This is a genomic window from Flavobacterium sp. ACN6 (assembly GCF_002304005.1).
Classification (GTDB): domain Bacteria; phylum Bacteroidota; class Bacteroidia; order Flavobacteriales; family Flavobacteriaceae; genus Flavobacterium.
Genome location: NZ_MRCQ01000012.1, coordinates 57,672 through 169,817, shown reverse-complemented (window position 1 = coordinate 169,817; position 112,146 = coordinate 57,672). Strand labels below are relative to the sequence as shown.

Sequence of the window (112,146 nt, the reverse complement as noted above, 5' to 3'; positions counted from 1 at the left end):
TAGAAAATTATAATGTTAGCGTATTTTTCGTTCCTTAGGAACGTTTGATTCACATCATTTTTTAACAATCTGAATATCAAACGTTCCTACGGAACGTGTAAATGAGGCTGGCAATTTTTTTTCTACCAATGAAACATTCCAACGGAATGATAACTTCACGCGAAAAACTAAAGAGCTAATTTCAGGCTTTCATAAAAAACAAATAAAGTCTCAAAAATGGAGACATCCTTTTTAGTAGTATAAATATTTTGTTCCATCGGAACATTTCATCGGTAGAAAATTATAACGTTATCCGATTTTTCGTTCCGTAGGAACGTTTGATTTACATAATTTTTTAACAATCTGAATATCACACGTTCATACCGAACGTGTAAATGAGGCTGGCAATTTTTTTTTCTACCGATGAAACATTCCTATGGAATGATAACTTCACGTGACAAACTAAAAAGCTGAGTTTTCGTAAAAAAAAAAGAAAAAGGGCTGTCTACTTTTTTGAAGACAGCCCTTTGTTCTATTAAAAAACTAAAATCTTAGATTCCAGCTATTACTTTAATTTCGTCAATAATACGAAGAGCCAATTTATCTGCCGCATCTTGAGAAGGTGCTTCAGTATAAATACGAATAATTGGTTCTGTATTTGACTTTCTTAAATGAACCCATTCTGTTGCGAAATCAATTTTTACGCCATCAATTGTAGAAATATCTTCGTTTTTATATTTCTCTGTCATTTGAGTTAAAATCGCATCGACATCAATTTGCGGTGTCAATTCAATTTTATTTTTACTCATATAATATTCCGGATAAGAGGCTCTTAAAGCAGAAACACTGATTTTTTTATTTGCTAAATGCGTCAAGAATAAAGCAACTCCAACCAAACTGTCTCTTCCGTAATGCAATTCAGGATAGATGATTCCACCGTTACCTTCACCACCGATAATAGCGTTATTTTTCTTCATCAATTCTACAACATTGACCTCACCTACTGCACTTGCTTCATAACTTCCGTTATGTGCAGCAGTTACATCGCGTAAGGCACGAGAAGATGACATATTCGAAACTGTATTTCCTGGAGTTTTACTTAATACATAATCTGCACAAGCAACCAAAGTATATTCTTCACCAAACATTTCGCCGTCTTCGCTGATAAAAGCCAAGCGATCTACATCTGGATCCACAACGATTCCTAAATGCGCTTTTTCTTTAACAACTAATTCAGAAATATCCGTTAAATGCTCTTTTAAAGGTTCTGGATTATGCGGAAAATGTCCGTTTGGTTCGCAGTATAATTCTACCACTTCAACTCCCATTAATTTTAAAAGTCTAGGAATAATAATCCCTCCAGATGAATTTACTCCATCAACAACAACTTTAAATTTAGCTTCTTTAACGGCTTCAATATCAACCAATGGCAAGTTTAAAACTTCATCGATATGAATATCCATGTACGCATCGTTTAGTGTAATTTCACCTAAACTATCAACATCTGAAAAATCGAAAGCTTCAGCTTCAGCAATTTCAAGAATTTTAGCACCGTCTGCACCGCTCAAAAATTCTCCTTTAGCATTTAATAATTTTAAAGCGTTCCACTGTTTTGGATTGTGCGAAGCAGTTAAAATGATACCGCCATCTGCTTTTTCTAAAGGCACAGCAACTTCAACGGTTGGTGTTGTAGAAAGTCCAAGATCAATTACATTGATTCCTAAACCTATTAAAGTATTTACAACCAAGTTGTGAATCATTGGTCCAGAAATTCTGGCATCACGACCAATTACAACTGTCAATTTATCTTTAGCAATATTATTTTTTAAGAAAGTTCCGTATGCCGACGCAAATTTTACTGCATCAACAGGAGTTAAATTATCTCCTACTTTTCCTCCGATCGTCCCACGGATTCCAGAAATAGATTTTATTAGAGTCATTTTTGTGAGTTAGGGTTATTTTATTACAAATATATAAAAGTTACCGAGTTACTCAGGCGCTAAATTTGTAAGATTTCAAAATTAACATTCCACAGCTGTGTTAGAACAACTCAGTTTTATAACAAAATCATTTAAAAAAGTTTTTATACATTTACTAAAATAACTTAGCGCATGAGAATCTTAGCCACTTAGAATCTCAGAACCTTAGCAACTCAAAAAAAATGAATTTCTTAGCCCACATATATCTTTCTGGCGAAAATGATTTAATCAAAATTGGAAATTTTATGGCCGATGGAATTCGCGGAAAACAATTTGCCCATTTTCCAGAAGATGTTCAAAAAGGAATTTTACTGCATCGCTTCATAGATACTTATACCGATTCGCACGATATTTTTAGAAAAAGCACCAAACGCTTACACGACAGATACCATCATTATTCGGGAGTAATTGTAGATATTGTTTATGATCATTTTTTGGCCAAAAACTGGACTACTTATTCAGACGAAAAATTAGAGAGTTTCATCAACCGATTCTATAATTCGCTGCATGATAATTATGATATTCTAACCGAAAAAACACAAGGTTTAATGCCTTATATGATTGAGAGAAACTGGCTTTTAAGTTATCAAACTACTGAAGGGATCCATCAAATTCTGACTCAAATGGACCGCCGTTCTAAGAACATTTCTAAAATGCAATTTGCAATTGAAGAACTGAATGAATTTTACGACGATTTTGAAGAAGAATTTACTTCCTTTTTTGAAGAAATAAAAGTACAGGCTAAAGCAAAATTGATTTCTCTTTAAATCGTTATTCTCCATTATAAACCTACGCTTAAATGAAAAAAATTACGCTTTTAATTGCCCTCATATATTTCAACTCCAATGCACAGCAGACAAATGCAAATCCAACTGGATTAGTTGTGACAAAAGCAATGGTCGTTTCTGCCCGTGAAGAAGCCTCAAAAATTGGAGCCGATATCATGAAAAGGGGCGGTAACGCATTTGATGCTATGGTAGGAACCGAATTGGCGCTGGCAGTTGCTTTTCCTTTCGCTGGAAATATTGGCGGCGGCGGTTTTATGGTGTATCGAAAAGCAAATGGTGAAGTCGGTTCTTTAGATTATCGAGAGAAAGCGCCATTAGCGGCAACAAAAGATATGTTTTTGGACAGTGACGGAAATGTCATTAAAGGAAAAAGCACCGAAACTGCTCTTGCAATTGGTGTTCCTGGAACTATTGCCGGTGTTTTTGCTGTACATAAAAAGTACGGAACAATTCCGATTTCTAAAATTTTAGAACCTGTTATTGCTTTGGCAGAAAGAGGTGTTGTAGTTACAAAAAAGCAAGAAAAGAGACTAAAAGATTATCACGAAAGCATTGTTAAAATAAACGGTGAATCTTCTCTTTTATCTGGAAACTTTAAAGAAAATGATACTATAAAATATCCAGCACTTGCCAAAACTTTAAGAAGAATTCAGAAGAAAGGGCGAAATGAATTTTACAAAGGTGAAACGGCCAAAATTTTAGTCGATTATCTTCAGAAAAAAGGCGGTATCATTACCCTGCAGGATTTAGCCAAATATGAAGCAAAGTGGCGAAAACCGCTTCAATTTACTTATAAAGATTTAAAAATTACTTCGATGGCTCCTCCAAGCAGCGGTGGAATTTGTTTAGCGCAAATTTTAAAAATGCTTGAGCCGTATGATTTAGCTAAAATGGGACATAATTCTGACCAATCCATTCAATTTATTGTAGAAGCAGAAAGAAGAGCTTATGCTGATAGAAGTTTCTTTTTAGGCGATCCAGATTTTGTCAAAATACCTGTAAAAGAATTATTGTCCGAGGATTATTTACGAAACCGAATGGCAAGTTTTAATCCTGAAAAAGCGACTTTATCTTCTGAAATAAAAGAAGGAAAAGTGAATTATGCAGAAAGCACCGAAACTACACATTATTCTATTGTAGACCAATTTGGAAATGCAATTGCTGCAACTACTACATTGAATGACGGCTACGGTTCAAAATATTATTGCGATGAGTTAGGCTTCTTCTTAAATAATGAAATGGATGATTTCAGTGCCAAACCAGGCTCTCCAAATATGTTTGGATTGGTTGGAAATGAAGCAAACAGTATTGCACCCCAAAAACGCATGTTGAGTTCTATGACGCCAACAATTATAGAAAAAGATGGAAAACTATTTATGGTTGTGGGAACTCCAGGCGGTTCTACGATTATTACGTCTGTTTTGCAAACCATTTTAAATGTGTATGAATATAATTTAAGTATGCAGGCTGCGGTAAATGCACCACGTTTTCATCATCAATGGCTGCCTGATTTAATTACCTTTGAACCTAATACTTTTGACACCAAAACAATAGACAAGCTAAAAGCTAAAAATTATCTCATAAACGAAAAACCAACTCCTATTATTGGAAAAGTAGATGCTATTTTGGTTTTACCAGATAAAAAATTAGAAGCAGGAGCCGACTTTAGAGGTGATGATACCGCTGTTGGTTTTTAATACTGGTCCTTTTATTTTTTTAATCTAAGATTATAAACTAATTTTGTAAGAACGATAATTTTTAAAGAGAATGCTAAAGAAATATTTCAGAAGATTAGAAAGCATAATTGCTTTGGGACAATCCTTAATGACTCCAAAACAGTTTATTTTTTTATCGAGCGTTCTAATTGGAATATCGTGTTCCCTTGCCGTTATTGTACTTAAAACTTTTGCGCACAGCGTATTTTCGTTTGCAACTTACATTAACGGAATTCTGAAATTAAGTTTCATCAATAGTATTTTACCTATTGTCGGAATAATGCTGACCGTTTTTGTGGTTAAAAAAGTCCTGAATGGAACTATCCAAAAAGGTACCTCACAAATCCTTTATGCAGTGGCTAAAAAAGCCAGTATCATTCCGAAAAAGCAGATGTACGCTCAAATTATTACGAGTTCGTTAACGGTTGGTTTAGGTGGTTCTGCGGGTTTAGAGAGTCCGATTGTGATAACTGGTGCCGCTTTTGGTTCTAATTTTGCCCAAAACTACAAACTGCAATACAAAGACAGAACATTATTAATTGGATGTGGTGTTGCGGCTGGAATCTCGGCTGCCTTTAATGCGCCAATCGCTGGAGTTCTTTTTGCTATTGAAGTTTTGTTGGTAGATGTCAGCATTTCTGCCTTTACTCCTATTATGATTTCTGCCGCAACTGGTGCCTTAGTTTCTGCCATTGTTTTGGACGAAAGCATTCTTTTGAGCTTCAAAAAACAAGAAACATTCGATTATCATAATATCCCTTTTTATGTTCTTTTAGGAGTTCTTACCGGACTGGTTGCTATTTACTATTCTCGTAATTTTCAAAGAGTAGAGCATTATTTTTCAAAGCAGCAAATTGGCCCGTACAGAAAAGCATTAATAGGTTCATCGCTTTTAGCATTGCTTATTTTTATTTTCCCTACTTTATTTGGTGAAGGTTATGAAAGTATTAAAACATTATCTGAATCAGATCCAGGGAAAATATTAGACAATACTTTGTTTGCAGATTTTAGAAACAATCAATGGGTTTTACTGCTTTTTGTAGGCGCAACAATGATGATGAAAGTTTTTGCTTCTGGTCTTACTCTTGGAAGCGGTGGAAACGGTGGTAACTTCGCTCCTTCTCTATTCTTAGGATCGTATTTAGGGTATTTCTTTTCTAAACTTGTAACGCTTATAGGTTTATCAAAACTTCCTATTTCCAATTTTACAATGGTTGGAATGGCTGGTATTTTAAGTGGTTTATTTCATGCCCCATTAACGGCTATTTTCTTAATTGCAGAAATAACAGGAGGTTACGGATTAATGATTCCGCTTATGATTGTATCTTCCATTAGTTTCGCTATTTCAAAACGTTTTGAAAAATATTCGCTTGACGTAAAAGGATTAGCTAAAAAAGGCCATGCTTTTACCAGTAATAAAGATTCTAATATTTTATCGACTTTAGATATTGATGCTATCATTCAATGTGATTATTTAACGGTTCATCCTGAAGAAAATCTAGGTAAATTAGTCGATCTTATTTCGCATTCCAATCAAGTCGTATTTGCCGTTGTTGATCATGAAAAAGATTTGGTCGGAGTCGTGCATTTTAATGATATCCGAGAAATTATTTTCAATCCGTACCGCGTGAAATACACACAAATTAAAGACGTGATGAAAACGCCGGCCGCAACCATTACTTCTTTTGACAGCATGGAAATCGTCATGAGTAAATTTGAAATTTCAAAATCGGCATTTCTTCCTGTTTTACGAAATGGCAAATACCACGGCTTCATTTCTAAATCAATAGCGCTAGAGGCTTATAGAACAAAACTGCGTTCCATGACAATTGAATAAGCTTAATATCGGATAAGTTAAAAATTTGCACCATCCGATATTAAGAAGTACTTTTGTAGGATTATGTGGAATATTAACTTAACATACCGAGAAGAATTTAAATCAACTTTTGATAGATTGTACCAAAAAAGGCTTGACCTGCAAAACAGCAGACCATTGCCCAATATCGCTTTGCACAAAATTCGCGAGAGTTTATCTCTAGAATGGACATACAATTCTAATAGCATTGAAGGAAATACAATGAGCTTGCGCGAAACCCAAATGGTAATTCAGGAAGGAATTACGATTAAGGGTAAATCGCTTCGGGAACATTTCGAAACGCACAATCACGATAAAGCAATTGATTATTTATATTCAATTGTTGATGATAATTACAAACTAAGAAGTATTGATATTCTTTCGATTCATGGCTTAGTCCTTCGTTCTATTGAAGACGATTTTGCAGGACGCATTCGAAATGGCGGTGTTCGAATTTCAGGAGCTAACTTCATGCCTCCAAATGCAAATAAAGTTTCAGATTATCTTGATGAATTAATTGAGTTTATAAACACAAATCCTTTAGGATTAAATGATATTGAACTCGCTACTATTTATCATCATAAACTAGTCTGGATACATCCTTTTTTTGATGGAAATGGGCGAACCGTTCGTTTGAGCATGAATTTATTATTGATGCGTTGCGGCTTTCCTCCTGCAATTATTTTAAAGAATGATCGAAAGAAATATTACGAAGCGCTTAATCAGGCAAACAATGGCAATTATCAAAAATTAACTCTTTTGATGTGCCAGGCTCTCGAAAGAACTTTAAATATCTATTTAACAGCCATGCCAGGAAGCACTTACGATTATCAGCCCATACAAAATATCGTAAGCGAACCAGAAGCCCATTACGGTCAGGAATATGTAAGCTTACTAGCCCGAACAGGAAAAATTGACGCTTACAAAGAAGGCCGAAATTGGTACACAACCAAAGAAGCTATCGAAGAATATATGGCAACCCGAAAAAGAAAACGCTAACTCACAGTTAGCGTTTTTTGTTACTAATTGTAACATAAAGTTTTGCTATCGAGCACAAAAAGAACAAATCAAAGTGGTAACTTTGCGTTTTGCTCAAAATTATGTTAGAAAAAGACAATACTATTGAAGTTCTTGGTGCAAGAGTTCATAATCTAAAAAATATAGACATTTCCATTCCGAGAGAAAAACTTGTTGTTATAACAGGTTTATCTGGTTCTGGAAAGTCATCTTTGGCATTTGATACTATTTATGCCGAAGGCCAGCGTCGTTATGTTGAAACTTTTTCGGCGTATGCGAGACAATTCCTTGGCGGATTAGAACGCCCGGATGTGGATAAAATCGATGGACTTTCACCGGTTATCGCCATCGAACAAAAAACTACGAGTAAAAGTCCGCGTTCTACCGTTGGAACAATTACCGAAATATACGATTTCCTGAGACTTTTATACGCTCGCGGCGCAGATGCTTACAGTTACAACACAGGCGAAAAAATGGTTTCGTACTCTGATGAACAAATTAAAGATTTGATTATTCAGGATTATAATGGAAAACGAATTAATATTCTTGCTCCTGTTATTAAAGCCAGAAAAGGACATTATGCAGAATTATTCCAACAAATCACTAAACAAGGATTTTTAAAAGTTCGTGTAAACGGTGAAGTTCAGGATTTGGTTTCTGGAATGAAATTAGACCGTTACAAAACGCATGATATTGAAATTGTAGTTGACAGAATGCAGATTGAAGATACCCCGGATAATCAGAAAAGATTGTCTGAAAGTATCAATACCGCAATGCATCATGGTGAAAATGTTTTGATGATTTTAGATCAGGACAGCAATGAAGTTCGTTATTTCAGCAGGAATTTAATGTGTCCGACAACTGGAATTTCATACCAAAATCCAGAGCCGAATTTATTTTCATTTAACTCGCCAAAAGGAGCCTGTCCGCATTGTAACGGATTAGGAACGGTTCATGAAATCAATGTAAAAAAGATTATTCCGAATCCTAAATTATCTATTAAAAGCGGTGGTTTTGCACCTCTTGGAGAATATAAATCTTCTTGGATTTTTAAGCAGTTAGAAACCATTGGAGAAAAATTTGGTTTTAAAATTACGGATCCTATTGAGAAAATTCCTGAAGAAGCGATGTCCATGATTTTACATGGCGGGAAAGATAAATTTGCTGTAAACTCAAAAGATCTTGGCGTTACAAGGGAATATAAAATTGATTTTGAAGGAATTTCTAATTTCATCAAAAATCAATACGACGAGAGCGCGACAACGAGTATAAAACGCTGGGCAAAAGACTTTATGGACGAAATTAAATGTCCTGTCTGTGAAGGTTCTCGTCTAAAAAAAGAAGCACAGTTTTTTAGAGTAAATGGGAAAAATATCACGGAATTATGTGATATGGATATTTCAGATTTAACAGCTTGGTTTAGTGATTTAAATAATCATCTAACCGATAAACAGCTTTTAATTGCATCTGAAGTTGTAAAGGAAATCAAAGACCGTTTGAATTTCTTGATGAATGTTGGTTTAGATTATTTGGCTTTAAGCCGAAGTTCAAAATCACTTTCTGGTGGTGAAGCACAGCGTATTCGTCTGGCTACACAAATTGGTTCGCAATTGGTTGGGGTTTTGTATATTTTGGACGAGCCGAGTATTGGTTTACACCAAAGAGACAATGAAAAACTAATTAAATCTTTGGAACAATTACGTGATATCGGAAATTCTGTTATTGTAGTAGAACATGATAAAGACATGATCGAAACGGCAGATTATGTAATTGATATTGGTCCAAAAGCTGGAAAATACGGTGGCGAAATCATTAGTATTGGAACGCCTGCAGAAACTCTAAAATCAAACACAATTACCGCTCAATATTTGAACGGTACGATGAAACTAGAGATTCCAAAAGAACGCAGAAAAGGAAATGGTAAGTTTTTAAAACTAACTGGAGCAACCGGAAATAACCTGAAAAATGTTTCGATCGAAATACCTTTAGGACAATTAACCTGCGTTACAGGAGTTTCAGGAAGCGGAAAATCGACTTTGATTAACGAAACCCTCTACCCGATTTTAAATGCGTATTATTTTAACGGTGTAAAAAAACCACAGCCTTATAAAAAGATTGAAGGTTTAGAACATATTGATAAAGTAATTGATATTGACCAAAGTCCAATTGGAAGAACGCCACGTTCGAATCCAGCAACTTATACAGAAGTTTTTACAGAAATTAGAAATCTGTTTACCATGACTTCTGAAAGTATGATTCGCGGTTACAAAGCGGGACGCTTTAGTTTTAATGTAAAAGGCGGACGCTGCGAAACCTGTGAAGGTTCTGGTGTAAGAACAATCGAAATGAACTTTTTACCTGACGTTTATGTTGAATGTGAAACGTGTCAAGGGAAACGTTTTAATAGAGAAACTTTGGAAATTAGATACAAAGGAAAATCTATTTCAGATGTTTTGGATATGACGGTTGATGAAGCAGTTCCGTTTTTTGAAAACATTCCTAAGATATATAGAAAAATCAAAACTATTCAAGATGTTGGTTTAGGTTATATTACGCTAGGACAACAAAGTACAACGCTTTCGGGTGGTGAAGCGCAGCGTATAAAACTGGCTGGAGAATTGTCTAAAAAAGATACTGGAAATACATTTTACATTCTTGACGAACCTACAACCGGATTGCATTTTGAAGATATTCGTGTTTTAATGGAAGTAATCAATAAATTGGTTGATAAAGGAAACACCATCTTGGTAATCGAGCATAATATGGACGTAATCAAACTTGCAGATTACATTATCGACATTGGCCCTGAAGGCGGAAAAGGCGGCGGACAATTAATCGCAAAAGGTACTCCGGAAGAAGTAGCTAAAAATAAAAAAAGTTATACGGCTAAGTTTTTGAAAAAAGAGTTAGATTAATTTATTTATATAAAAAAAGGACGGATTAAAATCCGTCCCTACAATATAGCATACTTCGGATCTTTCCATAATCATTTTCATTCCGAGGAATGAGGAATCTCCACAAGGAGCTCGACAAAGATTTGCGATTTTGATTAAGGAGTTTCTTACGGAGATTCCTCGTTCTTGGGAATGACAAAAACGCCAATGATTTTCTCTGCGTATCATACATTGACTTGTCAAATTAATGGAGCTTTTTAAATAATAAAGATCCAATTTTGATTCAACTTATTAATACACTGATAATGAACTAAAAACCAAAACTAACTTAATCATATTTGTTACATTTAAATTAATAAATATGCATTCTTGTGACAATTCTCAAAAAAAGACTTAATTTAGCTAGCCGTTTTTGTAAAAAATTTGAATTTTGAGAGATTTCTATTTCAAGATTTAAATAACTTATGAAACCAACTGCCCTAGCCCTGATGGTAGCGGCATCCTTTTGTGGTGGGGTTCACCACAAAAGATAGAGCGGACAGCAGGAAATAGCTCCTTATCCTTCGACCACGCTCAAAATGAAAACAAGGAAAAAAATAACAAAATATTAAATTAAAATACCTAAAATGAGATTAGAAGATTTTGATAATGATGAAGATAAAGTAATTCAGGACCGTTTGAAACAAAAAACGTGGAATGAAATTAGAACGAATGACAGCTGGGCAATTTTTAAAATTATGTCGGAGTTTGTAAATGGTTACGAAGCAATGGGACGTATTGGTCCTTGTGTTTCTATTTTTGGATCTGCGAGAACAAAACCAGATGATAAGTACTATTTATTGGCCGAAAAAATTGCTTACAAAATTAGTAAAGCGGGATATGGTGTAATTACTGGCGGTGGTCCTGGAATTATGGAAGCTGGAAATAAAGGCGCACATTTAGGAGGCGGCATTTCGGTTGGTTTGAATATCGAACTGCCTTTTGAACAGCATTTTAATCCGTATATTGATCACGATAAAAACTTGAATTTCGATTATTTCTTTGTGAGAAAAGTAATGTTCGTAAAATATTCGCAGGGTTTTGTGGTAATGCCAGGTGGTTTTGGAACCTTGGATGAGTTGTTTGAAGCGATCACTTTAATTCAAACTAAGAAAATTGGAAAATTCCCGATCATTTTGGTTGGAGTTGAATTTTGGTCTGGTTTGATCGAATGGGTTAAGACTGTTTTGGTTGAAAAAATGCATACGGTAAGTCCAGATGATTTAAACTTATTTAAGATTGTAGATACTGAAGATGAAGTAGTTGATGTATTGGATAAATTCTACAAGAAATACGATCTAAGTCCGAATTTCTAATTTTTTTCCAACATATAAGTGATATAAGATCTTTTAATCTTAGCATCGAAACTAAGCAAACTTAAATTTTCTACTATTCCTTATTATGGTTAAAATCATAAAAATTGAAAGCTGTTTTTTTAAACAGCTTTTTTTATGCTATTTTTACAAAAATCCGAAGTAACTTTATGTACGTAACTTAAGTATATCTGATAAATTTTGCGCCATACTTGAAATTGTTTTTTAAAATTATCTGCACCGTTTTGGTTTTATTAAGTTCAATAAAACTTACAGCACAACATCAGTCTAAGATGGAGGTGGCGGTAAATCTCGAACTAAAAACACTGAACGTAAAACAAGATATTACGTACTACAACACTTCTAATGACACCTTAATTTCAATTACTTTAAACGATTGGAATAACGCTTTTGCAGATAAAAATACGCCTTTGGCAAAACGTTTTTCGGATGAATTTTACCGGGGCTTTCATTTGGCAAAAGCGGCAGATAGAGGAAAAACTACCATTCTAAATCTTTTAGACAGCAATTCTATGGCTTTGGAATGGGAAAGAACAGACAAAAATCCTGATTATATTATCGTAAAATTAAATCGGAAACTTGCCCCTGGCGAAAAAATTGATTTACATCTTACTTATATCTCAAAAACCCCTAACGATAAATTTACCAATTTTGGCTTCGACCAAAATGGCGGAATGGCTTTAAAAAACTGGTTTATAAGCCCTGCACGTTATGAAAATCATTCGTTTATAGCATATAACAATTTCAATTTAGATGATATTGCGAATGCTGCAACAGATTATGAAGTTGAGATTAAAATCCCGAATCAGTATTCTGTTTCAACAGATTTGAATTCGGTTTCTAAAAATACAGAGTACAGCGATTACAGCACATATTCGTTTTCGGGTAAAAACAGAACTGATTTTAGTCTGTATATCGAAAGACAAAATAGCTTTAGAGCGTATGATAATGGATCTATAGAAGTAGAGACAAATCTAAAAAACAAGAAGATCGACGAAATTCAAAAGGCCATAATCATTGACAGGGTTGCCTCTTTTGCTGAAACTTTTATTGGGAAATATCCGCATGAAAAAATCACGATTTCTCAAATAGATTATGATAGAAATCCGTTTTATGGGTTAAATCAGCTTCCTTCGTTTATAAGTCCGTTTTCAGATGATTTTATATTTGAAATTCAGTTTTTAAAAACATTTTTAAGTACATATCTCAAAAATAGTCTGCGTCTTGATCCAAGAAAAGACAATTGGGTTTACGACGGAATTCAGATTTATGCCATGATGAAATACATGGAAGAAAATCATTTGGATAAAAAAATGCTGGGAAGACTTTCGGACATGAAACTTTTTAAAAGTTACAATATTACCAACCTAACTTTTAATGAGCAATACAGCTATTATTATATGCTGATGGCGCGTAAAAATTTAGATCAGCCCTTGGGAGATCCTAAAAACACTTTAATCAAATTTAACGAACAAATCGCGAGCAAGTACCGCGCAGGTTTAAGTTTGAGTTATTTGGATGATTATTTGAATCATAATATTGTTCCGGAAAGTATAAAAGAATTTTACAATCTCAACAAACAGGAACAAACGAATCGCTATGATTTTGAAAAAATACTCATTAAAAAAAGTCCAAAAAATATAGATTGGTTCTTTTCTACGATAATCGACTCGAGAGATATTATTGATTATAAATTTTCGCACGTTTCCAGAACCGCAGACAGTGTAAAGTTTTGGATTAAAAATAAAACTGGAATTTATGCTCCTATTCCTGTTTACGGCCTTAAAAAAAATCAAGTCGTTTTTAAAGAATGGATTGAACCAAAAACCAAAGATTCTGTTTACGAATTTGACAGAAAAAATGCGGATAAAATTGTTATCAACTATGACAATGAAGTTCCTGAATACAACCAAAGAAACAACTGGAAATCATTAAAACATCTTGCGGTAACCAATCGCCCGATTAAATTTAATTTTGCTAAGGATTTAGAAGATCCTTACTACAATCAGATTTTATATATTCCGACTTTGACTTACAATTATTATGATGGTTTTACACCGGGAATTCGTTTTCATAATAAAACCATTTTAGATAAGCCTTTTAATTTCGATATAAATCCCGCATATTCCATAAAAGCGGGGACAATTTCAGGTTCATCTGCTTTTTCTTGGAATCAATATTATAGAAACAGCACTTTATTTAATGTACGTTATTCTATCAGTCAGAACTATTTTCACTACGCTCCAGATGCAACTTATTTAAGATTGAATCCGATGGTAGTTTTCCGCATTCGCGAAAAAGATTTTAGAGACAATAGAAAACAGCAGTTTTTATTTCGCCAGGTTATTGTAAATCGTGAAGCGAGCGAATTTATCACCGACAATTCAGAACCAAATTATTCTGTTTTTAACGCCCGCTATTCCAATACAAAAACAGAACTGATTGATCATTTTAGCTTTATGACCGATTTACAATTTTCGGGAGGCTTTGGAAAAGTTTCCGGGGAAGTCGAATATCGAAGATTATTCCAAAATAATCGCAAACTAAACCTAAGATTATTTGCTGGAAGTTTCATTTACAATACAACAAATTCAGATTATTTTAGTTTTGGCTTAGATCGCCCAACGGATTATTTATTTGATTATAATCTCTTTGGAAGATCAGAAACGACAGGCTTTTTCAGTCAGCAGTATGTAATTGCCGAAGGTGGTTTTAAGTCACAATTAGAACCTTCTTACGCCAATCAATGGATGACCACTTTAAATGCCAGTTATGCTGTTTGGAATTGGGTAGAACTTTACGGTGACGTTGGTTTTTTGAAAAATAAGCATCATAAAGATTATTTTGCTTACGATACTGGTGTTCGTTTAAATCTGGTTCCAGACTACTTTGAACTTTATTTTCCTGTTTATTCTAATAACGGATGGGAAGTTGCACAAACGAAATACAATGAAAAAATACGATTTATTATCACATTTTCGCCAAAAACTTTAGTCACTCTTTTTACCCGAAAATGGTTTTAATCAAATAAATTTTAAACAAAAACTTGCGGATTTACCAACAATAATAAATTTTAAATAGAAATAACATAAAAAAAGTACGTAGTTTTTTGATTTTAAATACAAATAATTAAATTATATTTAGTTTAAAGAATTATGATTATTGATTGTTTTTAAGTAATTTCGCGACATAAACATGACCCTTCAAGATTATGATAAAAGAAAAAAACAATACTACACTGACATTTGAAGATTTCAAAACTGAGGTATTGAATGACTACAGAATTGCTGTAACAAGCCGTGAATGTAGTCTCTTAGGTCGAAAAGAAGTATTAACAGGAAAGGCTAAATTTGGAATTTTCGGCGACGGAAAGGAAGTACCACAGCTGGCCATGGCTAAAGCTTTTAAAAATGGTGATTTCCGTTCTGGATACTATCGTGATCAAACTTTTATGATGGCTATTGGCGAATTGAGTCCAAAGCAGTTTTTTGCTGGTTTATATGGTCATACCAATTTAGATTTTGATCCAATGTCTGCCGGAAGACAAATGGGCGGACACTTTGTAACGCACAGTCTAAACGAAGACGGTTCTTGGAAAGACTTAACTAAACAAAAAAATTCAAGCTCAGATATCTCTCCAACTGCGGGTCAAATGCCAAGATTATTGGGATTAGCGCAAGCTTCTAAAATTTATAGAAATGTTGACGGAATTACTACTAAAGACAAATTTTCTGTAAATGGAAATGAAGTTGCTTGGGGAACTATTGGTAATGCAAGTACTTCTGAAGGTTTGTTTTTTGAAACTATAAACGCTGCAGGAGTTTTACAAGTACCAATGGTTATGAGTGTTTGGGATGATGAATACGGAATTTCGGTTCATGCAAAACATCAGACTACTAAAGAAAATATCTCTGAAATTTTAAAAGGATACCAGCGCGATGAAGACGCTAAAGGTTATGAAATCTTTAGAGTTAAAGGCTGGGATTATGCCGAATTGGTTTCGACTTATGAAAGAGCCGGAGCAATTGCGCGCGAAGAACATATTCCTGTTTTAATTCACGTAAATGAATTGACGCAGCCTCAAGGCCACTCTACTTCTGGTTCTCACGAACGTTACAAAAGTACTGAAAGACTGGCTTGGGAAAAAGATTTTGACTGTATTCGCCAAATGCGTTTATGGATGATTGCCATTAATATTGCTTCGCCTGAGGAATTAGCAGAACTTGATTTCGAATTAAAGAAAGAGGTTTTAGAAGCTAAAAAAGAAGCTTGGAATTCTTTCATCAATCCGATTATAGAAGATCAAAAAAATCTTCTTAGTTTATTGGAACAAATTGCTGAAGCAAGTATCAATCATAAAGACAGAATTAAAAAATTAATTGCTGAGCTAAGTGTAATCAAAGCGCCTTTGAAAAAGGAACTATTGGTTTACGCTAGAAAGATTCTTCGTTTTATTGAAGTTCCAAACAGTAAAGTGCTTTTATCAAATTGGATTACGAATTTCATCGCCGAAACTCAGAAAAATTTCAGCAGTAATTTGTATTCTGAATCTTCTAAAAATATTTTTTCTATTGAAAAAGTTCTCCCTAAATACGCTGAAAATGCAAAAGCAGATTCAGATGGAAGAATGATTATACGTGATAACTTTGATGTTTTATTTTCTAAATATCCAGAAGCTTTAATTTTTGGTGAAGATGTTGGAAACATTGGTGACGTAAATCAAGGTTTAGAAGGCATGCAGGAAAAGTACGGAGAACTTCGTGTTGCCGATGTCGGAATTCGTGAAGCTACTATTATCGGTCAAGGAATTGGAATGGCTTTGAGAGGTTTACGACCAATTGCCGAAATTCAATATTTAGATTACTTATTGTATGCTATTCAAATCATGAGTGATGATTTAGCTACTTTACAATATAGAACTGTCGGAAAACAAAAAGCACCATTAATTATTAGAACCCGTGGACACCGTTTGGAAGGAATCTGGCATTCTGGTTCTCCAATGGGAATGATTATCAATGCGATTCGTGGAATTCATGTTTTGGTTCCGAGAGATATGACGCAGGCTGCAGGATTTTACAACACACTTTTAGAGTGTGACGAACCTGCTTTGGTAATTGAATGTTTAAACGGTTACCGCTTAAAAGAAAAAACACCGCTGAATTTTGGTGAATTCAAAACTCCAATTGGAGTTGTAGAAACACTAAAAGAGGGTGCAGATATTACTTTAGTTTCTTACGGATCTACTTTAAGATTAGTACAGCAGGCTGCTAACGAATTATTAGAACAAGGAATTGACTGCGAAGTTATCGACATTCAATCGCTTCTTCCGTTTGACATTAATGAAGATATTGTAAAAAGTATTGCGAAGACAAACCGTCTTTTAGTAATCGACGAAGATGTTCCTGGTGGCGCTTCGGCATACATTTTACAACAAATTTTAGAAGAACAGGATGCATATAAATATCTCGACAGCAAACCGCAGACTTTAGCTGCTAAAGCGCACAGACCTGCGTACGGAACTGACGGAGATTATTTCTCTAAACCTTCTGCAGAAGATATTTTTGAGAAAGTGTACGATATGATGCATGAAGTTAATCCTTCTAAATTTCCTAGTTTATATTAAGATTTAGAATATTCTAGATACTAAAAAAGCTCCAAAATTTTGGAGCTTTTTTTTAGTTATTTGTTATTCCTTATCAACTTTGTCAAAGTTTAAAACTTTGACAAAGTTCTTACGCAATCTTTGTCGAATTTCTTGCGGAGATTCTCTCGAAGTAAAATGACATAAAATATTTCTTTTTCGCTAATTATCTATTTTAATCATTTCTATGTCTTTTTTAAAACCTAGTCCTTCTGATCGGCATAGAATTTTATTTCCTGTGATATTGTTTATTTGAACGTTAATCTTTTGACCTAAAATTCCATTTTTTGCATTATCTGGAACTTTAACATAAGTTAAAACGTACTCACAATCAGATTTCCATTCTATTGCCCCTTCAAGTACAATCCCAGTTACTGTATCTGTTTCAATTTGAACATTTTCTTTTCTAACGACTTTATATCTTTTATAAACAGGATTAATATATGAAAATACTCCAGTTTTAAAGTCTACGCATTTTTTCTCTTGTGAAAAAACCATAGTAGTAATTGCAAATAAAAACAAAGCTAATCTCACGATCATGTTATAGTTAAATTAAATATCCTTCAACATAGCCTTAGCCCTTTCCAAATCCTCAGCCGTATCAATTCCAATTCCAACATGGGTTGTTTCGACCATTTTAATGCGTTTTCCGAACTCTAAATAACGCAACTGCTCCAGTTTCTCAGAAGCTTCTAAAGATTTCATAGGAAGGCTGTAAAAGTCTAACAAAGCCTGTTTTCTAAAAGCATAGATTCCGATGTGCTGGAAATATCGTACTCCAGCATTTTTTTCTCTTGCATACGGAATCACAGATCTTGAAAAATACAACGCAAACTGCGACTGATCTACCACAACTTTTACATTGTTTGGATTGTTGATTTCGTCCTCATCTTTAATTTCGCGCATTAGCGAAGCCAAGTCAATCTTTTTATCTGGATCATTTTTAAAAACAGATAAAACCTGCTCTAAAGGTGCCGCTTCTGTAAAAGGTTCATCACCTTGAACATTTACCACAATATCAACATCAAGATCTGCAATGGCTTCGGCAATACGATCGCTTCCAGATTCGTGTTCTTTGATACTCATAATTGCTTTTCCGCCATTGGAAACGATTTCATCAAAAATCAAATCAGAATCGGTTACTACAAAAACATCGTCGAATAAGTTTGTTGCAACAGAAGCTTCATAGGTTCTTAAAATTACCGTTTTACCTCCTAAATCCTGCATTAATTTTGCAGGAAAACGTGTTGATGCATATCGCGCCGGAATTACCGCTATTATTTTCATTCTAATTTTTTTAAATTTATTTTTCTTTGTGAAACTCTGTAAAAATCTACGTGTAACTATGCGAAATAATCTAACACCGAGATTCTCAAATATTTTCAAAGAGATTTACTGAATTTCTTTACATTATTTTTACCGAAGTCATACTAAGAGAACCAGCCAGTAATTTATCATTAAACAAATCCAATTCATCTGTTTTGTCTTTTAAACCTAAAGTATAAAGCAATGGCAAATAATGTTCTGGCGTTGGAACAGCCATCTGAACGGCTTTATTCATTTTTTCGAAATCAATCAGCGGCTGAAAATTACCATCCAATAAATAATCGTTTACAGTCTGGCGGGCTTCAATTGCCCAGTCGTAACCATAATTGTCTTTATCAAAATTTCTGAAATCAACCATTCGTAGATTATGAACAATATTACCGCTTCCAATAATCAAAACACCTTTATAACGTAATGCTTGTAATTTCTGCGCCAATTCAAAATGATATTGACCCGATTTGGTATAATCAATGCTTAACTGAATTACCGGAACATCTGCATTAGGATACAAATGTTTAATTACGCTCCATGCGCCATGATCCAATCCCCAATGTTCGTCTAATTCGACCATTACGGGATCTAGGATTTTCTGAGTTTCAAGAGCTAATTCTGGACTTCCTTTTGCAGGATACTGTACGTCAAAAAGAGCCTGTGGAAAACCTCCAAAATCGTGAATGGTTCTGGGCATTTCCATTGCAGTTACTTTTGTTCCTTTGGTAAACCAATGCGCCGAAACGCATAAAATGGCATTGGGCTGCGGTAATGTTTTGGCCAATTCCCGAAAACCTGCGACAAACTGATTTTCTTCAATCGCATTCATCGGACTTCCGTGTCCTAAAAACAGAACTGGCATTTTATCTGTATTCGAAAACGTTGATGAAATCGAATGTAAGTCGTTTAGTGTTGTCATTCGTATATGTTCTTTTGCCACGAATTTCACTAATTATCACTAATTAATTCTGTGTGACAGTTTTCTATTTCTGCTCATCTACTGAGCTTTTTAATAAATTAAATAAAAAAAAATTGGTGCGAATTCGTGTAATTCGTGGCAAACTTTTATTCCTCAAAATTCTCGTCCTTAAATCCTATCAAATATAATTTATTTTTAGCACGTGTCATAGCCGTGTAAAGCCATCTGATATAATCACGGTCAATGCCATTTGGTAAAAAAGGCTGCTCGATAAAAACTGTATTCCACTGCCCTCCTTGCGATTTATGGCAGGTAATTGCGTAGGAGAATTTTACCTGTAAACCATTAAAATATTCGTTTTCTTTTACTTTTTGGAATCTTTTGTATTTTGTGGTTTCATCTTCGTAATCTTTCATCACTTCCTCATATAAACGATTTGATTCTTCGTAGGTTAAGGATGGTGATTCGCTTTTTAAGGTATCCAAAATTAAAACCGTTTCAAAAGGTTTCTGGTCAGGATAATCGACCATTCTGATTTTTACTTTTGCAAAATTAAAACCGTACAATTCTTTGATTCCGAATAATTCTAAAACCTCAATAATATCTCCGTTGGCAATAAATCCAGCTTCATCGGTTTCTTTGAGCCAGAAATAATTATTCTTAACAACCATCAAAAAATCGCCGACAGAAAGTTCACTTTCTTTAAATAAAATTCGGGTTCTGATTTGTTCGTTATATTGATTTGCCCTTTTATTCGAACGAACAATAAAAGCAGTATCTTCAATGCTATAATTGCTGTACGCCATATTTATTGCATCCTGAATATCGTAACCATCGGTTAAACGGACAATGTCTTTAAACTTCTTTACATTAAATCGGAACTCGGTTATAAAACTCTCTTTCAAAAGTTCACGTAATTCTGTCGCATTGAATAAAATCCCCGAATTTTCTTCCTGACGCATTACTTCGTCCAGCTCGATATGTTCGATTTCTTTATCGTAATGTATTCCTAAAGTCTGAATATCAAGCGCAGGACTAATATCTAAATTTACAGGAGGAAGCTGTGCTGTATCTCCCAAAAGAATCATTTTACAATTATTTCCAGAATAGACATAATTAATCAAATCATCCAAAAGTGAACCGCTGTCTAAAGTACTGTCTGAAATCATCGAAGCCTCATCGACAATAAAAATGGTATTTTTATGTTTATTTTGCTGTTTGGTAAAAGCCACACCTCCACCCGATGATTTTTTAGGAAAATATATTTTTTTATGAATTGTAAATGCTGGCGTATTGGAGTAATTAGCAATTACTTTTGCCGCGCGGCCTGTTGGTGCCAGTAACACAAACTTCTTATTGATATCGCCCAGATTATGAACAATAGTAGAAATAACGGTTGTTTTTCCCGTTCCGGCGTATCCCTTCAAAACGAAAATTGTATCATTTTGGGGTTCGGTTAAAAAAATTGCAATTTTCTGAAAAAAAATATCCTGTTTGTGAGTTGGAGCAAAAGGAAATCGTTTTTGTAAAATACCGTAAAACAGTGCAGAATTCATAAAGTAATATTGAAATACAAATGTCGACTTTTTTAATTTTAAATTCCAAGAATCAAATTCCAAATTCCAAACTTTAAAATTCAATGCAATAATGCTAAACATTTAAGATTGCAATCAAATCATATCTACACAAAACACAACTCACTATATTTCAAATAAATAAACTGTTTATTAACCTTACAGTAAAGTTTAATTCAAATTGTTTTTTGAAATTGCAGTTATAATTGTTCCTTTTTAATTTGTAAGTTTGTGGTCGCCTAAATTCTTTCTTGATTTAAAACAGGTAACGAATTGTAAATCAACTATGTCATTACAAAACACTAACATTACTTCAAAAAATTACAAAAAACTTTCTATTCAGGTTTCTCTGACTGGATTTTCATTTTGCTGTTTCGATACTTTAAATAATGTAATTACTTCATTTAAAGAAATTAATTTTGAAACTTCCAAGAAAACTCCTAAAATTGAAGATTTATTCAGCGATGCATTCAAGAATAATCCTGAATTAAGAAATACGTATGATGAAGTATTGGTTATTCATACTAACAATCTTTCGACTTTTGTGCCAGCTGCTTTGTTTGATGAAAACTATTTGGGAAGCTACCTTCAATATACTACTAAGGTATTTGAAACTGACTTTTTTACTTTCGATCAAATTTCAAATTATCAGATGAATTCGGTTTACATTCCGTACATCAACATCAATAATTTCTTGATCGATAATGTTGGTTCTTTTGATTACAAGCATGCCAATAGTATTTTGGTCGAAAAAATTCTGGATAATTCGCGTAATAATGACGAAAAGAAAATGGTAATTAATTTCAACCCAGGGAATTTCGAGATTATTGTCGTTCAAAATCAGAAGCTTTTATTGTTCAATTCTTTTGAATACAATACACCGGAAGATTTTATTTATTACATCTTATTTACAGCAGAACAATTGAGTTTGAACCCAGAAAGTTTTCAATTGGAATTGTTGGGAACCATTACAGAAAATGATCCGTTTTATGCTATTGCATACAAATACATCCGTCATATTTCTTTTCTAGACGTTACAAAACTGCAAGAAAAGAACAATTTCACAACTGCTCAAAATCAAAAACATTATATCTTATTTCAATCATGAGAATCATTTCAGGAAAATACAAAGGACGCAGAATTTTTCCGCCAAAAAACCTGCCTGTACGACCAACGACTGATATGAGTAAAGAAGCATTATTTAATGTTTTGAATAATCATTTTAGTTTTGACAGCTTAAAGGTGCTCGATTTATTTTCGGGAACTGGGAATATCAGTTATGAATTCGCTTCACGCGGAAGTGCTCCAATTACATCTGTTGACGGTGATTTTGGATGTGTAAAGTTTATCAAACAAATTTCATCAGAATATGATTTTGATATTGCTGCGACTAAAAGTGATGTTTTTAAGTTTCTAGAAAACTGCAAAACAACTTACGATATTATTTTTGCCGATCCACCATACGGATTGGATCAGACAACTTTTGAAAAAATTGTTTTAACGGTTTTTGAAAAAGATTTATTGGAGGATGACGGGATGATGATTATCGAGCATTCTAAATACACTAAAATGGATCATCTGAGTAATTTCTCTTTTCAAAAAAGTTATGGCGGTTCGTTTTTTAGTTTCTTTGAATTGAATTCGACCGATGACGATGAGGAATTACCGCACGACAGTTCTAAAAAAGAAGTTGAAGAAGACGAAGGATAATTAATTCAATTTTTTAATATTTAAATTTCAAATTCCAAGTCTCAAATTGGAATTTGAAATTTTTTTTTTGAATTTTTCATTTTACTTGATTCGGCTTTCATTCTCGTTTACACTTTTCTCCTTAAATTCACTTTCTTTTATTTTTCCAAAAGAATATCGAAGGGTAATAGAAATTTCATTTGCATCAACCAAATATCTCGCTCTAGAACTTATATTATTTATCGTAAATCTTTCTGAGTAAATAGTGTTTTTAAAAACATCATTGTAACTCAAAGTACAATTCCAGTTTTTACCAAAGGATTTTGCCAGCGACATATCAAAAATCAATTTTGCATTTCGCTCAAAAACACCTTCTTTTTGTTTCGTTGCTCCCCAAAAAGACAGCACGAATGTAAAATCTTTTGGGAGTTTAAAACTGTTATTGGAGTAATAATATAAATAAGGTTTAGAAGAATTAAATAATGCATTTTCATCTTCAATTTTATTTTTAGTAAAAACTAAAGAATTTGTATTTGTCCAGAATTTATAGGTAAAAGGTAATGTCAGCTCAATATTATATCCCGATTCTTTTTGGAAATTTTTCTCTGTAAAAGTCAAGATGTTATTTTCATTATCAAATACAAAATCTTGATAGACGGGATTTCTGTTTTGATACAAAGTCAGTTTTAGCGATTTATCATGATACTGAAAAACAGTCGAAATAACATCCATATATGTAGGTTCTAAATTGATATTACTGCCGTAAATAAAATACGGATTTATGTAGGTTGCAATCATACTCAAAGAAGAATAATTGGGTCTCGAAATACTTTTAGAATAATCTACACTTACACTTTTAGTACTGTCTATTGAAAACGAAAACTGCGCTTTTGGAAAAAGATTGGTATAGTTTTTATCAATTAAAAAAACATTATCTGTACTGTATTTTCCGCTTACATTCGTGTTTTCAACTCTAAGTCCAACAGAAAAACTGACTTTTTTAATCTTCCCAGAAAGCTGTGAATAAGCAGCTAAATTGGCTTCTTTAAAGTTATAATCAAAAGTGGTGTTTTCATCTTTTTGATAATCAAAAACATCATAATCTGATTTAGATTTTGCTGCCGAATAAAGTCCGCCGTATTCTAGATTCATTTCGTTTTTAAACTTTTTTTCTAAATCAATTCGCCCCGAAAAAGCATCAACATTAAATTTTTGATCACGGTTTTGAGATAATTCCAATTCGGTTTCATTATAATTATTTTCAACCAAACTCCATAAATGCTGATTGAAATTCGAATATTGAAAACCAGCAAAAAGTTTAGTATCAATTGCTTTTATTTTTTTAGAATAATTCACAAAAGAATTGATGAAATTCTTTTTACTCGAATTATCGCTTAGCGTAAAAACATTGTTCTGGTCATTTTGATTTTGATTAAAAGTAAACGTATTAATATCAAAAGTATCGTTTCGAAGATTAGAATTGACATTTACCGACACATAATCCTCTTCATTAATTTTATAAAACAGACCTCCTCCAAAAATATATTGATTGACATGAGAATTGGCCGTTACATCATAATCAGAAATAATATCGGCCTGCGGAATCTGATAAGCAATGCTGTGATTTTCCCAAGGATTTCGGCGATTGTAATTGAAATTGGCTTTCCACTCCAATTTACCTTTTTTAAAACTAGAATTAAAACCCAAATAGTTATTATAATGTTTTTTAAAAGAGGCTGTTTCGGAAATATCCGTTTTAAAACTATCTTTTTTACTCAATTTTCTGGTAATTAAAATCACAGCTCGACCTTCGGCTTCATATTTTGAAGATGGATTCTGAATGATCTCAATTGTTTTGATATCGGCGACAGCCAAGGCATTTAACTCATTCATTCCAACGCGTTGATTGTCGATATAAATAAGCGGATTTCCTTTTCCCACAATTGAAATACTTTCGCGGTTTGGGTTTACCTGCACCAACGGAAGTCTGGAAAGCAGATCAACAGGATTTGGAATTGCATTATAAATAGAATTCGCAACATCGACTTTTATATTTCCGTTTGAATTGGTAAAAGTCTTTTTGTTTTGAGTAATAACAACTTCGTTTAGTTTTTGCGAAATAGAATCTTTCAGAATTTCATTTTGAGCGTTTGCGACAAATGAAAGACAAAAAAGCAAAAGTGCAATTAGAAGTTTTAGTGGCAGGTAAATATTCATTTTTGAAATAAAAATTTTGGTTAATTACACTGCAAAAATGCTTCTAAAAAAGTGCTCCGAAAGTTAATCGAAGGTTAATGCACAGTTAATCTCGAGATTGTCTTATAAAAGCATTATTTTTGAATCGAGAAATAGAACAGAAATTTTTATAAATCAGCATGCTAGTTTAACGCAGATTTTGCAGATTTAAGCAGATTTAAGCAGATTTAAGCAGATTTTGAAAGATCAATTTAATCTGCTTAATCTGCGAGAAAATTAAAATATATAAATTAGTATAAATCGTTTTTTCTGTGTGTAATAATCTCTCGCAGATTTTGGAGATTAAGCAGATTTAATAAGATTTTGAGATACAATTTATCTGCAAAATCTGCGAGAAAATAAAAAATATACAATCAGTTTAATCTTCGTGTTATATAATGAAGCAAAGAATCAATTTATTAATCGCATTTTCTGTAGTCGCATTAATTGTTTTAATGACGGTGCAATGCTATTTGGTAAAAACCGCTTATGAATATAAAGTGGCGCAGTTTCATACACAGATAAAAAATGAAATTGCACAGATCACTAATAATTACAGTTACATTGATTCGGCATTGGTTTCTAAAAAAGAAGCGCTTTATAAAAATTTGTCTCAGAATTATATTAAAGGAAAAGACACCAAATTGGACATCAAAAATAGTGTTTTAGAAAATGAATTTCGAGATGCAATAACACAAAAAATACAACGAAAGTTTGAACGCGATTTACCCAATTTCAAAATTGATTTCGCAATTGTTCTAAACAAATTTATACTCTACAAAAACACAAGAAAAGTAGATACTATTTTTTCTGAAAAGCCTTTTATTGAAAACAAATTATATGGAAATCTGGCTTCTTTAAACCAAGCTTTTTTGGTTCGAAGTTATGTTGGCACCACAAACGGAACTTTTGAAAATCAGGAATATAAATTATTGACAGAAGATTCTATGTATGTTTCTGTTGTCGATTGGGAAATGATTATTTTAAGAAGAATGACATTTATTCTTATTCTATCTTTATTCTCTATTCTTACGATTATAACACTTTTCATAATCGCTTTAAAAGCTTTAATTAAACAGAAAAAAGTTAGCGATGTAAAAACCGATTTTATCAATAACATTACGCACGAACTTAAAACGCCGTTGGCGACTTTGGGTATTTCGACAAAGATTTTAGAACAGAAAAATATTCGTGACAACGACGAAAATTTCAATGCAATTGTCAATACCATTTCGCGCCAAAACAATCGTCTGCAGAGTTTAATTGATCAGGTTATGGCGAATTCTTTGGCAGAAAACGAAATTGAATTACAGAAAGAAAAAATAGAAACCGAAGATTTTCTGCTTTCCATTGCAAATGATTTTAAAATTACATTTCCAAGAATTAATCTTAAAACCGATTTTCAAACGCAGAAAACCATTTTAGTTTTAGATAAATTCCATTTGACAACTGCTTTTTTAAATGTTCTGGAAAATGCTGTAAAATATGGTTCGAAAACAATTACGATAAAAACCAGAATTATAGAAAATCAATTTTCTATCAGCATTGAAGATGACGGAATCGGAATTGAGAAAAACAAACAATCACTCCTTTTTGATAAGTTTTATCGCGTACAACAGGGAAATCTTCATAATACAAAAGGCTTAGGTTTGGGATTGTACTATGTTGATCAAATTATCAAAGCGCATCAGGGTTCTGTTAACGTTGTGAGCGATTTAGGAAAAGGAACTCAGTTTACTATTTTATTAAAAGTTTAATTACCTTATTTTGAAAAAATTACTTTTAGCTGAAGACGATTTTGATTTTGCAGCCATTTTAAAACAATATTTAGAACTGCATCAATTCGAAGTTATCTGGGCAGAAAATGGCGAAATAGCTTTAGATTATTTTAAAAACCAGACTTTTGATATTTGTGTTTTTGATGTAATGATGCCAAAAATGGACGGATTTTCATTGGCCGAAAAAATAATTACAATCAATCCCGAAATTCCATTTATTTTTCTGACCGCAAGAAAGTTAAAAGAAGATAAAATTATTGGATTGAAGCTGGGCGCAGACGACTATATCATAAAACCTTTTGAAGTCGACGAACTGATTCTGCGTCTGCAGAATATTCTAAAGAGAATCGAACAAAAAAGAAGTCTAGAAGGGAATAATATAATTGAAATTGGCTCGTATGTTTTTGATAATGAAAGACTAACTCTCAATAATAAAAATCACGTCCAACAGCTTACAGAAATGGAAGCTTCTCTTATTGAATATTTATATCTCAACCATAACCAATTATTAAAGAGAGATCAAATTTTAATGTCAGTCTGGAAAAAAGATGATTATTTCTCCGGCCGAAGTATGGATGTTTTTATCAGCAGACTTCGAAAATACTTTAATTCAGATCCAAAAATCAAAATTGAAAGTGTTCGTAATATTGGCTTAGAATTTAAAATAGAAAAACCTTGACGCATCAAGGTTTTTCTATTTTAAATGAAATTTTATTTTCCAATTACCCATCCTAAACTAAAGTTTGCAAGGGGAGTAAATTCCGTATCATATTTATCGATTAATACTCCTGCTCCAACATATAAATCTATATTTAATTTTCGCTTATAAGTACGTTGAATTCCCCAAACCGGACCTATTGCAAAAGAAGGGACTTCTTCGTTAAACCATTTATTTGCAGATATAGACTGAAAGTCATAATTAGCATGTAAAGCAATGAAATTTCCAGAATTAAAGTCTGTTCTTTTTCCTTTAACTGCTCTTTTTTCTAAATTGTAATAATGACGAAACTGTTCTGTAATTCTTGGTGTAAAATACCAAGTAGATTCGTCGTACCAGCTATTATGTCGATAACCAAGAACTATGCTTGCTTCAGAATACAAAGTATTTTTGGTAGAAAATCCATGTTCATATACAAAGCCTGGCAATAATAAAGCGTTTATCTTAAATTGATGTTTTACCACAGAAACAGGAGCATCATCTTGAGCGTTGGCAGCAGTAATAAAAAGGACAGAAAGAAATAGAACGAAGTAGTTTTTGGTCATGGTTTGTTGTTAAATTGGTTCGAACAAAAATAGTATTAATAGTATATTACACTAATAAATTTAAAATTATTTTCTTACATCCTACTTTTTAAAATATTTCATCCTGCAAATCATATAAGTTTAGTAAACAATTGTATAACAATTAATAGCAATTTCAATAATACATTTGAGTAGAAATTTTAAATCTAACAATCATGAACCTAAAAAGATTTTTCGGAGGACTATTGACAATACTCGGAATTGTAGGACTTATATATACTGCCGTGATTTTTTCCGGCACATCGGGAGAAACCAGAGATATCAAATCACTGATTATTTACGGTATTTTGGGAATCGTTTTTTTTATGTCAGGAATCAGTTTGGTTCGTACAACAAAAGACGAATCATAGTATTTTTTACAGCCGCAAAGGCACTAAGACACAAAGTTTTTATAAAATTATTTGCGACTTAGTGCCTTTGCGGCAAAATATTAGGTTTCTAAAACTGGATCAAGATTCAATTCTGTAAAATCTCTTTCGGTTTTAGAGATTATAATTGTAGCGACTGTATTTCCTATTAGGTTCGTAATAGCTCTGGCTTCGCTCATGAATTTATCGACTCCTAATAAAAAAGCCAAACCTTCGACTGGAATTTTATGAAGTGCTGTTAAAGTCGATGCCAAAACAATAAATCCGCTTCCAGTAACTCCCGCTGCACCTTTTGAAGTAATCATCAAAATTCCGATAACGGTTAAAATTTCGAAAAAACTCAAATGTACATCGTACAACTGCGCTAAAAATATTACCGACATTGATAAATAAATCGAAGTTCCGTCAAGATTAAAAGAATAACCGGTGGGAATCACCAATCCAACAACCGATTTACTACAGCCCATTCTTTCCAATTTTACCATAATACTCGGCAAAGCAGCTTCTGATGATGATGTTCCTAAAACTAATAAAAGTTCTTCTTTAATATATTTTAAAATCGAAAGAATACTTATTTTGTAATATCTCAGAATACTTCCCAAGATTAAAAACACAAAAAGCGCCATCGTTAAATAAACGCAGAGCATCAATTTGCCAAGCGGAATCAAAGTTCCCAATCCGAACTTTCCAATTGTATACGCCATGCCGCCAAAAGCACCAATTGGCGCGAGATACATTACATATTTTAAGCCTAGAAAAACCACGTTTGAAACTCGTTCTAAAACCAAAATAGTCTGTTCTCTTTTTTTATAAAAATTCAGAGCAATTCCACATACAATTGCCGCCAGTAAAACCTGCAGCGTAAAATTGGAAAAGAAAAACTGAAGCCACGAAAAGTTTTCTGCACCCGCATTTGTATACTGACTTGCATCGCCCAAAGTCAATCCAGATTTGTCAATTTTTCCAGGCTGAAACAAATAAGCAACGGCAACACCAATTGCCAGCGCGACTGTCGAAACTACTTCAAAATAAGCTAAAGCTTTTACACCAATTCGGCCGACTTTCTTTAGATTTCCCATTCCAGAAATACCCAAAACAATTGTCAGGAAAATTATTGGACCTATAAAAAGTTTAATTAGATCAACAAATCTTTTACCTAAAATTTCCATTTTCATTCCATTTTCGGGAGAAAAATGGCCAAGCAAAACCCCGGCAATAATAGCAATCAAAACCCAAAATGTCAGATTGGTAATTACAGCGCGAAAAATACTTTTTTTAGTTTTGGAAGAAGGTTTTGGAGCAGCAATATTCATGAAGCAGGTTTAGATAGTTTCACAAATATATAAAAAAAGCAGACCTGTAAGCCGGATTCTGTTCTTGTCTCGTTTTGCAACGCGACAATACCTTATCATTTATCTAGATTCCGAATTACTTCGAAACTCAAGCTACCTACCCTTCAACAACGGACGAGAAGCCCTTAAATGCTGATATACTTGGTATTTCACCGCATAGAGTTTACCTGGTTTCACTACAGCATTACCTGTACATACTTTCTGTTGCACTTGTCCTTGCGCTATTTCTAACGCCGACGGGTGTTACCCGCTATGCTTCTCTGTGGTGTCCGGACTTTCCTCCCTCTCGTCCCAAAAGACGAGACGACGATAAGGCGGTCTGCGCGGCAAAAGTACGATTTTATCACTTAACTATATCGGTTTTAAATTTCCGATTTTATGACTTTTATCCTAACTTTTTAATTTTAAAATAGTTATCTTTAAAAATCTATTAATTTTAAATTCAGTTATCATGAAAAGAATGTATCATTACGCAACTGTCTCAAAGGCTTTAGATCAATTGAATGAAAAAGGGTTTACGTGCGATTTTAATCGAAATGCAGACATGATTAAAAAAAATCCTGAAAAGTTTGAAATTGTTCATGTGTATCGATACGAAGGGGAATCTGACCCTGCAGATGAAGCAGTTGTATACGGAATTAAATCTACTAGTGGCAAAAAGGGCGTTTACGTTGCTGGTTTCTCCGCCGATTCAGATCAGGAAACAGCACAGTTTTTATTTAACTTGAGTATTAGAGGAAGATAGATTTTAAGGAGCTAAATCCCGCTATTCGTTACAATCTTTTATGGCGAACGCCGCCACAAAAGGATTTTCACTTCTATCGGGGCTAGGAAATTAGATTTTATAACAAATTATCTTTCCATTTTAAGTAAAGTAACCACAATTTCTGTCAGTCTGAGCGAAGTCGAAAACCTTTATAGTTTGAGTGTTTCGACTTCGCTCAACATGACACAAAATACGGAAAATCTTTAAGGACTTTCCGTAAAACCATAGCACCTCTTGCGGTAAAAAACTACTAAAATTTACTTTTTGAATCCATTCTTACATACAAAAAAGCCCATCATTACGACGGACTTTCTTAACAACATAACAACAACTATGCTTTTGGTATTTTCAATTTCCAACCTGGTTGAATCACGTCAGGGTTTTTAATAATATCTTTATTAGCTTCAAAGATTGTCTGCCATGAAACACCAAATTGTTTTCCAATTTTTGAAAGTGAATCACCGCTTTTTACAGTATAATCTTTTGTAGTCCCTTCTGCAACTTCGATATTCATGACTACATCAGCCGATCTATAATCTGGATCAATTTTTCCGTAAGCATCCCAAATTTTTTCCTTGTCTCCAGCCGATTGCGCTTCTCCATCAATATACAGAACATTATCTTGCTCTCTAACCTGCAAATTTGCTATTCCTAAATTAGATGCCAAATCTGTTAACTCTTTATATTTATCCTGTAAACTCATGGCGTATTATTTAATAGTTAATTTGTTTTCCACTTTTTTAGGTTTCAATCCCTGTACGCTTTTTATTAAAGCTGGTAATTGATTTCTTTTAATATTTCCTTTAAGTGTAACTACACCATTTACAACAGATGCACTTACTCCACTGTACGATTTAACTATTGCGGTTACTGAACTTGACAACACATTATCTGCATTAACTTGAACTGGTACAGCTTTCACTGGTTCTAGTTCTGGAGCTAGAATTTCGCAGTTGTTCACAACTGATTTTACCCCTTTAATTCCTTTAACTATAGTTTCTGCATTTTGCTTAAATGCATCATCTTTACAAGTACCCGAAATAGTTGCTACACCATCTTTCACAGTAGCTTCAACTCCTGGCAGTGTGCTAATTTTTGTAGTTATTTCTTTTTGAATATCTGCATCTTTAGGACCACAAGCCGCTAATAATAAGGCAAGTCCCATTCCTAATAAAATAGATTTACTTTTCATAATGATGTTTTTTAAATTTATGTTTTATGATAAACGCATTAAAGTTTAAAATATTACATACTAATCTTACAAATTTTAATTTTACATATAGTATCTTTTTTATTACTAACACAAAAAAAGTCCATCACAAGATGGACTTTTCTAAACAGCAAATTGACAAAAATTATACTGTTGGTATTTTTAATTTCCAACCAGGCTGAATTAAATCAGGATTTGAAATTATATCTTTATTGGCTTCAAATATATCCTTCCAAGAAACTCCATATGCTTTTCCTATTTTAGAAAGAGAATCACCAGCTTCAACGGTATATTCTTTTGAAACTTTTTCTTCGACTTCAATATTCATTACCACATCAGCAGAACGATAATCCGGATCTATTTTTCCATAAGCATTCCACAATTTTTCTTTATCTGCTGCCGATTTGGCTTGACCGTCAATGTACAAAACATTATCTTGTTCTCTTACCTGCAAATTGGCGATACCTAATTCACCTGCCAAATCTGTCACATCTCTATATTTATCTTGTAAACTCATCATAACTATTTAATGATTAATTTGTTATCCACTTTTTTCGGTTTCAATTCCTGTATACTTTGCATTAAGGGCTGTAGTTTATCTCTTTTAATTTCACCAGAAAGTGTTACTACACCGCCTACAACCGTAGCACTTACTCCATCGTAAGCATCTACAACTTTATGTATAGATTTATCTAACTCTGTATCAGGATTAATAACAACAGCTGCTGCCGCTGGTTCTTGATTAGCTCTCGCAATCTCGCAGGTATTCACAACAGATTTTACTCCTTTTGTTGCTCTAACACTTTTTTCGATATTTTTTTTGAAAATTTCGTCGTCGCAGGTTCCAGTAATTGTCGCTACACCATCATGCACAGTTACCTGTATGTTTGGCGTGTCGCTTAGTTTTTCGCTGATAGCTTTTTCAATATCTGCATCTTTTGGAGCGCAGGCTGCAAGTGAAACAAAAAGTCCGATTCCCAGTAAAATTGTTTGAATTTTCATAATAACATTTTTTTAATAATTAACTATCTAAAATTAAACAGATTAACTATCAAAACATTATATGATATTAGAAGGAGTTTATATCATTTCCAGTAAAAAAGAAATAAATATCTTATATTTTTGAAGTTTTTAAAACCGAAATCAATTCTTCTAAGTGAGGCATTTTCATTTTTACAACAGATTGTATTTCAGTATTTTCAGAAGCAATAACTAAAACTCCTTCATTATCTTCTTCATATCCAGCAGGTATAGCATGATAATTCGGATTTGAAATTAATGTTTCTTTTTTACCATCTTTAAACCAGCCATAATTGGCTTCATAAATAATTCTATCTTCTAAAAATGTAATAGTTTCTTCACCATAAGTATTCCATAAAGAAACTCTAAGTGTATAAAATCCAATTAGGGAGAAGATACCAATTCCGATAAAGAAACCAATATGTAAACCGCTTCCAAATAAGACACTAAAAATTGCACCAACTATTGGAAAAATAAAAAACGAAAAAGCTAATGCAAACATTACTATTCTAACTAAGAATGGAGATTTCTTTACTTTTAGTTTTAATGTATCGTTAACGAAGTTATATTGTTCCATAAAAGTTTAAAAGACTTTAGTAAATTCATCTTTATGATTGCGAATGTACTTAACTCGAGCATCACTAATTCCCTACTTTGACTGCAACTCATAAAATTCATGATCTATTTCATTTAAAGGATTATTTTTATAAGATTCACTGAAACTTTTCATTGTTCCATCATCAAATTTTTCTAAATTAAGTTTGTTTTCTTTATAAATCTTGTTTGCCTTATGAGTTAATTCAGCATATTTTTCTAATCCTATGATTTGAAATCCATCTTCAGCCATTTGACCAAATTCTTGATTAGAATTATAATAAAACTGATTAAATCCGCCATTATTCACTTCACCTTCTAATTTCCAAGTTGACCAGAACATTTGTTGCCCTTTCGTTAACGATTTAACTCGAAGAAGTTCATTCATGTAATCCATACTAATCCATTCCAAGATGTTATCTGAAATCATCTGTTCCAAATTCGCATCAGATGTCTTATCAATAATCTCAGCAGTTATTATGTTTTGTTTTTTACTTACATTGAAAATTTCCAAATTTTTATCTACAGCTGTTCTTTCTTCTAACTTTTCAGCTGTTCTATTACATCCTATAAAAATCAGGACAGATAGGATAAAAAAATTATTTGTTATTTTTTTCATTTTTGAAATCGTATAGTATTACTTCATATCAACTTTATAAATGAACTACTTTTTTTATAATTCATCATTTTACATTTGGAATAAAAATAGTACATTTTTTATTCCAAAAAAATAATTATTATTGTATTCAAAATCAACTTTATGAAGCTTAGATACATTTTCATTATTGCATTCTTTTTTATTTGGAACAATTCATTTTCTTGTGAATGTAAGCCAATTGAACGAGAAAATATGGTAGAAGTAGGATTAAAGCATGAAATTGTATTTTACGGAGAAGTTATAAAAGTGGACTCAATAAACAGAATTTATACTTTTAGAATCTTAGAACTCTTTAAAGGAAATTACAATTCTCTTTTCATTAAACAAAAATATTCTGGTAATTGTTCTATTATTCCATCTGTTAAACAACTTTGGATTGTTTATGCCAATTTTAATGACGATAAAACTATCGAAGTGAGTGGTTGTTCTCCAAGTACTGGATTTAAACCCTACGGGAGTGACTCCATGCCTCCTCCACCAGATATCAAAATCTCTCAAAAGACAGATGATCAAATAAAAGCATTGTCTTTTTATGCTTGGGATCTGAAATTTGAAAATCGAAATTTACAAGATTGGATTTATCAATTAGAGAAATTAAGGATATATAAAAAAACTCAAAAAGAAATTTCTGATAAAGAAAAAACCAAGGCAAAACTTGAAAAAAACAGCAGATACATCATCATTTCTTTGATTGTCAACATCGTATTATTTCTAAGTTTAATCTTTGTAATTTTAAAGAAAAAGAATTTCGTCAAATAAATAAAATCGACTTTAAACAACGAAACAAAAGTCATATATTTGCTATCGAATAAAAAAGAATATGGAACAATTTGTAGTATCGGCTCGTAAATACCGCCCGCAGACCTTTAAGGATGTTGTGGGGCAAAAAGCCATTACCAACACTTTGTTGAATGCTATCGACAGCAATCACCTTGCTTCTGCCCTTTTGTTCACTGGACCGCGTGGAGTTGGTAAAACTACCTGCGCGCGTATCTTGGCCCGTAAAATAAACCAGCCTGGATATGACGATCCGAATGAAGATTTTGCTTTTAACGTTTTTGAGTTAGATGCTGCTTCAAACAACTCGGTTGATGATATTCGAAGCCTTATTGATCAGGTTAGAATCCCGCCGCAAACCGGACAATACAAAGTATATATTATTGACGAGGTTCATATGTTGTCTTCGGCTGCTTTTAATGCTTTTCTTAAAACATTGGAAGAACCGCCAAAGCATGCTATTTTTATTTTAGCAACAACAGAAAAACACAAAATCATTCCAACGATTTTATCTCGCTGTCAGATATTTGATTTCAAGAGAATTACGGTAAAAGATGCTAAAGAACATTTGGCTGAAGTTGCTAAAAGTCAGGGAATCAATTTTGAAGATGATGCACTGCACATTATTGCTCAAAAAGCAGATGGCGCCATGCGTGACGCTTTATCTATTTTTGACCGTGTGGTTTCGTATTGCGGAACTAATTTAACACGTCAGGCCGTAACCGAAAACCTAAACGTTTTAGATTACGAAACCTACATTTCGATTACCGACTTACTTTTGGAAAATAAAATTCCAGAACTTTTATTGGCATACAACGATATTCTGGCAAAAGGTTTTGACGGGCATCATTTTATTGCTGGATTAGCTTCTCATTTTAGAGATCTTTTGGTAAGCAAAACGCCTGCAACTATTGCATTATTAGAAGTTGGAGAACAAGCACAGCAAATGTACGGCGTTCAATCGCAAAAATGTTCTCAGGAATTTTTATTGAAAGGAATTGATATTGCAAATGACTGTGATTTAAAATACAAATTGAGTCAGAATCAGCGCCTTTTAGTTGAATTATGCTTGATGCAATTGGCCTCTATCAACTTTGATGGAGAAAAAAAAAAGTTGAGCAATTCATAATTCCGCCCACTTATTATAAAAACGGAAGCTTCTCTATAACTGAAGTTAAGTCCCAAACTCCAAGTACTAAAGCCGAAATTCCAAATTCGGAGGAAAAAATCACTGTCAATGTCAATCAAAATGACAATGATAAATCTGCTGCTTCAAATACTGCAAATGTAACTCCGGCTGCTGAAACTCCGAAGGTTCAGACTCCAGAAACTCCGAAGACCGAAACAAGTAATACTCCAAAAGTTTCTGCATTTTCTTTGGCGAGTATCCGCAAGAAAAAAGAATTGGAAGCAAGTACAAAATCGTACGTAAAACCTACATCTGTTTTACTAACTGAGGAATTTACAGAAACTGAAATGTTATTGCATTGGAACAAATTTGCAGAGCGTTTAGGACAAAAAGGTTTCAAGATTATGGAATCTATTCTATTGATCAACGATCCTGTTTTGGATGGAACAAAAATCATTTACGAACTGCCAAACGAAGGTTCGAAACTAGAATTTGAAAGTCAGATGAATGCTCTTTTGGGACATTTGAAAGGACATTTACATAACCATGATATCACAATTGAAGTTGTTGTGAATGAGAAAATAGAATTAAAAAGAAGTTACAACGACCAAGACAGGTATAATCGTTTCTTAGAAATCAATCCAAACATTGAACTTTTGCGTTCAACATTTGGATTAGAATTGAATGATTAGAGCGGCAGTAGTCAGAAACTATTTTTGGTGCAGTCCGAATTTATAAACTTTTTCAAGCCATTTTTTTCGCTGCTTTTCTTCAGAACCTTTAATAACTCCAATATAGCTGACTTTTACGGGTTTTACACCACAGAATTCCAAAGTAGATTTCTTTAACTGATTCACGCTTGGTCTTCCATAAAACAAGCGATAATACCAGCTTGGCTGATCTAAAGTGGTAATAATATGCGCTGTTTTTCCTTTCAGTAGTTTATCCCACCAAACCGAGTTTTCCCGATACTGAAAAGCCATTCCCGGCAGAAATAAGCGATCAATAAATCCTTTTGTAATAGCAGGAAGTCCGCCCCACCAAACAGGATGAATCCAAACTAATTGATCTGCTCTTTTGATTTTCTCCCAAGACTCGAGTAAATCGGGTTCTAATTCTGTTCGTTTTTGGTAACCGAATTTTAAATTTGGATTGAAGTTTAGCGCTGCAATTGTAATGGTTTCTACAACGGCTCCAGAAGTTTCAGCACCGCTTTTATAAGATTCAGCGATTCCAAAATTGAAGCTTTCGGGATTTGGATGTCCGTTTATAATCAGTATCTTTTTCATATTAATGTTTTTTCAAAAATACTTTTAGTACATTTTATTTTACTGGACAAATGTCCTGAAAAATTTATTTCTCTCTCAGATTTTGTAGATTAAGCAGATTTATTTTTAGCTTATTAACTGAGAAGAAGAATCCGCTCAATCTGCAAAATCGGCAAGAAACAAAAAAACTTATAAAACTGCTTTCCTAATTCGGCTTAAATGTCTTGGTGTAACTCCTAAATAGGAAGCTAAATATTGCAATGGAATTAATTGAATATATTTTTGATGATGCTCAAAAAGTTCTTCATAACGCTGTGCACCAGATAATTTCTGAAAAGAAACCATTCTTTTATGCAGATTTACAAATTCTAATTCGGTAAGTTTTCTACCTGCTTCCTGCCAGTTAGAACCTGATTGATATAGTTTTTCCAAGGCTTTACGATCCAAAATTTGTAATTCCACATCGGTTAAAGCTTGAATACTTTCTTCGGCTTTTTCTTCTGTTATAAAGCTCGCAAAAGAAGCCATAAATTCATTTTCGAAAGCAAAACAATTGGTAATTTCATCGCCTTTGTGATTCATAAAAAAGGAACGAAGAATTCCTTTTTTTATAAACACTATTTCATTACAAACCTGATTTTCAGTCAATAAAAGAGCTCCCTTTTTTAATGTACGGAACGTAATTAAATCGTTTAAAAGATCTAATTCTTCCACAGAAAAATCCTGAATGGACTGAAAAACAGATTTCATTAAATTTTACCGTAATACATTGCTTTTACGATTCCGTCTGAAAGTCCGATTTTTGGAACATAAATCTGGCGCGCACCACTCCATTTCATTGCATTTAGGTAAATACGTGTTGCATGGATAATAACGTCGGCACGGTCAGAGTTTAAGCCTAATTCGGCGATTCTTTGCTCGTAAGTCAATGAATTCAAAAAAGCATATTGCGAGTTAATATAAATGTACGAAAGCGGTTTTTCTTGCTGCTTTCCAGACATTTTAAATAATTTATTGATATTCCCTCCAGAACCAATTAGAGTTACCTCTTCATAATCTGCCGTATTAGTTCGAATCCATTTTTCAATTTCATCCCAAACTACATCGTGAACCATATTATTCAATAAACGAACTGTTCCCGCTTTGAAAGATCTTGAGTTGATCATTTTTCCATCAGAGAATAGAGTAAACTCGGTACTTCCGCCTCCAACATCAACAAAAAGATAGGTTTCATCTGTTTTTAGTAAATGATGCAAATCTGTAGAAGCAATAATTGCGGCTTCTTTTTTACCATCGATAATCTCGATTTTAATGTCGGCTTTTTTCTTGATTAAAGCCACCACTTCTTTTGCATTATAGGCTTCTCGCATTGCTGAAGTTGCAAATGCCATATAACGTTCTACTTTATGTACTTTCATCAAAAGATTAAATGCTTTCATGGCATCAACCATTCGATCTATATTTTCTGGTGAAATTTCTCCAACTGTAAAGGCGTCTTGTCCCAAACGAATTGGTACACGAACAAGGGAACTTTTATTAAACTGCGGTTCTTTGCCATCTTGTTCTACAACGTTCGATATCAATAGCCTCATGGCATTTGAACCGATATCTATCGCTGCAAATTTCCTAATATTAATCATGCTCAATTTATGATTTTGAAATTGGTTTTATTATTAATTTACTTTTTGAGGAACCTCTTCTAGTATTGCAAATTTATCTTGATAATATTTATAGGTCTCAAATTGTGCTCTAAATGGGGCATGATGGTTCTTAGGCTTATATTTATTATCTAATTTATAGGAATGATATCTTACTTTTACATTTCCTTTCCAGGCAATGTTGAAATTATCTATTAATTCTTTTTTAATTTCAAGGTCATAAATAGGACAGGTTACTTCGACTCTTCCATCCAGATTTCTTGTCATAAAATCGGCTGATGAAATGTATACTTCGTTTAAACCTGCATTTCCAAAAATATAAATTCGAGAATGTTCTAAATAATTATCGACGATACTTATTGCTTCTATGTTTTCGCTCATTCCTGGAATTCCTGGAATTAACGAACAAATTCCTCTTACCTGAAGCTGTATTTTTACGCCGGCATTACTAGCTTCGTATAATTTATCGATCATTTTAAAATCGGATAAACTATTCATTTTTAATTTTATATGTGTTTTTCTACCTGCCAGCGCATGCAGAATTTCGCGGTCAATTAGTTTTATAAATTTGGTTCTTGTATAATGAGGCGAAACGATTAAATGTTTGTATCGATGCACTCTGTAATTAATATCAAAAAACTCAAATATTTTTGATGTGTCTTTTAAAATTCCCTGATGACACGTAAAAAGGGTTACATCTGTATAAATTTTAGCAGTCGATTCGTTGAAATTTCCTGTTGAAATAAAGCCGTAACGACGATTTTTTCCTTCTTCGGTTCTTTCGATAACACAAATTTTACTGTGTACTTTTAGGCCTTTAATTCCGAAAATAAGTTCGATCCCTTCTGTCTGCATTTGTTCTGCGTACGAAATATTCGAAGCTTCATCAAAACGTGCCTGAAGTTCAATTTGCACTACTACCTTTTTACCATTTTTAGCGGCATTAACCAGCGAACTAATAATCTGCGAGTTCTTAGCCAAACGATATAAAGTAATTTTAATACTGGTAACTTTTGGATCTAAAGCCGCTTCACGCAAAAATTTTGTCAGATATGAAAAAGACTGATATGGAGCGTGTACTAAATAATCTTTTTTACTGATTTTCTCCAAAATACTTCCGTCCAAACTTAAACCTGGAACTGGAAGCGGTTCATTTGGTTTATACAACAAATCGAAACGTCCTAAATTCGGGAAACTCATATAATCACGACGGTTATGATATCTTCCTCCCGGAATTATACTGTCGGTTTCTACAATTTTCATTTTGTCTAAGAAGAAACGCAAAGTATCTTCTTCAATTAAACTATCATAAATAAAACGAACGGGTTCACCTATTCTACGATCTTTTACAGATGTCGCGATTTTTTCGAGCATACTTTTACTCAAATCACTATCAATATCTAATTGTGCATCACGAGTAATTTTGATCATGTGTGCAGATACTGTTTTGTAATCGAATATATTAAAGATGTTTTTCAGTTTGAAACGAATAACATCATCAATTAGAATTACATATTGTTTTTCATCATCAGAAGGAAGAACAACAAATCTATTTATGTTTTTTGGAATTTCGATTAAAGCGTAACGAACTTCATCGTTATTAAGTTCCAAACGAACTGCCAAATAACCCAATGTGTCTTTTAAAATAGGAAAAACAGCCAGGTCATTCAAAATGATTGTTACCAATTCAGGACTTAGTTTTTGCGTAAAAAAGTCTTTTAGAAAACATTCTTGTTTTGGCGTGATCTGATCTTCGTTGATAATAAAAATATTTTCGGCTTCAAGCTCTGCTTCTATATTTCCGAGAATACGTAAACTTTCTGATTGCTGCTGAATTACAATTTCTGTAATATCTTTAATTAACTGCTGAGCAGAAACACCGCCCAGATATTTTTCGCCAGAAATCCCAGAGAGACTTAATCTACGAATGGCAGCGTAGCGAACTCTAAAGAATTCATCTAAATTGTTTGAAAAAATTCCAACAAAACGCAGTCTGTCTAAAAGTGGAACCGTGTTATCTGCCGCTTCTTGAAGCACTCTTGCATTAAACGCTAACCAGCTTTTTTCTCTATCGATATATTTCTGTTCGTACACTGTAATTATTTTAAATCTTTGGGGAAAATAGTTTTATGTGTTTTGCCTTTATTGATAGTATTCCAGTTGTCTGCATCGAATTGCAGGGAGACAAAGCCCGATGTTGGAACATTTTCTATAAAAACATCCCCAAATTTATTAACAAAATTTGTAATAGCCTCGTTATGTCCGAAAAGAATAACGCTTTCAAAACTATTATCACACGATTTGATAACTTTTTCGAGTTGTTTTTCATCAAAAGTATAGAGGTCGTCCTTATAAACGATGCTTTCTATAGGATAAGAGAGATTTTGTGCAAATATTAAAGCTGTCTCCGAAGCTCTCGCTGCAGTACTACTCCAAATTATAAAGGTTTTAGGCAGATAATCTGAAATATGTAATGATACATCATGCGCATCTAGGATTCCTCTTTTCATCAGCGGACGATCGAAATCTTTTAATGGTGCTTCCCAACTTGATTTAGCATGACGTATTAAAATGAGATTTTTCATAAGGAGCAATTTTAAAAACCTGACCTGCAGGCTTATATTTTTAATTAAGTTCTAATTTACAAAAGATATTTTAAACCTTTTCTTTTTTTTATTTCCGTTAACATTTAATACAAATTTTAACAAGAATCTGAACTTACTAAAATGCTGACGATACTAAAACATATAAAACTTAAAAATTTCCATTTTATGTACTTCGTCTATAAAATAAGTACTTGATCGATACTATTAATATTTATATAATTTTAACTAAATATTTGATTATTAGTCATTTGCAATATTTAAAAAAGAATAATTTTGATCAAAAAAGCAAAAAAATACTTCAAAAAAAATTACTTTATCAGGCTAAAAAAAGTGCTTTTCGACGCTGTTTTTTTTACAAAAGGAACACTTCAACGAGTTTTTAGGTTAGTTACAGACAAAAAAAATCAAAAATAAACCTACCATATAACTTTGATTCTGTTAAAATACTATTAATACTTTAAAACAAAACCAAAAGTTATGAGAACTAAATCTACTCTTGCAAAAGCAGTAAAATTTGTCAATAATTGTAAGTTTATTTTTTCTTTCAAAAAGAACATCTTTCAAAAAAATATTTTTTTTGTACTGTTTTTTTTAACAACGACTTTTTCATTTGCTCAAATTGAAAATGTGGATTCTTACTTAACGAAATTGGAAAATACAGGACAGGATTCTAATCTTAGTCACCTCAACTATCTTCTGTATGATTTACAATCTGCAGTCTATGCTTCTTCAGGCGTAATAACCGTTTATGGTGAACATCCAACTTCTCTATTTACAGATACTAATTCGATCAAGAACCTTAAATCTTCTGTCTCTTTAAAAAATGATGTTGAAATAGTAACAATTAAAATTGAAAAAACTACAGATTTAAACCAATCTATTGACTTGAATTCTTTCTCTGATTTTGGAAAATTAAAATACATTTTGATCAGTTCAGAAATTAACTCAAATCCTTCTTCGATTAATAATTTGATTAAAAATAATACTTCAAAATATATTCTTCTTTATCGAATTTATATAGGCCAATAAATTAAAAGCTATAACTATGAAAAAAATCTACTCTCACTTTTTTGCAGTTTTTTATTTCTTTTTAATGCTGGTTGTTGGTATTAATAAAGGAAATGCGCAAGTAATTAAACCGTTTAAAGAAAGAACTTCTTCCTATTCTCCTGCGAAAACGATTTACAAAATTAAAGGGGATTTTACGATGATTGGAAATACCAATTTAACACTGCAGAATTATGCCGAAAACAAAACCAATGGTACAAACGCAATGGTTTTTGTTGATAAAGATAGTGATTCTCAAACGCTTAACTCTTCTTCTGCTACGTTGGATTTATTGAATGACGGCGGAACAAAATTAACAAGCTGCTATAACATTGTTTATGCGGGATTATATTGGACAGGAAGAGTCTCTGACGCGAATACAAGTCCAAACTCTTTTAGTGTATCTAAAAATGGTGTAACAAAAACTTTAGACAAGAGAAAAATTTTATTTAAAGGCCCTATTGACAATTCTTATGATGAATTTACAGCTACTGATATTTATTTTCCAATTAATGCGGACAACAATATGTTTACTGCTTATGCTGAAGTTACGGATTACGTAAAAACAAATGGAGTTGGAGAATATTTCGCTGCTAATATTGCGGCCACTGAAGGATCAAATGGAGGTTCGGTAGGAAAATATGCTGGATGGGGATTGGTTGTTATTTACGAAAACTCTAATATGAAAAATAGAGATATTACAGTTTTTGACGGCCATGCTTATATACGAAATCAAACCAATTACACATATGGTTTTGCTGTTTCTGGATTTAACTCTGTTGCTTCTGGGCCAGTTGGTATTAAACTAGGTATCATGGCAGGAGAAGGAGATGTAAACTATAATGAAGATTATTTTCAAATTCAAAAATTAAATTCTAACCAATATTTAAGTTTAAGCAGACCTGGAAATTCTCCAACTAATTTCTTTAATTCATCCATCAATACAGGAGGAAATGCCCGAAATCCTAATTTGGCCAATAACACAGGAATTGACATTAGTATGTTTAATCTGCCCAACGAGAATAAAGATATTATTGGAAACAATCAAACTTCTACCGGCTTTAGATATGGATCTCTTATCGATAGTTATGTGATTTTTTCGATTGTAATGGCTGTTGATGCTTATGTGCCGGAGATTGAAGGTACTCTTACTGCTACAACAATTAATGGAAATTCTGCTGGAGACGGTCCTTACGATGTTTTACCTGGTCAGGAACTTGGTTATAAAATACAAATTAAAAATAGGGGATCTGAAGCGGTACAAAACAGCAAAATTGTAATTCCAATTCCATATAACGCTTCATTTGTTATTGGTAGTCTAGAAAAAACTATAAATTTCACTCCTGCACCTACTCCAAATTCATTGACGTATGAACCTACAATTGGTGCAAACGGATCTATTGTTTGGAATATTGGTTCACTGCCCTTACCTTCTGATCCTAATACTGTTTTAGCAGAATTAACATTCAAATTAAAATCTACAGAAAACTGTGCTTTGCTTAAAAATTCGAATTGCAGTAATGTGATTCAAGTAAACGGTTTATTAAGCGGACAGGGTATAAATTCAGGAGTATCTGTAAGTGACAAATCTCTAATATTAGGTTACACTTCATCTGGAAGCTGTACGGGAACAGCAATTTCTGCACCGCTTCAAACCACAATAAATTCTACTAATTTTACTAATGCAAATTGTCAGTCTACTTCACCTACAATTGCTTTTACATTCTGTAATAATGCGTCATCAATACCAATTACAGATATAACAGGTTCATTTCCTCCTGGATCTACATTTTATAATGCTTATCCCGCAGCAGCAGGAACAACGACTGAATATACAATTAACAATCCATTTCCTGTAACGGAGGGAATATCGACTTACTACGCAATTCCGCCTGGAGCTGCTAGTGGATGCTATTTTCAATTTACCATTAACATAGAAAGTATAACAACAAAACCTACTGTTACAAATCCGATAAATTATTGTGTTGGTGATACTGCAGTTCCTTTGACTGCTGTACCAAGTAAGCCAGAGTATACATTATACTATTACGAAACTGCAGCTTCCACAGGGCAGCAATCACTAGCTCCTTCAACTTCTGTTGCTGGACAATATACCTATTATGTCGCTGAAGGAAAAACTAATGCCTGCATTGGTCCCAAAAAGGCGATAGTAGTGAATATAAATTCAAAACCAACAATAACTATAACTAACCCGCTTCCTATTTGTGCACCAGCAGCTTCAGTAGATTTAACCACTTCAAATATCACTGCTGGAAGCACATCAGGATTAACGTATACGTATTGGACCGACGAAGCGGCGACAATTCCGTATACAGATTTTGAAGCAGCTGCTCCTGGTACTTACTACATTAAAGGAACTAATACCTCTAATTGTTGCGATATAAAACCAGTTGTAGTTACAAGAAGTACTGTTAAAGTCACAGAACTAACAGCTTCTCACATAAATGTAAAATGTTTTAATCAATCTACAGGATCAATTACTGTAAACAATGCTTCTGGAGGATTCGCACCATATACTTATTCATGGAAAAAAGATGGCGCTGTATATGCTGGCACTTCTCAAACCCTAAATAATTTAGGATTTGGAAATTATGAAGTTACAGCAACCGATAAAAATGGCTGTCAAGGAACACTAACAATTTGTATTGTACAGCCAAGTGCGTGTTTAGTTTTGAATAATTCTTCTAAAACAGATGTTTCTTGTTTTGGCGAAAGTACAGGATCTGTAACAGCTGGCACAGTATCAAATGCAGTTGGGACAGTTACTTATTCTTGGAAAAACAGCGCAAATGTTGAAGTCGGAACTACAGCTTCGGTCTCAGATCTGCCTGCAGGAACTTATACTTTAACCGTAACTGATTCTTGTTCTTCTCAATCGAATTCTGTTACTATTGTACAGCCAAATACTGCTTTAAGCTGTTCGATTACTCAAAACAAATCGGTTACTGCAAATGGATTAAGTAATGGAGAGGCAAAAGTAACACCAATTGGAGGAAATGGCGGTTATACTTATTTATGGGATAATAAGGAAACAACTGCTCAAGCTATTGCTTTGAATGCAGGTTTACATACGGTTACCATAACCGATTCTAAAGGCTGTACGACAACCTGTTCCGTTACTATAACAGAACCAAATATACTTTCTTGCAGCATTTTGCAGGACAGTCCCGCTAAATGTTTTGGAGAAAATACGGGTAAAGCAACTGTAACTGCTATTGGTGGTAATGGTGACTATACTTACCTTTGGGATAATAACGAAACAACCGCTCAGGCACTCGCTCTGAATGCGGGTTTACATACTGTTACTGTTACAGATAAATTAGGTTACACTACAACTTGTACGGTTACAATTTCGCAGCCTCAAAATGTACTTAGTGCGGTAAAAACTCAAACAGATGTTACTTGCGGCGGCGGCAATAATGGTACAGCAACAGTTACAGTTTCTGGAGGAACTACTGGATATAATTATCTTTGGAATACAAATCCTACGCAAACAACAGCGACAGCTAATAATCTTACTGCCGGAAATTATTCAGTTACTATAACGGATGCAAATGGGTGCAGTATTTCTGAATCATTTATAATTTTAGATGGAGATTCTGTTAAACCAATTATAAATCCTTTACCACAAACGACAACAATTAATTGTCCAACAGAACCTATTTTTGAGCAGGCGACTGCTAAGGACGATATTGGAACTATTTCTTCATTAACTTATGTAGATAGTATTACAACAGGAAATTGTGCCGGATCATATACAAAAACAAGAACCTGGACTGCAACAGATGCTTGCGGCAATATTTCGCTTCCAGTTAGTCAAACCATAATTGTACAAGATAATACAGCTCCAATTTGGACAACTCAAGCAGGAACTTTAGATAAAACAATTGAATGCAGCGACGCAGCAGCTTTGACAGATGCTCAAGCTTTATTTCCAACTGCTTCTGATTCCTGCGACAATGATGTTACCAATATTGTAAAAGTGAGCGGTCAGTTTACAGCTTCTGCTGGTTGTGGAAATGCTGGAACTTATACCAATACCTGGACTGTGAAAGATGACTGTGGAAACATTTCTGACACATTCACGCAGGTGATTACAATACAAGATACAACTGTGCCAGCTTGGTCAACTAAAACAGGAACCTTAGATAAAACAATTGAATGCAGCGACGCAGCAGCTTTGACAGATGCTCAAGCTTTATTTCCAACTGCTTCTGATTCTTGCGACAATGATGTTAGCAATATTGTAAAAGTGAGCGGTCAGTTTACAGCTTCTGCTGGTTGTGGAAATGCTGGAACTTATACCAATACTTGGACTGTGAAAGATGACTGTGGAAACATTTCTGACATATTCATACAAGTGATCACGATTCAAGATACAACTGCGCCAATATTTACTGGAACCCTTCCGCTTGATATGGAAGTATCTTGCGATGCAGTTCCTGAGCCTGCAGAAATGAATGCTTCAGATAATTGTAATGGCAGTTTACCAATAGTATTTTCTGAAACAAAATCAGATATTCAAAATGGATGCCCTTCAAATTATACTTTAACCCGTACATGGAAAACCAGCGATTGTGGCAACAATACAGTTTCTTACACTCAAATAATTACAGTAAGAGATAAAACGGCTCCCACAGGCACAGCTCCTGCGAATGTAACTAACTTAGCAAGCATTGATTTAATTCCTGCTGGAAGTCCAACGGACATAAAAGATGCTGCGGATAATTGCAGTTCATCAGTAAATGTAACTTTTGCAGATACTAATAATGGATGTGATGGAAACGTCTATATTTTAACTCGAACATATACTTTAACCGATTGTGCTGGAAATAAAACAGAACTGGTTCAAACCTTTACCGTAAATTGTAAAGTCTACAAAAATATCGTGGCTACTGATGATAATGCTGGACCAATTGCCGGCGTAAATCACACCTTAACCAATGTTATAAATGTATTTTCAAACGATACTCTTGACGGTGTCGTTGTAAAACCAGCTGATGTAATTTTAACTACAATAACTCCAAATACATATTTAAACTTAAATCCTGATGGTTCTGTAGACGTTTTACCAAATGCACCTGTAGGAACATTAACGCTGGTTTATCAAATTTGTGAAACAAATCAACCCGATAATTGTGATACAGCAACGGTTACCATTACAATTGAAGCTCCAAAAATGACAGTAACGGCGACACCAGTATGTGTTAATGACGTTCCATATGTTGATTATGTAGTAACTCCTGTGAACTTTACCCCTATAGACGGCTTAACAATTTCTTGGGCAGACAACAGCAATAACGTTGTTACAACCCTAACAAATTTACCATTAAGCGGTCGTTTATTATGGCCTGGAGCTGTTGTTGACGGAACTGGAAAAGGAATTGACTGGCCGGGATGGATTTTTGAAAATAATAAATGGATACAAGGCGCAGACGGATTTGAAAAATTTCGTCCTACAGCTAATTTGATCCTAACTTTAAATCCCACTGAAACTATTACAGTAAATTATCCGCCAGCTGATCCGTATTGTATTGCAAGACCTACATTTGTAATTGTTGCAAATGATGACAGCCCAGCACCAATTACAGGATCTGGAGCGGTAACGAATATCATAAACGTTTTTACTAACGATATATTAAATAACACTCCGGTAAATCCTGCCGATGTTACATTAACCACTGTAACCCCAGACCCAAAAGGAGTAATAACGCTAAACCCTGATGGATCTGTAGATGTTGCGGCTAATGCACCAGCGGGAACTTATACATTGACTTATCAAATTTGTGAAAAAGCAGATTTTGGAAACTGTGATTCGGCTATTGTGACGGTAATCGTCTCAACCCCTCCTTCGCCTCCAACTCCAGTAGTCGCAAATGATGACAATTATATCAATATCGGATGCAATACTTTTGGACTTGTTGGAAATGTATTAAGCAATGATTTTAAAGGAGCTAGTCCCGCAACGTTAGCGTTAGTAAACTTTACACTTCTTACAGAAAACAATAGTGCTAAAACAGATCCAAATATTACAATTGACAGCTCTGGAAATGTAACCGTTTCAAGTTTAACACCAGCAGGAACTTATACTTACAGTTATAGAATCTGTGATAAATTGAGTTCTGAAAACTGCGATACGGCAATTGTAACTATTACAGTAATTCCAAATGGTGTTACAGAAATTTTAAGTACAGCATGTAATGATGATTCATCACTAATCAACTTGACTGATTTACTTCCAACGGGCAGTCCTATTACTGGAACTTGGGTTGATAAAAATAATACAAATACCCTTCAAGGAAGTGTCTTTAATCCATTTGGTTTGGCACTCGGAAATTATTCTTTTGACTATTTAATAGCTGACGAAAAATGCCCAAGAACTATCACTTTAAATATGGAAGTAAATGATGACTGTAAAGTATTGGCCTGCGGAAATGTTTTAGCTCGTAATGCATTTTCTCCTAATGGCGACGGAATAAATGATATTTTTAAAATTGACAATATTGATGATTTAATCTGTTATCCAGAAAATAAAGTTGAAATATATAATCGCTGGGGAATATTAGTATTTGAAACCACAAACTATAACAATACAACCAATATGTTTGACGGTACTTCTAGAGGCAGAACTACGGTTAATCAATCTGATGGTTTACCAACTGGTACTTACTTCTATATCATTAATTATAAATCACTTGATGGACAAAACAATATCCAAGACAATAAACTAGACGGGTATCTCTATTTGTCTAAATAACATTTATTAAACAAAAAACCACAAATAACTCTATTTCAACATATTAACAAATTTATTCAAAAAAATTAGTAATTTTGAATAAAATAACTATTTGATTTGCAATATGTTAAAATCAATAGCAATAAAATCATCTACTATGAAAACAAAACTATTTTTTTTCATCATTTTATTAATTACATATATAGGGCATGCACAACAGGATGCACAGTTTACCCAATACATGTATAACACAATTAACATAAATCCTGCATACGCTGGCTCTCGTGGTGCATTAAGCATATTTGCTTTGCATCGCGATCAGTGGGTCGGATTAGATGGCGCCCCTAAAACCAATACAATTTCTGTTAACACCCCAATAAACAATAGCAATATTGGTCTTGGAGTATCTTTAGTTAATGATAAAATTGGCCCCACAAACGAAAATCAATTTTCTGTAGATCTTTCTTATACCATACCTACTTCTGAAACATGGAAACTCTCTTTTGGTATAAAAGGTACAGCGGATATTTTTAATCTTGATATAAATAAATTAAATCCTGAATCTCAAGGTGACCCGCAATTTCAGAATCTAGACAATGATTTTTCTCCAAACGTCGGTGCTGGTATTTACTGGCATTCTGACAAAGCTTATATCGGATTATCGGTTCCAAATTTCATTCAGACTAATCGCTATGATGATAATGATGTAGCCATTTATAAAGACAAAATAAATTATTATTTAATAGGAGGTTACGTTTTTGATTTTTCTCAAGAAGTAAAATTCAAGCCAGCAGTTTTAACTAAAATGGTCGAAGGAGCACCGCTTCAGGTCGACGTATCTGCAAACTTTATGTTTTTTGAAAAATTAACTTTGGGAGTTGCTTACAGATGGGATGCTGCAGTAAGTGCAATGGCGGGATTTCAAATTAGTGACGGATTATATATTGGTTATGGTTATGATAATGAAACTACCAATTTAAGAAACTACAGTTCTGGATCACATGAAATTTTTCTGCGATTTGAATTCTTCAAAAACAATGGTAAAATGACAACCCCACGTTTCTTCTAAAAAAAACTATCATGAAAAACTATACATTACTTTTCCTTACAATTATAAGTGTTTTTTCATACAACAGTTATGCACAGCAGTCAAAAATAAATTCAGGAGACAAAAAATATAATGATTACGCCTACGTTGATGCCATAAAAACGTACGAAAAAGTAGCCAATAAAGGTTATAAATCTGAAGATATGTTTAAAAAGCTAGGCAACTCCTACTATTTTAATTCTGATTTTGAAGGTGCTGCAAAATGGTACGGCGAGTTATTTGCCATGAATACTGCTGTCGAACCAGAATATTACTATAGATATGCACAATCTCTAAAATCAACTGGAGATATTAGTAAAGCAAATAAAATTTTTGATGAATTTAATACCAAGTCCAAAAGCGATAATAGGGCAAAACTTTACAAAAATGATGTAAATTATCTGGATCAGATTAAAGCTAATTCTGGTAGATATAAAATTGAAGATGCGGGAATTAATAGCAAATATTCAGATTATGGATCTATAGTTTACAACAACAAAATCTATTTTGCTTCGGCTAGGGATACTGGAAATTTTTCGCAGCGCAAACATAAATGGACTGGAGAATATTTTACTAATATATACAATGCTGATCTCGATCCCGAATCTGGAAAAGCGCTAAAAGTAAATAAGTTTAAATCTGCCATCAATACCAAATTTCACGAAGCATCACCTGTTTTTACGAAAGATGGAAAAACAGTTTATTTTACACGAAATAATTTTATTGATGGAAAAAAAGGTAAAGACGATCATAAAATTACTTTAATTAAGATTTACAAAGCGACTTTAGACGAAAAAAATAAATGGAGTAACATTACTGAACTTCCATTTAACAGCGATAATTACAGCGCAGGACACCCAGCTTTAAGTCCAGATGAAAAAACACTATATTTTTCTTCTGATATGCCGGGTTCAATAGGACAATCCGATTTGTATAAAGTCAGCATTAATCCTAACGGCGGATACGGAACTCCTGAAAATCTCGGAAATACAATTAATACAGAAGGAAAAGAAACTTATCCTTATGTGACAAATGAAAATGAAATCTATTTTTCATCAGATGGACATCCAGGATTAGGCGGTTTAGATGTTTTTGCTGCGAATCTCGAAGAAGATGGAACAATCAGCAACGTTCAAAATGTGGGTGCTGATGTAAATTCACCAAAAGATGATTTTGCCTATATTATTGATCCCAGTTCCAGACGAGGCTTCTTTAGCTCAAATAAAGACGGCGGACAAGGTTCTGATGATATTTATACATTTCTTGAAACCAAAAAACTAAAATGCATTCAAGAGCTTGAAGGAATAGTAACAGATTCCGAAACAGGAATCATTCTGCCGGGAGCAAAAATCAGCTTATTTGACAATCAAATGTCCGTTAAAAATTCAACTGTTACAGATGGCTTCGGGAAATATTCTTTTGCTGTAGAATGCGGAAAAACCTATTATGTAAGAGCTGAAAAACCAGAATATACTACCAAAGAATTAAGTGTAACTATTGCAAAAACAAGCGGTAAAACCAGTCTTCCAATTGCTTTGGAAAAATCAAGCTGTAAAGTCACAGTTGGCGATGATCTTGGAAAATGTTTTGGTATTAAAATGATTTATTTCGATTTAAATAAATTCAATATTAGAACAGAAGCGGCATTAGATTTAGAAAAAATACTGGTTGTTTTAAACGATAATCCAACAATGAAACTGGATATTCGTTCCTACACAGACAGCAGAGCAACGCATCAATACAATGAAGCTTTATCTGAAAAAAGAGCAAAATCGACCATTAAATGGCTCATTAAAAATGGTGTAGCTCCAGACCGACTAAGTGGAAAAGGTTATGGCGAAACCCAGCTTGTAAATCAATGTGCAGATGGAGTTTCATGTACCGAAGAAGAACATCAAGCCAATAGAAGAAGCGAATTTATTATAACTGCTTTGTAATACATCAAGATCAATAGAAAAGCTGTCAATAATTGACAGCTTTTTTTTAAATTAAAAAGTCGTTGCAATTCTAAGAATTACAACGACCTCTAAAAAACCAACCTGTTCAATATTCGATTAAATTCTAACAAAAATGTTAGTGTAATATTTTTTACCTGTAGCTGCGTCTGTAGTCACAGATAATCCGAAGTGCGTATAATCGCCTTCGATATTCTCTTTGTGGCCTGGACTCTCCAGCCAGGCTCTCAAAGCCGCTTCAGGAGTTTTATAGTTGTAGGCAACGTTCTCAGCAACTTTTACGGCTCCTAAAACATTTGTAATATTTTTGGCTCTTTCGACAAAGTCACTATGATTTACAACATTATTTTCAATCATATATTTATTATGTTCTTCACATTTAAAAGATATATGATTAATTCTTTCCAAAGTGTTTAAACCAATACTCACACGGTATTCGTTTATCAACTTCATTGTTTCTATTTCTGTATCGTTGTAAGTATAATTGGCCGCAAGTGGTTCTATCGGAGTATTATTCGCGCTTCCTTCAGCAGTATCAGCAGAACATGCGTTCATTGCGAATAGAATCGCAATGAACAACATGATGCGCATAATCTTTTTCATAATCAACAGCATTTTAGCAGTTTAAAGTAGATGTTGGGGCAAATCCTTTAAATTTATTTTTGAATAATTTTGTCTGATTTTCTACACCAAACATATTCAATTTACCGTTAAACTACAAAATAAATCGATGAACTACATCTGATTTTTATTTTTAAATATAAAAACCTTACAAATCAAGAAGATAATCTGTCGATCGTCCACGTAAAATCAGATTGACTCGTATAACGTATTCTGTCATGCAGCCTGTTAGCCCTTCCCTGCCAAAATTCTACTTGTAATGGCGTTACCAAATAACCGCCCCAATTTTCAGGTCTAGGAATTGATTTTCCTTCAAATTCTGATTCTAGCTTTCTTAAATTTTCTTCTAAGAAAGTTCTGGACGGAATCACTTCACTTTGATTTGAAACAATTGCGCCGAGTTTACTTCCTTCTGGTCTTGAATCAAAATAATTATCAGAAATAATTTCAGAGGTTTTCTGGGCAATTCCTTTTATAATAACCTGACGTTCCATTTCCTGCCAGAAAAATGACAAACAGACATTTGGGTTTGCTTCTATCGCTTTTCCTTTTTCAGAATTATAATTGGTATAAAATATAAAACCTTCTTCAGAAAATTTCTTCAACAAAACGACACGTGATTTTGGAAAACCGTCCAATCCAATTGTCGAAACGGTCATGGCATTAACTTCTCCGCTTCCGTCGAAATCTTCCACTTCATGAAACCATCTGTTAAAAAGATTAATCGGATCTTCTGGAATATTGTCTTCGAGTAATTCGCTTTTCTCGTAAGACTTTCTATAATTGCTTAAATCGTTCATGATTTTTTATTTTAGATTTTAGTCCCGAAGCCTCGGGATAGATTTTAGATTAAAAACCTTAGAAACTTTGTCCTAGTAACTCAGAATCTTAGAATTCAAAACTCAATCCATCATCACCCAAAAGCACATTGGGAAAGATAGTTTCAGCTTCTTCTTTAAAACGCTCAATTCCGTCGTAACGTGTAGAATAATGACCTAAAATTAATTGTTTTACATTGGCTTTCAAAGCAATATTTGCCGCTTCTTTTGCAGTTGAATGCAGTGTTTTAAATGCCAAAGGAGCTTCTGATTCTAAAAAAGTAGATTCATGGTACAAAATATCGGTATTTTGAATAATCGGAATTATTGCTTCATTGTAAACAGTATCCGAACAAAAAGCATAACTCATAGCCGGCACTGGATCAAAAGATAATTTTTCGTTTTCGATTACAGTTCCGTCATCAAGCGTCACATTACCGCCATTTTTTATTTTCTGGTAATATGCTGTATGAATATTGTATTGCTGAACAGCTTCCACATTTAGTTTTCGTTCTCCAGGTTTTTCTTGAAATAAATAACCGTTTGTATACACACGATGTTTAAGCGGAATCGTTTTTACAATCACGCGATTATCTTCAAAAATAACTTCACTTTCTTTCGACCCTAATTCATGGAAAAACAAATTATAAGTCGTCCAGGATTCTGTCAATTTTAATTGAAGAAGAATCAGTTCTTTAATTCCTTTTGGACCGTAAATATGTAAATCGGTTGTTCTTCCTAAAAGCGAAAAAGTCGAAATCGTTCCAATTAATCCATATAAATGATCTCCATGAAGATGCGAAATAAAGATGTGATTAATTTTTGAAAACTTAATTTTATTCTTTCGAAGCTGCACCTGAGTTCCTTCACCGCAATCAATTAAAAACAATCTGTTCTTAATCTCTAAAACCTGCGAAGTTGGATTAGTAAGTGTTCTGGGAGTTGCGGCATAACAGCCAAGTATAGTCAACTTCATTTTAGATTGTTGATTTTAGATTTTAGATTGATTAAAAAATTTTAGAATTGATAAAAGCATTTTTAGATTCAGTGCTAATCTAAAATCTATCCCGAGGCTTCGGGACTAAAATCTGAAATCTAAAATCCTAAGTCTCTTTCGATTTCTTCCATTTCGATAATATCGTGTGCTTCTAAAAGAGAAGGTACAACGACTAATTTATCAGTAACAGCATTAAAATCAAGATCAGAAGCTACAATTACGAATGATTTTTTTCCTTTTTTCTGAGTTTTAGAAAGCGGTAAAAAAAGCTTCAAATCATCTTCTGAGATTTTAGAATCTGATGATAAATCGATTATAATATTGTGTTTTTCAAAGGTTTTAATCTGCTGCGTCACTTTTTCAAGGAAAGAATTTACATCTCCCTGCGTGTCTTTAATAGTAACGGTATGTCCTTTTTGATCTACTTTCATTTTTTAAATTTGTGGGGCTTATATAAAAATTGATTTTCTACTAGCTAAGGTACGAAGTTTTTTTTTAGAGTTTTCAGTCTCGGTCTCCGTTTTCAGTTTTTAAACAAGTGTCACACTGAGCGAAGTCGAAGTGCTTTTTAAAATCGAAACGTACTCTGTAAAAATGGTCTTCGACTTCGCTCAGCCTGAAAAATATAATAGGTATTTAGCGCTGAAGACTGCGACTGTAAACTGATCACTGATCACTACAATATTTACTGAATCTTAGACGCCAGCAAATAAATAACCGCCATTCTAATCGCTACACCATTTTCAACCTGATTTAAGATTACAGAATGATCAGAGTCGGCAACTTCAGAAGTAATCTCTACCCCTCTGTTGATTGGTCCTGGGTGCATGATTACTATTTCTTTACCAAGAGAATCCAAAAGCGGTTTATCGACTCCGTATTGCTGTGCATATTCGCGTGTTGATGGGAAGAAATTCACATCCATACGTTCGTTTTGTACACGAAGCATATTGGCAACGTCGCACCATTCTAAAGCTTTACGTAAATTAGGTTCAACTGTAACACCAAGAGATTCAATATATCTCGGAATAAGCGTTTTTGGGCCGCATACTTTTACTTCTGCTCCCTGCATTTGCAAAGCATAAATGTTCGAAAGTGCTACACGCGAGTGTAAAATATCGCCAACAATCACTACTTTTTTTCCGGCAACATCTCCTAATTTTTCTCTAATAGAATAACTGTCCAATAAAGCCTGTGTAGGATGTTCGTGCGCTCCGTCTCCGGCATTTACGATACTGGCTTTGACATTTTTAGATAAAAAATAAGCCGCTCCGGGATTGGAGTGGCGCATTACAACCATATCAACTTTCATCGAAAGGATATTATTTACAGTATCAATCAGGGTTTCTCCTTTTTTAACAGATGATTGAGCTGCAGAAAAACTGATGACATCAGCAGATAAACGTTTCTGCGCTAATTCAAACGAAAGTTTGGTTCTGGTACTGTTTTCAAAGAAAATATTGGCAATTGTAATATCTCGTAATGAAGGAACTTTTTTAATCGGTCGGTTAATGACTTCTTTAAAATGATCTGCCGTTTCAAAAATCAGGTTAATATCATTCTCGGTGATATATTTTATTCCTAATAAATGATTTACGCTTAATTCTTTCATTTTTATTGTTTATTTGTTTATTTTACTGTTTAATCGTTTTTTGCTGTTTAACCGTTTATTTGTTTTATCGTTTAATCGTCCTTTTTTGGCCGTTAAATCAATAAACAATTTCACGCTTCAACTATTTTTTAATTGAGTAATCGAAATCAATCGATTAAACAATTAACCGATTAAACGATTAACCAAACTTAATTAGTCACTAAGTGAACAACATCTTCACCATCATTTTCTTTCCAGCTCACTTTTACTTTTTCGCCATTAATAGCATCTACCTGACGGCCTCTATAATCGGGCTGAATTGGTAAATTACGGCTGAAACGTCTGTCGATTAACACTAATAATTCAATTTCTGAAGGTCTTCCAAAAGATTGAATTGCGGTCAGTGCTGAACGAATACTGCGTCCCGTAAACAAAACATCATCGATAAAAATGACTTTCTTGTCTTCTACTATAAAATTGATTTGCGTTTTATTGGCTTCAAGCGGTTTATCAGTACGGCGAAAATCATCTCTAAAAAAAGTGATGTCCAAGTATCCTAAAGAAATTTCAGGAACCTTGTATTCGTCTTCTAATATTTGTTTTAAACGTTCAGCTAAATAAACACCTCTTGGCTGAATTCCCACCAAAATAGTATCGGAGAAATCAAGATGTTTTTCGATTAACTGACAAGCCAAACGATGGAGTATGATAGTAACTTCTTTCGAATTAAGTAATACTTTTTGGCTCATAAGTAATTGTAATGTTTGGTTTGCAAATATACGAAATCAGAATTTATTTGTAAGGGTGTTGGGTGGGGAAATATTTTAAACTTAAATTTTCCAGCTTAAAAAGAAAAACAAGTAAAAAATAATAAAAAATAAGAATTAAGCTATAAATTTGTATTGTCTTTTTTATTCAATAATCAAAATCAAAAAAATTGCGTATATACATTACAAAACTAAAACATATACTACCACCATTCATAACAATCTCATTATCAACCATAATTGGTCTTTTAACAATTCGCTGGGTATTTACAATTGAATTTGAAATCATTGATATTAAAGAAAAAATATGGAATTTTTGGTTACCTGTCTTATTACCTTGGATTCCAATTTTAATATGGCTTCGTCCTAGATTTAAAATTCTAATCTTAAAAAATGACCATCTCCAATTCTTTTTTCAATCTTTGTCAGCCATCACAATTACAGCATGCCTCATAAATTCACAAGAATATTTAACTACAGCAACAGGTACGTTACAAAAACTATCAACAGTAACAGATATTGAAAAAAAAAGAAAAAGTCGTTATTATAAATTAACTAATTTTTCCGTTGCAACTAATTATGGAGGTTCTTATACAGCATTCAGTAGAAGCGGAAGAAGCAACGATTTAAATTTTGACATTTATTTTGTAGTTCCAATTTTTGACAGAAAGCCAACAAATATTAATGGTTTGCCAAGATATTGGTACGGCGTAAACTTTCATGAGCGCACAAGAGGCAGTAGAAGTGATTACGGAAATGAAAAATTATATCGTGAGTTTTATAATTACTGTCTCGATAGAATGAAAGAATATGATTTTTATTCTTTAGATCATTTCAAAAGAACACCAACATCCGACGAAAAACAAAATTTTATAAAAGCAATTGAGGCTAGAACCAACAAAAATTCTGAAAACTATGTAATCCTAGAACCAATAAAAGAAAACTACGAAAAAAGAAATGGAAATAAATTTCAATGGATTTTTGGTTCTTTTGGTATAGGTTTTTCTATTCTTTTGTTTACATTAATTTGGCCAAAATATAGTGCAGCAGAAATGAGAAATTTTAAGAATAGTAAGAAACCACAATAAAAATCATTATTCTAGGAAACATAACTTATAAAACAACAAAATGTCAAATCAGAAATTAATCAAAATCCAAAAACTAAAATAAAGAATTAAAGAAAGGTGAAATATCAGGATTTTTAAATGAATTTGATCATAAGACCTTTGTTAAGTATTTAAATGAAAAATATATAAAATCTAAATCCTAAAACATTTCTCCAAAATTCTATAACACATTTCCATTATTCTTGAAGTAATTTTATTCTTGAATTTAAAAACTCAACATCATGCAAAATAAAATTACACGTTTGTTAATGGTATTCGTAATACTATTTTCATTTACAAGCTGCGAACTAGTAGGAGACATTTTTAAAGCCGGAATGGGATTCGGAATTTTTATCGTAATCTTTATTGTTGCGATTATTATCTGGATTTTTGCAAAAATGTTCGGCCGTAAATAGTAGTTAATAAAAAATTAAAAAATCCCAAACTCCAAAATTTAAATTGGAGTTTGGGATTTTTTTTATGGATCTGGAACTTTGTCAAATATTGTAAATTGGAATTTGGAATTTCAATTATTGGAATTTACAATTTATTGGAATTTAAAAATTAAAGATTGTACATCTTTTTTCTTTGTTCTTGAATTTTTTCATCATCAAGATATTCGTCAAATGTCATGTAACGGTCGATTACTCCGTTTGGTGTTAATTCTACGATTCTGTTACCAACAGTCTGTGCAAACTCGTGGTCATGTGTTGTAAAAATTATAGAACCTTTAAAGTTTTTTAATGAGTTGTTGAAAGCTGTAATAGACTCCAAATCTAAGTGATTTGTTGGTTCGTCCAGCATTAAAACGTTAGCACGTTCCATCATCATTCTAGAAAGCATACAACGCACTTTTTCTCCTCCAGATAAAACTCTAGACGTTTTTAAAGCTTCTTCTCCAGAGAAAATCATTTTCCCTAAGAAACCTCTAATAAACACCTCATCACGCTCTTCTTCTGTTTTAGCATATTGGCGTAACCAGTCTACTAATGTCAAATCGTTTTCGAAGAAATCGTGGTTTTCAGCTGGCAAATACGCTTGGTTTGTTGTAATTCCCCAGTCGAATGTTCCAGCATCTGCTTTTTGTTCACCGTTTAAGATTTCGTAGAAAGCTGTTGTTGCACGTGAATCTTTAGAGAAAAGAACGATTTTGTCGCCTTTTGCCATATTCAAATGAACATCTTTAAAAAGAACTTCTCCATCTACAGAAGCAGATAAATGCTCCACATTTAAAATCTGGTCTCCAGCTTCACGATCCTGATCAAAAATAATCGCAGGGTAACGACGGCTTGATGGTTTAATTTCTGAAATATTTAATTTCGAAATCATTTTTTTACGAGAAGTTGCTTGCTTCGATTTTGCCACGTTTGCACTAAAACGACGAATAAATTCTTCCAACTCTTGTTTCTTCTCTTCTGCTTTTTTGTTTTGCTGCGCACGTTGTTTTGCCGCTAATTGGCTAGACTCGTACCAGAAAGTATAGTTTCCTGAATAGTGATTGATTTTTCCGAAATCAATATCAGAAATATGTGTACAAACCGCATCTAAAAAGTGACGGTCGTGAGATACAACAATTACAGTATTTTCGTAGTTTGCCAAGAAGTTTTCTAACCAAGCGATTGTCTCAAAATCCAAATCGTTGGTAGGCTCATCCATGATTAATACGTCTGGGTTTCCAAAAAGAGCCTGCGCCAAAAGCACACGAACTTTCATTTTTCCTTCCATATCGCTCATCAATGTATAATGATGCTCTTCGTTAATTCCTAAGTTAGATAACATTGATGCTGCGTCAGAGTCAGCGTTCCATCCGTTCATTTCTTCAAATTGAACCTGAAGCTCACCTATTCTGTCTGCATTCGCATCATTATAATCTAAATAAAGTTCATCCATTTCTTTTTTAACAGCATACAGAACTTTATTTCCCATTAAAACGGTTTCCAAAACAGTATGCTCGTCGAACATGTTGTGATTTTGGTTTAAAACCGACATACGTTTTCCCGGCTCTAAATGAATGTGCCCAGAAGTTGGGTCCATATCACCTGAAATGATTTTTAGAAATGTTGATTTTCCAGCACCATTGGCTCCAATAACGCCGTAAATATTTCCGTGAGTGAATGTGGTATTTACTTCGTCAAACAAAATTCGTTTGCCAAATTGAACTGATAAATTATTGACTGTTAACATGAATGTCTTTTTAATTAATTTGGTGCAAAAGTACGGAAAAAGGTTCTAAGTTGCAAAGATGCAAAGGGACTAAGTTTTTTAAATTTTAACAATATAAAATCTCACAAAAACAACATTTAGTTTATCTTCACTTTTTTATTTTAGTCAAAATTATGCAGGCGCCTATCTTACTATATCAAACCTCTGAAGCTGACATCAATATTGAAGTTACTTTTTTAGATGAAAATTTTTGGCTTTCTCAAAAAGCAATGGCTGAATTGTTTAATGTAGACAAAAGAACTATAAATGAGCACATTCAAAACATTTTCAATTCATCTGAATTGGAAAGAAATTCAACTCACCGGAAAATCCGGATAGTTCAAACTGAGGGAAAAAGAGAAGTAAGCAGAGAAATTGATTTTTACAATCTTGATGCCATCATAGCAGTTGGTTACAGAGTAAATTCTAAGCAAGCTACTCAATTTAGAATTTGGGCAACCAAAACTCTTAAAGAATTCATCATAAAAGGTTTTGTTCTAAATGATGAAATGCTAAAAAACGGAAGAGTCTTTGGCAAAGATTATTTTGAACAATTACTGGAGAGAATTCGCGAAATTCGTTCTTCTGAAAGACGCTTTTATCAAAAGATAACAGACATTTATGCTCTTTCAGCAAATTATGAAAAGGACAGTACAGAAACCAAAGCATTTTTCGCGACTGTACAAAATAAACTTCATTGGGCAATAACCGGAAAAACCGCTGCTGAAATTATTTACAGTGAAGCAGACGCTGCTAAAATTTACATGGGACTTTCAACTTGGAAAGATGCTCCTGATGGAAAGATTCAGAAAAGCGACGTAAGTGTTGCTAAAAATTATCTAAACGATAATCATCTTCAAGAGCTTAACCGAATTGTTTCTGCATATTTAGATTTGGCTGAAAATTATGCAAAACGACAAATTATAATGCAAATGGAAGATTGGTCGGTTTTTCTAAACAATTTTCTACAACTTTCGAGTTATCCTATATTAAAGGACAAAGGAAAAGTATCATTTTTAGAAGCAAAAATCAAAGCCGAAATGGAGTTTAATAAATATCGAATTATTCAGGACAGGGAATATCTATCTGATTTTGACAAGGAAATACTAAAATTAAAAAAAGAATAGTATCTCTTTTTACAATTTGCTTTCTTTCGCCAGCGCTGCTTCTAAACTTTCAAAATTAGGAAGCACTTTAGAAATAATCCCTTCTTTATTCAAAATAAAATGGGTTGGAAATGAATTCAACTGCAAAGCTTCATTCATGTAAATTTTCATATCTGGAATTACAGCATACGACAGTGGTTTTCTAGCCAAAAATGTTTTTAATTCTTCTGGTGAATCTTCTGCCAGACTTATAAAAACAATATCTTTTCGGTCTTTGTATTCTTCAGTTAATTTATTTACCTGCGGAAATTCTTTTATACAAGGCGTACAATGAATGTACCAACATTTAATAACGATAATTTTTCCTTTCATGGATTCGTTTGAAACCAAATTTCCTTCTAAATCTTTAAATGAAAATCTAGGAAAAACGGTACCTTCCATTTTGTAGTTTTTATAAGCATCAAAACCTATTTGATTAATGGTTGCTTTTATACTGGTATCTGTTTTTGGCTGAATTTTAAATAACTTATAATAGTATACGGAGTTCTCCGATTTTAGCCGAACTGGAATAAAATTTTCATTTGCTAACGCATTCAAAAAAGCTTCTTTTGAAATTTCTTTTGAAGTCAAATCAAGAGCAATAAAATCCCTTGAAAGCATTATATTTTTGTTTTGATAAACCGACCACTCAGTAAAGTTTTTCTGAATTAGAATTGGATCAACTTCTGGATTTCCAACTTTATTTTGGGCTATACCTAAAGAGAAAACGAAAAGAAGTGTGATTAAGCTGATGAATTTCTGCATGGATTCTGAAACAATAATTGAGTTGCAAAAGTATTTTAAATTTATCGACTAATATATCTTCTAGTTTCGATTGTTAATAATATTAAATTTCAAAGGATGGTTATCTTCCTCCGTAGAAATTAAAAAAAGACAATTCTAAATCTCAGAAAAGATCACTCACAAATCATAATTGCGCATAATTCTTTATCTGAATTTAAGTAATTGATACAGTTTTTATCCAAAAAATCTTTATTGTTGGCCGGCGAAAGATTATTAAACTTTCTATAATTATTAATCTGCTCTAAATAAGAATTAATAATTTTCAAATCCAAATCTTTAATCTGCTTTTTATCAAAATGATGTAAGCCTATAACATAATAATCTGTACCATTTTGTTTTGGCTCCTGGGAGAATATTTTTGGTATTAGAATTTTAACCTTTTCAAAAGAATCATAATTAATTACTATGATTTGAAATGGTCTCATACCAAACTCGGAATTAACATACTGATAAATCGCATAATCCTGTCTATCACTATTAGTTAAATAAAAAGTCGATTCGCCCTTTATTATCGGTTCAGACTGAGCAGATATAGAACAGTATATAAATAAGAAAACTACAATTGTAATATTTTTATTTTTTAGTCGTACCATCTTAATTTTTTAAAATTGGCAAAAATGAAGTATCCATCGTATAGTTCTTAGGATTTTGTGGATCTATAAATACTTTTAATGTGTCTGTTTTCACAAAATCAGTCGGATCAAACCAGATATTTTCACTTTTAAAAACATATAATTCGTTAGTTTGTGGATCCTGCCATTGGCTGTAAATCTGAAAAGGATTTCTACCGTTAGCACTCAAACTAGAATTTAGCTCTACATGAGTAAATTTTGTTGAAATTAGCTTACCGCTGCCACGCAAATTTGCCGCCTTTTTCTTTTTCAGATAACCAAACAAAATACTTAAAGAACCAATTAAAAAGAACACAATTCCTATTCCTCCCAAAATTAGTGGACCAATCCAAAGTGAACTAAAAGTATTAATATTTGCCTCTTTCGGATCTGCTGGATTATATAAAACTTCCACCGTTTCATTCACACTATAACTTGGCGGATTACTGCTAATTGAGGAACTAAACGTGATTTCTTGTCCCGATTTTGTTTTAAAAGAAATAACTGGACTGTATGTTGTAGAATTGTCAGATCTTTTAGCAACCATTTCTATAACAGTTCCTTGAACACTTACTGCTTTTTCTAAAAAAGCACTTTTATTTTGATAAAGAAAAAAAGCACCCGTCAATAAAGCGGCGCCAATAATAAGAAATACATATTTAATAATAGAAAATATTCTCATGATCTTGGTTTGATTTTTATGTGGTAAAAATAGCGTTAAAATTCATTTAAACAACATTTTTTTTTTAAAATAAAAAAACCTGACAACGAATTGCCAGGTTCTATAAATGTCCTCATTCAGGTAAAAACCAAATAACAAATTACCTAAACTCGATACATTGTTTTGAAATAAAATTTAGATTAAAAAATAAATAACCAAACTCAATTTTAACCCACCAAAAATTTTACCTCACTTAATTTTCATGAACTTTGTTATTAACTCTTGAAAATATATCTGATTCTAGTCATTTGATCTGACTAGAAAAATTTCTTTTTGTAAATATCTCTACCAGAATTATTCTGGCAGAGATAAATAATTTTAAATTAATTAAAGGCAATAACTTACTAAACACTAATTCAAACTAATTTTACAATAATTTTTTCAAGCTTGTATAAACAGCTAGTTCAACATCTGCATGATCTTTTGTATTACAATCTTCGACTAACTTTTTCAAATTATCCGATTTCAAAGTCGATTTATTATCCAGAACTAATAATAGTTCTTGCGAAGCATCGCTTAATTTTTTAGACAATGGTAATAATGGCTGCACTAATGGTGCATTGGCACTTAAGTCGGTTAAGCCTTTGTGCACGGCAATCCATTTATTGAAAAATGCTGTTACTTTAGCTTTATTTTCTGCCGATTTATTAGACAGATATTGCGTAACTGCTGCATCAAATACTAAAGCATCTTTAGCATCTGGACCACAGGCATCTGCAAATAATGTAAACGGAGAATACATTTGATATTCTGTACCGCCTTTGTTACGTGTGTATCCTTTTAATGGTTCACTTACAAACGAGAATTCCTCAAGCGCTTTAATATCCTGATTATTTGCAATATTTCGTAAAATCACATCTTTGTTTCGAATATGAGTAATACCCAGTTCTTCCAATCTAAATGAAACAGACTCTAAACGTTTGCGCATATCTGCGACATCTACGATATCTTCTGCAGACCAAAGTCTTTCTGCAATTGCAGCTGTTCTCGGCCAAAGTCTGGAATCTATTGTTGTTGATGTTACTAATTCTGTCCACATTGTAGCTTCACCGCCTAGAATTCTAGCTTTTTCTTCGGCAGTTAAATTTGCTCCTTTTGGCATTGGGTCATTTAAATAATGACTTGCAATTGGATACATCAAATCTATATAATAGCCATTTGATAAAACTGTTTTATATCCTTTTTTTACAGCATCTACTAAAGATTGTCCTGCAGCCATTCCTTCATTTGGACCTCTCCAAGAATGCACTATAGCTTCTTTAGACAAATCTTTGGTTAAGATTTCTTCCCATCCCATTAATTGTTTTCCGTGTTTCTTTAACATCGGCGCCAATTGCATGGTAAAGTAAGTTTGTAATTCGTGATTGGTTTTTAAATTATGTTTCTTTTTAAACTCCTGAATCTTAGGGTTTGCATCCCAGTCTTTTCCTTCGTTTTCATCTCCTCCAATATGGAAATAAGCACCTGGAAATAATGGACAAACCTCATCAAAAACACCGCTTAATATTTGATATGTTTTAGGATTTGAAGGATCTAATGTAGGCGAAAAAATACCTGCATTTCTTTCAATTCCATAGGTAGCGATTGCTGTACCTTGAATATTTTTTTCGGATGTGCCGCCAGTCAAAGTAATCACTTTACTTCCTATTTCTGGATAAGCCGTCAAAATCGCTGATCCGTGACCGGGAACATCTATTTCTGGAACTATCAAAATACCGCGCTCATCTGCGTATTTTACGATATTTTTAATTTCCTCTTGTGTATAATAAAGTCCATCTGAAGCTAATTCGATAAACTTTGTATATTTTTTCATTTCAATTCTCCAGCCTTGATCATCTACCAAGTGCCAGTGAAAAACATTCATTTTCATGGCTGCCAATGCATCAATATTTCTTTTGATCACATCAACAGGCTGAAAATGTCTTGAAGCATCAATCATTAAACCTCTCCAAGTAAATCTTGGGAAATCTGAAATTTTTGAAGCTGGAAAGTAAAAAGAGCTTGAATTATTTTGAAGCATTTGCAACAATGTCTCTAAACCGTGCAATGCGCCTAAATCACTTGAAGCGTTTAAAGTAATTTTATTTGAAGTAATATCTAAGTGGTAACTTTCATCTTCGTATAAACCGATTTTTCCGCTTTTTGTACAATTGATCTGCAATTCGGCATTTGGAACTTCATTTAATTTGGCAATATAACCTTGTTCGAAAAACATCCCTGTTCTACCATCTAAACGGCGCAAAAAACGAGTTACTCCACCAAAAATTCGCTGATTTGGATTACCTGTAATGTTAACTTTAAAATTTTTAGTTAAATTAAAATTCCCTTCATTAATAACAACATTTTGAGGCCAAGGCATAAGATTGAGTTGCTCTTTTTGGATTTGAGCACCTGCAGATATACCAGCAAATAATAGTACAAATAGATATTTCATTTTTCTTTTTTTTGGTTTGGATAGTTTTTGTAAGTATCCTAAAATTATATAAAAAAATGACAAAATTCAGAATGCGTCCTGCAATACCTCACATTTCTCAGTAAACATCTGAATTTTGTCATTTGATTCGTTCAAAACCGAATCTTTAATTCATTAGTAATCAAAACGTTTAAAGGCTTCTATTGCTTCATATTCTGCCAAACCTAATTCATCGTATAGGATGGCTGTGTTTTTGTTTCGGTCTTCTGCTCTAACCCAGAATTCTCTCGAATCATTTCCCTGAAACATAACCCTGTCTTTTTGAGACTGATGATATAAAATCGCATGTCGCTTTAATAAAACTTCTGACGGACTTAACGGAACAGCCATATCAATTTCATGAATATCCCATTCGTGCCAAGCTCCTCTGTAAAGCCATAACCAGCAGTCTTGCATATATGGTTCTGGTTTTAGTTCTTTTAAAGCAGCAAATATGGCATTCAAGCATACTTCATGAGTTCCGTGCGGATCTGCAAGGTCTCCGGCAGCAAATACTTGATGCGGTTTTATTTTTGCAATAATATCTTTTACAATAGCAATATCTTCTGTACCTAACGGATTCTTTTTTACTTGTCCAGTTTCATAAAAAGGAAGATCTAAAAAGTGTGTATTCTCATCCTTCAGCCCAATATAGCGCGTTGCCGCATAAGATTCTCTTCTTCGAATAAGTCCTTTTAATTTTCTAACTTCCAAAGAATCAATTTGATTTTCTGATTTATTGTTTAGAAATTCTATTACTTCTTTAAAATTAATATCCGAATGACCTTTAAGAAAGTCACTGGCAACTTCAGCAAACTTTAATGCTTCATCATCTGTAACCGCAATATTTCCAGAAGTCTGATAAACTACATGAACATCGTGACCTTGTTTGATTAACTTCGAAAATGTTCCTCCCATAGAAATCACATCATCGTCTGGATGCGGACTAAAAAGAATAATTCTCTTTTTTGCTGGATTAGCTCTTTCAGGACGATGCGAATCATCTGTGTTTGGTTTTCCTCCCGGCCAGCCTGTAATAGTGTGCTGTAAGACATTAAACATATTGATGTTCATATCGTAAGCAGAACCTTCCTGAGCCAAAAGATCAGACATTCCGTTATTATTATAATCACGATCTGTCAATTTCAGAATAGATTGTTTCGTTTTCTGACACAGCCAAACAATAGCTTTGCTTTTTAATTCAGTTGTCCAAAGACATTCCCCAACTAACCAAGGCGTTTTAAAACGGGTTAATTCTGAGGCTGCAGACTGATCTAAAACGAAAGTAGCATTAGGATGATTCTGTAAAAATGTTGCTGGAACTTCTGAGCTGATATCTCCCTGAATAGTTCTTTTGATGATATCCGCTTTATTTTGTCCCCATGCCATCAAAACAATACGTTTTGATCTCATGATGGTTGAAACTCCCATTGTAATAGCACGTTTCGGTACATTATCAATACCATTAAAGGCAGATGAAGCATCGACTCTTGTGATATGATCCAATGTAATAATTCGGGTTCCCGAATTAATATGCGAACCTGGCTCATTAAAACCAACGTGTCCTGTACGTCCAATTCCTAATAATTGAAAATCAAGGCCTCCTGCGTTTTTAATATTCATTTCGTAATCGATACAATATTGATTGATTTCCTCAATTGCAACTGTACCGTCAGGAATATTAATGTTTTCGGGTTTGATATCAATATGATTAAAAAGATGCTGATGCATGAAATAATGATAGCTCTGATTGTTCTCTTTAGTCATTGGATAATATTCATCCAGATTAAAAGTGATTACATTGCTAAAACTTAGTCCTTCTTCTCTGTGCATTCTCACCAGCTCTTCATAAACTTTAATAGGAGAAGAACCCGTAGCCAGACCTAAAACGCAAGATTTATTTTTCTCTTGTTTGGATCTAATTAACTGCGCAATTTCCTGTGCCACAATTGTAGAAGCTTCTATAGAACTTTTGAAGATTTCGTTATGAATTTTCTCATAACGAGTTTCTTCAAACTTTCCAGCGCTTTTGTAACTGATATCAGGTTTTATTTCTAAAGCACCTTTCATTTCTTTTCTTTTTTGTAGTAATTATCATTTTGGTTTTAAGAAATAGTATAGACAGCTTTCACTATCTATACTATTCACTACTAACCAAACTCAATATCCTTGTTTCTTTTTAGAAGTTTGCTTTATCAACATCCCACCAAAGTCTTGTTGCTCCGTTATCTGGACCGCCAAGTACAGCTACACCAGATTCAACTCCTTTAGGGTTGTTTGTAGTTTCAGACTGGGCAAAAGGCAATCTTCTTACACCTAACTCAGTACTGATAATTCCGCCGCTTTTGTTGTTAGTAATTCTAAATAATTTTGGATAACCTGTTCTTCTATATTCAGACCAAGCTTCTTGCCCATCAGGATATGTAGCAATCCATTTTTGAGTGATAATTTTTTCTAAATTGATTTCATTCGTTGCGCCCCAAGCTACAGTAACTTTAGAAACTGCTGGTGCATTATTTACAGCATTGATTGGATCAACATAATCTTTTGCAACTTTTACATTATCTGCAATATAAGCAGCCGCACCGTCAGCACCATTTTGGTCAAAAGATGCTTTAATACCAGCTTCATATAAATCTTTAGCTGCACCATCCATATTCCATCCTCTTAAAGCACCTTCAGCTCTTAAGAAATAAACTTCAGCTGTAGACATCCAGGTAACTTCTCCAGTTTTTGTTCTGTCTCCAGTTCTTGAAAAATTAGCATAAGTTGAAGGCGTTGGATAAACAATTCCTGTTCTAACCCCTCTGTATTCTCCTGGAACCTGAGTTGAAGGTTCCCAATATTTCGCTAATCGAGGATCATCATATCCTACTAAGATAGACTCCATATCAGCTCCCATTGATAAACCTACCCAAACATGGCTCATTACATCTATAACATTTAAATCTAATGGAGATTTTATTTTGATTAAATCATTATTAATTTTGAAAACTCCTATAGAATGACTTACCGCTTTTTCTGCTTCTGTTTTAGCTAAAGCAGGATCCACTTTAGAGATACGCATTGCTAATCTCAAACGTAGTGAGTTTGCATATTTAACCCATTGCGTATAGTTCCCAGCATAATTTGACTGATCTGTTTCTGTAAATTTAGAAAGTTCACCACTAGCTACTCTTGCAGATAAGTCTGTAACAGCAAAATCTAAATCTTTAAACATCTGTGTGTAAATTTGCTGCTGAGAGTCGTAAGTTGCTAAACCTTCTCCTCCAAATTTAGAATATACTGCAGGTCCATACATATCTGTAATACGCTGCATAGTTGCCACTTTTATAATAAGTGACCATGCATAAAACTCATCGTATTTTCCTTTTGCTCTTTGTTCTACTTTATATAAGTTGGCGATAATATTTACATAAGCATCATCCCAAGCATAGGTATTCCAAGCAGGATTTAGATTGTAACTATGGTTGTTAATACCCCCAAATTCATTTGGAGAAGTCATATATCCAGACCAGCCGTCTGCTTGCAAACTCTGTTGCAGCTGATACTGCCAAGTAACATCTGAAATATAAAGTCTCGTAAAGGCAGGCTTAATTAAACCTTTTATATTATTAAAATTTTGCTCTAAATCCGGTGTAGTAGCTCCTACAGGATTTTGATTCATCTCGTCAAAATTATCTGTACAACTAATAGCTGTCAGAAGCGAGAAGCATATCGCTGTTCTTTTTATTATATTTAATGTCATGATAGTAAGATTAGAATGTTAAGTTTAAATTAAGACCGATACTTCTTGTTGACGGCATTCCGAATACATCAACACCTTGTAAACCTTCACCTGTACTTAGTGCCACATTTGGATCAAATGGAGCATCTTTATAAATAAAGAATAAATTTCTAGCAATTAAAGAGATTGATGCCGTTTGAACAAATGGTAATGTTGCTTTATTGAATGTATATCCAATAGATATCTCTCTAACACTAACATTTGTAGCATCGTAGATGTATTGACTGCTGACACCGTTTCTTCCTGCTGTATTACTGTAATACTCGTAAGGATCCATAGAAGTTACAGCAGTTCCGTCGCTTGCTTTAACACCGTTGATATTTACTACACCAGCATTTCTAGCATCACCCGTTGCTTTTGAAACACCGTTAAAATCATTGATTGCTTGTGTCAAACTAAGTACTTCACCTCCAAAACGACCGTCAAGTAAAATATTAGCAGTAAAAGCACCAATTTTGAATGTATTAGACCAGCCTAACATAAAATCAGGATTTGCATTTCCTATTTCTGTCCAATCTGTTCTTTGTAATGTATTATCATCATTAACTAAGATTCTTCCTTGAGCATCTCTCTTGAAGTCATATCCTTCGATTACACCAAATGGTCTTCCTTCAATTAATGAATATCTGTATGAGTTAGATCCTGGATCTGTAAGAACAATTCTTCCTCCTGTAGATTCTGATGGAATATCATTTACCCTGCTTTTGTTTTGTGAGTAGTTAATTCTTGATTCCCAATTGAATTTTTCACCTCTAATAATATCAGCAAACAAAACAACCTCAAAACCTTTATTAGAAATACTACCTGCATTAATAGCATAGTTAGTATAACCATTAGGATTTGTAGATTCTGCCGGTACTTGAAGAAATTGATTTTTAGTATCAGAAGTATAGTAAGACACTTCAAAACCTAATCTGTTATTAAACATTCTCCATTCTGTACCAAACTCCCATTCAGATTTTAATTCGTTTTTTAAACTTGTACCTGGTTTTGGTCCAACAGGAGGATTTACAATATTTCCAGCTACAATACCAGATGTAGGACTTGTAATTGTAGAAGCAATATCGTTACCAACTTGAGCAAAGGTTGCACGAACTTTACCATAGCTAATAAATTCAGGCATTGCAGCCATTTCGCTAAGAATTGCAGTTGCTCCAACAGATGGATAAAAATATCCTGGAGTATCAGTATTTGCAAGTGTAGAAGACCAATCGTTTCTTCCTGCAAGATCTAGGAATAAATAATCATTGTAACCTAAAGTTGCTGCTGCAAATACAGATTGAACTTCTCTCTCTGCACCAGTTTGAACATTTCCGTTATTATTTACAAAGTTTCCTAAAGTAAAGATATTATCATAAACAAGACCTCCTCCAATTCCTGAATCAACTGTAAGACCAGTAGCTCTAGAATGATTGATACTTGTTCCTAATGTTCCATTAAAACTAAAATTGTCATTAATTTTTGTATTAAACAAAGCAATTAAATCAGCATAATTTTGAGTTCCTATAAGATTTGCGTTGATATATCTTCCTGTTGGATGTACTAAAGAACTAGCAGAACTTCCGTACATTCCTTTTTGAAAATTACTTTCGTTTCTGTTATAGCTGTATCTTGAAGTTAAATGAAACCATTCAGCAATTTTATAATCTAAAGCGATAGAACCTGTAAAGAAATTATTTGTATCTACAGATTTTTGTCTGTTGATCTGCCAATAAGGATTTTCATTGCTTTCGTTTACTGCTGCGAAACCAGGATAGTTTTGCTGCATCATGTTTTTAACAGGATCAAAAACCTCAAACTCTTTCAAATCATTTAGTGTAAAAGCTCTTGGGTGACTGTAAACACCAGCGATTGGGTTAAAATACAAACCGTTAGTTGGTCTGTTGTTAATTGTCTGAGTAACATAATTTGCAGTTACTGCAACGCTTAACTTATCTTTAAAATATTTACTAGTCTGGCGAATTCCAAAGTTATTTTTCTTTAAGTGATTTCCTGGAACAATACCGTTAGAATCTGTATTAGCATAACTTAAAGCTGTCGAAGCACCTTCTGTAGCTTTTGAAAAAGTCATAGAAGTAATTTGAGTATTTCCTACTTCAAAAAAATCTTTAATGTCTTTATCTCCTTCTACTTTTTGTTTTGCACCCCAGCTTCTAGGGTCACCTGCGTTAGAAGTATAGTCCGATTGAAATTCAGGAAGATAAGCAGCACTTTCAAAAGTAGTTACTGAATTTACATTGAAAGATTCTGAACCAGCTTTTACTTTTTTAGAAGATAATAAAATTACTCCATTTGCTCCTTGAGAACCATATAAAACAGAAGCTGCAGCACCTTTAAGAACTGTCATACCTTCGTAATCATCTGGATTTATTAAAGAAACAACATCTCCTCCATCTTTGTTACCACCATTTAAATCTCCAAAAGTTCCATTTGGCTGTCCAGCACCTCCATTGTATAATGGAATACCATCAATTACATATAATGGCTGATTGTTTACGAAAGAAGAATTACCACGAATAACAACTTTTGTTGTTCCACCCGCTCCAGAAGAACTTCTTGTTACTGCAACACCGGCAATTTTACCAGCAACAGTATTAATTAAGTTGGCATCTTTTACACGAGTTAATTCTTCTCCTTTAAGCTCTTGCGCTGCATAAGCCAAAGATTTTCTTGATTTTTTAATACCTAAAGAGGTTACGACAACTTCATTTAAGGCATTTGAAGCACCTTGAACCAATTTCACATTAATAGTTGCAGCATCACCTACAACAATTGTCTGAGTTTCCAGTCCTACATAAGTAAAAACTAAAGTCTGACCTTTTTGAGCTTCGATGGTATACAATCCGTCAAAATCGGTAGTAGCTCCTTTTTGACCTCCTTGCACTGCAACAGATGCGCCCGGTAATGGTAAACCATCAGAATCTGTAATCACACCCTTGACACTTTTTACTTGTGCAAGCGAAACCTGCGCCGTAAAAACAATCATAAAGATTAAGAAAATTTTTTTCATGTTTATTTTATTTTGTTAGTTATGAAGTAAAATTATTCTTAAGACATTGTTAAAAAAAATAAATTAAACCAACAGCAATAAAATTTAAACGAACGACATAAATCATTCAATAATGCGTTTTACGAAAACGTTCTATTTCAAAAATAAAAGACGAATTTCCTTTTTTTATGAAATTTTATTCAAAAAAATTGCGCCTTTGCCTTTAATTGTTTAAAGTTGCACAATAATTAATGATGTTAAGAAAAACCCAAAATAAGTTAATTACCACCAATTGAAAGAAATACGAAAAGTTAAGTTTGATATAAAACTGCAAAATCACATTTGGTTTTGGGGAGTATACTTTACATTGAACTTTTTAAGATGGGGTGCTTACTTTAATGATTACCCCTACGCGTTCAAATCTAACTTAATTGAATTTTCGCTTGTAATTCCTTTAGTATATTTGAATTTATTTGTTTTAGTACCCAAATATGTATTAAAGCAAAAATACATTCAGTATACAGTCTGGCTCTTAATGAGTCTTTTTGGAATCTATTTATTAAAAACCGCCCTGACTTATTATATTATTTCAGAAAATATCTGGCCGGAAGCGAATAGAGAATACCATCCCTTCGAAATCAATCATATTGTAGCGGTATGCATAGGAGAATTATATGTTGTTGCAATGGCATCTTCTGTGTACCTTACCTTAACTTGGCTTAAGGAAAGAGAAAGGAATAGATCTTTACGAGAAAATCAGTTTAAAATCAAATTAAAATATCTCGAAAATCAGATTCAGCCGCATTTCTTTTTCAATACTTTAAATAATTTATACGCGTTATCATTAGAGTCTTCCAAGAAAGTTCCAGACGTAATTATTAAGCTTTCTAATTTAATGGAATATGTGCTTTACGATGTAAAAGGAACTAAATTTGTACCATTAATAAAAGAAATCGATTACATTCAAAATTACATTGAAATCGAAAAACTTCGTTTTGAAAATGTGGAAGTAACCGTAAATTTGGAATCGAATATCGAAGATGTAGTAGTACCGCCGCTTATCTTTATTTCATTAGTAGAAAATGCCTTTAAACATGGAGGCGTAAACAATAAAAATTTAAAGATTAAGATCAATTGTAAAGTGATCGACAATAAAACACTCGATTTTGAAATCTTAAATAATTTTGTAATTTCACAAAGTCATAATCCGAAAAGAGGAATTGGTTTAGTAAACACAAAAAAGAGATTAAAACTCATTTACAAAAACAATTTTAGCCTTAAGCACAAAACCAAACTTAATTTCTACATAATCAGATTACAAATACCTACTCAGAATGAAGATTAAATGCGTGTTAATTGATGATGAACCATTAGCGATCAAAGTCCTGCAAAATTATTTCACCAATTTTACAGATTTTGAAGTTATAGGAACATTCAATAACTCTTTAGAGGCGCTGGATTTTATCAACAGTACACCTGTCGATGCCGTCTTTCTTGATATCAACATGCCTATGATGACAGGTTTTGAACTTATTAGTCTAATAGAAAACAAAACCAAAGTTATCATTACAACTGCTTTTAGAGAATTTGCTGCCGAAAGTTATGATCTCGATGTTTTAGATTATTTAGTGAAACCTATTCCGCTTCCGAGATTTATTAAATGCATCAATAAAATTACAACCGAATACAATCTCAAAAACAATATTAAAGTTGAAACTACAAAAGGTGATTCTCATATTTTTATTAAGGTAGATAAAAAAATGATGAAAATTAATATTGAGGAAATTTTGTTTGTCGAAGGAATGAAAGAATACATTAAAGTTGTCACACCTGATAAAACCTATATTACACATAAATCTCTTACATCTTTATCTGAAGAACTCCCTGCCGATCGCTTTGTTAGAATCCACAAATCGTATGTAATTGCACTAAATAAGGTAAAATCCATAGAAGGAAACCGTGTTCAGATCCAATCTTACAACATTCCAATAGGAAGAAACTACAGTAAAGAGGTCAAAAATAAAATTTTAGAGTAAATATAATTACAAATTACATTTTCTAAAGAGGTTAAAATTAACACTTTGTTGAAAAAAGAGTGCCGTTGGTATAAATTTAACATTATTTATACCTTTTTATTTTTTTTTGATAATCCTAACAAATATATTTACGGTCTTCAAAAAACAATAAAATAAAAAATTAACCTTATTATTATGAGTTCAGAAAATGTGCAAACCAAATGGGGGCAGTTTATCTCGTTGATAATCGTCTTCTTCTTTTGGGGTTTTGTTGGTTCTGCCAATGATATCCTTATCCCAGTTTTCAAAAAAGTATTCACTTTATCGCAAGTACAATCACAATTAGTGGCTTGGGCTTTTTATGCTGCATACTTCGTAGGATCTATTATTTTCTTTTTAGTATCCTTGAAAATGGACGTTTTACAAAAATTCGGATATAAAAAAACCCTTTCTGCTGGTTTACTCCTTTCAGCAGTAGGATCATTTTTATTCATTCCTGCAGCAACAATGGAAAGTTTCCCTTTCTTTTTAACAGCTCTATTTACTGTAGGTTTAGGATTCTCAATACAACAAATTGTTGCTAATCCGTTAGCTATTAAAATGGGAAGTCCTGCAACCGGAGCACACCGTTTAACATTAGCAGGAGGTATTAACTCTTTTGGAACAACAATTGGAGCTATTCTTTTAGGAATCGCTTTATTCGGAATGGGAGACAACAAAAACACTACACTTTCATTAGAAGATATCAAATTACCTTTCATCATTCTTGGTTTAGCATTTATTGTTGTTGCCATTTTTATGAACTTCTCTAAAATCGAAGATCCTGAAAAAGAAGAAGTTGAAGTAGTTAAAACTGCTCACGAAAAATTCAATATTTTAGATTACCCGCAGCTTTATTTAGGAATGTTAGGAATCTTTATTTATGTTGGAACTGAGGTTACAATTATTAGTAATTTGCCGGCTTTATTGCATACTGCAGAATTCGGAAACGTTCTGGAAGATGCTATTGCACCATTTATTGCTCTTTACTGGGGAAGTTTAATGATTGGCCGTTGGAATGGTGGTGTGAACGTTTTCAACACTTCAAATCTTGTAAATACTGCATTAAAATTCATCGTCCCTGCTTTAGCATTTGGAGTAATTATTGGAGCAAATATTTTTGCTGCACATGATGTTTCTTCATTCTACATTTACCCAATCTGGATCTTATTGTTTATCGCAGTAAGTTTTGTTGGAGGTAAAAATGCTGGAAAAACTTTAATGCTTTTCGGAATTTCAGGGTTATTAATGATGGTTTTAGGTTTAGTTTGGCCAAATCCAGAAATAGCTAAATTCTTCTTTATTTCAGGAGGTTTATTCTTGTCTATTATGTGGCCGTCAATCTTCGATTTAGCTATTGCAGGTTTAGGAAAAAACACAGGAAAAGCGTCTTCTTTCTTAATCATGATGATTCTTGGAGGTGGTGTTATTCCATTAGTTCAAGGAAGTATTTGTGACTTTGACGTTTCTCATCCAGGAGGGATTTTCGGAATTACGTGGACACATTTCTCTTATATCGTACCTCTTTTAGGTTTTGCTTACTTAGGTTTCTACGGCTACTATTGCCCTATTATATTAAAAAAACAAGGTATCAACCACGTTGAAGGCGGTGGCGGAGGTCACTAAAAATTTATAAAAAAAAAACAATCCGAAAACTTGGGATAAATTCCAAATTCCAATTCTTATTAATTGGGATTTGGAATTTTTTAATTTAAAGAAATCCGAGAGGTTTTTTATAAAATTCCAATTTATTAAATTCCAAATTCCAACTTTACAATGACTGGAATTTGGATTTTTAATTCAAACAAACCTGTCAGGTTTACTACATCTATTCTATTATTATAAAAATTCCAAATTCCAACTTTATAATAATGGGGACTGATATTTTTTTCAGAACAACAGTTATCTTTTATAAAAAACCTTAGAATCTTAGAACCTTAGCCCCTTTACCTAGCACTAATAACATTACTTAAATTCTTTTTAAAAACAGCCTTATTTTTAGCCGATAAAGAATAAACAACATCTTTATCAGCATGGACGATTACTTTATCTATATCAGCCTTTAAAAGCGCTTCAGGGTCTTTTATTTTCAAAGTACAGGCTCCATCAAAAAAGCCGTCATCCTCAATAATCTTTTTGGCCTCAATAACACTTCCGTCACTTAAAACCGCAGAAATGGTCATTTCTTTATTTAATGTTTTCGAATAAAAACCATCCATAACCAAAAGCAGCCTGTAGCTATTTTTCATTTCCGGGCCTTTGAACTCATGTCTCGTAATATTATACCGAAGCCCTTTTGCCAGCATTTGAAATTTTACAGAACTATCCAATTCATAAGTAGCCACATCTCCAGCCTCATTTACAGAAGTAATAACTTTCGCTTGAGCATTTACCGAAAAACTAGCCGCGAAAAAAGACAACATTATCAATACAACTTTCATAATCAACTATTTAAGATTCATATAAAAGTAAAAAAAATCGCCTTTTCTCGTTAGAAAAAAGGCGATTTTAATTTTATAAGTATCTGATAATTATTTATTTCCCTTCTCAAAGTCAGCTATAAATTGAGCTAAACCGATGTCTGTTAAAGGATGTTTCAATAATCCGTAAATTGCAGAAAGAGGTCCAGTCATAACATCAGCACCAATTTTAGCGCAGTTCACAATATGCATTGTGTGACGAACAGAAGCAGCTAAAATTTGAGTTTCGTAACCGTAGTTATCGTAAACTTCTCTAATTTCTTGAATCAAATTCAATCCGTCAGTAGAAATATCATCTAAACGACCAACAAACGGAGAAACATAAGTAGCACCAGCTTTAGCAGCCAAAAGCGCTTGCCCTACAGAGAAAACAAGAGTCACGTTAGTTTTAATTCCTTTATCAGAAAAATATTTTGCAGCCATAACACCTTCCTTAGTCATCGGAAGTTTTACAACGATTTGGTCATGTAATTCAGCCAGCTCCTCACCTTCTTTAACCATTCCGTCAAAGTCAAGCGCATTAACTTCAGCACTTACATCACCTTCAACAAGATTGCAAATGTCAACATAATGCTTTAAAATATTGTTTTTTCCGGTAATACCTTCTTTCGCCATCAAAGACGGGTTAGTTGTTACACCATCCAAAACACCTAAAGCTTGTGCTTCTTTAATTTGAGCTAAATTAGCTGTGTCAATAAAAAATTTCATAATCTATTATATTTAAATTGTGTTGATTAACTAGGCGTGACCACATTTACGAAAGGCTCACTCATCAAAACGTTAATGAGCGTCCTTTTCAAATCTGGTTGGGCTACCGCTCCGTCGCAGCAGATCAGCTTTTATCCCTCACGCAAATTCAGCTGCAAAATTACGAAATCAATACCAATAACAATTTCAAAAACCAAATCAATTTGTAAATTATACTAAAATTCACAAAATAATTGTAAACAAGAAATTTACTTCAGTTTAAAAAAAGGCAACATTCTTATTTTCAAAAGCAGCTTAAAATTAACCATTTATAAATTCCCTGAAGAGTTTTTTCTATTTAACTCTTTCAATTCATCTCTAATTTCTTGAAGAACTTTTACCGTTTCTTCTTTGTAAATCTCCGAATTATTTATTCTATCACTTACAGCAGAGAATATTCTACGAATTACAAACCAAATAAAAACTATAACTAAAACGCCAAAAATTGTAGGCCATAATTCTGTAATCTTATCCATAATATTATAATTTATAGTGATTCATTAACATTTTTTCGTACATTTTATCTGGAAGAGCGCGTTTTAAAACAATAGAAAACTTCTGCATAAAAGCACCAACTTTGTAGTGTACATTTGGCTTTTTGGTTTGAATAATTTTATAAACCGCTTCTGCCATCTCATTCGGGTTACTTCCTGCATCAACATGATCGTTCATTGTTGCCAAAACATCGCCATAAACCTTTTCGTATGCAGAATCTTTAATAACCGGCGCATGATAACGTCCCGCTGCTATATTTGTTGCAAAATCTCCAGGCGCAACATTTGTAATTTCAACACCAAAAGATTTAACCTCCATTCTCAAAGCCTCAGTAATTAACTCCAAAGCTCCTTTTGATGCCGAATAAACACTTCTATAAGGAAGTCCCATATACCCAGCGATCGATGTAATATTTATAATAAGCCCCGAATTTTGTTTACGCATTTGTGGCAGCGCAGCTTTCATAACTTCAATTGGTCCAAAAAAATTGGTTTCGAAATTATTGCGAATTTCTTCCGTCGGAATTTCTTCTAAAGGCCCAGTAATTCCAACTCCTGCATTGTTAATCACAATATCTAATCTGCCAGAAGTTTCAATAATTTTAGAAACAGCAGTTTTAATTGACTCCGAATTTCGAACATCCAAAGCAACTAAAGGAAAAACTGAATTTAAGACTTTTTCAGGATTTCTACTCGTTCCGTATACAACGAAACCTTTTTGATGCAAAAATTCACCAATAGATTTTCCAATCCCTGATGATCCTCCAGTAATTAAAACGACTTTATTCATTTTGTTGAGTTATGAGTTTTGGGGTTATAGTTATAAGTTTTTGGAATCGGCTTTAATCTGAGTGACAATACACAGCATTTAACTTCTAACCAATAACATTTAACTTTAGATAGGTCCAAAAATAAAAAAATCCTCCTGAAAAGGAAGATTACAAATTAAATTTATTCTAAAAAAAAGTGGCAAGCGACCTACATCGCACCGCTCAACCGCGTACCCTTGCTATGTTCCCATCCTGGGGGAGTCTGCAGGAGCTGGTCGTGTAGGACTTGCCGGTGCAAATATACAATCTTTTTATATTTTTGCAAGAGCTTTGCTGCTATAAAAATATCATCGTATATTGGCTTATTCAAATTTTAAACTATGAAAAATTATAACTTCCTAACTGTCATTTTATTAGGAATCACATTAATTGGATGTGGAGATAAAAATAAAAGTGAAAATTCTTTATTTACTATCGATGATTCTGCTTTTCCGGCTCATTTAACGCAAAAAGATGCACTTACAATCGGAATTTTAAACCCTAAATCGAAAGAAATCGACAGCGTTGCCTACTTCGTAAACGACCAAAGAGTTGGAAGTACAAAAGCTGCTGAAGAATTTAGATTTGAATTATTAGATCAAAAATTAGGGTATCAATACTTAAAAGCTACTGTTTATTTTAGTGGAGATTCTTCTGATGCTACCAAAAGAATTGAAGTTGTTTCGGATGTTGAACCAAAAGCTTTAAAATTTAAAATCGTAAATACTTTTCCGCACGATACTACTGCATTTACAGAAGGTTTAGAATTTCACGATGGAAGACTTTTTGAAAGCACGGGACAAAAAGAAGATTCTTATTTTAGAGAAGTTGATTACAAAACGGGAAAAGTAATCAAACAAGTCGATCTTCCTAAAGAATATTTTGGAGAAGGAATTACTTTTTTCAACGGAAAAATATACCAATTGTCATGGCAGGAAAAAACAGGTTTTATTTATGATGCCAATACTTTTAAGCTGGAAAAAACTTTTAAATACGATAAAGATATCGAAGGCTGGGGAATGACACATGACGACAAATATATTTATCATTCTGACGGAACAGAGAAAATCTGGAAAATGGATCCAGCTACTCAAAAGTTAATTGATTACATTAATGTATATTCTGGAGCTGCAAAAATTAAAGCTATTAATGAGTTGGAACTTATCAACGGAAAATTCTATGCAAATGTTTGGCAGAAAGATGCAATTGCTGTTGTAAATCCCGCATCTGGTGCAGTTGAAGGAATTATCAATTTATCTGGTCTTCGTAAATTGGTAAAAAGCAAAAATGCCGAAGTTTTAAACGGAATAGCATATAATCCTGTTACTAAAACTATTTTTGTTACTGGAAAATACTGGGATAAAATATTCGAAATCACGGTTTCAGAATAAATTTGAAATAAAATTTCAATATTTTAAATTTCAAATACCAAACACGAATTTCACAGATTTCACGGATTAGTTCGTGATATTTGTGAAATTTGTGTTTTAAATAATTAAATTCACTCGCATGCTTACTTTAATTACAAATATAAAAGAACTCCTCCAAGTCCGCGAAACTTCAATCGCTAAAGTTTCAGGAGCAGAAATGGCTGAGCTTCCCACAATAAAAAATGCTTTTTTAGTTTTAGAAGATAACCTTATTGCCGATTTCGGCTCAATGGAAAACCTTCCTAAAATCAATTCTGACAAAATTATTGATGCATCAGGAAAAGTAATACTTCCCGCTTGGTGCGACAGTCACACTCATATTGTTTACGCAGGAAATCGTGAACAAGAATTTGTTGACCGCATTAACGGATTAACTTATGAGGAAATTGCCAATCGTGGAGGCGGTATTTTAAATTCGGCTAACAAACTTAATGAAACTTCAGAAGAAGAAATTTACGAGCAATCTAAAATTCGTTTGGAAGAAGTAATGCATTTAGGAACCGGAGCTGTTGAAATAAAATCGGGCTACGGATTAACTATTGAAGGGGAATTAAAAATGCTTCGTGTAATTCAAAAATTAGCTGAGAATTATCCAATTTCTATTAAAGCTACATTTTTAGGTGCACATGCCTTTCCAACACATTACAAAGACAATAGAGATGGATATATTGAAGAAATTATCAATAAAATGATCCCAGAAATAGCTAAAAACAAGCTAGCTGAATATGTAGATGTTTTCTGTGAAAGCGGTTATTTCTCCGTTGAAGAAACCGAAAAAATCATGCAGGCAGGAATTGAATTTGGCCTAAAACCAAAAATTCACGTAAACCAATTCAACTCTATTGGAGGTATTCAGTCTGGCGTTAAATTTAACGCGCTTTCTGTTGATCATCTTGAGATTATGAACCCAGAAGACATTGAAGCTTTAAAAGACACAGAAACAATGCCTGTCGCTTTACCTTCTTGCTCTTACTTTTTAAGCATTCCATACATGCCGGCACGCGAAATGATCAAAGCGGGATTACCAATAGCATTAGCAACAGATTTTAACCCTGGCTCTACTCCATCTGGAAATATGAATTTTGTTGTGGCAACGGCCTGCATTAAAATGAAAATGACTCCAGAAGAAGCTATAAATGCGGCAACAATAAACGGCGCCTACGCAATGGGACTTTCAGAAACCCATGGAAGTATTACAAAAGGAAAAAAAGCCAATTTAATACTAACAAAACCTATTTCATCGTATTATCAAATTCCATACGCTTTTGGAAGCAATTTAATTGAATCTGTTTTTATCGAAGGTAAAATTATATAATAAATACAGTCCACGGTTTTCACAGATCAACGCTAAATGTTTATAACGAAACATTAAAACAGTATAGATCTAATTATTTTTTTTTAACGCAGAGTACACAAAGGTTTTTCGCAGAGTTCAATAAGATCTGAGTTGTTTTACACTATCTAAGTTCGCAAAGCTTTGTGAGTTTTATATTTTCACTCAATTTAAATATTTAAAGAACTTTGCGTTCTCTGTGTTAATTTTTATTCTATTTTTCCAAAGTTTTAATAGATTTTTTTTCCAACCATGGGACATCATTTAAAAACAAAAAAGGCCTGTGAAAAATCACAGACCTTTAATATCTAAGTGGTATTGTATCCCTTCGGCAGAAATTATCTTAAACTGAAACTAGTTTTAGAAACTAATTCGTCATTATCAAAAACATTGATAAAGTAAGTTCCTTTTGCAAAATCTTTTCCTGGAAGATCTTCACTAACCTGTACCGTTTTATTTTCATATTTTACAGTAGTTTTAAAACTGTAAGTTAATGAGTTATCACCAAAACTTTCTGTTTTCTTTTCTCCTAAAACATTGTTTTTAGCATCGATAACTTGTACATAATACGTTTTATCTCCAGATTTAGCAATTTGATTTTCAGCGATAGTAAAACTAACTTTTAAAACATCAGCACGACTTGCTTTATCTGTTTCAATTTGTTTTCCAGAGCTTCTCAATTTGTAAGCTGAAGTTTTTGTATTTAAAACTGATAATTTAGCTCCTTTTTCTACTGTTTTAGCTAACTCTTCGTTTTGACCAACTAATACTTCGTTATATTTCTTAGATTCACCTAGAACTACAATAGTACTGTCTCTTTGAGTAGTCAAAACTCCGTTTTGTTTTTTCAACTCATCATTTTCAGCAACCAAAGTTTTCATTTTACTTTGCATTGCCTGTACTTGAGATCTGTATTTAGAAACATCACCTTTAGACTTGTTTAAATCATCCATTAAAGCTACTACTTTATCTCTTTCTTGGATTAATTCGTCAGACATAGAAGTGTTTTCAGCGATTGCAGCATCATAAGTTGCTTTTAATTCCTGCAAATCTTTCATAACAGATTCTTTCTCTGTAAGAGTCGTTGTAAGTTCTGTTTTAACTACATCTGTATCAGATGATAATTTAAAAATATACACTAAGCTACCAATCAGTAGGACTGCTAAAACTGCGATTATCGCTTTTAGACTTGAATTGTTGTTCTTTGGGTTTTCCATATTTAATAATTTTCTTTAATAACAAATTTAAGAATTAATATAAGGTAATAACGTAAGTTTCTACAATTATATTATTTTTGGAAAATAAATTTTTTTAATGGAGAAATTAATCCCTTTCACTATAAATGATTTAGCAAAAGTCACAAATCATCGAAGTGGTGAAATAAAGTTCGGAGAAAAAATGATTGTTATCCCTCCCGGGGCTGATAAAGTTGTTTTTTTAAAGGACAGTGAAGCTAAATATGTACTTCTTGGAATCCCCGAAGATATTGGTGTACGCGCCAATTATGGGAGACCTGGAGCAGCATCTGCATGGCAGAGTGCGATAAAAAGTATTGCTAATATTCAACACAATCGATTTTGTAAAGGAAGTAACATTATTGTTTTAGGACAAATTAATGTTGCAGACGAAATGCGCCAAGTCGAGAATCTTGATTTTAATGATATTGACGACAGATCGAAGTTAAGTCAGCTGGTGGAGAAAATAGATAAAGAAGTTTCTCACATCATTTTTACTATAATTAAAGCTGGAAAAACACCAATTATTATCGGCGGAGGCCACAATAATGCATACGGAAATATTAAAGGTGCCGCTTTAGCGAAAGGAAAACCGATCAACGCCATTAATTTTGATGCCCATTCTGATTTTAGGATCTTGGAAGGACGTCACAGTGGTAACGGATTTTCATACGCGTATGAAGAAGGTTTCTTAAAAAAATATTTCATTTTTGGATTACACGAAAATTATACTTCAAAAAGTGTTTTAGATATTATTAAAAAACTGGAAGACAGAGTTCGCTATAATACCTACGACAGTGTAAACATTAGAAAAGAAAAAGACTTCAATCGAGAAATGATTGCCGCTTTGGATTTTGTCAAAAATGATGCTTTTGGAATTGAAATTGATTTAGATGCAATTCCAAATATTGCCAGCAGCGCTATGACAATCAGTGGTTTTTCTGTAGAAGAATTGAGACAGTTTGTTTCTTTTTTCGCCGAACACAAAAACGCAGCTTATCTGCATGTCTGCGAAGGAGCTCCAGATTTAGACAATGCCCCTAATAATAATTTAATTGGTAAATTAATAGGATATTTAGTAACCGATTTTATCAAGGCAAACATCGAAAAAGATTAATTAAATGGCAAAATCGAATTCTAAAATGAAACGGTTTTGCCAAATAATCGCCAATTCAAACAAACGATTGACCGAATAAAACTATCTTTGCACGGCATTTTAGTACTTAAAACTAAAATACTTAATACCTAAGATATGTTATTCGAAGATTTATCACTTTCAAAAAGTATACAAAAAGCCGTATTTGAAGAAGGCTATTTAAATCCGACACCAATTCAGGAAAAATCTATTCCGATAGTTTTAGCGGGTCGCGATTTAATTGGCTGTGCGCAGACAGGTACAGGAAAAACGGCTGCTTTTGCTATTCCAATTATACACCAATTACACCGAATTGTTGGTTCATCAAAAAAAGCCAAACAAATTCGCGCCCTTGTAGTTACACCTACCCGCGAATTGGCGGTACAAATAGGCCAGAGTTTTGAAACTTATGCCAAATACACTAATTTAACACAGCTGACTATTTTTGGAGGTGTTTCTCAAAATCCGCAAGTTGACGCTTTAAAAAACGGAATTGACATTTTAGTTGCAACTCCGGGACGTTTGCTTGACCTTCAAAAACAAGGTTTCCTTGATTTAGATCATCTGCATACTTTAGTATTAGACGAAGCTGATCAAATGCTGGATATGGGTTTTATAAACGATGTCAAAAAAATCGTAAAACTGACTCCAAAAAAAAGACAAACATTACTTTTTTCTGCTACGATGCCAATTGCAATTCGTGAATTAGCTGAAATGTTTCTTCAAGATCCAGAAAAAGTAGAAGTTTCTCCTGTTTCATCTACAGCAGAAAATGTAGAACAACGTATTTATTTTGTTGACAAAACAGAAAAAAGAAATCTATTATATCATTTAATTAAAAATGAAGATTTATCAAATGTTCTTGTTTTTTCTCGAACAAAACACGGTGCCGATAATGTTGTAAAAGCACTTCGCAAAAAAGATATTCCTGCTGAAGCAATTCACGGTGATAAATCTCAAAATGCAAGACAAAGAGTTTTGGATGCCTTTAAAAACAAAGAAGTTGGTGTTTTGGTCGCGACAGATATTGCAGCAAGAGGAATTGATATTGATCAGCTGCCATTTGTAATTAATTTTGACCTTCCTAATATTCCTGAAACTTATGTTCATCGTATTGGTCGTACGGGTCGCGCAGGAAACGGCGGTGTTGCAATTTCTTTCTGTGGAAAAGATGAACTTCCGTATTGGAAAGACATTCAGAAATTGATAAAAGTTGATGTAAAAACAATTGCAGATCATCCGTATCAATGGCAGTCAGGAAGTCCTGAAGCTGGAGAAAAGCCTAAAAACTCTTCTAACAGAAGCGGAGATGCTCATAAATCTAGAAAATCAAATACTTCTAAAAAAAATAAAAAACGCTGGTACTAAACAGCGTTTTTTTCTTTTATAAGGTAGTTGATTATTTTAAATAGTTTTACCGGTTCAAAAGGTTTAATGATTATATCATTCATCCCAGACGAAATTGCTTCATCTGTAATTTCATCTTTATCAAAAGCGGTCAAAGCTACAATTGGAGTATCTATTCCTAAAAGGCGAATTCTTTTTGTGGTTTCAAATCCGTTCATTAGCGGCATATTTATATCCATCAGAATCAAATCAAACTCTTGCTCTTCTAAAATTTTAAGCGCGCCAAAACCGTCGTCTACCACTTTACAGATATAATTATTTTTCTCGATAATTTTTTTTGTCACCAGCTGGTTGATCAAATTATCTTCGACCACCAAAATGCTATACACTTCATTTGAAGTTAGATCTACTTCAATTTCATCGATTATACTTTTTGTTTTTGCCAAATCATGTTCAAAACCAATTTCAAACGAAAACGAAGTACCTTTGCCAAGATCACTATCTAAAGTAATTGTACTCCCAAAAAGTCCGAGCAGTCTTTTTACTATACTTAATCCTAAACCTGTTCCTTGGTAATCTTCGTCTTTTCTTCCGACCTGAACAAATTTTTCAAAAATTTTGCTTTGATCTACAATAGCGATTCCGATACCATTATCTTTAATTAAAAAATGAAGAAAATTAAGTTTTCCCTCCACTTTACTGAGATACACTATTATTTCTACCTGCCCATCTTTTGTAAATTTCAATGCATTGCTCACTAAATTCATTAAAATTTGAGCCAGACGTAATTTATCTCCAATCAAATATTCTGGAATTGCAGGATCAATATCGATCGAAATTCTATTATTATTTTTTTGGGAAAGAAAAGAAAGCGAGTTTTTAATAACCGTTATTTCATCAGTAATGTTGAATGTCAAATTTTCGAGTACAATTTTATTTTCTTCGATTTTATTAATCTGAAGAATATCGTTTACCAAAGACAATAAATATCTGGCCGAAAATTTGAGCGAACTCAAATGCTGGCTTCTCGAAATTTCTTTATGCTCTTCCAGCAGCATATTTGTAATTCCAACAACACCGTACAGCGGTGTGCGCAATTCATGACTTATAGTCGATATAAACTGAGTTTTGAGCAAGGAAGCTTCTTCTGCAATTTCTTTCGCTTTAAGGAGCTCTAAATTGTGTTTTTTCTTAAAACGGATATTCTTAACCAACGTGACAATTAAAAATAAAAGAATAAAAGAAATAAGGATAAAGAGAATTACAATAATTCTTGATTTTTTAAGACTTTGAGACTGTTCTACTTTTTCACTTTCTATTTTATCAATCTGCCTTTTGTATTCATCCAGTTCCAGACCAATTCCGGCTATAGAAGCTTTTTTTAGTTTTCTTTCGTTATATAGTTCTTCAGATATTTCGTTATGATTTACCAATGCCTGATACGCCTGCTTATGTTTATTAATTTTATCTAAGAACTTGGAATATTCTAAATAAACATTCGATAAATCTGTTTTTTCATCAGATCTTTTTCCTGCCTCAATAGCACTTAAAAAAAAGGTATTTGCAGCAGTATTTTTATTTTTGTAACTTAAATAAACTGCATTCAGCATATCTACAATAACTTCGGTAGAGCCGTCACTGTATTTGTTTTTAGTACTATTTATATATTTTAGAAAAAGATAGCCCTGATCGTAATTTTTAACATCAAAGTAAGCCCAGGCAATATTCACGTTTGTAAAATAAACTTCCTTTAAATCGTTAATCTTCAAACTATATGCAACAGATTTTTTATAATATCGGATTCCTTCATCAAATTGTTTTTTTTCAAAACAATACATGTTGCCCAAATTATTATAAATATTGCATTTTAAAGAATCATTGCTAGTTTTATTGGCGTAGTATAAACTTTTTTTGTAGAAAAAAATAGCCTTATCATAGTCTGACAATTCATTGTAATTGGCCGCAATGATATTATAGGAACGAGAAATCAGACAGTAGTCTTTTATTAATGTTGCAGCATTTAAAGCTGTTCTCGAAATCTTAAGTGACTGCTCGAAATTTGATTCCCTAAAGTTTAGAAGTGCTTCTTTTACAAGCTTATCTATCTTTGGATCTTCATTGCAGTTAGATTGCGAAATCGCCGAATTGGCGAAGCAATTCAGACCAAAAAATAAGAGTAAAAAAATCCGTATTTGGGGCATTAATCGGCAATTTTGCCAAATATACACTTTAAAATAAAAAAAAGCTGCATTTCATAAAAAAATACAGCTTTTCTATTGTTATCTAGGATATTAAGACTAAAAAATCAAATTCTTAGTATTAATTTTCTTATCTCTTATTCTTTATTTTCCTCCCACTGACCTACTACAGAAGTCGCTAGAGCATTTCCAAGCACGTTGGTTGCACTTCTAAACATATCACAAAAATGATCAATTGGAAGAATTAATGCAATTCCTTCAATTGGAATATCAAACATACCACAAGTTGCCGCAACAACGACCAAACTTGCTCTTGGCACACCTGCAATACCTTTACTGGTTAACATTAAAACTAAAAGCATGGCCATCTGCGTTCCCAAATCAAGATGCACGTTGTAGAACTGCGCGATAAAAATACTTGCAAAAGTCATATACATCATACTTCCGTCAAGGTTGAAAGAATAACCAAGCGGCAGCATGAAAGAAACAATTTTATCTTTTACTCCAAAACCTTCTAATTCTTCAGTCAATTTAGGAAATACAGCTTCACTGCTCGTTGTTCCAAAAGCAATTGCTAATGGTCCTGTAATACGTTTTAATAACTCTGTCATTCTTCCTTTTAAGAAAATATAACCTACAGCTATTAAAAGAACCCACAATGTGCTTATACCAATTAAAAACGATCCGAAAAATTTAAAGTAAGTAATTACCAATTCTTCAGCATCTCTAATAGCAAATACAGCCGCAATAGCTCCAAATACTCCAATTGGAGCAAAGTTCATGACATAGTTTACCATTTTTAAAACAATGTGCGACAATTTATCAAAAGCATTAACAATAGGCTTTACTTTTTCACCTAAAGAAGCTGCCGCTAATCCGAAGAAAATAGAAAAAACTACAATCTGCAGGATTTCATTTGTTGCCATTGCTTCCACAATACTTTTTGGCACAATGTGTTCTACAAAGTTTTCGAAAGATAAATTTTGGGTTTTACCTGTTACCTCAGAAGCCGCTGCCATGTCAACATGTTCCAGTTTTAAACCAACTCCAGGCTGTAAAATATTTACGTAGAATAATCCAATAAGTAAAGAAATAAATGAAGCCGTAAAAAACCATCCAATAGCTTTTCCTCCAATTCTTCCAACAGTTTTAATATCTCCCAATTTTGCAATTCCTACTACCAAAGTGGTAAAAACCAGAGGAGAAATAATCATCTGCACCAAACGAATAAAAACGGTTGCCAGCATTTTTATTTTAGTACTAAATGACTGTGCTGCTTCAGGCGAAATTGTATTGTGTAATATGATTCCTAAAATAGCTCCAAGAATCATTGCAATTATAATCTGCCCTGTTAATCCTGAAAGAAATGATTTTTTTTTAGTTTCTGTAACTTCTTGCATTAAATTATTTTTTAATTATTAAAATATAAGACCCTCACTGTCTTACCTTTTATTAATATGTTTTGTTGAACAAATAGAAATCTGCCAAAACAATTGCGGCCATAGCTTCTACGATTGGCACTGCGCGAGGCACTACACACGGATCATGACGTCCTTTTCCAGTCATTGGTGTAATGTTCCCTTTATTATCTAATGAGTCCTGAGTCTGCATAATAGTTGCAACAGGCTTAAAAGCTACTCTAAAATAAATATCCATTCCGTTGCTGATCCCGCCTTGAATTCCGCCAGAAAGATTTGTTTTTGTAGATCCGTCAGGATTATACAAATCATTGTGCTGGCTTCCTTTCATTTCAGAACCTGAGAAACCACTTCCGTATTCAAAACCTTTTACTGCATTAATAGAAAGCATTGCTTTTCCTAATTCTGCATGAAGTTTATCAAAAACAGGTTCTCCTAAACCAACTGGAACATTCTGAATTACACAAGTTACAACACCACCAACAGTATCTCCCTGCTTGCGGATATCGCGAATATATTCCTCCATAATCGCAGCCGATTTTTCGTCTGGACAACGAACCGGATTGCTTTCTATTTTCGAAAAATCTAATTCTTGATAAGGCGTTTCTAAATGAATTGGGCCAACAGATGAAACATAAGCATTAAATTTAATCTCTGGAAGCATTTGTTTTGCAATTGCTCCAGCTACTACTCTGCTTGCAGTTTCTCTTGCAGAACTTCTTCCGCCGCCACGATAATCACGAAGACCATACTTCTGATCGTAAACATAATCAGCATGGCTTGGTCTGTAATTGTCTTTTATATGTGAATAATCATCTGATTTTTGATTGGTATTTGGAATAATAAAACCAATTGGTGTTCCTGTAGTCTTTCCTTCAAAGATCCCAGACAAAAACTGAACTGCATCTGGTTCTTTTCTTTGGGTAACAATTGCCGACTGTCCCGGTTTTCTTCGGGCCATATCCAATTCAATCGCTTCAAAATCAAGTTCTATTCCTGGAGGGCATCCGTCAATAATACCGCCTAATGCTTCACCATGAGATTCTCCAAATGTTGTAACTTTATATAGGGTGCCGTAGCTGTTTCCTGCCATTGTAATTTGTTTTGAGCAAATGTAAGTTTTATGAATTAAATTAAAAAATTTAAAACTGGTATTATTAACTAAACATTAAACCGTATAAAAATCACAATTTGGTAAAATTATCCGCTTTTTCATAACCTTTTGATAAAACAAAAAGACTCAGAATTTCTTTCATTTGTAAAACTTCAAATCAAGAAAAATTGAAAAAAAGAAATGTCGAATTGGTCGTTCTTTCTGATGTACATTTGGGAACTTATGGAAGTCATGCAAAAGAATTAAACAACTATCTTTCAAGCATTAAACCTAAAATTTTAGTCTTAAACGGCGACATAATTGATGCTTGGCAGTTTCGAAAATCGTACTTCCCAAAAGCACATTTAAGAGTGATTCAACGTGTCATTGGAATGGCTTCTAAAGGAACAAAAGTGTATTACATTACTGGAAATCACGACGAAATACTTCGAAAATTTACCGACATGAATATGGGAAATTTTGCTTTAGTCGATAAATTAGTTTTAGAATTAGACGATAAAAAAGCATGGATTTTTCACGGAGATGTTTTTGACGCTTCTGTACAGCACTCGAAATGGATTGCAAAATTAGGCGGATTAGGATATGATTATTTAATTCTAATCAATCGATTTGTAAACTGGTGCTTGTCAAAATTGGGGCGCGAACCTTATTCGTTTTCCAAAAAAATAAAAGCAAGCGTTAAAAAAGCCGTTAAATTTATTTCTGATTTTGAAACTACTGCAACCGATTTAGCAATCGAAAAAAATTACGATTACGTAATCTGCGGTCATATACACGAGCCAAAAATCATGACCAAAGAAAACAAACACGGATCGACTTTATATCTTAATTCCGGCGATTGGGTAGAAAACTTGACAGCATTGGAATACCATAAAAAACGTTGGAAATTATTCTCTTATAAAGCGACAAATTTTGCAGAGGAAGAGAATTTATTTGAAATGGAAGACATCTTAACATCACAATTAATATCTTCCATAATCCTAAAATAACTTATACTACAAATACTTTTTTTAACAATTTTATGAATCTAAAATTTATAAAATGTGAATTATATAACAATTTTTAAAAATTTTATACGTTCTGTCTAGGACTGTAATTATACATTTGAAAAAAATTAATTTAACCATTTTATGAAAAAAATCATTTTATCTGCCATGATGCTTTTAGGATTAGCGTTTACGGCTCAATCACAAGAAATTTCGAAACATGCCCTAGGTTTACGTTTAGGAGACAATAACGGATTTGGAGGTGAAGTATCATACCAACTAGGATTAAGCCAAAAAAACAGACTTGAATTTGATTTAGGCTGGAGAAACAGTAGAGATGTAGACGCTGTTAAAGGCGTTGCCCTTTACCAATGGGTTTGGAACATCGATGGAGGTTTTAACTGGTACGCTGGTGTCGGTGGAGGTGTTGCTGCATGGGATTACGATTACTACAACAACAATTTCAGATATAATGACAGCGGAACTTACGTTTTTGCTGCTGGAGATATTGGTATTGAATATAGATTTAGTGAAGTGCCAATTACACTATCGTTAGATGCTAGACCAGAAATTGGTTCAGGATATTATGACGATGACAACTTTGGATTCGACGTTGGATTAGGCGTTAAATTCAGATTCTAAAATAAAATTAAAAAATAATTGTAAAAAGAAACCTGTCGCTTATAAACGACAGGTTTTTTTTATGCTTTTAAATAAACTAAGTTTCCGTTAGAGAAGTCAAAGGCATTAAGATATAAAAAAGGGCTTCAACTTCGCTCAGCCTGACATTTAAATCATAACACTCATAACCATAACTAATTACTAAGACTAAGAACTAATTCCTAAGGACTAAGGACTAATCACCAAGAACTAATCACCAAGAACTAATCACTAAGAACTAATCGCTAAGGACTAAAGACTAATCACTAATCACTAATCACTAAGAACTAAAGACTAATCACTAAGAACTAATCACTAAAAAACTTAAATCACTTAATAATAATTTCTTTCTTAGAATGAATTTTCACCACAGTGTAAGGATATGAAATTACCTGCATTGTCATTGCATCTTGAGCAGGACTGTTTTCCTTTACTGTAATAATGATATTCTTATCCGTTTCTTCCACCTTTTCAACATCAATAGAATAACCGCTGGTATTTTTCTCCCCCATATTCAAGATTACATAGTTATAATCATGAACGTTAGGATTCTTCATTTTATCAGCTAAAATCGGATCGTTTTCAAGCATTTTAATTTCATTTGGCTCAGTCAAAATCTCGAAGAATTTAATATTGCCGCCGCCACTAGACTGCGTAGTCAAAACCTCATACAAAGCTTTAGACTCTTCCGTTTTCTTTACACCACAAGAAATCATAACAAAAACCGCTAATACAGAAATTACTTTTTTCATTTATTTCTTTTTAAAATTAATGCTTTTCATATTTATAGTCATCAACTGCTTTTTGATACAAAGCCTCATATTTAGGCAGAATATTTTTGATATCAAACTTTCTAGCAACCTCAAGTGCATTTGCCTTAAACTGATTCAATACCGTATCATCTCTCAAGATTTTCAACGCATTTTCAGCCATTTCTTCAACATTTCCAACATTGCTTAAATAACCAGAAAAACCATCGAAATTTACCTCAGGCAAACCACCCGAATTACTAGAAATTACAGGAACACCGCACGCCATAGCTTCTAAAGCCGCCAAACCAAAACTTTCCGTTTCAGAAGGAAGCAAAAACAAATCGGTCATGCATAAGATTTTATCAATTTCATGGCTGTTTCCAAAGAAAATTACTTTATCTAAAATTCCTAATTCCTGACATAAAATTTCTGCTTTTTCTTTTTCAGGTCCATCACCAACCATCATTAGTTTAGCCGGAATTTCTTTCTGAATATTATAGAAAATTTTAATAATATCAGGAATACGTTTTACTTTTCTAAAATTACTAATATGCGTTATAATACGCTCATTTTCATTTGCCATTACATAACGATGACATGGCGCCAATGGATCTTTTTTAACTTTATCAAGTTCAATAAAATTCGGAATTACCTTAATTTTATTCTTGATTTTAAATAACTTCAACGTATCATCTTTCAAACTTTGCGAAACCGAAGTCACATAATCCGATTTATTTATGCTAAAAGTTACTGCCGGTTTATAAAAAGGATGATTTCCAACCAAAGTAATATCCGTTCCGTGAAGCGTTGTAATCATCGGAAGATTAATTCCTTCATTCTTCAACATCTGTTTTGCCATATAACCTGCGTAAGCGTGTGGAATCGCGTAATGAACGTGAAGAAGTTCTATTTTGTACAACTTCACCATATCTACCAACTTACTCGATAGCGCTAATTCGTACGGCTGATAATGAAACAATGGATATTCCGGAACATTTACTTCGTGATAATGAACATTCGGATTTAAAAGTGCCAATCTAACTGGCTGACTGTATGTGATAAAATGTATTTCGTGTCCTCTTCTGGCCAATTCAAGACCTAACTCAGTAGCTACTACACCACTACCGCCAAAAGTAGGATAACAAACTATTGCTATTTTCATGTATTAAATTTAATTCTACGAAAATACTCAAAAATAGCGTTTAAATAGTCTTTTAAATTGTTAGATTTTTGACAAAATTAGATTAATTCTAGTTGATAAATAATTCTAGAAGCAGCACAATAATTTTCAAAAGAACCATTAGTCCCGCTGTCCGCTATATCTTTTTCTGTTCTCGTTAAAGAAACGAGACCAGAAAAAGGATACCGCTCCCATCGGGGCTAGATTAGACGTTTTTGTTTTTATAAGAACTTACTAACGCCAACTTTGTCAAAGTTTAAAACTTTGACAAAGCTAACTCCAGTTTGTCATTCTGAACGAAGAATCACACGCGGGGATCGACAAAGATTAGTTCTTTACTTTTCCATAACTAGCACGGTTTTGTTGTCCTGAGAAACGAAGAATCACACTCGAGAATCGACAAAAATTGGTTGTTTACTTTTTCCATACTTCGCACGGTTTGTCATCCTGAGGAACGAAGGATCGCACTCGGGAATCGATAAAGATTGACTATTTTACTTTACGGAATTACCTTATTGAGTTTCTAGTGTGATCCTTCGTTCTTCAGGATGACAAAAAAATAAAACACATATATTTTTACAAAAAAAATGTTTAATCCTCAAGATGGGTATCATACCTACTATATTTATATTATTACAAACAAAATCGATCAACGTTCTATATTGGGGTAACTCAAAATTTAAGAGAAAGACTTAAGCAGCATAAGGAAAACATTCAAAATAATGTTAAAACCTTCGCTTCTAAGTATGGCATTGAATTTTTGGTGTATTACGAGAAATTCACTTGGATCAAATAAGCAATTGCAAGAGAAAAAGAATTGAAAGGATGGATTAGGGTAAGAAAAATTGATTTGATAAAAGATTTTAATCCAACTTTTGAATTTCTGACTTATCTTTTTGAATAGTTCTATTATTTTTCACACGGTACATTTTATTGAATAGCTTCACTCAGTTTTATCATCCTCGACTGACAAAAAAAACTATAAAACAAAAAAAAAGGCACAAAATCTAAAATTTCATGCCTTCTAAAATATCATAAGCGATTCTTAGAAAAATCTACTGTGCCAGCTGTCAGCAGCAGGAACTTCCCAGGACTCGTTGAATTCTTCAATATTATTAACCAAGTTATTAAAAACAATCGTATTCTCAGAAACCGATTTATCTTTAACCATTTTCTTAAAATCGATTAATGTTTTATGAGCGATATGTTCACCGTTTTTAAAAGTAACATTCATTTTATCCAATAAATCAACATTATATTTCTTCTCCAAACTTTGGATAAATTCTACAGAACTATCGATAGAACAACCCGTCGCAGCCTGCACATCTTGATTAACAGCTAATATGATAAATCTGTTATATTTCAATAAAAAAGAAGCTTCAAGACTGGTACCGTGTGCGGCCCATTGTTCTACAAAAGCTTTTAAATCAGTTTCGATTTCAGAAAACTCTTCCTCAGAAAATTTTCTGTTCGATTGATAAATCCAAACTCTGGATTCACCAGGTAAATCTTCAAAAGGTATATACATTTTTTAATTTTAGATTTTAGATTGTTGTTTTTTTTTTGAAAGTTTCAAGTTTTAGGTTTCAAGTTAAAAACCTGAGAATCTTAGAAACTCAGCACCTTAGAACCTAACAAATTAAAGATCTTGCGCATTAGCAATTAACTCTGCAACATCCATTACTTTTACTTCTCCCTCTTTATGTGCATGTTTAATTCCATCTGTTAACATCGTGTTACAAAACGGACAACCCGCAGCGATAATATCCGGCTGTACTTCCAAAGCATCTTCTGTACGAAGTACGTTTACTTCCTTGTTTCCAGGTTCGGCATCTTTAAACATTTGTGCTCCGCCTGCCCCACAACATAAACCATTTGATTTAGAACGTTTCATTTCGACCAATTCAACATCTAACTTTTGAATTAAATCTCTCGGCGCTTCATAAACTTTATTTGCTCTTCCTAAATAACAAGGATCATGAAAAGTTATTTTCTTTCCTTTAAATTGTCCACCTTCAACAGTTAATCTTCCATCATCAATTAATGATTTCAAAAATTCTGTATGATGAATTACTTCGTAATTACCGCCTAATTCAGGATACTCATTTTTTAACGTATTAAAACAATGCGGACAAGCGGTAACAATTTTTTTTGCTTCATAAGCATTCAAAACCTCGATATTCATCATGGCCTGCATTTGAAACAAAAATTCATTTCCAGCTCTTTTTGCAGGATCTCCAGTACAACTCTCTTCTGTACCTAAAACCGCAAAAGAAACATTCGTACGATTTAAAATACGCACAAATGCTTTAGTAATTTTTTTTGCTCTATCATCAAAACTCCCTGCGCAACCTACCCAAAATAAAACTTCTGGCTGTGTTCCCTGGGCTAGCATTTCTGCCATTGTTGGCACTACTAAACTTTCTGACATCTTCTTTTATTGTTAAATCGGTTAATCGTTTATTTGGTTAATAGTACTCCTAACTATAACCCACTAAAAACCTATAATATTTTATTCAATCAATTAAAAAGTTAATCGTTGATTTTGTTTAATTGTTTAATCGCAAGCTTGGCGAACCCTAATTACAATTAAACAAATTAACAATTAACCGATAACCGATTAAACACTATTTTAATTTTCGTTCTTCCAGTTCAATCTATCCTGCTGGCTGTACTGCCAAGGAGCTCCATTGTTTTCAATATTAGTCATCATCGCATTTAATGACATTGGAGCAGCACTTTGTTCCATTACCAAATAGCGACGCATATCCATAATAATAGATAACGGACTAATATTTACCGGACATTCTTCTACACAAGCATTACAAGACGTACAAGCCCATAATTCTTCTGGAGTGATATAATCATTTAAAAGCATTTTGTTGTCTGGAACAAAAACACCTTTATTAGCATCAATATTTTTTCCAACTTCAGTTAAACGATCTCTTGTATCCATCATAATCTTACGAGGAGATAATTTTTTACCTGTTTGATTTGCTGGACAAGCAGATGTACAACGTCCGCATTCTGTACACGTGTAAGCGTTTAACAACTGAACCCAGTTTAAATCCTGAACATCACTTGCTCCAAATTTAGCTGGCGCAGCATTTTCATCTGCAGGCGGTGCTGCAGCAAACGGATCTGCATTTGGATCCATCATTAACTTCACCTCTTTGGTTACAGATTCTAAATTATCAAACTGCCCTTCTGGTTTCAAGTTTGCAAAATAAGTGTTTGGGAAAGCCAAAAGAATATGTAAATGTTTCGAGAAGTATAAATAGTTCATAAAAACTAAAATACCTGCAATATGCATCCACCAGAACACTTCAAACAAAAGTACTACCAATTCATTTGACAGACCATTAAAAATCGGTGCAATAAACTGACTTACTGGAAAACTTCCTGCTTTATGAAAAACACCGCCTGGAACATTTTGTAAATGAAGATCTGCGGCATTCATTAATAAAAACAAAATCATTAAAACGGTCTCAAAATACAGAATGTAATTAGCATCGCTTTTTGGAAATCCTTTTAAATCAGAATGAATAAAACGTTTCAGTCTGATAAAATTTCTTCTAATCCAAAATACGGTAACCGCAAAAATTACCAATATTGCCAATATTTCGAATGAAGCAATTAAAACATCATAAACTACACCTAAATAAGGAGCAAAAATTCTATGTGTTCCAAAAAGTCCATCAATAATAATCTCTAATAATTCGACATTAATTATTATAAAACCAACATATACAAAGATATGCAGTATTCCAGCAACAGGGCGTCTCACCATTCTTGACTGCCCAAGAGCAATCAATGCCATGTTTTTCCAACGAGCTTTAGGATTATCTTTTCGATCTACATCAACTCCCAAATTTATATTTCGGATGATTTTTTTTACGCTCGCTGCAAAAAAACCGAAACCTACTATAAGAAGTATTGCGAATAAAATATTATCTAAATAACTCATTTATAATTATTTTTTATCTGTTGAGTTTGTTTCTTCTGCTGGCGGTGCTACGTATGGTTTATTTTTCTTTCCAAAAAGAGAAACGTTTACGTAACGCGTTGGATAAAGACGTACGTCCTGCAATAACAATTCAAGCTCTTTTGAAGTTTTAGCTAAGTTATTATAAAGCGCATCATCATTTAATAATTTACCTGCAGTACCTTTACCAGAATTTAAATTATTCATTAAGCCATCAACTTTTGCCAAAGCCTGATTAAGATTACGAACTGTTTTTCCTAAATCTGCTTTATTTAAAGAATCTGATATCTTATTAAAGTTACTTGACATTTTATTCAAGTTTGACACTGCACTATTAATTTGACCTTTGTTGGTATCCAAAATATTGTTCAAACTTCCAGAAGCTCTATGAAATTGCTGCATAGTCTGACTCAACTCAGCAATTGTTTTCTTTAGGTTTTCTTGCGTAGTTTTATCTAAAGTATTGTTTAATCCTGTAACGAGAACGTCAATATTTAAAAGCATTTTATCCAGCTTCTGCTGAATTGGCTCTATTTTCCCTCCCAATGATTCTGTCAGGCCAAGTTCTACAGTAGAAGTTAATTTTTGCCCGTCCTCAGCTAATTCTTTATCAGCCATATTAGGAACAATTTTAATTTGCTTTCCTCCAATTAAACTTGGAGAATAGATTGCTGCTGTACTTGATTTAGAAACTGGAAAATCAGTTTTTAATTGAAGTTCAACTAGTAATTTACCTGTTACTTCGTCAATTGTAATTTTATTTACTTTGCCAATCGCAAGTCCGTTAAGTGTTACTGGTGCTGATGCTGATAAATCTTCAACATTATCATATTCAGCATATAGTACTTTATAATTTGTAAAAAGGTCTCTGCCTTTTAAAAAACTATATCCCCAGATAAATAATAAAATCGATGCGATGACTAATATAGCCGTTTTAATTTCTCTTGTTAGTTTCAAAATTCTAAGTGTTTATACAAAATTAATATAAATATTCGAACTTGCGCCTATTATTTAATTGCGTCCTGAATATTGATTTTTTCTCCATCTTTGGTTGCCACTAAAAACGCTGCGCCATATCCTTTACTTTTAGCTTCTTGCAAGTACTTTTGCGCTGTTTCGTAACTTGAAGTTTCTTCGTAGAAATATTTATAAATATTATTTTCATATAGCATTGACACATTTTTAAGTCCTTTAAAGTTTTTTGGTTCTAAAGGTGTTTTTTTGATACTTGCTATTAACTGAACCTTAAAAAATGTTCCTTTTGGAGCACTCTTCGCAGCTGTTACAGCTGTAGTCTTTGGTTTTACTGGAGTTGAAGTATCTCTTACTGGCCTACTCTCAGCAGCTTCTGGTGCTCCTGATCCAAAATATTCTCTTTTATAACTTAAGATCGCTTCGGCAATTGCTCTCGCAATGTCGTCCTGCCCTTCTTCCGAATTTAAAATATTTCCTTCTGTCGGATTAGAAACAAAACCTGTTTCAACCAAAACTCTCGGCATATATGCTTTATGAAGTACCATAAACGGCGCTTGCTTTACACCGCCTTGACGAAGTTTTTTACCTAATTTCTCAAAGTTATCTTCAATTTTAGTTGCTAATGAAATACTGTTGTCCAAATATTCTTCCTGCATTAAAGTCATTCCGATCATTGATTCAGGAGAATTTGGATCGAATCCTTCATATTTCCGTTGATAATCTTTCTCTAAAGTAATTACGGAGTTCTCTTTTTTCGCAGCTTCTAAGTTTGAGGCAACTTTACTTAAACCCATTACATAAGTCTCAGTTCCATCCGCGGCAGTATTTTTATTTGCGTTACAGTGAATAGAAACAAAAATATTTGAGTTTGCTCTGTTTGCAATATTTGCTCTTTCGACCAAATCTATAAAAACATCGGTCTTACGAGTATAAATTACGTTTACATTTGGGTTAAGCTCTAAAATTTTGCCCACTTTTAAAACAATAGCTAAAGCAATATTTTTTTCAATTCTGCCGCTATAAACTGCTCCAAAGTCATGAGCTCCGTGTCCGGCATCCAAAGTCACCTTAAACACATTTGACTGACTATGAGCATAAAAAGACAGTATCGTTAGAAATAAAGTAAATATTACCTTAAATTTGTTAATTCTATTCATAAATCTAAAAGTTAATTTTAATAAAATGCAGCAGTTATAATTTTTAGAATTGATTATTTTTGCCAAAAAATTATATGTAAGTTTGACATGTCAAAAAACACGCCATACTTTTACAAAAATAGCATTTAAACCTTTGCATACAAACTTATTTAATATCGTTTTAATATCATTTTTCCTAACTATAGGTTGTGGTAATTTATATTCGCAAGAAATAAAAAATAAAAAAAAGCCTTTACCTGCTGTAAAACAAACAGATAAAGAAGCTCCAGCAATTACAGACACTATAAAGCTTGATACCGTAAAACCCAAAAAAGCTTTTTTGGACGGAAAGGTGCGATACAAGGCTAAAGATTATGCGAAGATCGATCAAAAGAGAAAAACGATCACTTTGTATAATGAGGCAGAATTATACTATAAAGATGTTGAATTAAAATCTGGTATAATTGTTCTTAATTATGAAAAAGATGAAGTTTACGCCGGAAGAATTAAAGATTCTGCGGGAGTTTTAACTCAATATCCAAACTTCAAACAAGGATCAAGCGAAGTACAACCCGACTCTATCCGTTTTAATTTCAAGACAAAAAAAGCTTTAATTTATAATTCAAGAACCAAACAAGGTGAATTAAACATAAAAGCTGCGGTTACTAAAAAAGAAAATGATTCTGTTTATTATTTAAAAGGAGCACGTATCACTACAGCTTCAGATATTGATAATCCAGAATATTATTTCCGAACTCAAAAAATCAAATTCGTTCCTGGAAAAAAAATCGTAACGGGTTTAACTCAAATGGTTATTGCTGATGTTCCTACTCCACTAGCATTACCTTATGGATACTTCCCTTTGAGTCAAGAAAAAAGCGTTTCAGGAATTATAGTTCCAAGTTACAACGATTCGAATACAAGAGGTTTTTCATTGCAAAATGGAGGTTATTACTTTGCATTGAGTGATAATTATGATTTGACCGTACTTGGAGATTATTATACAAATGGAAGTTACGCCATGCGTTTCGAATCGGCGTATGCTACAAGATACAAGTATCGCGGAAATATCAATGTTCGTTTTGAAAACCTTATTAATAGTGAGCGTGGTTATCCGGATTATACAAAACAAGGTATTTACAACATTCAATGGTCGCACTCTAAAGACACAAAATCAAACCCTAATTCAACCTTTTCAGCATCGGTTAACATGGGAAGTAGTAAATACTTCAAGCAGTCTATCAACCAAGCCAATATTGGATCGAACTTAAATAATACTTTAAGTTCCTCTATTACCTACAACAAAACTTTTAATACGATTCCTGGTTCTCGTATTGCGCTATCTGCAACACATAGTCAAAATACGCAGACAGAAGACATTATTATGACACTTCCATCTTTACAGGGAAGCATTGATCGTGTATATCCTTTTGTTGGTAAAAATGGCGTTAAAAAAGGTTTTATTAAAAACATTAACCTTCAATACAGCGTAAGTGGTAAAAACTACTTTAAAACAAAAGATTCATTGTTTTTTAAACCGCAGATGTTTAACGATGCTCAGTTAGGAATGCAGCACACTATTCCGTTGAGTACGAACTTTAAGCTTTTTAAATATTTTAGTGCTGGAGCTTCTACTACTTATCAAGAAACATGGGTTAATAAAACCATAGATAAAAGCTACGATCCGTCTGAAGGAAAATCCGTAGATACACCTGTAAATGGTTTTGATTCTTTTAGAACTTACAATTTCAGCACCAATTTAGGAACCACTATTTACGGAACTTTTAATTTTGGAGAAGATAAAAGAATACAGTCTATTAGACACGTAATGCGTCCGAGTATAACCTATGCTTACACCCCAAGCTTTGAGCGTTATTACGACACTTATGCAGTTGATGCGACTGGAAGAATAACTAACGAATATACAAGGTTTGAGAATGGTATTTTTGGACAGCCAAGCAAAGAAAATTCTAACATTGTCGGTTTTGCATTAAGCAATACTTTTGAAGCCAAAGTTAGAGATCGAGACAGCACAAAAACAGAGCCTAAAAAAATAATGCTGTTAAACAACTTAAACTTGAGCACAAGTTACAACTTCGATGCTGATGGAACATCAACATTTGCATGGCAGCCTGTTTTAGTAAGCGGTGGAACACAATTTTTTGACAATAAAATGAACATGAATTTTGGTGCAACACTTGACCCTTATGCACTTGATAGTGGTAACCAAAAAATCAATAAGTTCAACATTGATAATGGAGGAAGTTTATTTCGATTAACCAGTGCGAATGTAACTGTCAATTATTCGTTTTCAAATAAAGGCACCGGCAAAGAGAAAAATACGCAGAGTCAGCGGAATGGAGGTCGAAGTGATGATTTGTTTGGTACAAATACCGACTTAAATGACAGCCGTAACAGCCAGTTTATCGATGAACCTGAAAAAGAAGATGTAATTACGGAGTTTTTTAATTCGAAAATTCCATGGGATATGACTTTAGCCTACTCCCTTACGTACTCAAATACGGGAAGACAAAATGAAATTTCAGGAAACTCTCTAATGGTTTCGATCAATACAGATATTACACCGAAATGGAAAGGCGGAGTTTCTACTGGTTATGACTTTGTACAAAAAGGTGTTACTTTTACTCAATTCCGTTTTGAAAGAGACTTATTGAGCTGGAGAATGGCATTTAACTGGCAGCCGCTTGGAACAAATTCTAACTGGAATTTCTTCATCGGTATTAAATCTGGTATGCTTAGTGATATTAAATGGAACAAACGAAGCGTTTCTAATAGATAAACTACTTTCAAATCAAATAACTTTATTATGAAAAAAATCATCTTTACCGACAAAGCTCCGGCTCCAATCGGGCCTTATAATCAGGCCGTATTATCTGGAAATACACTTTATGCATCTGGACAAATTGCAATTAATCCTGAGTCAGGAGAATTGATTACAGACAATATTAATGACGAAACCAATCAGGTTATGCAGAACATTGCCGCAATTCTTGAAGCTGCAGGGATGACTTTTGAGAATGTAGTAAAGGCTACAATTTTCATTATGGACATGAATAACTTTGGAGCAATAAACACAGTTTACGGTTCTTATTTTAACGAAAAAACCGCTCCAGCTCGTGAAACGGTTCAAGTGGCTTGTCTGCCAAAAAATGTAAATGTTGAGATTTCTATAATTGCTGTGCAATAGCATCTAGTAATAATTGTGCCGTTGCTTCATTGGTTGCCAGCGGCACATTATGTACATCACAAACACGAATCAGCATATTAATATCAGCTTCGTGTGGATGACTTGACAGTGGATCTTTAAAGAAGAAAACCATTTGAGTTATTCCTTCCGCTACTCTTCCTGCAATCTGCGCATCGCCTCCAAGAGGACCAGAAAGCATTCTTTGCGTTTTAAATCCAGCTGCTTCAGCTTTTCCTCCAGTTGTTCCTGTACCAATCAGCCTTACTTTTTCATTGTGTAAAACAGCCTCATTTTTAATCAAAAAATCAATTAAATCAGCTTTTTTTCCATCATGAGCAATAATGGCAATTTCCATAAAACCAGAACTATTGATTAGCGACATGGTAAGCAATTAATCCATCAATAGGTCTTCTTAAAACATTCCCTAATTGAAGTTCATATTTATTGAAAGTCTCTTGTAATTCATCTTTTAAATAAAATGCAATAGAACCTACGAAATGAACTGGAACTTCTTTACAGTTATCGAATTGCTGAATGTAATTCTTAACGAAAGATTTCATTCCTTTAAAGATAATTTTTCTGCAGAACTCAGTGTCTTTGTGCTTAATTAAAAACTTCGCATACGTTGCTAAGTAAGCATTTGGATTTGGTTCTTTATATAATTTATTTTTAATAAAATCTGGATCAACGTCATATTCTTTTTCAAGTTCAGAAGCTAATTCCTTAGGCATTTTATTAAAATAGTACTTTCTAATTAATTCTTTTCCGAAAACATTTCCGCTGCAGTCATCCATAACGATGTACCCTAATGACTGAACTTTTTGATGCAATACTTTTCCATCAAAATAGCTGCAGTTAGAACCAGTTCCTAAAATAGAAACAATTGCCTCTTGTCCTTTTGGAGTTGTTGCGTAAACTGCTGCATAAGTATCTTCTTGAACATCAACAATAGCGTTAACGAAATACTCTTGGAAAATTTGTGATAGTGCTGTTTTCATTCTATCAGTACCACAACCGGCACCGTAAAAGAATAAATGAGTAGCATTTTTTTTGTTTTGTAAAATATCAAAACGATCGTTTAATCTTTCAATAATTTCCGGACCGTCAAGAATTTCAGGATTTAATCCTAGGGTTTGTGTCGTGAATAATACTTTTCCATTATCATCAATTGCAATCCAATCGGCTTTAGTAGATCCACTATCAACTATTAATTTCATTTTTTTTTGTTTTTGGATTAGGTCTTCCCTATTACTAATTCAAAAGTGTATTTTCTACATTAATCATAGAGGTAACAAAATAAGAAAATCCCGCTATTGGATAACGGGATTTTGCAAAAATATATATTATTATTTTAAACCTGCAATATGCACAGATAAATCAATTAATTTGCTTGAGTATCCGTACTCATTGTCATACCAAGAAACCAATTTGAAGAAAGTTGAATTTAAACCAATTCCAGCAGTAGCATCAACGATTGAAGTTCTTTTGTCTGAAATAAAATCTTGAGAAACAACTGCATCTTCAGTATATCCTAAGATACCTTTCAATTCGTTTTCTGAAGCTTTTTTCAAAACAGCCATAATTTCTTCATAAGAAGTTTCTTTAGCTACTTTTACAGTTAAATCCACTGTAGAAACGTCAGCTGTAGGAACACGGAAAGCCATACCAGTTAATTTTCCATTCAAATCTGGAATTACTTTTCCAACCGCTTTTGCAGCACCTGTTGAAGAAGGAATGATATTGATTGATGCAGCACGTCCACCTCTCCAGTCTTTTCTTGAAGGTCCGTCAGCTGTCATTTGAGTTGAAGTTGTAGCGTGAACAGTTGTCATTAAAGCTTCGACGATTCCGAAGTTATCGTGAATAACTTTAGCTAAAGGAGCTAAACAGTTTGTAGTACAAGAAGCATTAGAAACAACTAAGTCAGAAGCTTTTGCAGTTTCGTGGTTTACTCCCATTACAAACATTGGAGCATCTGCAGATGGAGCAGAAATGATTACTTTTTTAGCACCACCTTTAATGTGCTCATTTGCAGTTTCGATAGTTGTGAAGATACCAGTACATTCTGCTACTACATCAACATCAACTTCGTTCCATTTTAAATCAGCAGGATTTCTTTCTGCAGTAATACGGATATTTCTTCCGTTTACGTAAAGTTTACCTTCTTTAACTTCTACAGTTCCATCGAAACGACCGTGAACTGAATCATATTTTAATAAATAAGCTAAGTGATCTACATCTAACAAGTCATTGATTGCAACAACTTCTACATTATCTCTATTGAAAGACTCTCTAAAAACGATTCTTCCGATACGTCCAAATCCGTTTATTCCTAATTTTACTTTTGACATTTTACTAAATTTTTGCTTTTGTTTTTATTACACTATTTCAAAGTCTAATTTCCTCACAATAAACTTCTCTTCTTTTTAAACTTTTATATTGGATTATGTCGACATAATGTCTGACACTCTTAATAATTCTCTGTCTATTTCAGATTTCCCTTTAATAGCCTGCTCAAGCGGCGTTAAAACCACTTTATCTTCTTTAAGTCCAACCATATAATTTGATTTTCCTTCAATTAAAGATTCTACTGCTTTTACTCCTAAACGGCTTGCTAAAACACGGTCAAAACAAGATGGAGAACCACCACGCTGCATGTGTCCTAAAACAGATACTCTTACATCGTACTCTGGTAAATTAGCTTCAACATAATCTTTTAATTCGAATACGTTTTTACCAATTTTATCTCCTTCAGCAATTACTACTATACTTGATGATTTTCCTGAAGCTTTACTTTTTTGAAGTGAATCTAAAAGACGATCTAAACCTAAGTCTTCTTCAGGAATAAGAATTTCTTCTGCTCCTGCTCCAATACCTGCATTAAGAGCAATGTGACCAGCATCTCTACCCATAACCTCTACAAAGAATAAACGGTTATGAGAACTTGCTGTATCTCTAATTTTATCAATACAATCTACAACAGTATTTAAGGCAGTGTCGTAACCTAAAGTAAAACTCGTACCAAAAATATCATTATCAATTGTACCCGGAATTCCCATAACTGGAAAATCATATTCTGAATTAAAAATCAAACCTCCAGTAAAACTTCCATCTCCACCAATAACTACCAAAGCATCAATTCCTGCTTTTAAAAGATTTTCGTGTGCTTTTTTTCTACCTTCTGGGGTTCTAAACTCAACTGAACGAGCCGATTTTAAGATCGTTCCACCTTTGTTTACAATATTATTTACGCTTCGGGGTCCCATTTCTTTGAAGTCTCCTTCAATCATTCCTTGATACCCTCTATAAATTCCGATGCATTCTATATTATGATATGCGCAAGTTCGAACAACTGATCTAATTGCAGCATTCATTCCAGGTGAGTCTCCTCCTGACGTAAGAACACCTACTTTTTTTATTGTTTTTGGCATTATTTAAGTATTAAAGTGTAAAATTAGCAAACATTAAGCACTTTTCAGGTTACGATTATCATAAATTAATAAAATATGTTAAATTCAAACGTTTTCGTTAATAAGTTTTTTCTAGGAAAAAATTTCATTAAAAATAATAAATCACTATCTTTTTAATTAAATCGTCAAAATTAACAATACCTAAATGAAGTGTTATAAAAATCGGAATTTCTCGCTCAGATGAAAAATTCTAATAGAGCCGCTAAATTTAGCACAAAAAAAACCATTATGAGAATAATGGTTTTATAAATGTCTTTTTTTAACAAAGTGTTAATAATCATTGTCGGGAATTAGTCCCTGATTATTACTTGGTTCTTGTTTCTGCTTATTTTCATCTTCCTTTTTCTTTTTCTCCTCCTCTTTTTTCTTTTTCTCTTCCTCTTTGGCAGTTTTCTTTTTGTTTTTATCTGAATCCTTTTTACTTGTAAAGTTCATATAGTCAGGATTGAGATAGGAATCTTGAAGATCATCAGATGATCCTTTTACAGCCTTTTCAATTTTGTGATTCTTAAACAGTTTATTGACTAATTCGCTGAAAGTGTCAAAATCTACTTCATAAGAAATACCAACTCCTTGCGTATATCCAATTCCCTGTCCGATATAATTAATATCATTTTCTTTATTAAAAAGTCGCAGATTCATTGTACCATCTTCATTGACACGATATAGAATTTCAATATCACCCACAATTGCAGATTCATTTACACCGCCGACCGGAACTCCTAATTTTCCATTTATGGTAATGCGTTCATTAACCTGAGAAGATATATTAGCTACGAATTGACCATCTGCTTCCTGTCCCATTCTTCTGTCTGCAGCAATATAGTTTAAGTCGATATTAACCTTATCATTATCAGATTTTATAATGTTACCAAATAAACTTGATGCTGTTTCTGACAATGTTCCAGAGAAATCTCCCTGACTAAATCCGTCTGTACTCATAAACGAACCTGTAGACAATAAATATAATGCTTGTGTCTGGCGAATGTCTTTATCGTCTAACTTATATTGTATCTCCGATTTCAACACGCTGCTTACAGATGGAAATTGAATATCAAAATTAGGTTCTGGACTCGCTAAATCTCCTCTTAATCCAATAACAACTTCGACTGGTACTTTTTTATTGAATGAAGAAGCATTATCTAAAAGCACTGCAGGATTTGCTGTAGTTTTATAAACCGCTTCCAAATTTAACTGGGCACGCATCGGGTTTCCTTCCCAAATAATGGAACCTCCTTTTTTAACCGAGAATTTTTTATCTATAAGTCCGCCGTATTTAAAGTTGTACGTTCCTTCGTACGCCTGGAAATCTCCCCACATATTAAATTTACCAAGTGTATTAATTTTAAATAAAAGTGATCCGTATCCTTTTCCCTTCATACCATGTCCAGAATTTCGATCGAGAATAACCTCTACTTCGGCATCTGGGGTAATATCAAAATCAAATTCCAGTTCAAGTCCGTTGTAATTTCTTGTTTTTTCAACAATTCCATTAGCGAGATTATACTTTTCTTTTGGCGTCACAAAATGAATCCAACTGCTCTCTCCAACACTTTGCACATTATTAATAGGGATCTTGACTTCGGTTCCTTTTTCAGATTTAGCATCAACCTTAATAAATAAACCTTCTACAGGGCCACGAATACTTGCTGATCCGTTAATAAAAGCCGTACCAAAATAAGCTGCATCATCGCTGTCTTTTGTATCAAGTGCCAGTAAACGTTTTGATGTTATATTTAAATCTAATTTCCAGTCGCCAAAATTCTGATGTTCAATACTTCCGTTCAGCAGTCCTTTTGTTCCATATTTAGTATCTGTCAGCTGATTATTTCTAAACAGGAATTTTTCATTGGTCAAATCAATTACTGTTCTATCACTTAATTCGTAATCGACATTTAAATAAGGCACAGTCATTCCTGCTTTTTCAACATACAAACGACCGTTGATTTCTGGTTTTTTCAAATTTCCAACAACAGAGGCATTTCCAGAAACCGAACCACGAACATTAGATAAAACATCTCCTCCAATTGTTCCTAAAGTGGCCAGATTAAATCCTTCCAATTTCAGGTTCATGTCCATTATAGTTTCTTTATTCTCTACTGCAAAAGTTCCGTTAGCTCTAAATGATTCTGTAAAACCATTTTGTATAGACGAATTAACCGTGAATTTTCTAAATGTTTCATCTCCAGAAATATCAAAATTAAGCGTACCCAATTCTGTTTTATTCAAAACAAGATGATCGATTTTTATGGCCGCCGTGGGCTGGTAAACATTCTTATTCTGCTTATAATTTATATTACCATTTAAATTACCATTGAATACAAATTTAGAATTTACGGGCGTAATTTTATTGATGTCAACATCTTCAAAATTCAGCACCAGATCTTTATAATCGTTTCCTTTAATCTCACCATTCAAATCAATTTTCTGATTTTCGTGAGATAAAACAATATTATCTATGGTGAAATTTTTAAAATACTGATCAAAAACAATTTGATTGTCTTGTTCGGCATCTTCATTTAAATACCATAAATAGTCTTTAAACTTCATCTCTGATTTCTTGATTCCGACAATATTGTTTTTATTTTTATCTATTGTATGATATAAATCCAGATTGAAATAATCTTCTCCAGTATTTCCTCCTTTAAATTCGGAGCGTACAAACAATGTATCTTTTGACGTAACATTGATCAAATTAAAATCGCGAATCTTATAATAAGGCGTTTTAATACTGTCTAATTCGATGAACGCATTGTAAAGCGTATTCTTATTATCGATATTGATTCGAATATTATCAAATGTATTCTTGGCTGCCGTAATTTTCTGTGATCTGAAACGGAATTTAAATTCCTGCAGATCCGAATCTATTTTTCCTCGTACAACCGTAGAAGAGTCAATATTTATATCTGGATAAAGCATTTCTACCACTTTATCGTAAACACGGAAATTAAAGCGTAAAAACTGTCCTTTCTTAACTTTGTAAGGTTTATAATTGGTATATAAACTTCCAACAGAGTTCATTACCAATTTATCCAATTGGTCAAATCTGAATTTTCCAACAATTTTTCCGTCCACAACATCATTGGAACCAATGGTAATAGTTCTCAATCGATCTGCATCAAAATTGGAGCTGATTGTTACTTCTTCAAAAACATAATTGGATTTCGGATTTTGATATTCGGCATCTTTTATAAAAATATCTCCTTGAAGATTTTCGATAGAATTTCCGGTAACCTGAACCACAACATCTCCTCTAAAATGAGAAATTGAGTCACCAACGAATTTTAATTTTCTTAAATCTGAATTCTCCACATTGATATGAAAATCGTAACGGTTTTCTTTTTTGCTCAAATCCAATAAACCATCAAAACTTAAACTTAAGTTTGGATCATTGACGGCAATTTGTCCTTTATAATAAGGAAGTTTAAAATTTCCGTTGACTACTATATTATTATAGGTATACTTGTTGTAATCTAATTTCGAAATATCTCCTTTAATAATAGTATTCAAATATTTTTCTGTAAAACCAACTCCGTCAACATCAAGATTTAAAGTTGTTTTTCCAACATCTTTTCGATTTAATACGGCTCCTACATCGAAATTAGTCAAGATAATATTTCCCGAATACGAAGCTTTATCGATAAAATCCATATTGTTCATATGAAGATCTACCTGTCCGTTTCCGAGGTCGGTTGCCATTTTAAAATTGGTTTCTAATTCAGTTGTTGAAACTTTAGCTTTTCCTACAATATTAAACTTACCGATTCTTTTAAGTTCTTTTGGAAGTTTTTTTCCTAAAACATCTGGAAGCAAAACAACCATATTATCATAGCTGGAAAGCAGTTTGTCGAATTTTCCGTCCATCGAAAATCGCTGCGTTTTACTGCCTAAAAGATTTCTGAAGTTTATTGTTCCGTTAATTTTTGATCCGTTAGTATCGCTTAATCTTAATTTAGAAAGCGTTAAATCATTTAGCGGACCGCTTAATTTTGTTTTGATTTTAAAATGTTGATTTTTGCCCAGTCCATCATAAAAATAACGGATATCATTTGTCGCAATAGAAGCCGAGTCTAACACTACATTAAACTTTACTTTATCTGTAAAATCAAGAAAATCTTCTGGTTTATAATTTAAAACCGCTAAACCATAAATGGAAGATCTTTTGGTTTTAACAGCCAGGTTTTCAACTTTAATCTGTTTTTTGGTATAGCTGAATTTTCCAGCAAAATTGGATACATACAAACCGCGGTGATCCATAAATGAAAATCGATGAATGTTCGTATTTACATCCGGTCCATACAATTTAAAGTCACTGATGTAAGCATTTAGTTTTGTAAAATCTAAAAATAACGGTGTGGCTTTATTTTCATCAACTACAGAAAATCTCCCTTTATCTATATAAGCATTTTTAGCAGTCAGCAAAAAATGTTTGGTAGATTTTGAAGGTGTTTGATTTTTTGTTTCAAAAGCTTTAATAAACTTATTGATATTATTTTCGTCTTCTCCTTTGTAGGTTTTCAGGTTAAAAATCAAACCTGTTAAGCGTAAATCTCCGAAAATTAAATCACCGTCAAGTAATCGGCTGAAACTCGCAATATCTGTAGTAATGATATCAGAGTAAATCAGTGTTTTTTTATGATGATCTAAAATCATCACTTTTTTTAACTTGACACCGCCAAAAATATTAATTGCCGTTTTCTCAACGCTGATATTAACCTTAAAATCTTCGTTTAAAGAGTTGGTCACATAATTAGCAATCTGAGTCTGTACAACAGGCAGCGACAGGGTAATAGCCAGTATTAGCAAAAGTAAAAGCAGCCCAATTAGGGTTCGTGATATTATTTTCTTTACTTTTCTGATAACTGTTTTAATTTTAGTTTTCTTTTAAATTTATTTTGAACAGACAAAGAACGGCTGTTTTTGATAAAAATTCTTTAATTTTGGTCACTTCTTAAATCAAATAAATAATTTGATTTGTCAAATATAATTCAAAATTTGTGCCTTTATATGCAAAATCCAGAGGTTTTTATTCTAGCCATCGAAAGTTCATGCGATGATACTGCTGCCGCGGTTTTACATAAC

90 protein-coding genes and 2 other RNA genes (1 of these 92 cut by a window edge) are annotated in these 112,146 nt (G+C 33.2%); 37 read left to right on the top strand and 55 right to left on the bottom strand.

Annotated features, from left to right (window positions below):
• Positions 1-530: 530 nt before the first annotated feature.
• On the bottom strand, positions 531-1,919 hold the full coding sequence (glmM, locus tag BSF42_RS17690; protein ID WP_095954418.1) for a phosphoglucosamine mutase: 1,389 nt from the start codon (positions 1,917-1,919) through the stop codon (positions 531-533).
• Between the two features lie 221 nt (positions 1,920-2,140).
• Here glmM and BSF42_RS17685 point away from each other — a divergent pair, with 221 nt between their 5' ends.
• From BSF42_RS17685 to BSF42_RS17650, 8 genes are all read left to right on the top strand, one after another.
• Positions 2,141-2,725 carry an ACP phosphodiesterase gene (locus BSF42_RS17685; protein WP_095954417.1) on the top strand — a complete coding sequence of 195 codons (585 nt, stop codon included), beginning with the start codon at positions 2,141-2,143 and terminating at the stop codon, positions 2,723-2,725.
• A gap of 32 nt (positions 2,726-2,757) precedes the next feature.
• Entirely contained in the window at positions 2,758-4,443 is a 1,686-nt protein-coding gene (gene ggt / locus BSF42_RS17680) for a gamma-glutamyltransferase (protein WP_095954416.1), read from the top strand.
• Between the two features lie 70 nt (positions 4,444-4,513).
• A complete protein-coding gene (locus BSF42_RS17675; protein ID WP_095954415.1) occupies positions 4,514-6,298 on the top strand; it encodes a chloride channel protein in 1,785 nt (594 codons plus the stop codon).
• A 63-nt stretch (positions 6,299-6,361) separates the two neighbouring features.
• Positions 6,362-7,315, top strand: a complete 954-nt coding sequence (locus BSF42_RS17670; RefSeq protein ID WP_095954414.1) for a Fic family protein — start codon at positions 6,362-6,364, stop codon at positions 7,313-7,315.
• A gap of 101 nt (positions 7,316-7,416) precedes the next feature.
• Positions 7,417-10,248, top strand: coding sequence for an excinuclease ABC subunit UvrA (gene uvrA / locus BSF42_RS17665; protein ID WP_095954413.1), 2,832 nt, complete (start codon positions 7,417-7,419; stop codon positions 10,246-10,248).
• A 605-nt stretch (positions 10,249-10,853) separates the two neighbouring features.
• Positions 10,854-11,582, top strand: coding sequence for a TIGR00730 family Rossman fold protein (locus BSF42_RS17660; RefSeq protein WP_095954412.1), 729 nt, complete (start codon positions 10,854-10,856; stop codon positions 11,580-11,582).
• Positions 11,583-11,872: 290 nt separating this feature from the next.
• On the top strand, positions 11,873-14,623 hold the full coding sequence (locus BSF42_RS17655; protein WP_095954429.1) for an aminopeptidase: 2,751 nt from the start codon (positions 11,873-11,875) through the stop codon (positions 14,621-14,623).
• Positions 14,624-14,811: 188 nt separating this feature from the next.
• Positions 14,812-17,223, top strand: a complete 2,412-nt coding sequence (locus BSF42_RS17650; protein ID WP_095954411.1) for a thiamine pyrophosphate-dependent enzyme — start codon at positions 14,812-14,814, stop codon at positions 17,221-17,223.
• 180 nt (positions 17,224-17,403) lie between these two features.
• Here the strand turns inward: BSF42_RS17650 and BSF42_RS17645 are convergent, their stop codons facing one another.
• The 4 genes from BSF42_RS17645 to BSF42_RS17630 form a co-directional block, all read right to left on the bottom strand.
• Complete coding sequence (locus tag BSF42_RS17645) at positions 17,404-17,775, bottom strand: hypothetical protein (protein ID WP_141248476.1); 372 nt, start codon at positions 17,773-17,775, stop codon at positions 17,404-17,406.
• An 18-nt stretch (positions 17,776-17,793) separates the two neighbouring features.
• The gene (kdsB, locus tag BSF42_RS17640) at positions 17,794-18,528 is read right to left on the bottom strand and encodes a 3-deoxy-manno-octulosonate cytidylyltransferase (RefSeq protein ID WP_095954409.1); all 735 of its coding nucleotides are present in this window, start codon (positions 18,526-18,528) and stop codon (positions 17,794-17,796) included.
• A 118-nt stretch (positions 18,529-18,646) separates the two neighbouring features.
• Positions 18,647-19,477 carry a 4,5-DOPA dioxygenase extradiol gene (gene ygiD / locus BSF42_RS17635; protein ID WP_095954408.1) on the bottom strand — a complete coding sequence of 277 codons (831 nt, stop codon included), beginning with the start codon at positions 19,475-19,477 and terminating at the stop codon, positions 18,647-18,649.
• 146 nt (positions 19,478-19,623) lie between these two features.
• Entirely contained in the window at positions 19,624-21,033 is a 1,410-nt protein-coding gene (locus BSF42_RS17630; protein ID WP_095954428.1) for an ATP-dependent RecD-like DNA helicase, read from the bottom strand.
• Between the two features lie 304 nt (positions 21,034-21,337).
• Between BSF42_RS17630 and BSF42_RS17625 the strand changes: the two genes are divergently transcribed.
• Positions 21,338-22,159, top strand: coding sequence for a DUF3822 family protein (locus BSF42_RS17625; RefSeq protein ID WP_095954407.1), 822 nt, complete (start codon positions 21,338-21,340; stop codon positions 22,157-22,159).
• A complete protein-coding gene (locus BSF42_RS17620; RefSeq protein WP_095954406.1) occupies positions 22,156-22,761 on the top strand; it encodes an RsmD family RNA methyltransferase in 606 nt (201 codons plus the stop codon). Before BSF42_RS17625 ends, BSF42_RS17620 begins: the two co-directional genes overlap by 4 nt.
• Before the next feature lie 81 nt (positions 22,762-22,842).
• On the opposite strand, the gene BSF42_RS17615 is transcribed toward BSF42_RS17620, so the two are convergent.
• On the bottom strand, positions 22,843-24,957 hold the full coding sequence (locus BSF42_RS17615; RefSeq protein WP_095954405.1) for an outer membrane beta-barrel family protein: 2,115 nt from the start codon (positions 24,955-24,957) through the stop codon (positions 22,843-22,845).
• 416 nt (positions 24,958-25,373) lie between these two features.
• Between BSF42_RS17615 and BSF42_RS17610 the strand changes: the two genes are divergently transcribed.
• Complete coding sequence (locus BSF42_RS17610) at positions 25,374-26,732, top strand: sensor histidine kinase KdpD (RefSeq protein ID WP_095954404.1); 1,359 nt, start codon at positions 25,374-25,376, stop codon at positions 26,730-26,732.
• A 10-nt stretch (positions 26,733-26,742) separates the two neighbouring features.
• Complete coding sequence (locus tag BSF42_RS17605) at positions 26,743-27,432, top strand: response regulator transcription factor (RefSeq protein ID WP_095954403.1); 690 nt, start codon at positions 26,743-26,745, stop codon at positions 27,430-27,432.
• A gap of 32 nt (positions 27,433-27,464) precedes the next feature.
• On the opposite strand, the gene BSF42_RS17600 is transcribed toward BSF42_RS17605, so the two are convergent.
• Positions 27,465-28,016, bottom strand: coding sequence for a hypothetical protein (locus tag BSF42_RS17600; RefSeq protein WP_095954402.1), 552 nt, complete (start codon positions 28,014-28,016; stop codon positions 27,465-27,467).
• Between the two features lie 194 nt (positions 28,017-28,210).
• On the opposite strand from BSF42_RS17600, the gene BSF42_RS17595 reads away from it, so the two are divergent.
• Positions 28,211-28,405 carry a hypothetical protein gene (locus BSF42_RS17595; protein WP_095954401.1) on the top strand — a complete coding sequence of 65 codons (195 nt, stop codon included), beginning with the start codon at positions 28,211-28,213 and terminating at the stop codon, positions 28,403-28,405.
• Positions 28,406-28,485: 80 nt separating this feature from the next.
• Here the strand turns inward: BSF42_RS17595 and BSF42_RS17590 are convergent, their stop codons facing one another.
• Together BSF42_RS17590 and rnpB are read right to left on the bottom strand one after the other, a co-directional pair.
• Positions 28,486-29,736 carry a cation:dicarboxylate symporter family transporter gene (locus tag BSF42_RS17590; RefSeq protein WP_095954400.1) on the bottom strand — a complete coding sequence of 417 codons (1,251 nt, stop codon included), beginning with the start codon at positions 29,734-29,736 and terminating at the stop codon, positions 28,486-28,488.
• A 31-nt stretch (positions 29,737-29,767) separates the two neighbouring features.
• Positions 29,768-30,101: RNase P RNA component class A (rnpB, locus tag BSF42_RS17585), an RNA gene on the bottom strand.
• A gap of 125 nt (positions 30,102-30,226) precedes the next feature.
• Between rnpB and BSF42_RS17580 the strand changes: the two genes are divergently transcribed.
• Positions 30,227-30,520 carry a hypothetical protein gene (locus tag BSF42_RS17580; RefSeq protein ID WP_095954399.1) on the top strand — a complete coding sequence of 98 codons (294 nt, stop codon included), beginning with the start codon at positions 30,227-30,229 and terminating at the stop codon, positions 30,518-30,520.
• A gap of 352 nt (positions 30,521-30,872) precedes the next feature.
• Here BSF42_RS17580 and BSF42_RS17575 read toward each other — a convergent pair whose 3' ends face one another.
• From BSF42_RS17575 to BSF42_RS17550, 6 genes are all read right to left on the bottom strand, one after another.
• Entirely contained in the window at positions 30,873-31,244 is a 372-nt protein-coding gene (locus BSF42_RS17575; RefSeq protein WP_095954398.1) for a LysM peptidoglycan-binding domain-containing protein, read from the bottom strand.
• 6 nt (positions 31,245-31,250) lie between these two features.
• Positions 31,251-31,733, bottom strand: coding sequence for a BON domain-containing protein (locus tag BSF42_RS17570; protein WP_095954397.1), 483 nt, complete (start codon positions 31,731-31,733; stop codon positions 31,251-31,253).
• A 163-nt stretch (positions 31,734-31,896) separates the two neighbouring features.
• Positions 31,897-32,271 (bottom strand): LysM peptidoglycan-binding domain-containing protein, encoded by a 375-nt coding sequence (locus BSF42_RS17565; protein ID WP_253251101.1) that lies wholly within the window; start codon positions 32,269-32,271, stop codon positions 31,897-31,899.
• 2 nt (positions 32,272-32,273) lie between these two features.
• Positions 32,274-32,753, bottom strand: coding sequence for a BON domain-containing protein (locus BSF42_RS17560; protein ID WP_095954396.1), 480 nt, complete (start codon positions 32,751-32,753; stop codon positions 32,274-32,276).
• 112 nt (positions 32,754-32,865) lie between these two features.
• Complete coding sequence (locus BSF42_RS17555) at positions 32,866-33,348, bottom strand: hypothetical protein (RefSeq protein ID WP_095954395.1); 483 nt, start codon at positions 33,346-33,348, stop codon at positions 32,866-32,868.
• A gap of 72 nt (positions 33,349-33,420) precedes the next feature.
• Positions 33,421-33,984, bottom strand: coding sequence for a DUF4375 domain-containing protein (locus tag BSF42_RS17550; RefSeq protein ID WP_095954394.1), 564 nt, complete (start codon positions 33,982-33,984; stop codon positions 33,421-33,423).
• A 141-nt stretch (positions 33,985-34,125) separates the two neighbouring features.
• On the opposite strand from BSF42_RS17550, the gene BSF42_RS17545 reads away from it, so the two are divergent.
• From BSF42_RS17545 to BSF42_RS17535, 3 genes are all read left to right on the top strand, one after another.
• Positions 34,126-34,782 (top strand): hypothetical protein, encoded by a 657-nt coding sequence (locus BSF42_RS17545; RefSeq protein WP_141248475.1) that lies wholly within the window; start codon positions 34,126-34,128, stop codon positions 34,780-34,782.
• 61 nt (positions 34,783-34,843) lie between these two features.
• Positions 34,844-35,929, top strand: coding sequence for a DNA polymerase III subunit gamma/tau (gene dnaX / locus BSF42_RS17540; RefSeq protein WP_095954392.1), 1,086 nt, complete (start codon positions 34,844-34,846; stop codon positions 35,927-35,929).
• A gap of 248 nt (positions 35,930-36,177) precedes the next feature.
• Complete coding sequence (locus BSF42_RS17535) at positions 36,178-36,621, top strand: DNA polymerase III subunit gamma/tau (protein WP_253251100.1); 444 nt, start codon at positions 36,178-36,180, stop codon at positions 36,619-36,621.
• An 18-nt stretch (positions 36,622-36,639) separates the two neighbouring features.
• On the opposite strand, the gene BSF42_RS17530 is transcribed toward BSF42_RS17535, so the two are convergent.
• From BSF42_RS17530 to BSF42_RS17510, 5 genes are all read right to left on the bottom strand, one after another.
• Entirely contained in the window at positions 36,640-37,218 is a 579-nt protein-coding gene (locus tag BSF42_RS17530) for an NAD(P)H-dependent oxidoreductase (RefSeq protein ID WP_095954391.1), read from the bottom strand.
• A 168-nt stretch (positions 37,219-37,386) separates the two neighbouring features.
• Positions 37,387-37,947, bottom strand: coding sequence for a Crp/Fnr family transcriptional regulator (locus BSF42_RS17525; RefSeq protein WP_095954390.1), 561 nt, complete (start codon positions 37,945-37,947; stop codon positions 37,387-37,389).
• Complete coding sequence (locus BSF42_RS17520; protein WP_095954389.1) at positions 37,947-38,837, bottom strand: Ppx/GppA phosphatase family protein; 891 nt, start codon at positions 38,835-38,837, stop codon at positions 37,947-37,949. The genes BSF42_RS17525 and BSF42_RS17520 overlap by 1 nt, the downstream gene beginning before the upstream one ends.
• 33 nt (positions 38,838-38,870) lie before the next feature.
• Positions 38,871-40,949: a polyphosphate kinase 1 gene (gene ppk1, locus BSF42_RS17515; protein ID WP_172426719.1), complete on the bottom strand. Its 2,079-nt coding sequence runs from the start codon at positions 40,947-40,949 to the stop codon at positions 38,871-38,873.
• Positions 40,950-40,954: 5 nt separating this feature from the next.
• Entirely contained in the window at positions 40,955-41,440 is a 486-nt protein-coding gene (locus BSF42_RS17510; RefSeq protein ID WP_095954387.1) for a histidine phosphatase family protein, read from the bottom strand.
• 498 nt (positions 41,441-41,938) lie between these two features.
• On the opposite strand from BSF42_RS17510, the gene BSF42_RS17505 reads away from it, so the two are divergent.
• The 4 genes from BSF42_RS17505 to BSF42_RS17490 all read left to right on the top strand — a co-directional run bounded on the left by BSF42_RS17505 (position 41,939) and on the right by BSF42_RS17490 (position 52,289).
• Positions 41,939-42,490 carry a hypothetical protein gene (locus BSF42_RS17505; RefSeq protein WP_095954386.1) on the top strand — a complete coding sequence of 184 codons (552 nt, stop codon included), beginning with the start codon at positions 41,939-41,941 and terminating at the stop codon, positions 42,488-42,490.
• Between the two features lie 16 nt (positions 42,491-42,506).
• Positions 42,507-49,286: a gliding motility-associated C-terminal domain-containing protein gene (locus tag BSF42_RS17500; RefSeq protein ID WP_095954385.1), complete on the top strand. Its 6,780-nt coding sequence runs from the start codon at positions 42,507-42,509 to the stop codon at positions 49,284-49,286.
• A gap of 136 nt (positions 49,287-49,422) precedes the next feature.
• Entirely contained in the window at positions 49,423-50,334 is a 912-nt protein-coding gene (locus BSF42_RS17495; protein ID WP_095954425.1) for a type IX secretion system membrane protein PorP/SprF, read from the top strand.
• Between the two features lie 11 nt (positions 50,335-50,345).
• Complete coding sequence (locus BSF42_RS17490) at positions 50,346-52,289, top strand: OmpA family protein (RefSeq protein WP_095954384.1); 1,944 nt, start codon at positions 50,346-50,348, stop codon at positions 52,287-52,289.
• Between the two features lie 117 nt (positions 52,290-52,406).
• Here the strand turns inward: BSF42_RS17490 and BSF42_RS17485 are convergent, their stop codons facing one another.
• The 6 genes from BSF42_RS17485 to pyrR form a co-directional block, all read right to left on the bottom strand.
• Positions 52,407-52,910 carry a CAP domain-containing protein gene (locus BSF42_RS17485; protein ID WP_172426718.1) on the bottom strand — a complete coding sequence of 168 codons (504 nt, stop codon included), beginning with the start codon at positions 52,908-52,910 and terminating at the stop codon, positions 52,407-52,409.
• A 173-nt stretch (positions 52,911-53,083) separates the two neighbouring features.
• Complete coding sequence (gene pdxH / locus BSF42_RS17480; RefSeq protein ID WP_095954383.1) at positions 53,084-53,728, bottom strand: pyridoxamine 5'-phosphate oxidase; 645 nt, start codon at positions 53,726-53,728, stop codon at positions 53,084-53,086.
• 88 nt (positions 53,729-53,816) lie between these two features.
• Positions 53,817-54,722 carry a ribonuclease Z gene (locus BSF42_RS17475; RefSeq protein WP_095954382.1) on the bottom strand — a complete coding sequence of 302 codons (906 nt, stop codon included), beginning with the start codon at positions 54,720-54,722 and terminating at the stop codon, positions 53,817-53,819.
• A 119-nt stretch (positions 54,723-54,841) separates the two neighbouring features.
• Positions 54,842-55,174 (bottom strand): ribonuclease Z, encoded by a 333-nt coding sequence (locus BSF42_RS17470; protein WP_095954381.1) that lies wholly within the window; start codon positions 55,172-55,174, stop codon positions 54,842-54,844.
• A 254-nt stretch (positions 55,175-55,428) separates the two neighbouring features.
• Positions 55,429-56,355: an aspartate carbamoyltransferase catalytic subunit gene (locus tag BSF42_RS17465; protein WP_095954380.1), complete on the bottom strand. Its 927-nt coding sequence runs from the start codon at positions 56,353-56,355 to the stop codon at positions 55,429-55,431.
• A 188-nt stretch (positions 56,356-56,543) separates the two neighbouring features.
• Positions 56,544-57,083: a bifunctional pyr operon transcriptional regulator/uracil phosphoribosyltransferase PyrR gene (gene pyrR / locus BSF42_RS17460; protein WP_095954379.1), complete on the bottom strand. Its 540-nt coding sequence runs from the start codon at positions 57,081-57,083 to the stop codon at positions 56,544-56,546.
• 188 nt (positions 57,084-57,271) lie between these two features.
• Between pyrR and BSF42_RS17455 the strand changes: the two genes are divergently transcribed.
• Both BSF42_RS17455 and BSF42_RS22525 read left to right on the top strand, forming a co-directional pair.
• Positions 57,272-58,189 carry a hypothetical protein gene (locus tag BSF42_RS17455; RefSeq protein ID WP_095954378.1) on the top strand — a complete coding sequence of 306 codons (918 nt, stop codon included), beginning with the start codon at positions 57,272-57,274 and terminating at the stop codon, positions 58,187-58,189.
• 260 nt (positions 58,190-58,449) lie between these two features.
• The gene (locus tag BSF42_RS22525) at positions 58,450-58,623 is read left to right on the top strand and encodes a hypothetical protein (protein ID WP_172426717.1); all 174 of its coding nucleotides are present in this window, start codon (positions 58,450-58,452) and stop codon (positions 58,621-58,623) included.
• Between the two features lie 148 nt (positions 58,624-58,771).
• Here BSF42_RS22525 and BSF42_RS17450 read toward each other — a convergent pair whose 3' ends face one another.
• Positions 58,772-60,391, bottom strand: a complete 1,620-nt coding sequence (locus BSF42_RS17450) for an ABC-F family ATP-binding cassette domain-containing protein (RefSeq protein WP_095954377.1) — start codon at positions 60,389-60,391, stop codon at positions 58,772-58,774.
• Between the two features lie 152 nt (positions 60,392-60,543).
• Between BSF42_RS17450 and BSF42_RS17445 the strand changes: the two genes are divergently transcribed.
• Positions 60,544-61,536 carry a virulence RhuM family protein gene (locus BSF42_RS17445; RefSeq protein WP_095954376.1) on the top strand — a complete coding sequence of 331 codons (993 nt, stop codon included), beginning with the start codon at positions 60,544-60,546 and terminating at the stop codon, positions 61,534-61,536.
• Between the two features lie 9 nt (positions 61,537-61,545).
• Here BSF42_RS17445 and BSF42_RS17440 read toward each other — a convergent pair whose 3' ends face one another.
• The 7 genes from BSF42_RS17440 to BSF42_RS17410 form a co-directional block, all read right to left on the bottom strand.
• Complete coding sequence (locus BSF42_RS17440) at positions 61,546-62,319, bottom strand: TlpA disulfide reductase family protein (RefSeq protein WP_095954375.1); 774 nt, start codon at positions 62,317-62,319, stop codon at positions 61,546-61,548.
• Positions 62,320-62,471: 152 nt separating this feature from the next.
• Entirely contained in the window at positions 62,472-62,951 is a 480-nt protein-coding gene (locus BSF42_RS17435) for a hypothetical protein (protein ID WP_095954374.1), read from the bottom strand.
• 1 nt (position 62,952) lies between these two features.
• Positions 62,953-63,651: a DUF3592 domain-containing protein gene (locus BSF42_RS17430; protein WP_095954373.1), complete on the bottom strand. Its 699-nt coding sequence runs from the start codon at positions 63,649-63,651 to the stop codon at positions 62,953-62,955.
• 406 nt (positions 63,652-64,057) lie between these two features.
• Positions 64,058-66,124, bottom strand: coding sequence for a beta-N-acetylhexosaminidase (locus BSF42_RS17425; protein ID WP_095954423.1), 2,067 nt, complete (start codon positions 66,122-66,124; stop codon positions 64,058-64,060).
• Between the two features lie 153 nt (positions 66,125-66,277).
• Entirely contained in the window at positions 66,278-68,212 is a 1,935-nt protein-coding gene (nagB, locus tag BSF42_RS17420) for a glucosamine-6-phosphate deaminase (protein ID WP_095954372.1), read from the bottom strand.
• A gap of 109 nt (positions 68,213-68,321) precedes the next feature.
• Positions 68,322-69,890: a RagB/SusD family nutrient uptake outer membrane protein gene (locus BSF42_RS17415; protein WP_095954371.1), complete on the bottom strand. Its 1,569-nt coding sequence runs from the start codon at positions 69,888-69,890 to the stop codon at positions 68,322-68,324.
• Between the two features lie 10 nt (positions 69,891-69,900).
• Entirely contained in the window at positions 69,901-72,939 is a 3,039-nt protein-coding gene (locus tag BSF42_RS17410) for a SusC/RagA family TonB-linked outer membrane protein (RefSeq protein ID WP_095954370.1), read from the bottom strand.
• A 271-nt stretch (positions 72,940-73,210) separates the two neighbouring features.
• Between BSF42_RS17410 and BSF42_RS17405 the strand changes: the two genes are divergently transcribed.
• The 3 genes from BSF42_RS17405 (at position 73,211) to BSF42_RS17395 (ending at position 76,598) form a co-directional block, all read left to right on the top strand.
• Entirely contained in the window at positions 73,211-74,263 is a 1,053-nt protein-coding gene (locus BSF42_RS17405; RefSeq protein WP_095954369.1) for a sensor histidine kinase, read from the top strand.
• A complete protein-coding gene (locus tag BSF42_RS17400; RefSeq protein WP_095954368.1) occupies positions 74,253-74,954 on the top strand; it encodes a LytTR family DNA-binding domain-containing protein in 702 nt (233 codons plus the stop codon). The genes BSF42_RS17405 and BSF42_RS17400 overlap by 11 nt, the downstream gene beginning before the upstream one ends.
• A 174-nt stretch (positions 74,955-75,128) precedes the next feature.
• Complete coding sequence (locus BSF42_RS17395) at positions 75,129-76,598, top strand: MFS transporter (protein WP_095954367.1); 1,470 nt, start codon at positions 75,129-75,131, stop codon at positions 76,596-76,598.
• A 320-nt stretch (positions 76,599-76,918) separates the two neighbouring features.
• On the opposite strand, the gene BSF42_RS17390 is transcribed toward BSF42_RS17395, so the two are convergent.
• The 5 genes from BSF42_RS17390 to ffs form a co-directional block, all read right to left on the bottom strand.
• Positions 76,919-77,413 carry a hypothetical protein gene (locus BSF42_RS17390; RefSeq protein ID WP_095954366.1) on the bottom strand — a complete coding sequence of 165 codons (495 nt, stop codon included), beginning with the start codon at positions 77,411-77,413 and terminating at the stop codon, positions 76,919-76,921.
• Positions 77,414-77,503: 90 nt separating this feature from the next.
• Positions 77,504-78,160 (bottom strand): fructose-6-phosphate aldolase, encoded by a 657-nt coding sequence (gene fsa / locus BSF42_RS17385; RefSeq protein ID WP_095954365.1) that lies wholly within the window; start codon positions 78,158-78,160, stop codon positions 77,504-77,506.
• Between the two features lie 308 nt (positions 78,161-78,468).
• Positions 78,469-78,675: a hypothetical protein gene (locus BSF42_RS17380; protein WP_095954364.1), complete on the bottom strand. Its 207-nt coding sequence runs from the start codon at positions 78,673-78,675 to the stop codon at positions 78,469-78,471.
• Between the two features lie 4 nt (positions 78,676-78,679).
• On the bottom strand, positions 78,680-79,483 hold the full coding sequence (locus BSF42_RS17375; protein WP_095954363.1) for an SDR family oxidoreductase: 804 nt from the start codon (positions 79,481-79,483) through the stop codon (positions 78,680-78,682).
• A 174-nt stretch (positions 79,484-79,657) separates the two neighbouring features.
• Positions 79,658-79,755, bottom strand: an RNA gene (gene ffs / locus BSF42_RS17370) — signal recognition particle sRNA small type.
• A gap of 88 nt (positions 79,756-79,843) precedes the next feature.
• Between ffs and BSF42_RS17365 the strand changes: the two genes are divergently transcribed.
• Together BSF42_RS17365 and hutI are read left to right on the top strand one after the other, a co-directional pair.
• Positions 79,844-80,893: a glutaminyl-peptide cyclotransferase gene (locus BSF42_RS17365; RefSeq protein ID WP_095954362.1), complete on the top strand. Its 1,050-nt coding sequence runs from the start codon at positions 79,844-79,846 to the stop codon at positions 80,891-80,893.
• Between the two features lie 118 nt (positions 80,894-81,011).
• Positions 81,012-82,247: an imidazolonepropionase gene (gene hutI, locus BSF42_RS17360; RefSeq protein ID WP_095954361.1), complete on the top strand. Its 1,236-nt coding sequence runs from the start codon at positions 81,012-81,014 to the stop codon at positions 82,245-82,247.
• Positions 82,248-82,603: 356 nt separating this feature from the next.
• On the opposite strand, the gene BSF42_RS17355 is transcribed toward hutI, so the two are convergent.
• Positions 82,604-83,482 (bottom strand): hypothetical protein, encoded by an 879-nt coding sequence (locus tag BSF42_RS17355; protein WP_095954360.1) that lies wholly within the window; start codon positions 83,480-83,482, stop codon positions 82,604-82,606.
• Between the two features lie 97 nt (positions 83,483-83,579).
• Here BSF42_RS17355 and BSF42_RS17350 point away from each other — a divergent pair, with 97 nt between their 5' ends.
• A complete protein-coding gene (locus tag BSF42_RS17350) occupies positions 83,580-84,617 on the top strand; it encodes a formimidoylglutamase (RefSeq protein WP_095954359.1) in 1,038 nt (345 codons plus the stop codon).
• Between the two features lie 135 nt (positions 84,618-84,752).
• Positions 84,753-86,003 carry a DEAD/DEAH box helicase gene (locus tag BSF42_RS17345; protein ID WP_095954358.1) on the top strand — a complete coding sequence of 417 codons (1,251 nt, stop codon included), beginning with the start codon at positions 84,753-84,755 and terminating at the stop codon, positions 86,001-86,003.
• On the opposite strand, the gene BSF42_RS17340 is transcribed toward BSF42_RS17345, so the two are convergent.
• The 3 genes from BSF42_RS17340 to aroC form a co-directional block, all read right to left on the bottom strand.
• Entirely contained in the window at positions 86,000-88,183 is a 2,184-nt protein-coding gene (locus tag BSF42_RS17340; protein WP_095954357.1) for a response regulator, read from the bottom strand. The two genes, BSF42_RS17345 and BSF42_RS17340, sit on opposite strands and share 4 nt — an antisense overlap.
• Before the next feature lie 134 nt (positions 88,184-88,317).
• The gene (locus tag BSF42_RS17335; RefSeq protein WP_095954356.1) at positions 88,318-89,580 is read right to left on the bottom strand and encodes a dicarboxylate/amino acid:cation symporter; all 1,263 of its coding nucleotides are present in this window, start codon (positions 89,578-89,580) and stop codon (positions 88,318-88,320) included.
• Between the two features lie 52 nt (positions 89,581-89,632).
• A complete protein-coding gene (gene aroC / locus BSF42_RS17330) occupies positions 89,633-90,691 on the bottom strand; it encodes a chorismate synthase (protein ID WP_095954355.1) in 1,059 nt (352 codons plus the stop codon).
• Positions 90,692-90,879: 188 nt separating this feature from the next.
• Here aroC and BSF42_RS17325 point away from each other — a divergent pair, with 188 nt between their 5' ends.
• Both BSF42_RS17325 and BSF42_RS17320 read left to right on the top strand, forming a co-directional pair.
• Entirely contained in the window at positions 90,880-91,701 is an 822-nt protein-coding gene (locus BSF42_RS17325) for a UDP-2,3-diacylglucosamine diphosphatase (RefSeq protein WP_095954354.1), read from the top strand.
• Positions 91,702-91,842: 141 nt separating this feature from the next.
• On the top strand, positions 91,843-92,340 hold the full coding sequence (locus tag BSF42_RS17320) for a hypothetical protein (protein WP_095954353.1): 498 nt from the start codon (positions 91,843-91,845) through the stop codon (positions 92,338-92,340).
• 347 nt (positions 92,341-92,687) lie between these two features.
• Here BSF42_RS17320 and BSF42_RS17315 read toward each other — a convergent pair whose 3' ends face one another.
• Together BSF42_RS17315 and bshA are read right to left on the bottom strand one after the other, a co-directional pair.
• Positions 92,688-93,110, bottom strand: coding sequence for a protease complex subunit PrcB family protein (locus BSF42_RS17315; RefSeq protein WP_095954352.1), 423 nt, complete (start codon positions 93,108-93,110; stop codon positions 92,688-92,690).
• 16 nt (positions 93,111-93,126) lie between these two features.
• On the bottom strand, positions 93,127-94,272 hold the full coding sequence (gene bshA / locus BSF42_RS17310; protein ID WP_095954351.1) for an N-acetyl-alpha-D-glucosaminyl L-malate synthase BshA: 1,146 nt from the start codon (positions 94,270-94,272) through the stop codon (positions 93,127-93,129).
• 679 nt (positions 94,273-94,951) lie between these two features.
• On the opposite strand from bshA, the gene BSF42_RS22850 reads away from it, so the two are divergent.
• Positions 94,952-95,086 carry a GIY-YIG nuclease family protein gene (locus BSF42_RS22850; RefSeq protein ID WP_371616144.1) on the top strand — a complete coding sequence of 45 codons (135 nt, stop codon included), beginning with the start codon at positions 94,952-94,954 and terminating at the stop codon, positions 95,084-95,086.
• A 249-nt stretch (positions 95,087-95,335) separates the two neighbouring features.
• On the opposite strand, the gene BSF42_RS17300 is transcribed toward BSF42_RS22850, so the two are convergent.
• From BSF42_RS17300 to BSF42_RS17280, 5 genes are all read right to left on the bottom strand, one after another.
• Entirely contained in the window at positions 95,336-95,818 is a 483-nt protein-coding gene (locus BSF42_RS17300; protein ID WP_095954350.1) for an ABC transporter ATPase, read from the bottom strand.
• A gap of 111 nt (positions 95,819-95,929) precedes the next feature.
• Entirely contained in the window at positions 95,930-96,721 is a 792-nt protein-coding gene (locus tag BSF42_RS17295; protein WP_095954349.1) for a (Fe-S)-binding protein, read from the bottom strand.
• A 201-nt stretch (positions 96,722-96,922) separates the two neighbouring features.
• Positions 96,923-98,257, bottom strand: a complete 1,335-nt coding sequence (locus tag BSF42_RS17290; RefSeq protein WP_095954348.1) for a (Fe-S)-binding protein — start codon at positions 98,255-98,257, stop codon at positions 96,923-96,925.
• 6 nt (positions 98,258-98,263) lie between these two features.
• Positions 98,264-99,232 (bottom strand): MlaD family protein, encoded by a 969-nt coding sequence (locus BSF42_RS17285; protein WP_095954347.1) that lies wholly within the window; start codon positions 99,230-99,232, stop codon positions 98,264-98,266.
• A 50-nt stretch (positions 99,233-99,282) separates the two neighbouring features.
• A complete protein-coding gene (locus BSF42_RS17280; protein WP_095954422.1) occupies positions 99,283-100,407 on the bottom strand; it encodes an N-acetylmuramoyl-L-alanine amidase in 1,125 nt (374 codons plus the stop codon).
• An 82-nt stretch (positions 100,408-100,489) separates the two neighbouring features.
• Here BSF42_RS17280 and BSF42_RS17275 point away from each other — a divergent pair, with 82 nt between their 5' ends.
• Together BSF42_RS17275 and BSF42_RS17270 are read left to right on the top strand one after the other, a co-directional pair.
• A complete protein-coding gene (locus tag BSF42_RS17275; RefSeq protein ID WP_371616112.1) occupies positions 100,490-103,186 on the top strand; it encodes a putative LPS assembly protein LptD in 2,697 nt (898 codons plus the stop codon).
• 27 nt (positions 103,187-103,213) lie between these two features.
• The gene (locus BSF42_RS17270) at positions 103,214-103,594 is read left to right on the top strand and encodes a RidA family protein (protein ID WP_095954345.1); all 381 of its coding nucleotides are present in this window, start codon (positions 103,214-103,216) and stop codon (positions 103,592-103,594) included.
• Here BSF42_RS17270 and BSF42_RS17265 read toward each other — a convergent pair.
• From BSF42_RS17265 to BSF42_RS17245, 5 genes are all read right to left on the bottom strand, one after another.
• The gene (locus tag BSF42_RS17265) at positions 103,575-103,949 is read right to left on the bottom strand and encodes a methylglyoxal synthase (RefSeq protein ID WP_095954421.1); all 375 of its coding nucleotides are present in this window, start codon (positions 103,947-103,949) and stop codon (positions 103,575-103,577) included. The genes BSF42_RS17270 and BSF42_RS17265 overlap by 20 nt on opposite strands.
• A 10-nt stretch (positions 103,950-103,959) precedes the next feature.
• Positions 103,960-104,811 carry an N-acetylglucosamine kinase gene (locus BSF42_RS17260; protein WP_095954344.1) on the bottom strand — a complete coding sequence of 284 codons (852 nt, stop codon included), beginning with the start codon at positions 104,809-104,811 and terminating at the stop codon, positions 103,960-103,962.
• A 129-nt stretch (positions 104,812-104,940) separates the two neighbouring features.
• Positions 104,941-105,945, bottom strand: coding sequence for a type I glyceraldehyde-3-phosphate dehydrogenase (gap, locus tag BSF42_RS17255; protein WP_095954343.1), 1,005 nt, complete (start codon positions 105,943-105,945; stop codon positions 104,941-104,943).
• Between the two features lie 93 nt (positions 105,946-106,038).
• Positions 106,039-107,025, bottom strand: a complete 987-nt coding sequence (gene pfkA, locus BSF42_RS17250) for a 6-phosphofructokinase (RefSeq protein ID WP_095954342.1) — start codon at positions 107,023-107,025, stop codon at positions 106,039-106,041.
• A 309-nt stretch (positions 107,026-107,334) separates the two neighbouring features.
• On the bottom strand, positions 107,335-111,870 hold the full coding sequence (locus tag BSF42_RS17245; protein ID WP_253251099.1) for a translocation/assembly module TamB domain-containing protein: 4,536 nt from the start codon (positions 111,868-111,870) through the stop codon (positions 107,335-107,337).
• Positions 111,871-112,071: 201 nt separating this feature from the next.
• Between BSF42_RS17245 and tsaD the strand changes: the two genes are divergently transcribed.
• Positions 112,072-112,146 carry the 5' end (the start) of a tRNA (adenosine(37)-N6)-threonylcarbamoyltransferase complex transferase subunit TsaD gene (tsaD, locus tag BSF42_RS17240; protein ID WP_095954341.1) on the top strand. The gene runs 948 nt beyond the window's last position, so 75 of the gene's 1,023 nt are visible here — the first part of the coding sequence; it begins with the start codon at positions 112,072-112,074; its stop codon lies off the right edge, out of view.

What these genes read in the sequence shown, in the direction of transcription:
- glmM (WP_095954418.1), bottom strand. Translation starts at nt 1,919, where the DNA reads ATGACTCTAATAAAATCTATTTCTGGAATCCGTGGGACGATCGGAGGA.
- BSF42_RS17685 (WP_095954417.1), top strand. Translation starts at nt 2,141, where the DNA reads ATGAATTTCTTAGCCCACATATATCTTTCTGGCGAAAATGATTTAATC.
- ggt (WP_095954416.1), top strand. Translation starts at nt 2,758, where the DNA reads ATGAAAAAAATTACGCTTTTAATTGCCCTCATATATTTCAACTCCAAT.
- BSF42_RS17675 (WP_095954415.1), top strand. Translation starts at nt 4,514, where the DNA reads ATGCTAAAGAAATATTTCAGAAGATTAGAAAGCATAATTGCTTTGGGA.
- BSF42_RS17670 (WP_095954414.1), top strand. Translation starts at nt 6,362, where the DNA reads ATGTGGAATATTAACTTAACATACCGAGAAGAATTTAAATCAACTTTT.
- uvrA (WP_095954413.1), top strand. Translation starts at nt 7,417, where the DNA reads ATGTTAGAAAAAGACAATACTATTGAAGTTCTTGGTGCAAGAGTTCAT.
- BSF42_RS17660 (WP_095954412.1), top strand. Translation starts at nt 10,854, where the DNA reads ATGAGATTAGAAGATTTTGATAATGATGAAGATAAAGTAATTCAGGAC.
- BSF42_RS17655 (WP_095954429.1), top strand. Translation starts at nt 11,873, where the DNA reads ATGGAGGTGGCGGTAAATCTCGAACTAAAAACACTGAACGTAAAACAA.
- BSF42_RS17650 (WP_095954411.1), top strand. Translation starts at nt 14,812, where the DNA reads ATGATAAAAGAAAAAAACAATACTACACTGACATTTGAAGATTTCAAA.
- kdsB (WP_095954409.1), bottom strand. Translation starts at nt 18,528, where the DNA reads ATGAAAATAATAGCGGTAATTCCGGCGCGATATGCATCAACACGTTTT.
- ygiD (WP_095954408.1), bottom strand. Translation starts at nt 19,477, where the DNA reads ATGACAACACTAAACGACTTACATTCGATTTCATCAACGTTTTCGAAT.
- BSF42_RS17630 (WP_095954428.1), bottom strand. Translation starts at nt 21,033, where the DNA reads ATGAATTCTGCACTGTTTTACGGTATTTTACAAAAACGATTTCCTTTT.
- BSF42_RS17625 (WP_095954407.1), top strand. Translation starts at nt 21,338, where the DNA reads ATGTCATTACAAAACACTAACATTACTTCAAAAAATTACAAAAAACTT.
- BSF42_RS17620 (WP_095954406.1), top strand. Translation starts at nt 22,156, where the DNA reads ATGAGAATCATTTCAGGAAAATACAAAGGACGCAGAATTTTTCCGCCA.
- BSF42_RS17615 (WP_095954405.1), bottom strand. Translation starts at nt 24,957, where the DNA reads ATGAATATTTACCTGCCACTAAAACTTCTAATTGCACTTTTGCTTTTT.
- BSF42_RS17610 (WP_095954404.1), top strand. Translation starts at nt 25,374, where the DNA reads ATGAAGCAAAGAATCAATTTATTAATCGCATTTTCTGTAGTCGCATTA.
- BSF42_RS17600 (WP_095954402.1), bottom strand. Translation starts at nt 28,016, where the DNA reads ATGACCAAAAACTACTTCGTTCTATTTCTTTCTGTCCTTTTTATTACT.
- BSF42_RS17595 (WP_095954401.1), top strand. Translation starts at nt 28,211, where the DNA reads ATGAACCTAAAAAGATTTTTCGGAGGACTATTGACAATACTCGGAATT.
- BSF42_RS17590 (WP_095954400.1), bottom strand. Translation starts at nt 29,736, where the DNA reads ATGAATATTGCTGCTCCAAAACCTTCTTCCAAAACTAAAAAAAGTATT.
- BSF42_RS17580 (WP_095954399.1), top strand. Translation starts at nt 30,227, where the DNA reads ATGAAAAGAATGTATCATTACGCAACTGTCTCAAAGGCTTTAGATCAA.
- BSF42_RS17575 (WP_095954398.1), bottom strand. Translation starts at nt 31,244, where the DNA reads ATGAGTTTACAGGATAAATATAAAGAGTTAACAGATTTGGCATCTAAT.
- BSF42_RS17570 (WP_095954397.1), bottom strand. Translation starts at nt 31,733, where the DNA reads ATGAAAAGTAAATCTATTTTATTAGGAATGGGACTTGCCTTATTATTA.
- BSF42_RS17565 (WP_253251101.1), bottom strand. Translation starts at nt 32,271, where the DNA reads ATGATGAGTTTACAAGATAAATATAGAGATGTGACAGATTTGGCAGGT.
- BSF42_RS17560 (WP_095954396.1), bottom strand. Translation starts at nt 32,753, where the DNA reads ATGAAAATTCAAACAATTTTACTGGGAATCGGACTTTTTGTTTCACTT.
- BSF42_RS17555 (WP_095954395.1), bottom strand. Translation starts at nt 33,348, where the DNA reads ATGGAACAATATAACTTCGTTAACGATACATTAAAACTAAAAGTAAAG.
- BSF42_RS17550 (WP_095954394.1), bottom strand. Translation starts at nt 33,984, where the DNA reads ATGAAAAAAATAACAAATAATTTTTTTATCCTATCTGTCCTGATTTTT.
- BSF42_RS17545 (WP_141248475.1), top strand. Translation starts at nt 34,126, where the DNA reads ATGAAGCTTAGATACATTTTCATTATTGCATTCTTTTTTATTTGGAAC.
- dnaX (WP_095954392.1), top strand. Translation starts at nt 34,844, where the DNA reads ATGGAACAATTTGTAGTATCGGCTCGTAAATACCGCCCGCAGACCTTT.
- BSF42_RS17530 (WP_095954391.1), bottom strand. Translation starts at nt 37,218, where the DNA reads ATGAAAAAGATACTGATTATAAACGGACATCCAAATCCCGAAAGCTTC.
- BSF42_RS17525 (WP_095954390.1), bottom strand. Translation starts at nt 37,947, where the DNA reads ATGAAATCTGTTTTTCAGTCCATTCAGGATTTTTCTGTGGAAGAATTA.
- BSF42_RS17520 (WP_095954389.1), bottom strand. Translation starts at nt 38,837, where the DNA reads ATGATTAATATTAGGAAATTTGCAGCGATAGATATCGGTTCAAATGCC.
- BSF42_RS17510 (WP_095954387.1), bottom strand. Translation starts at nt 41,440, where the DNA reads ATGAAAAATCTCATTTTAATACGTCATGCTAAATCAAGTTGGGAAGCA.
- BSF42_RS17505 (WP_095954386.1), top strand. Translation starts at nt 41,939, where the DNA reads ATGAGAACTAAATCTACTCTTGCAAAAGCAGTAAAATTTGTCAATAAT.
- BSF42_RS17500 (WP_095954385.1), top strand. Translation starts at nt 42,507, where the DNA reads ATGAAAAAAATCTACTCTCACTTTTTTGCAGTTTTTTATTTCTTTTTA.
- BSF42_RS17495 (WP_095954425.1), top strand. Translation starts at nt 49,423, where the DNA reads ATGAAAACAAAACTATTTTTTTTCATCATTTTATTAATTACATATATA.
- BSF42_RS17490 (WP_095954384.1), top strand. Translation starts at nt 50,346, where the DNA reads ATGAAAAACTATACATTACTTTTCCTTACAATTATAAGTGTTTTTTCA.
- BSF42_RS17485 (WP_172426718.1), bottom strand. Translation starts at nt 52,910, where the DNA reads ATGAAAAAGATTATGCGCATCATGTTGTTCATTGCGATTCTATTCGCA.
- pdxH (WP_095954383.1), bottom strand. Translation starts at nt 53,728, where the DNA reads ATGAACGATTTAAGCAATTATAGAAAGTCTTACGAGAAAAGCGAATTA.
- BSF42_RS17475 (WP_095954382.1), bottom strand. Translation starts at nt 54,722, where the DNA reads ATGAAGTTGACTATACTTGGCTGTTATGCCGCAACTCCCAGAACACTT.
- BSF42_RS17470 (WP_095954381.1), bottom strand. Translation starts at nt 55,174, where the DNA reads ATGAAAGTAGATCAAAAAGGACATACCGTTACTATTAAAGACACGCAG.
- BSF42_RS17465 (WP_095954380.1), bottom strand. Translation starts at nt 56,355, where the DNA reads ATGAAAGAATTAAGCGTAAATCATTTATTAGGAATAAAATATATCACC.
- pyrR (WP_095954379.1), bottom strand. Translation starts at nt 57,083, where the DNA reads ATGAGCCAAAAAGTATTACTTAATTCGAAAGAAGTTACTATCATACTC.
- BSF42_RS22525 (WP_172426717.1), top strand. Translation starts at nt 58,450, where the DNA reads ATGCAAAATAAAATTACACGTTTGTTAATGGTATTCGTAATACTATTT.
- BSF42_RS17450 (WP_095954377.1), bottom strand. Translation starts at nt 60,391, where the DNA reads ATGTTAACAGTCAATAATTTATCAGTTCAATTTGGCAAACGAATTTTG.
- BSF42_RS17445 (WP_095954376.1), top strand. Translation starts at nt 60,544, where the DNA reads ATGCAGGCGCCTATCTTACTATATCAAACCTCTGAAGCTGACATCAAT.
- BSF42_RS17440 (WP_095954375.1), bottom strand. Translation starts at nt 62,319, where the DNA reads ATGCAGAAATTCATCAGCTTAATCACACTTCTTTTCGTTTTCTCTTTA.
- BSF42_RS17435 (WP_095954374.1), bottom strand. Translation starts at nt 62,951, where the DNA reads ATGGTACGACTAAAAAATAAAAATATTACAATTGTAGTTTTCTTATTT.
- BSF42_RS17430 (WP_095954373.1), bottom strand. Translation starts at nt 63,651, where the DNA reads ATGAGAATATTTTCTATTATTAAATATGTATTTCTTATTATTGGCGCC.
- BSF42_RS17425 (WP_095954423.1), bottom strand. Translation starts at nt 66,124, where the DNA reads ATGAAATATCTATTTGTACTATTATTTGCTGGTATATCTGCAGGTGCT.
- nagB (WP_095954372.1), bottom strand. Translation starts at nt 68,212, where the DNA reads ATGAAAGGTGCTTTAGAAATAAAACCTGATATCAGTTACAAAAGCGCT.
- BSF42_RS17415 (WP_095954371.1), bottom strand. Translation starts at nt 69,890, where the DNA reads ATGACATTAAATATAATAAAAAGAACAGCGATATGCTTCTCGCTTCTG.
- BSF42_RS17410 (WP_095954370.1), bottom strand. Translation starts at nt 72,939, where the DNA reads ATGAAAAAAATTTTCTTAATCTTTATGATTGTTTTTACGGCGCAGGTT.
- BSF42_RS17400 (WP_095954368.1), top strand. Translation starts at nt 74,253, where the DNA reads ATGAAGATTAAATGCGTGTTAATTGATGATGAACCATTAGCGATCAAA.
- BSF42_RS17395 (WP_095954367.1), top strand. Translation starts at nt 75,129, where the DNA reads ATGAGTTCAGAAAATGTGCAAACCAAATGGGGGCAGTTTATCTCGTTG.
- BSF42_RS17390 (WP_095954366.1), bottom strand. Translation starts at nt 77,413, where the DNA reads ATGAAAGTTGTATTGATAATGTTGTCTTTTTTCGCGGCTAGTTTTTCG.
- fsa (WP_095954365.1), bottom strand. Translation starts at nt 78,160, where the DNA reads ATGAAATTTTTTATTGACACAGCTAATTTAGCTCAAATTAAAGAAGCA.
- BSF42_RS17380 (WP_095954364.1), bottom strand. Translation starts at nt 78,675, where the DNA reads ATGGATAAGATTACAGAATTATGGCCTACAATTTTTGGCGTTTTAGTT.
- BSF42_RS17375 (WP_095954363.1), bottom strand. Translation starts at nt 79,483, where the DNA reads ATGAATAAAGTCGTTTTAATTACTGGAGGATCATCAGGGATTGGAAAA.
- BSF42_RS17365 (WP_095954362.1), top strand. Translation starts at nt 79,844, where the DNA reads ATGAAAAATTATAACTTCCTAACTGTCATTTTATTAGGAATCACATTA.
- hutI (WP_095954361.1), top strand. Translation starts at nt 81,012, where the DNA reads ATGCTTACTTTAATTACAAATATAAAAGAACTCCTCCAAGTCCGCGAA.
- BSF42_RS17355 (WP_095954360.1), bottom strand. Translation starts at nt 83,482, where the DNA reads ATGGAAAACCCAAAGAACAACAATTCAAGTCTAAAAGCGATAATCGCA.
- BSF42_RS17350 (WP_095954359.1), top strand. Translation starts at nt 83,580, where the DNA reads ATGGAGAAATTAATCCCTTTCACTATAAATGATTTAGCAAAAGTCACA.
- BSF42_RS17345 (WP_095954358.1), top strand. Translation starts at nt 84,753, where the DNA reads ATGTTATTCGAAGATTTATCACTTTCAAAAAGTATACAAAAAGCCGTA.
- BSF42_RS17340 (WP_095954357.1), bottom strand. Translation starts at nt 88,183, where the DNA reads ATGCCCCAAATACGGATTTTTTTACTCTTATTTTTTGGTCTGAATTGC.
- BSF42_RS17335 (WP_095954356.1), bottom strand. Translation starts at nt 89,580, where the DNA reads ATGCAAGAAGTTACAGAAACTAAAAAAAAATCATTTCTTTCAGGATTA.
- aroC (WP_095954355.1), bottom strand. Translation starts at nt 90,691, where the DNA reads ATGGCAGGAAACAGCTACGGCACCCTATATAAAGTTACAACATTTGGA.
- BSF42_RS17320 (WP_095954353.1), top strand. Translation starts at nt 91,843, where the DNA reads ATGAAAAAAATCATTTTATCTGCCATGATGCTTTTAGGATTAGCGTTT.
- BSF42_RS17315 (WP_095954352.1), bottom strand. Translation starts at nt 93,110, where the DNA reads ATGAAAAAAGTAATTTCTGTATTAGCGGTTTTTGTTATGATTTCTTGT.
- bshA (WP_095954351.1), bottom strand. Translation starts at nt 94,272, where the DNA reads ATGAAAATAGCAATAGTTTGTTATCCTACTTTTGGCGGTAGTGGTGTA.
- BSF42_RS17300 (WP_095954350.1), bottom strand. Translation starts at nt 95,818, where the DNA reads ATGTATATACCTTTTGAAGATTTACCTGGTGAATCCAGAGTTTGGATT.
- BSF42_RS17295 (WP_095954349.1), bottom strand. Translation starts at nt 96,721, where the DNA reads ATGTCAGAAAGTTTAGTAGTGCCAACAATGGCAGAAATGCTAGCCCAG.
- BSF42_RS17290 (WP_095954348.1), bottom strand. Translation starts at nt 98,257, where the DNA reads ATGAGTTATTTAGATAATATTTTATTCGCAATACTTCTTATAGTAGGT.
- BSF42_RS17280 (WP_095954422.1), bottom strand. Translation starts at nt 100,407, where the DNA reads ATGAATAGAATTAACAAATTTAAGGTAATATTTACTTTATTTCTAACG.
- BSF42_RS17270 (WP_095954345.1), top strand. Translation starts at nt 103,214, where the DNA reads ATGAAAAAAATCATCTTTACCGACAAAGCTCCGGCTCCAATCGGGCCT.
- BSF42_RS17265 (WP_095954421.1), bottom strand. Translation starts at nt 103,949, where the DNA reads ATGGAAATTGCCATTATTGCTCATGATGGAAAAAAAGCTGATTTAATT.
- BSF42_RS17260 (WP_095954344.1), bottom strand. Translation starts at nt 104,811, where the DNA reads ATGAAATTAATAGTTGATAGTGGATCTACTAAAGCCGATTGGATTGCA.
- gap (WP_095954343.1), bottom strand. Translation starts at nt 105,945, where the DNA reads ATGTCAAAAGTAAAATTAGGAATAAACGGATTTGGACGTATCGGAAGA.
- pfkA (WP_095954342.1), bottom strand. Translation starts at nt 107,025, where the DNA reads ATGCCAAAAACAATAAAAAAAGTAGGTGTTCTTACGTCAGGAGGAGAC.